Raw genomic sequence first — 109797 nt, forward strand, 5'->3', positions numbered from 1 at the left:
GCATGAGCTCGTCGAAGCTGCGCTGTGCGTTGCCCACCCAGTAGCCGCGGGTGGCTTCGGCGACTTGCTGCACGCGGTCGATTTCGCGGTTGACGTCGGCGTTGGTGTCGTCGGTGCGGTCTGCAGCGGCGCGCATGACCTCGGCTTCGGTTGCGAACTGCTCCATGTTTTCTTTCCCCCTCGTTGTGTGTTGGGACGGACAACTTCTGTGCTGTCCGTATATCTGACTGACGTTTGGCCCAATCGGTTCCATCGTTTCCAAAACTTTTTTATGGCCCCACGTCAGCCCCCTTATATTCAGCCGATTCCATGGCCATGCGGCAGGTGGCGCGTTGCACGACGGTGGGTTCGGCGCGCGTGTGGCAGCCCACGAACAGCTGCACCGTCCCGTTGGGCCAGGTTTTCCACAGCGATTGCGAGCCGTCGCCGGCGCGCTCCAGGTAGGTCACGGAGATGCCGTCTGTGTCGACGAGTTCGACCTCCGGGTCGGTTTCGATGTCGGCGAGGAGTTGGTCGGCCATCGTGCGCGCTGGCAGCTGGTAGAGGTGCTCGACGGCGATCTGCAGACGGAAATTGGGGTCGCTTCCTGTGGCGCGCCACATGTCGTCGTCGGCTTCGAGGGTGAAGCCTGCGGGGAGTTGGACGGTTAAGCCGTCGCGCTCAATGCTTATCGACGTCTGCTCCGCCCGTTCCTCCTCCTGCACAGGAGACGTCACTGGTGCTGATTGCGTCTCCGGCGGCTGTGACGGTAGCGGTTCCTCCTCTCCCGACGATTTCCCGCTAGTCAGACCCCAAATCACTGCGGCGCAGGCGAGGGCGACTGCGGCGACGACGGCGGCGATGATCCACACGCCGGAGCGCGATTCCTGTTCGGGCGGCGGTGGTCGGTGGAAGGGTTCCGGGGTGTCGTCGGGTGTGGGCGCGACGGGTTGGAGGGGCTCGGTGGTCAGCTCGATGTCGTAGTCGGAAAGTGCGTGTGTGAGCTCGCTGAGGCGTTGTGGGTCGGCTGCGATGTGCACCGGCGCGCCGTGCGGGTCGGGGCCGAGCACGCTGCGGACGGTGCCGGCGATTTCGCGGCTGGTGGGCGCGTCGAAGCGGTGGATGTTGGCTGCACCGGTGATCACGGTGGATGCGTCGGTGGCGGTGATGCGCAGCTCGGTCATGGTGCCTCCGGGAGTTGGACTGTGCCGCGCGCTTCGCCGTGGATCCAGGTGGCGCGGCCGGGTTGTTGCGGGCTGGGTCGCACGCCGAAGATGGCGCCTTCGTCGCGGGTGCCGTCCATGAGCAGCACGTCGGGCTGCAGGTCCTTCAGCGCGGTCAAAAACGGCCCGAACAGGGCGCGCGAGACGCCGCCGAATTTGCGGGCGGCCACGACGTGCAGGCCGATGTCGCGCGCGTGCGGCAGCAGTTCCGCGATCGGCCGGAGCGGGTCTTCGCCGACGAGTTCGTAGTCGTCGATGATCAGGTACAGCTCGGGCCCGCTCCACCAGGACCGCTCGCGCAGCTGCTCCGGGGTCACCTCGGCGCCCGGCAGGCGCGACTGCAGCGTGACAGCGAGCGATTTGGCGGCCTGCGTGATCGCGCTGGTGGATGCGGCGTACGCGGCGACCATGTCCTCGTCGGCGCGGCCGAGGTGTGCGCGCTTCGGGTCGAGCACCACCATCCGGGCGGCTTCGCGGCCCATGTGCTCCACCGCTGCGATTGTGCTGGCGATGAAGGTGGATTTCCCGCAGCCGCCAGCGCCGACGACGAGGATGTGCCCGGAGGAGTACACGGGTTCGAGGGCAGGCCCGCCGATGCCGAGGGGGATCCTTTGGCCGTCGAGAAGCGAGTGCGTATCGACGGCATCCGGCAGCACCCGCAACCTCTCCACCGGCGCCTGGTCGGCGGTGGCAGCGAGGTGGGCGATGTCCTCGCCGCTGGTGAAGACGAGCTGGACGGTTTTGCCGTCCGGGGTCAGGCCGCGACCGGGCGTGGCGGGCAGCTTCTCTTGGTGTTTGCGGTTGATCAACGAGTCCATCGGTTCGGTCAGCCGCAGCTCGACGCGGGTGCCGATGAGGTCGCGCACGTTCGGGCGGATCGCGCTCCAGCGCTGGGTGGTCACCACGAGGTGGATGCCGGCGTCGGGGCCTTCGGAGGCGATGCGGGCGAGCGGTTCGCGCAGGTCCTCGTCGAGGGCGTGCCAGCCGTCTACAACCAGCATGACAGGCCGCGGGTGGTCGAGGAACCCGGTGACTTCGTCGACGATGCGGCGGGTGCGCTCGGCATCTTTCATGCTGGCCACGCCGGCGACATGCGGCAGCGCCTCGAGCTCCGGTACATCGCCGATGACGTAGACGGCCAACCCTGCGCGCATGTGCGTGGCCACGATGCTTCGCACCGCCATCGTTTTGCCCGTCTGCGGCCCGCCCGCGATGGCGACGTGCCCGCCGGCGGTATCCAGGTCTAGGTGGAAGGGGGTCTGGCGTTGCTTGAAGGGTTCGTCGATAAGCCCGAGCGCCCCGTGCGCCTGCGACAGCGGGATGCGTTCCGGCAGCGGCGGCAGCCACACCTGGTGCGCGTGCATGCCGCGGGCATCGGCGACCTCGCGGGCCTTGGCCACCACCGCATCCAGCAGCGTGGTGGAGCGGTCCTCCTCAACGTAGGCGGTGGGCGTCAGTTCGATCTCGTCGCCGGTGAACAGCCGCACGTGCTGCTCGCTGGGGTGCTCCACCACCGTGCGCGTCAGCGGGCCGGAAACGTATGCGGCGCGGAAACGGGTCAGCTCCATGCCGGCTTTGAGGTAGCCGGACCCGGGCTCGCCGGGCAGCTCGTAGGCGTCCGGCACGCCGAGGACTTGGCGGGACTCGCCGGCGGAGAACGTCTTCAGGCCGATGCGGTAGGACAGGTGCGAATCCAGCCCGCGCAACTTGCCCTCCTCCAGCCGCTGCGAGGCGAGCAAAAGGTGCACGCCCAGCGAACGGCCGAGCCTGCCCACCGCCACGAACAGGTCCGCAAAATGCGGGTGCTGGGTGAGCAGCTCGGTGAACTCGTCAACCACGATGACCAGCGACGGCAGCGTGTTGCCCGCCTTGGTGTAGTCCGTGATGTTGGCGAAGTTGCCCGCTTTGCGCAGCAGCTCCTGACGGCGGTGCATCTCGCCGGAGATCGCATCAAACATGCGCTCCACCAGCACCGCTTCGTCCTCCAAGTTGGTGATCACCGCGGCGGTGTGCGGCAGCGACTCGCAGCCCAAAAACGTCGCGCCGCCTTTGAAGTCCACGAGTACGAAGTTCAACTCGTCCGGCGAGTGCGTCGCCGCCAGCGCCACTACCAGGGTCCGCAGCAGCTCCGACTTGCCGGAGCCCGTCGCCCCGATGCACAGCCCGTGCGGGCCCATCCCGCCAAGCGCCGCCTCTTTCAAATCCAGGTACACCGGCGCGCCGTCGGGAGTCGCGCCGATGGGCACGGTCAGCTTGTTGCGCACCCCCGGCCACATCGTGTGCGCATCCAGCGCATCGACGTCCGGCACACCCAGCATGTACAGAAAATCCCCGCCAGCTTCCACCGCGCCGTCGGGGCGGCGGTAGAAGCCTAGATGCCTAGCGACGAACTCCGCCTCCGCATCCGTGAACCCATCCGGCACGCCCAGCTGCTCCACCCCCTGCGCCGTGACCGCCTCCAGCACGTCGGTGCAGACCAGGTGGAACGCGTCCGGGTCGGCGAAAAACTCCGGGTCGTCGTGGATCGTCACCACCAGGTCGGAGTCGGTGGGTGCGGGAGAGGCGTGGCCGTCGATAAGCGAGATGCGAAACGCACCCTCGGAGCGCGCGTGCGGCAGCCACTTCGCCCACGCAAAGGGCGCGTCGATGCGGACCTTTTCCGGGCCGTAGAAAAACGCCAGCTGGCACACGATCGAGCGCGCCACATCGGCTGCCGCAGGCCCGGCGAGCGTGATCGCGTCGAACGCGTCGAGCTGGACCAGCATCGGCATGCCCGGCACCGTGCTCACCGCCGCGACGGCGCGGCGCAGGCTCACCGCGCACACCGGGTCCAAATCCTCGGGGCTGCCGGGGTCGTCCACGTCCACCGGGGTGCACAGCGCGCCCGCACCCGTGCCCAGCCGCACCGTCGGGGCGCCTCCACGCTCCCAGATGCGCTCCACCGGCACCGCGGCCACCAGCTCGCCCGGCGCGGGGTGCAGCGCGGTGGCGTGCGTGCGCTGCGTCGCGGCGTTCGCGCGAGCCTTCTTCGCCAGTGCGTCCAGGTGGCGCAAGTACACGCGGCGGGTCTCGTCGATGTCGCCTTGCTTTTCCTGCGGGTTGAACATGCCGACGAGCCCGAAGAGCATCATCAGCGGAAAGATCAGCATCATGGGGCTCACCGCGCGCCCGGAGGTGGCCATGAGCACCATCACCGCACCGACTGCCACCACCATCACCACCGGCAGCAGAATTTTTATCACCGGCGGCGACTGCGGCTTTTGCGCCGCGGGCACGGGCTCGGCGCGCAAGGTGCCGGTCGGCGGCGGCGCGGCGTCTATCGCGGCGTCTGGTGCGCCGGTTGTTGGTGCGAGCACTTGGTCGTAGTCGAGGCCAAGCATCGTGGATTTCCCCCCTTGTGTTTTCCCACAGTTCCCCCGAACTGTGGACGCGCTGTGGATTGTAGGCCATACTGTGTCCCGTCGCGCGGCGAATGGGGGCCGCGCCTGATATTTCGGGGGTTTGAAAGTTGGTTGCAACGTCTGCGCACCACATCGTGCGCGTTACTGTCCGCATTTCGGTTGTCGCGTTCCACCGCGACATCGACGTCACGCTGCCGACGTCGTCGACGCTGGCGGAGGTGCTGCCGGAGCTCGCGCGCCTGGTGGAGCTGCCGGAGGTGCACCGCCCGTGGCAAGCCACCACCGCGGGCGGAGTAGTGCTGGATATGCACACGCCGCTGTACGCGCTCAAGCTTCACGACGGCGCCACCGTTTCCCTCCACCCCCAAGAGCCCACGCCCCCGCCGGTGGTGCGCGACGCGGCCGATGCCCTGGCGGGGGCAGCCGAGTCGGCGCGGCAAATTCGCGGACTGGACGCGGCGGCGACGTTCGCCGGTCTGACGGCGGTGCTCCTGCTTGCACGGGTGTTTGAGCCGTGGCCGGTCGCGTTGGGTGCGGTGGCGCTGTTGGCGTTGGCGGTGGCGTCGATTGGCAGGTCGCGCTCGGCGTTTGCTGCCGTGCCGCTGCTGGCGGGGCTCGCCGCGGGCGCGTGGGTTGCCGGTGGCGGCGATGCCTCCTCGCTTGGGCTCGGGGCGCTGGCGGCGCTGCTCACGGCGGCAGTGGCCGTCGGCATCGGCGTCGCGCTGGGGTTGGCCGGGGCGGCGCAGGTGGCGTTCACGGCCGCGGTCTGCGTGCTCGGCGGCGCCGGGGTGGCCGGCGTGTGGCTGCCGGGCCCGCTCGCCCCGCCCGCGCTGGCGGTGCTGACGGGGGTGCTCGGGGTGGTGGCCACGCCCGGCGCGGCCACCCGCGCGGCAGGGCTGACGGTGCCGCGGGTGCCCACCGCCGGGGAGGAGTTCAACCGTTCCGACGACTACCAACACGACGTGGACGCCCGCAGCGCCGCAGCCTCCACCATCGCCTCCGCCATCTCGGCGGCGATCGCCGCGTGCTGCGTGCCGGCGCTTTGGTGGCTGGGCCGGGCCGGCGGGGCGTGGACGTTCGCGTTCTGCCTGGGTGTGGCGGCGGCGCTGGTGGTCTACGCCTCGCGCCAGCACTGGGCTGTGCCGAGGGCCTGCCTGACCGCGGTGGCCCTTTCCGCTGTCATCGCCGCCGCGGCCGCCGCCGCAAAGACCGGGCACCCGGCGTGCATCGTCGTCGCCGCGCTCGCTGCCATCGCTGCCGCGGCGACGGTCGCGTGGGCGCCGCGCGTGCCGGATGTGGAGCCGACCACCATCGTGTGGTTCGAGCGCGCCGAGATCGCCGCCACCATCGCCGTGATCCCGCTGGCGGTGCACTTGACCGGGCTGTTCGGCCTGATCCGGGGGCTTTAAGATGCGCAAACTCACCGTCATCGCCCTACTCGCGCTGAGCCTCACACCGGTGCCTGCTTCCGCCCAGGATGTGGCGTGCGCGGTGCCGGCGCTCGTCGACAAGCCTGCTGCTTCCCCCGCAACCGAAAGCCTGCGGGAGTTCGCCACCGGCGCCGGGGTGCGTGTTGCGGTGATCGACACCGGGGTCGCGCCGCACCCCGAGATCGCCCACTTGCGCGGCGGCCGCGACTTCGTTGCCGCGGACGCGCTACACGACTGCGACAACCACGGCACCGCCGTCGCCGGGGTGATCGCCGGGCGCACCCTCGGCATCGCCCCGGACGCGGAGATCATCTCGGTCCGGCAGACCTCGGCGCACTACCGCGACGTTGACGCCGGCAACCTACAAACGCTCACCGACGCAATCCACAACGCCCTCGACGAAGGCGCGAGTGTGCTCAACATTTCCGTCGTGTCCTGCCTGGACCCCGGGTTCGCGGCGCGCATCGACACTTCCGGCATCACTGGCGCCCTCCACCGCGCCGAGGCGCAAGGCGCGGTGGTCGTTGCCGCTGCCGGCAACGCAGGGCCCGACTGCGAACCCGGCTTCGAGGTCTTCCCCGCCCGCTTCCCCACCGTGCTCGCGGTGGCCGCACGCGCCGACGATCACACCATCGCCGACTACTCCCTGCCCGCCGCGCTGTCTGCGCCGGGGCACGTGCCGGCCGCGCTCGCACCGGGCGGGTGGGCAGAGGGCACGCTGATCAAAGACGGCGTGCGCCCGTACGCCGGCACGAGTTTCGCCACCCCAGTGGTCAGTGGCACCGTGGCGCTTCTGCAGTCGCGCTACCCCGGGATTACTCCGGAGCATGTGCGCTCGCTTATCCGCGCCTCCGCTCAACCCGGCGGCGGCGCGATCGATCCGCTTGCCGCGCTGACCCAACTGACGCCGCACGAGCTGGCGGACCGCCCGACGGCGCAGGTGCGCGCCGTCGATAAGCAGCCCAACGCGGCCGTGGGCAGGCTCGGACTGCTCGCCGGGGCGGTACTCGCCATGGCGGCCCTGGTGGTCGCGCTGCGCGCCGGCCGACGGTAATACGAACCTAATAGGTCGCCTGAACCGCCGAGTCGCGCGTAAGCTCCGCGCCCTCCGGCAGCAAAGCGACGATCTCCCACGGCACGTCCTCCACGTGCGCCGCGCCCACCGTCGCCAGGGTTTCCGCATCAGGTGCTCGGTGGCGCAGCCCGTTGGCGGAGACCACGTGGAACCCGTGGCCCGAATCCACCCCGACCGAACCGCCGTGAAGCCCCGCGAAGTGCGTGGCAACGGACGTGCCGGAAAGGGCAATGCCTTCCGGCGCCTCGGCCACGGTTGCCCCGCCGCGCCCCTGGTCCACGCACGCCAGGTGCGGCTCGATCCACCGCGGCCGCTCCGCCGGCAGGCGCAGCTCCTCCTCCGCGTCAGGGTAAGCGGCCAGGGACTCGCGGGCGGCGACGGCGGCCTTCGCGCCGGCGTCCAGCAGCATGGTGCGCTGGGTGCCGGTGATCGGCTGGATGCGTCCGTCTACAAGCGCCCAGGATGTATCGTCCGCGTCGATGATCTGCGGCAGCGGATCCGGCAGCGCCGCCGGCGGCAGCTCCTGCAACGCCGAGATGACCTGCGTCGGCGGCGTCCACCGAGGCGTGTCCGGGGTGATTCCCAGCGCCCGGCGTATCACGCGGCCCTGCGGGGTGTTCGCCTCCGGCAGCAAGCGCCGCCCCTGGGCGGTGACGACCCACTCGCGGGTGGCATCGGCGGCGAGGACGGCGGCGTCGATAGGCAATGGCTCCGGAGCCTCACCCGCAACCACCGTAATCGTGTCCGCGCCGCACACCGACCAGCTGGCCAAAGGCGTGCCTTCGGGCGCGAACATGCCGGGTGCCGCGACGATGCCCACCGGCACACCGCGCGGCAACTCGGCGAGCTTCTCGTCGCCGATGCGCGCCGGCTCAGCAGCCTGGCCGGCGATCAGCCGCGCCGACGCCAAGTTCGTCACCGGGTGCGCCGCCTCGCCCACCCGCACGTACAACGTGCCGTCTGCGGCGCGCATAATCGGCGCATCCCCCGGATCCGCGTTCGGCCGCATCCACGCAAACAGCCCCATCACGCCCGCGATCATCACCACCGCCGCGGTGCCGAAAATGGTCGCCCGCCGCCGCGCAGCCAGCGGATCGTGGATCATGCGGATATCGCCGAAGATCAGGCCGTGCTCCATGCGGCGGCGCATGAACTTATGCCCCGACACCTGGGCACGCGTGGTTGGCAAAAGCTTCGCCATGACAATTCCCCTCCCCCGAGAAAACACCTGGCGTAAAGCTTACTGCGCAGTACCCACCTCCGCGAGCGCAAACAGCTCGTCGGAGCCGTTTTCCTGCCCGTTAGCGACCATCTCCTCCAGCTCCGCCTCGCTGAACTGGCTGTTCACCGCGAAGATCGCCGTGGAGCCCTTGCGGTACACGGGTGTGACGCCGTTGGAGACCCAGAAGTCGCGCAGCATCTCGTACGGCGGGTACTGGTAGTGCCAGAACGCGCCGGGGCTGAGCAAGAAGAACTTCACGTTCAAGTTCTCCACCGTCTCGTCGACGAGGTTGTGCTCGCCTTCGCCGATGAAGTCTGCGTTCCAGTACATGATGTCGCCGTTGGTGCCGCGGCCGCCGTTGGGCCACAGGTAGTGGCGGTTCAACGTGGGCACGCCGTTGTAGGCGTACATCCAGGAGTAGCCGTCGGCCGGGTCGCCTGCGGTCAGGCCTTCCCAGGCGGCGGGTTGGGTGGCCAGCCAGTCGAAGGCTTCGAGGTCGTCGGCGTTAACCATGCGGTCGGTGACGCGGGCAGCGGCGTAGGTTTGCTCGGCGCCGTGGTCGGTGTGCTGGCGGATCATCGGGATCGCGGCGGAGGCCACGATGCAGGCGACGACAATGCTCGCGGTTGCGCTGATGCGTTCGCCTTTCGCATACCGCTTAGCGACGGGCGCCGCCGTGACCACGCGAATCCCCGCCGCCACCGCAATGGCGGCCGAGGCCGTGACAGCCATGACCACCGGCATGATCAGACGGTGTCCGGTGCTGTAGTGCAGGTTGCCCACGTAGTCGAGCAAGCGGCCCAAGGTGTTGCCGAACGGCACTAGGGCGTTGGCGGTAATGGCCAGGGACGCCGCGTAGAACAGCACCGGCCAGATCTGGCGGCGCCACAGCAGACACACCACGGCGCCTGCGGCGGCGAGCCAGAGCAGCACGGTGGAGTCGTATGCCGGGAAGAACTGCAACACGTGGCGCGTTTCCATGCGCGCGGCTGTGCCCCACGCCCCGCCGACGCCCAGGGTTTCCTCGGGCCGCCAGGAGGCCACCTCGCCCGCTTGGGCGGAGCCAGCGAGCACCTGCGGAACGAACATGACAACGCCGGCAATGGCGGGCAGTGCGATCCACAGCGTATCCGTCAGCCGCGAGCGCTCGGGGCGAATCAGGGTGGAGGTCAGCCAGTAGAAGCCCACGGCGAGCACCACGATGGTGACTGCGGACGGGTGCACGCACAGCACCGCCACGAAGGCGAGCGCCGTGGGCAGGGCGCTGGCGCGCCGGCGCGGCACGGTGACAAGCAGCCACGTCACGGTGCCGGTGAGCGCCACGGCGAACAGGTAGGGCCACATACCCACGTAATCCGGGATCCAGAACAGCTGCGGGGCGGCATACGCCATGATCGCGGCGAGCGCCGCGGCGATCTGCGCCGTGACCCCGGTAGAGCGCAAAAACGCGAACACCAGGCACGCGAGTGTGGCCGGCAGCGCGAGCGCGGGCAGCACGGCGGAGGCGATGTTCAGCGCCGGGATGGGGTCCAGGCCCGCCGTTTCGCCGAACAGGGCAATGCCTGCGTGGTAGGCGGACGGGTAGAACAGCTTCAGCTGCGATTCCACGTTTTGCAGCTCGCCCATGCGGGTGGCCGAGGCGATGCCGTCGTCCATGATGAAGCGCACCAGGTTCGCGTGCCACTGCACGTCCCACCCCTGGACGATGTTGAAAACACCGTTGGGCATGCGCTCGAGCCAGCGCAGCCTGTCCGACGCCGCCATGAACGCCCCCACGCCGACGCCAGCGGCGGGCAGCACCCAGTACGGATCGGCGATGCTGCCTTTGCGCACGTCACCAGGGAACAGCGCCCGGCGCCAGCTCACTGCCCCGCCGCGGCGCGCGCGGCGCACGAACATGAACCGCCACGCAGCGGCCGCCAACAGCGCCACAACCATGCTCACGCCGAACGTCCACAGGTTGTACGGCGCGCTGGTCAGCCCCCAGAACCAGGAGGTCACGCCGAACAGGCCGAAGGTCACCGGCAGCGCAGCCGCGCCGGCGGCCGGGGCTTTCATGCCGGCGACCCAGGAGAACACGAAGCCGGGGAGGGTGAAAAACACCACGGCGAACCACGCGGCTGCGACTGTGGTCATGGTGGTCATGGCACCTCCCAGTTCTGATGTAACCCAAGCATGCTACATCTCGCGGGTTGCTCTGGTCGCTTCGGCTCGCGCCGCCAGGTCACTATCTGCCGGGTATTCCACGCCCACCAATGTCAGGCCACGGGCGGGGGCGAGGAGGACGTCGGGCGAGCGGGCGTCGAGAAGCAAAAGCTCCTCCGGCCACTGGGGCGCGCGCCTGCCTTCGCCGACGGTGAGGCAGGTGGCCACGAGTGCGCGGACCATGTTCCAGCAGAACGCGTCGGCGGTGATGCGTGCTTCATAAAGGTGCGGCTCGACCTCGCGCCAGGTGAAGCTATGCACCTCGCGGATGGTGGTGCCGTGCTCCTTCGGGCGGCAGAAGGCGGCGAAGTTGTTCAGGCCGACCAGGGCGTCGGCGCAGGCTTGCACCGCGCCCAAGTCCACGGGTTTCGGCCACACGGCGGTGTCTCGCGCGCGGGTGGGCACGGCACCTGCGGGGTGGGTGGTCACCCGGTAGACGTAGGTGCGGGCAAGCGCGGAAAAGCGCGCGTCGAAGCCCTCGGGGGCACGGGCGACGCCGAACACGCGGACGTCTTCAGGAAGCAATTTTGCTAATCGACGCACCAGCCGCCCCGGATCCCCGTCAATCGAGCGCTGGTTGAGCGACTCCGCCGGAATGTCCGTGTGCGCGACCTGCCCGGCGGCGTGCACGCCCGCGTCGGTGCGGCCGGCGACGGTGAGCGCCACGTCAGTTCGCAAGACGAGCGAGAGCGCGTCCTCAATGGTCTGCTGGACGGTGCGCAGGTCCCCCTTTTGACGGGCCCAGCCGTGGAAGTCGGTGCCGTCGTAGGCGATGTCCAGGCGCAGGCGCAGCGTGTTGTCCATGGTGAGGCATTGTATCGCCGGAAATGGTGCGCACAGCAAAGCGCCCGGGGGCACTGACGTTGCAGTACCTCCCGGGCGCTCGGCGCAAAAGGGGGTGCGTAGCTTGCGGCTACTTCTCCTCTGCGGTCTCCTCGGCCGGAGCCTCGGTGGTCTCCTCAGCCGGAGCCTCCTCAGCCTTGGCCTCCTCGGCCTGGCGGGAAGCGGCGGCGCGTGCTGCGCGGGTTGCCTCGGAAGACACGGTCTCCTCGAGCACCAGAGAGATCTGGGTCATCGCAGCGTTGTCGCCGGCACGGTTCTCCAGCTTGATGGAGCGGGTGTAGCCGCCATCGCGGTTGGCGAACTTCGGTGCGAGCTCGTTGAACAGGTAAGCAACAACTTCCTTGTTCGACAGCTCAGCGGCCACGGCGCGGCGGTCAGCCACGGTGCCCTTCTTCGCCTTGGTGATCAGCTTCTCGGCGTACGGACGCAGCATACGTGCCTTCGCGTCCGTCGTCTTGATTGCGCCGTGCTCGAACAGGGCCAGGGCCAGGTTGGACAGAATGTGCTTCTGGTGGCCGGCCGAGCCTCCGAGACGGGCGCCCTTCTTCGGGGTAGGCATTTTCGTACTCCTCGTGTGCGGTTAGTTGAGCGCGTGCTCTGTGGTGTTACTCGGTCTCGTCCGCGCTGGTGTCGACGTAGTCGCCAGTCTCGGCGTCGTAGCCTTCGATCTGGGTCGGGTCGAAATCTTCCGGAGCGTCCTTGAGGGTCAGGCCCAGGTTGGCGAGCTTGATCTTGACCTCGTTGATGGACTTCTGGCCGAAGTTGCGGATATCCAGCAGGTCAGACTCGGTGCACTCTGCGAGCTCACCGACGGTGTGGATGTCCTGGCGCTTCAGGCAGTTGTAGGAGCGAACGGAGAAGTTCAGGTCCTCGATCGGCGTGGAGTACGCGGCGATGTACTCGGTCTCCTGCGCCGACGGGCCGATCTCGATGCCCTCGGCCGCGGTGTTCAGCTCGCGCGCCAGGCCGAAGAGCTCCACCAGGGTGGAACCGGCCGACGCGAGGGCGTCGCGTGCGGTCATGGAGTTTTTGGTCTCCACGTCGATGATCAGCTTGTCAAAGTCGGTGCGCTGCTCAACACGGGTCGCCTCAACCTTGTAAGCGACGCGGGTGACCGGCGAGTAGATCTGGTCGACCGGGATGCGGCCGGCCTCACCGCCGGAGTTGGGCATAGCCGGGACGTAGCCGCGGCCGCGCTCGACGACAAGCTCCATCTCGAGGCGAGCCTGCTCATTCAGCGACGCGATGTGCAGATCCGGGTTGTGGATCTCCACACCAGCCGGCGGCTCGATGTCGCCTGCGGTGACGTCGCCAGGGCCTTCAACAGCAAGCTGCATGACAACCGGCTCGTCAGAGTCGGAGGACAGCACGATGTCCTTGATGTTGAGGATGATCTCAGAGACGTTTTCCTTCACGCCGGTGATCGTGGTGAACTCGTGGAGCACACCGTCGATCTTGATGGAGGTCACGGCCGCGCCCGGGATGGACGACAGCAGCGTGCGGCGCAGAGAGTTGCCCAGGGTGTAACCGAAACCAGGCTCGAGCGGCTCGATGATGAACTTCGAGCGGTTGGTGTCGATGTACTCCTCGGTCAGTTCAGGACGCTGAGAGATGAGCATGAACTTCTCCTTTGTCGGCTCCCGCTATTTGAAGCCGGTAGGAACGGATATTTGGAAGATTCCGAGCACCGGCCGAACACGTCGGCAGTGCGCGGGGTGAAGCAAACGAAAGTTTACTTCGAGTAGAGCTCGACGATGAGCTGCTCCTGCAGCGGCACCTCGATCTGGGCGCGCTCGGGCAGCTGGTGCACGAGAATGCGCAGGGTGTCCGGAACGACCTGCAGCCACGCCGGAACGACGGCGTCGAGCAGGGCATCCTGGGCCTCTTCGAACCACAGCATGCTGCGGGACTTGTCGCGGACATCGATGATGTCGTACTGCGTCACCGCGAAGGACGGCACGTTGATGTGCTTGCCGTTGACGGTGAAGTGGCCGTGGGAGACCAGCTGACGTGCCTGACGGCGGGTCTTAGCCAGACCAGCGCGGTAGATCACGTTGTCCAGGCGGGACTCCAGCAGGATCAACAGGTTGTCGCCGGTCTTGCCCGGGCGACGGTTCGCCTCTTCGTAGTAGCGGCGGAACTGCTTCTCCATCACGCCGTAGGTGAAGCGAGCCTTCTGCTTCTCCTGCAGCTGGAGCAGGTACTCGGACTCCTTGATGCGGGCGCGGCCAGCCTGCCCCGGAGGGTACGGGCGACGCTCGAAGGACATGTCGCCGCCGACGAGGTCGACGCGGAGGCGACGGGACTTACGGGTAGCAGGGCCGGTGTAACGAGCCATGTCTCTTTACCTCTTTCCTTTCAGCCTTAAACGCGACGACGCTTCGGCGGACGGCAGCCGTTGAACGGCTGCGGCGTCACGTCGGAGATCGAAGACACCTCCAGGCCGGCGGCCTGGAGAGAACGGATTGCGGTCTCGCGGCCGGAGCCCGGACCCTTGACAAAGACGTCGACCTTCTTCATGCCGTGGTCCATTGCCTTGCGGGCAGCGTTCTCGGCAGCCATCTGTGCGGCGAACGGCGTGGACTTACGGGAGCCCTTGAAGCCGACGTGGCCGGAAGATGCCCAGGAGATCACGTTGCCCTGCGGGTCCGTGATGGACACGATGGTGTTGTTGAAGGTGGACTTGATGTATGCGTGGCCTGCGGCCACGTTCTTCTTGACGGCGCGGCGTCCGCGACGCGCGCCGGAACGAGTCTGAGCAGCCATAGGTTACTTCTTCTTTCCTGCGATGGTCTTCTTCGGGCCCTTGCGGGTGCGCGCGTTGGTCTTGGTGCGCTGGCCGCGGACAGGCAGGCCACGACGGTGGCGCATGCCCTGGTAGGAGCCGATTTCAATCTTGCGGCGGATATCTGCCTGCACCTCGCGGCGCAGATCGCCCTCTACGGTGTAGGAGGACTCGATCGCGTCGCGCAGAGCAGCGAGCTGATCGTCGGACAGATTGTCCGTGCGCAGGTCCGGAGAAATACCGGTCTTCTCGAGCAGTTCCTTGGCTCGGGTTGCACCGATGCCGTAAATGTAGGTAAGTGCGATCTCCATGCGCTTGTTGCGCGGGAGATCAACACCAGCTAGACGTGCCATGAGGTACGTGCCTTTCGGGTTGTTACGGTGGTTTTCTCCCCACCCGTCCACGCCAAACAACGCTTTGTCCGGGCCGTGCCGGAGAGTGGGTTGAGATTACGCGCGGCTCCAGCCACCGTGGCCAGAGGTGCACGATCCGCCGTGGGGCGGATCTGGGTGAGAAGGCTTGAAATGCTTACTTGTAGCGGTAAGTGATACGCCCGCGGTCCAGGTCGTAGGGGGAAAGTTCCACCACGACGCGGTCCTCCGGGAGGATGCGGATGTAGTGCTGGCGCATCTTGCCACTGATGTGGGCGAGAACTTCGTGCCCGTTGTCCAGTTCGACTCGGAACATCGCGTTCTTCAGGGGCTCGATAATGCGGCCCTCAACCTCGATTGCGCCTTCTTTCGCCATACACTCCACTTCCTACGCCGCCTGAAAGTGCAGGCAGCAGACGTATTTACCGGTTACATGCGGTGCTCGTGCAGGTATGCACAAACACCGCTGGACTACATTAGCCTTTTACCTGCGAAAACGCAAAAAGCCCCAGCGATAGCCGGGGCTTGAAGCGGGCGCGTGTTAGAACACGTAGACCTTGTCGCCGATCTGCAGGTCGTTGAAGTAGCGCTCCGCGTCACCGCGGTACATGCGCACGCAACCGTTGGACAGGTAGTTCGGGTCGCCCTGGTGGAAAGCGATGCCGTTGTAGGTGAAGTACGTCGCGTACGGCATCGGCGCGTTGCCGAACTCCCAGGAGATCTCGTCTTTGACCTTGCGGTTGACGTAGAACGTGCCGCGCGGGGTCTCCTGCCCCGGCTTGCCCGGGCCGATCAGGCCGGACTGGTAGTACATGACGCCGTTGTTCTGCAGCCAGGAGCGGCGGCCGTCGATGTCGACGCAGACCTTCGCGTCAGCCGGGCACGGACCGTAGTTGAAGTCCCCGCGCGGGTTCTGCTGCGGTGCCGGTTCCTGGGCAGGAGCCGGTGCCGGCTCAGGCTTCGGGGCGGGAGCCGGTTTCGGCTTCGGCTTCGGAGTCTTCTCCGCGATCAGGCCCGGGAAGAACGTCTCGAGGATCTCGTCGATACGCTTTTTCGCCTTCGCCGGCAGCTCCGGGTTGATGGCGGCCAGGCCGTCAGCCTGCTGGCGCAGGCCGTTGCGGATGTTCCACGCGGTTTCGCGCGCGGACTTGTCCAGGTTGCCAAAGGACGAGGTTGCCTGGTTGGACAACGAGTCCAGGCTGGACATGGCCACCGGGTTCTGCGCGGGCGCAGCCTGTGCGTTCACCGGGGCTGCCAGGGAGGCAACAACACCGAGACCGGCGGCGAAGGTGGTTGCGCGCCGCTTCAGCGGCGACTGCTTTGCGTGGCGGGGACGGTAAGACATGGCGGAAGTATAACCTCCCTGCCAACAAACGCACTACAACGCGCCAGAAATTTACACGCGGGGCGTAAGAATTCTCGGGCCCGCGGCGGTCGCCGCGACGGTGTGCTCCCAGTGGGCCGCGGGCGAGCGGTCCACAGACACCACGGTCCATTCGTCCTCGAGTACCTCGGTGTCTACTTCCCCGCCGAGGATCAGCATCGGCTCAATGGCCAGCACAGATCCTTCCTGGATGACGGGGCCGCGGTTCGGCTTGCCCTCGTTGGCCAGGTACGGATCCTCGTGCATCGTGCGACCGATGCCGTGCCCGCCATAGCCGTCGACGATGCCCAGCTCCACCCCGAAGCGCTCCTCGGCGGCGTAGGTGGCCAGCTCGAGCGCATGTGAAACGTCGGTGAGCTTGTTGCCCGGCACCATCGCCTTGAGCCCTTCCGCGAGTACCCACTCGGTGGCGCGGTTGAGCGCGTCCACCTCGGGCGCCAGCTCGCCGACACCGAAGGACCACGCGCTGTCGCCCACCCAGCCATCGAAGGTGGCACCGCAGTCGATAGAGACCAGGTCGCCTTCTTCGAGCACAATGCTTGACGACGGTATCCCGTGCACGACCACCTCATTCACCGACGCACAGATGGAGCCGGTAAAGCCCTGGTAGCCCAAAAACGTCGGGATCGCGCCGTGGTCGCGGATCACCGTCTCGGCCACCTTGTCGAGATCGAGCGTGCTTACGCCCGGCTTGGCGGCGGCACGGACCTCCTGCAGGGCGATGCCGACGATACGCCCGGCGGCCTCCATGGCGTCGAGCTCAGCCGGCGTCTTGGCCGCGATCTTGCGTTTTCTGAAAACCATTGCGTTGTGGTCCTTTGGTTCGTCGATAGGCAAAAATGCGAAAGGCCGGTGCGAACACACCGGCCTTCGATTTAACGGGCTACTTACCCAGCGCTTCCATGGCGCGCTGGTTGATCTCGTCCACGTCGCCGACAGCGTCGATGGAGATGATCTGGTCGCCGTAGTGCTGGATCAGCGGGGCGGTCTCGTCGCGGTAGACGCCGAGGCGGGTGCGGATGGTCTCCTCGTTGTCGTCTGCACGCCCGCGGGCGAGCATGCGCTCGACCACCACGTCCTCGTCGACCACGAAGTTGAGCACGCCGTCGAGCTTCTCGCCCTTCTTGCCAAGCAGCTCGGTGAGGATCTCGGCCTGCTCCACGGTGCGCGGGAAGCCGTCCAGCAGGAAGCCGTCCTTCGCATCATCCTGGTTCAGGCGGTCTTCGACCATGCGCGCGGTGACGTCGGTAGGCACGAGCTTGCCGGCGTCAATGTAGCTTTTTGCTTCAACGCCGAGCGGGGTGCCCTCGCCGATGTTGGCGCGGAAAAGATCGCCCGTGGAGATGTGCGGCACACCGAGCTTCTCGGAGAGGATCGCGGCTTGGGTGCCCTTGCCGGCACCGGGAGGGCCAAGGAGAACGAGACGCATTATCGCAGAAGTCCTTCGTAGTTGGATTGCAGGAGCTGGGATTCAATTTGCTTGACCGTGGTCAGGGCCACGGAAACCATAATGAGGATCGCGGTGCCGCCGAACGCACTCATGCCCATCTGGCCGGAGCCGGTGATACCGGCGTCCATGGCCAGGTTCGGCAGGACGGCGATCACAGCAAGGTAGATGGCGCCGACGAACAGCAGTCGGTTCATCACAAACGCCAGGTACTCCGCGGTCGGGCGGCCCGGGCGGATGCCGGGGATGAAGCCGCCGTACTTCTTCATGTTCTCCGCCTGGTCCACCGGGTCGTACTGGATGGAGACGTAGAAGTAGGAGAAGAAGATGATCAGCACCACGTAGGTGAGGATGTACTGCCAGGAACCCGGGTTCTGCAGCCACGCCATCACGTGGTTCATCCACCAGTTGTCCGGCGGGGTCTGGTTGTTCATGGTGACGATCTGGGTGATCAGCACCGGCACGTACATCAGCGAGGACGCAAAGATCACCGGGATCACGCCGGCCTGGTTGACCTTCAGCGGCAAGTAGGTCGAGGACCCGCCGTACTGGCGGCGGCCCACCATACGCTTGGCGTACTGCACCGGGATGCGGCGCTGGCCCTGCTCGATGAACACGATGCCGACCACGAGCGCGATCAGGGCGAGCACCACCAGAGTCAGGGTGACAGCGCCGGACTGCTGGAGGATGAACGCACCCTCGGACGGGATCTGGGTAGCGATACCCGCGAAGATGAGCAGGGACATGCCGTTGCCCACGCCCTTTTCAGTGATGATCTCACCGAGCCACATGATCAGCACCGCACCGGAGGTCATGACGATGATCATCATCAGAAGCGTCCAGATGTTGCGGTCCTCTACCAGCACCGGCATGCCCTGGCCGAGTAGCTGCTCGCGGTCCGCCAGCGCAACGATGCCGGCGGACTGCAGCAGCGCCAGCGCCACCGTGAGGTAGCGGGTGTACTGCGTCATCTTCGCCTGGCCGGACTGGCCTTCCTTCTTCAGCTCCTCGAACTTCGGGATCACCACGGTGAGCAGCTGCACGATAATCGACGCCGTAATGTACGGCATGATGCCGATGGCGAAGATGGAAAGCTGCAGCAGCGCGCCGCCGGAGAACAGGCCGATGATGGAGAACATCGTCGCCTGGTCGCCCTGGGAGATTTCCTCGAGACGGGAGTTGATCAGCGCGTAATCCACGCCCGGAGTGGGGATCTGGGCGCCGACGCGGTACAGAAACATCAGCGCAAGGGTGATCAGGATCTTCTTGCGTAGATCCGGATCCTTGAACGCCTGAGCAATAGCGGACACAAAGCCTCCTGGCCCCCGCCGCGCCACGGACGGGAGGTAGTGGACATTCGACTCCTCGCCCTGGTTTCACGGCACGCGAAAACCGGCGGGGCGGTCTTTTGACCCCACTACACTAACAGCACCCGTTGGAAAGTTGATATTTCAGGTTGGGTTCGGGCGCGCCTCCCAGTCTCCTCCCAGGCGTCCCCGCTGACGTATCGCGGCCGAATCCGTCAGGCGGGCCCTATCGGCCCAGGTCGGCGCAAACGGCCGCCGTAATGTGTCAGGAATCTGCCGGGCCCGGCCCCCACTCAAATTGATTCACCCGCCGGTGAACAGATCCGTTCGTCGATTTCTCCGACCTGGGCGAAATGAACACATTGCCCACCCGACTAGGTATTTGTTCACCCAGACCGACCGCGCGAGTGAACAAATCCCCCACGCTCCCCCGACATTCCGCCGGCGGAATCTGTCAGCGCACCCCATCACCAACGCCCCCAAACAACGCGAAACCCCCGTCCCGGGCGCTGGGCCCGGGGCGGGGGTGACGTCGAAAAGCTAGATGCTTTTAGTTAGCACGCTTGGAGAACTCAACGACGTTGGCGGAGCCGCCAGCAGCCTTGATCTTCTCCTCAGCGGACTTGGAGAACTTGTTCGCGGTGACGTTGAGCGCGACGTTGATGTCGCCCTCTGCCAGCACCTTCACCGGCTGCTTCGGGCGAACGAGGCCCTTGGCAACGATGTCGGCGATGGCGATGTCGCCACCCTGCGGGAAGGCCTCGGCCAGATCCGCGACGTTGACCACCTGGTACTCGACGCGGTTCGGGTTCTTGAAGCCCTTCAGCTTCGGCAGACGCATGTGCAGCGGCATCTGGCCACCCTCGAAAGCAGCGGAAACCTGCTTACGAGCCTTGGTGCCCTTGGTGCCGCGGCCGGCGGTCTTGCCCTTGGAGGCCTCACCGCGACCAACGCGGGTCTTGGCCTTGTTTGCGCCCTCTGCCGGGCGCAGATCATGGAGCTTGATGATGTCAGCCATGTTGTATCTACTCCCCTGCAACTTCTTCAACGGTGACGAGGTGGCGCACCTTGAGGATCTGGCCGCGGGTAGCAGCGTTGTCCTTCTTCACGACGGACTGGCCGATCTTGCGCAGGCCGAGAGCCTCGAGGTTCTTACGGGTAACCGGCTTCTCGCCGATCTTGCCGTGGTGCAACGTAATCTTCAGTGCCATGGTGCTTAGGCCTCCTGTCCTGCGCGTGCGCGCAGCATACGAGCCGGTGCAACTTCCTCGACGGACTTGCCACGCTTGGCAGCCACCTCTTCGGGGCGGACAAGCTGCTTCAGGCCAGCGACGGTTGCCTGGACCACGTTCAGGGCGTTGTCCGAGCCAAGGGACTTGGCCAGGATGTCCTGAATACCAGCGCACTCGAGCACCGGACGGACAGCGCCGCCGGCGATCACACCGGTACCCGGAGCAGCCGGGCGGAGCATGACGATGCCTGCGGCCTCTTCTGCCTGAACCGGGTGCGGAATGGTGCCGCCGATCATCGGGACGCGGAAGAAGTTCTTGCGAGCTTCCTCTGCACCCTTCTGGATTGCGGCGGGGACTTCCTTTGCCTTGCCGTAGCCGACGCCGACCATGCCCTCACCGTCGCCGACGACGACGAGTGCGGTGAAGGACATGTTGCGGCCGCCCTTGACGGTCTTGGCAACACGGTTGATGGTGATGACGCGCTCGATGTACTTATCGCGCTCGTCGTTGTGGTTGTTGCGACGGTCGTCGCGGCGGCCGCGGCCACCACGGTTGCCGCGGTCGTTGCGGTCGTTCTTGTTCTGGTTGTCGGCGGAGCGCCCGCCGTCACGCCGTTCACGTTCGGCCATTACGCGATCCTTCCGTTGATGGTGATGTTTGCGGTGATCATTAGAACTTCAGACCACCTTCACGAGCTGCTTCGGCCAGGGCCGCGACGCGGCCGTGGTACTTGTAGCCACCGCGGTCGAAGACGATTGCTTCGATGCCTGCAGCCTTGGCGCGCTCAGCGACGAGCTGGCCAACCTTGGCAGCCTTTTCCTTCTTGTCGCCCTCCAGGTTGCGCACGTCCGGCTCGATGGACGACGCGGACACCAGGGTGTGGCCTGCGAGGTCGTCGATGACCTGGACGTGGATGTGACGCGAGGAGCGGTGCACAACGAGACGCGGGGTCTCCGGGGTGCCGCGCAGCGTCTTGCGGATGCGGTTGTGGCGACGTGCGCGAGCCTCGCGGCGGCGGGACGAGATGTCCTTGCCAACCGGGGTGCGCTTGGTGTTCTCTGCAGTATTGCTCATGATTACTTACCCGTCTTTCCGACCTTGCGGCGGACCTGCTCGCCGGCGTAGCGGATGCCCTTCCCCTTGTACGGGTCATCCTTACGCAGACGACGGATGTTTGCCGCAATCTGGCCAACCTGCTGCTTATCGGAACCTTCGATGGCCAACTTGGTGTTGCCGTCGACGGAGAACGTGACGCCTTCCGGCGCCTCGATCAGGATCGGGTGCGAGTAGCCGAGGGAGAACTCGAGGTCCTTGCCCTTCTGCTGCACGCGGTAGCCGACGCCGAAGATCTCCATGTTGATCTTGTAGCCCTCAGTCACACCCACGACCATGTTGTTGATCAGGGAGCGGGTCAGGCCGTGAAGCGAACGGTTGTCACGGTGGTCGTCCGGACGGGACACCAGGATCTGGTTGTCCTCGACGGAAGCGGTGATCGGTTCCGGCATATCCAGGTCCTTGGTGCCCTTCGGGCCCTTGACCTCGACGTGCTGGCCGTCGATCTTCACCTCGACGTTGTTCGGGATTGCGATGGGTGCATTACCTACACGAGACATAAGTCTTTCAACCTCCCCTTTACCAGACGTAAGCGAGGACTTCCCCGCCTACACCCTTCTCTTGAGCCTGGCGGTCGGTGAGCAGGCCGTGGGACGTGGAGATGATTGCCACGCCCAGGCCACCGAGCACCTGAGGCAGGTCGTTGGACTTCGCGTACACGCGCAGGCCCGGCTTGGACACGCGGCGCAGACCAGCGATAGAAGGCTCGCGGGTCGGGCCGTACTTGAGGTTGAGCGTCAGCGACTTGGCGACCTTCTCTTCCTCAACTTTGTAGTCTTCGATGTAGCCTTCCTGCTTCAAGATCTCGGCGATGTTCACCTTGATCTTGGACGAAGGCATAGACACGGTGTCGTGCTGCGCAGTTGCTGCGTTGCGCACGCGCGACAGCATGTCCGCGATCGGATCAGTCATGGTCATTGTGGTGACCGTTACCTTTCTCGTTGCGGTTCCCATCCACCGGGTGACCTGCCGCGCGTGAGCGCTTGAGGTCGCGTTTTCCGCATGGTCTGTCGGGGGCTACTCACGCTGCCCACACTCAATAGCGTGGGCCGCTCGCCGCCTCCCTTGCACGCGGTCCGCATCTTGGCGGGGGGCCTGCAACAAAGTTGGATGTTCAAATGTACTTCGGCTTGCGCACGCCGAATCCTCGGCGCGCAAGTCCGAGGGGGTAACTTACCGCTTTCCTGCGCCAATGAGCAAATCGCTTATCGACGAACTCCGCCACCCCACCGATCCCCGGCCGCCCACGCGACCCCATAGACCAAATCCCTATGGAATCTGCTCTTGCTCATCTCGTAGGATCGCTGGCCACCACGCGCGAGGAGCGCGAAGCACTGTACGTGTGGTTCCACCAGCATCCCGAGCTGTCACTGCAGGAGCTGCAGACATCCTCGAAAATCCGCTCGCGGCTGGACGCGCCGCAGCCCACGCTCGACCGTGCGGCTGAGGCCATGATCGTGGCCGCGGCCGCGTGGCTGTTGAATAGCGCGTAGCCCCCACTAGAACGGCAGCGCCGGGCGCGAACGCACCCGCGTCTGCCCGATGTCGGAACGCTGCCCGGCCTCGTGGCCCTGGTCGAAGGCGACCGCGTCGAAGGACCGTTTGGACGAGAAGCTGCCGAGAAAGAAGCCCATCTCTTCGGCGAATGTGTCGCGGGCTTCGGTGGCTTTCTGGAAGTCGTCGACAAGCACGAGCCCATACTCCCCGTCTGATTCCTCCACGGTCTTTTCTGCCTCGGCGAGGCGCGCGCCGATGCTGGCGGCAAAGCCGGACATGAAGCTGCGGCGGCGCACGACCGCCGATTCACCCCAACTGGTCGCGCGCACCTTCTGGGCATCCGCAAGCATCACCGGCAGCAGCAGCGCGTACAGCATGCCCACCCGCTCCAAGTGGCGCGCGCAGCCGAAGATGACGGCGTCTTTCATGCGCGTGGAGTTGTACACGCGCTGCGAAAACCCCGTGCAGTGCAGCGCGAACGCGATGGTCAGCAGGAGGTTCGCCTGCATTTCCGTGTAGGCGCCGGCGAATTCGTAAGCGCGCTGGCCCACCTCGTCGCCGTCATCGGTGTCCAGGTCGCGTTGTTCGTAGCCGTACTCGGCCATGAGCTCGAAGGCTCTGGCGTAGAACGCGTCGCCTTCCGGTGTGCCCTCACGGTCGCGGGCCTGGTTGAGCAGTTTCTGCAGCCGTTGTTTGATCTTGTCTTCGGTACGCATCGGACGCACCCACCCCTTTCTGTGTTCGGATGTGTGGGTGCAGTTGTAATGGGCGGTCAAGGCCTGTGTTTTTGCACTTGTGGAATTTGCGTTCGCACCCCTGTGGATAACCGGAGTTTTCGCAGGTACGTTGGCCACGAGTTCGCGAGTTGAGAATCCGGCGATACCATCGGTTCCCGTGAGCAGGACCAAACGCAGCTTCGCAGTCACCAAATTCTCCGCCGACGGCACCCGCGACACCCGCGCGGGCCAGGTTGCGGTTGAAGAGCCGTTGGAGATCCGGGCCGGTGACGTGAGCGTCGCTACGCTTATGCGCACCCCAGGCCACGACATCGAGCTCGCCCACGGCCTGCTGCTGGCGCGCGGGATGATCACCCGCGTCGAGGACGTAGTCACCGCCCGCTACTGCGAGGGAGCGATCGGCGGCGAAAACACCTACAACCTGCTAGATATCCAGCTCGCGCGCCCCGCTTCCCCGCAGTTCATCGACCCGATCCCCGGCGACGCCTGCGGCATTTCCGCCGAGCAGCGGGTGCGGGAGCTCGCCGCCAACCTCGACGTGCGCGATTCGTTCATGGAGCTCGAGCCGTCCGAGATCTTCGCGCTGCCCGCGGCGTTGTCGCAGCACCGCACGCGCGACCTGCCCACCGCCGTCGCGGGTGGCACGGGCCGCCAGGACCTCGACGCTTTGAACGCCGTGCACAAGATTGCGGGACACATGCTTCTCGACGCCTCCGCGTCCCCCGCCCTCACCCTCACCACCGATACGCGGGTGGGATTCGAGATCGTGCGGGCCGCCGCAGCGGCTGGGTTCGGCGCGGTGGCCACCACCGCCGGCGTGACGTCGATGGCCGTGGAGCTTGCCCGGGCCACCAACACGGTGCTCGTCGGTGAGCTGAGCGAGGAGCGCTTCAGCGTCTACGCCGGGGCTTAAGGGGCTTAGCCGGCGAACATCTGCGAGGCCTTCACCGCGGTCTCCCACAGCCCGTAGACAAGCAGCACTGCGATAACCAACGCGAGCACCACAGCCGCCAGCGCGTGGAGGGATCCGGCGCCGCTGCCGGTCGCCGTCGTAGCGGATGCTCTCGCCGACGCCCGATCAGCCTCGACCTTGGCCTGCACCGTCTCTGGGTCCTCGAACCACTTCTTGTGAACCGGCTTGACCAAGATGTTCGCAACCAAGCCGACTGCAAGCAGCACGCACATGATGTAGAGCGAGAGCTGGTACAGCTCCGGGCCCGCGTTACCGCGGCTGGCCTGGCGCTCCACCACCATGTTGATGATCAGCGGGCCCGCCACACCCGCCGCGGACCAGGCCGTGAGCAACCGCCCATGGATCGCGCCGACCTGGTACACACCGAAGAGGTCGCGCAGATACGCCGGGATGGTGGAAAACCCGCCGCCGTAGAAGGTGAGCAGGATCAGGGTGCTCACCACGAACAGCGCCAGGCTGGTGTGGCCGGCGGATGCGACCACGAAGTAGAAGATCAGGCCAACCCCCAGGTAGACCATGTAGATGTTCTTGCGGCCGATGACGTCGGAGACGGACGACCAGATGAAGCGCCCGCCCATGTTGGCCAGCGACAGCAGCCCGACGAACCCGGCGGCGGCCGCGGCGGTCAGCGCCGGGTAGTAGTCCTGCACCATCGGCGCGGCGTTTTCCAGGATGCCGATGCCGGCAGTGATGTTGCAGAACAGGATCACCCAGAGGCACCAGAACTGGGGCGTGCGGATCGCGTTGTTCGCGCTGACATTGGCACCGACGATGGCGACCTTCGCTGGCTTCGTCTTCAATTTCGGCGCGCCGGTCGGGGTCCAGTCCGGGTGCGGCAGCCGGATGCAGTACGCGCCCATGGCGATCACGGCTGCGTACACCACCGCAAGCGTGATAAACGTCGGCTCGAGCCCCGCGGCGCGGTCCGCGAGCTCAGCGCCTCCGCCGAACGCCTCCATCAACCGGTTCGAGGCCGGCGACGCGATGAGTGCGCCACCGCCGAAGCCCATGATGGCAAGCCCCGTGGCCAGGCCTGGCCGGTCCGGGAACCACTTCATCAGCGTGGACACGGGCGAGATGTAGCCGACGCCCAGGCCTATGCCGCCGATGAACCCGTAGCCGAAGTACACCAGCCACAGGTTGCCGGTGTGAATGCCCAGCGTGGCTACCAGGAATCCGGCCACCCACAGCACCCCAGCGACAGACATGGATGCGCGCGGCCCGACCTTTTCCACCCACGAACCGAACAGCGCGGACGAGGTGCCCAACATGCCGATCGCCAGCGAGAAGATCCAGCCCACGGCAACCTCTCCCACCCCGAAGTGCTCCATCATTGGCTTTTTAAACACGGAGAAGCCGTACACCTGCCCGATGGAGAGGTGGATGGCCAGCGCCGCTGGGACGATGAGCCAGCGGTTGAATTCCTTAGGCGCGATGATCGCACCCCGGGAGAAGATTGACATGGACGCTTCCTGCCGTCTCGCCTGCATAATTTACGAAGCGCATAATAACTCGCAGGTGGGCAGAATCAGAAAGCTTCCATTCACCCTCTGTAGGGTGGGCCGCACAGCACGAGGAGGTCAACGGCCGATGTTCTACGACGAAGCACTCCAACACGCCGGATCCGCAACTGCCTCAGCGCTCGGCGCCTTACAAACCGCGAGAGTGTTCCTCCACGGCTACGCCCGGCCCTGCACGGCGAGGTGGCCGGAGGTCGCGGAGATCATCAACAGCATCGGGTTCGATGAAACAACGAAAGACTTTTCGCTTCACGACGACGCACGTGCCCGGATGGACACCTGCTACGACCAACTCGATCACGCAGCTGACGATGCCTGGCCCGACGACCCAGACCCGCTCGACACCATCGCCATGAATACGTTGGATGCCGTCGCGGACCTCACATCGAACAGGGTGAAATACTGGGAGCAGTTGGGGGTCGCACTGTCGCCCAACAAAGATGACTACTTCAACTTCATCCGCCTGCTCGCTGCCGCACGCAGCCGGGTCACCGGCGAAACGCTCCACTTCGCCGAGATCGACGACGTGGGCAACCTGTTCGTCTTCGAAGACTTCTTGCCGCCGGTGCTCGCGGAGGACGAAACTGGCTTAGCAGACACCATGATCGAACCCGCGGGCGTCGATATGCACAGCGTCACCGTGGCCAACGAACCTGGAGTGGTGTCGATTGTTGGCCCCGTGGAGACAGTGCGGAAGATCTACGACGCAAACGCGCAAGCTGGAGCCGCTGCGGCAGCCGCACGCACCTCCCCTACCCAGCCGGCAGAGGACCGTGCGGACTACGAGCCGCTCGTCGACTTCACCACCGATTGTCCCGTGAAGTTCGAGGAGGTGCTGGACGCGATGGGCGATCCCGAGCCGACCCCCATCATCGACCGCATGAATTGGAACGAGTTCCTCGGAAACGGGTACCAGGCGACGCTGCCGCTAGCCGGCCAATCGTTTGCCGCTAGGGCCACCGAGAAGGACGGTGTGGTGGCGGAGCTCGAGATCAGCCCGGACCACAGCGCGAGTTTCCTGGGCCTCCCGTTCCACATCCCGACGTCGAGGTTCACCGAGAAGCTCGACGCCTTCGGCATCCCCTGGTCCGACGACGGGCGTGCAGGAATCGTCCTCTACGAGCACTGGGTCACCCTCTACAACCACGACGGGCGGATCGAAGCCGTCCTGTGGCACAACCCGGAAACCCTCACAGACATAGAGCTGCTGGAAATGGCGTTTCCCGCCGAGACCTAAATCCCACCAAGACGCGACGATGCCCCCGGTTCAAGGAGAACCGGAGGCATCGTCGCAAAGCTGCAAAGCAAACGCTTATGCGCGCTTCATCTTGCCGTCCTTGTCAGCGAACGGGAAGCCGAGGTGCGTCAGCAGGGCGCGACCCTCGTCGTCGTTCGTGGCAGTGGTGACGAGCGTGATGTCCATGCCGCGGACGCGATCGATCTTGTCGATGTCGATCTCGTAGAACATGGTCTGCTCGGACAGGCCGAAGGTGTAGTTGCCGTTGCCGTCGAACTGCTTGTCGTTCAGGCCGCGGAAGTCGCGAATACGCGGCAGCGCAACGGTCAGCAGACGGTCCAGGAACTCCCACATGCGGTCGCCGCGGAGGGTGACCTTCGCGCCGATCGGCATGCCTTCGCGGAGCTTGAAGTTAGCGATGGACTTCTTCGCGCGACGCAGCTGCGGCTTCTGGCCGGTGATCGCGGTGAGGTCCTCGAGCGCGCCGTTGATGACCTTGGAGTCGCGGGCAGCGTCGCCCACACCCATGTTCACAACGATCTTGGTCAGGGCCGGGATCTGCATGACGTTGTCGTAAGAGAACTCGTCATTGAGCTTGGTGCGGATCTCGTCCTGGTAACGCGTCTTCAGGCGGGGGGTGTAGTTCTGAATGCTCTCAGTCATTAGATGTCCTTCCCGTTCGACTTGGCCACGCGGATCTTCTTGCCGTCCTCGTCGAAGCGGAAGCCGACGCGGGTCGGCTTGCCGTCGGAATCCAGGATCATCACGTTGGACACGTGGATCGGGGCTTCCTGGGTGACAATGCCGCCGGACTCGGCGCCGCGCTCCGTGTAGGAGTTGGCGACGTGCTTCTTGATGCGGTTCACGCCCTCGACCAGGACCTTGTCACGCTGCGGGTACGCCTCGATGACGCGACCCTGAGCGCCCTTGTCCTTGCCGGCGATGACCTGGACCATATCGCCCTTCTTGATCTTCATAAGTTAGATCACCTCCGGTGCGAGAGACACGATCTTCATGAAGCGCTTGTCGCGCAGCTCACGAGCAACCGGGCCGAAGATGCGGGTACCGCGCGGCTCGGTGTCGTTCTTGATGATGACGGCAGCGTTCTCGTCGAAGGAGATGTAGGAGCCGTCCGGACGACGGGTTTCCTTCTTGGCGCGCACGATGACGGCCTTGACGATCTCGCCTTCCTTGACGTTGCCGCCCGGGGCTGCTTCCTTCACGGTGGCGACAATCGTGTCGCCGATGCCGGCGAAGCGTCGAACAGAACCGCCGAGAACGTTGATGCACAGGATTTCGCGTGCACCAGTGTTGTCGGCGACCTTCAGACGCGATTCTTTCTGAATCACAGTTGGTCTCCTGACCTGGATCAATGTGCGCCAGATTTCCGTCCTGCACGCACGTGGTCAATGCTTTCGGTGCCTATTGCTTATCGACGAACCATCACGTGGTCGAAGGGTCTCGGATGCTCAGCTCGGAAACGCGCGTCACACCCGACCAGCAGTAGACAACTGGAGTATTCAACCACGAGCTGGGCCGATTCCCCAAATCTCACTCCAGAAAGCAAAACGCCCGCTCCCCGAGGGGCGGGGGCGGGACGAATAGCTTGCCTTACGGCTTTAGACGGAGCTTGCGGTGGCGGCACCGAGACCAAGCACACCAGCGAGCGACAGGATGCTGAGGATCCAGCCGACCGAAGACAGGGCAGCCGGGACCAGCAGCAGGTTCGGAGCCTGCGGACCACCGAAGGCACGCATCTCGTTGAGGACCTGGTTCAGCGGCTCCGGATAGGTGGCCGCCTCTGCGACGGGTGCGTTGACGCCGGTTACAACAGCAGCCGCGAGAGCTACAGCGGCGATACGACGGAACTTCATGTTCACTTATTCCTTTCAGGGATTTTTCGAGTCGCGTGTTTTACTTCGCGGCGGCGACGATGGACTGGATGATGCCGACGATGATGTTCAGGGAAGACAACGCTGCCGGCACGAGGATGATGTTCTGGGCCTCCCAGCCACCAACCTTGTAGATTTCGTACAGAACGCGGTTCAGTGGCTCCGGTGCGGGCTGTGCGGATGCTGCCGGCGCAGCGACAACGACGGTAGAAGCGACAGCCGCTGCGGCAACAAGACGGCGAAGTTTCATTACAATCTCCAAAAAATCACGGAAAACAGTGGGCGCTGGCCTCCATAGAAGTCGACCTTGCGCCAACGACGTTACCGCCAGATTTTGCTACGCGTGTCGCAAACTAGGATTTTCTTTCACTGTGCGACCGACCACACACGAAGTACGGCCCACCCACCACTCGCCCCCCTTAGCCGAACAACACCCCTAAAAACTGACTTGTGTCTGTGAATCTAGCCACATAACGCCGCGTACTTACCATCACCCCAGGCCACAGCGTTTTCTACAACACCGTAATGTTTCGCCATAAGGTATGATCTCTTGTACGTTAGAACCCGTGAGTTTTTACGAAGCCGCCCCTACGGCGATCAAGAACAAGGTTGATCTCTTTACCCAAGAGCCCGCCCGGTTTGCCACTCGTGCAGTTCTGGCGGGCGTGTACCTGGGCATCATGACGGCGTTCGCCGCCTCCACTGCCCAACTGCTGGACGGTTACGCCCCAGGCTGGGGCAAGTACGCGTTCGGCGCCATCTTCGCCTCCACGCTGTACATCATCATCGTGCTGCAAGGCGAACTTGCCACAGGCGACATGATGTTCATGACCTACGGCGCACTGCATAAGAAGAACACGGTGGTCAAAGGCCTGTTGCTAGTCCTGTTCGTCACCATCTTCAACCTCATTGGTGCAGTGGCGATTTCATGGTTGATTTCCCGGACCACCATGGGCCAGATGGTCGAGGTGGACGGATTCCTCCACGACTTGCTTGTGGCCAAGCTGCAGAAGTCCAGTAAGACGTTGTTTGTCGAGGCCATCCTGGCCAATGTCGTTGTGAACATCGCCTTCATGTTGGCCACCCAGGCCGGCAAAGACTTCAGCGCGAAGCTGTGGGGTGTCATCCTGATCATCCCGTCGTTTGCCACCATGAGCTACGAGCACTCCATCGCGAACTTCATTCTCACCAGCCTGGGCGGTTTCACGCTCGGCCCGGAGGCGATCGAGGGCTTCACCAACTGGAACGTCATCCGCAACTGGGTTGTCGTGTGGCTGGGCAACTTCGTCGGCGGCGGCTTCATCATGGGCGGGCTCTACGGCTGGCTCAACCTGACCAAGACGGACTACAAGGACTAGTCCCGTACCGTCTGCCAGAATGGGACAGGTGAATACACCTGTTTCCCACTCGGCCCCAGATGTCCTTCAGGCCGTGCGCGGCGTGCGCGATGCTGTGGCAGACACGGCGTTGCCTGTCGACGTCGCCTCCGAAGCCCGAGCCATAGTCAATCAACTCGACGACTATGTGCTGCCGCGCCTGGCCAACCTGGACGCTCCCCTGCTTGCGGTCATCGGCGGCTCCACCGGCTCCGGCAAGTCCACCCTCGTCAACGCGCTTCTGCGCGAACGAGTGTCCAACCCGGGCGTGATCCGCCCGACTACCCGCCAGCCGGTGCTGGTGGCCAACCCCGGCGACGCGGACTGGTTCAACTCCCCGCAGGTCCTGCCTGGCCTCGCCCGCTCCCACGGCGCAGGAGACGAGCGCTCCACCACACTGCGTGTCGTGGACACGCCCCGCATCCCGGAAGGCCTGGCGCTTCTCGACGCCCCCGATTTCGACTCCATCGACGACCAGAACCGGGCACTGGCGTCCCAGCTCCTCGCCGCGGCGGACTTGTGGATTTTCGTTACCACCCCGGCGCGCTACGCGGATCAGCTCGTGTGGAACTTCCTCAACGACGCCGCCGGCCGCGGTATCGAGGTCGTAGTTGTGCTCAACCGCCTCGACGAAAAGGCCGCGGAGACGGTGCCGGACGACCTGCGCCGCATGATGAACGACGCCGGCTTGTCCAAGGCCACCGTGTTTACCGTCCCGTTCGTGGCGGAACTGGGCGGCGAGCAGGGCGGCGAGTTCCTGGGCGAGGAACTCGTCGCTGACCTGCGCTCCTACCTGACCACGCTCGCGGACGACACCGCCGCCCGGCGCGACGTGGCCGGCAAAACCGTCGCTGGCGCTGTGGAATCGGCACTTCACCGCGTGGACGCCTTGGTGGGCCGCCGGGAGCGCCAGGAGAACTTTGCCAACCAGCTGGACGAGTCGATCCACGAGTTTTACACCGCTGCCAACCGCCACGTCATCGACGCCACTTCCGACGGCAAGTTGCTGCGCTCCGAAGTGATGGACCGCTGGCAGGATGTCATCGGCACCTCGGATGTGTTCCGCGGCTTCGAACGCTGGTTCTCCAGCGCCGTGGACAAGGTGGGCAGCTTCTTCACCGGCCAGCCCGCGCCCCTGCGCGAAGTGGAGACGGAAATCGAGTCCGGCCTCCACGCCGTGATCGTGGACGCCGCCGAAACCGCCGCCTCCCGCGCCTGGTCCCACACCGGTTCGGTAGCCCCGGAGCTGCGGACCGACGCGGACCCGGCCCTGGCCCGCGCCAGCGCCGACATCTCCGAGCAGGCTGCGCAGCTGGTGCGCGACTGGCAGCAAGACATGGTCACCCGCATCCAGGACACCGCGGGTGACAAACGCCAGCGCGCCCGCATCATGTCCTTCGGCCTCAACGTGGTCACAGTGGCGCTGATGCTGGCCGTGTTCGCCTCCACCGCGGGCATCACCGGCGGCGAGGTCGCCATTGCGGGCGGTTCCGCTGTAGTGGGCCAGAAGATGCTAGAGACCATTTTCGGCGAGGAAACCGTCCGCCGCATGGTCACTGAGGCCCGCGAGGACCTGAACCAGCGCCTGGGCGAGCTCTTCGCCGCGGAGCGCGACCGCTACCACGCCTTCACGGATCCCCTGCTCGAGGGCGCAACCGCCGAGCAGATGCGGGAGGCTTCCGCGGATGCGAAGCGCGCTGTGGACGTGAGGCTCCTTGGGCTCGTCGATAGGCAAGATGCGCCGCAGCTTCCCGCAACGCAGGAGGATGTGAAGGAAAGCTTCGAGCGCGGCGCGCTGCGCGGCCTGTTCGACCAGTTGCGCGGCAACTTTGGCAAGGGGGGCGGCAATGTTTAGGAAGAAGGCTGGCCTGACCGAGCGTCTCGCGGCGTTGAATGAAGCCGCGCAGATCGGCGCGCCGTACCTCTCCCCTGCACACCGCGAGGGCCTCGAGCGCGTGGCGAAAGCGGGCGCGGAACGCCGCGCGCTGTCCGGCGACCACACCGTGGTGGGCTTTTTCGGCGCCACCGGTTCCGGCAAGACCTCCCTGTTCAACGCTGTTGTCGGCGAGGACCTAGGCAAGGCCGCCGCGCGGCGCCCCACCACCTCCTCGCCTTTGGCCGCGATCTGGGAGCCGGACGGTTCCGAGGAGCTTCTGGACTGGCTCGGTGTGGAAGACCGCCGCGCACGCGAAGGCGAGTTCGCCCGCGGCGCAGGCCCGCTGATCCTGCTGGACCTGCCCGATTTCGACTCGGTGGAGGCGTCCAACCGCGCCATCGCGGAGCGTCTCGCCGGCCAGGTGGACGTGCTGGTGTGGGTCTCCGACCCGGAGAAGTACGCGGATTCCGTCATCCACGACCAGTTCATCCGCCCGCACGCCAACCACTCCGCCGTGACGCTGGCGGTGCTGAACAAGTCCGACCTGCTCTCCGCAGGCGATGTCGGCACCGTCGCGGACTCCTATGCGGGGCTTTTGCGTGACGACGGCCTTTCCAACGTCCAAGTCGTCCCCACCTCCACCCTGACCGGTGCCGGCATCGAGGACCTGCGCGCCGCGATCGCGAAAGTTGCCAAGGCCCACACGGCGCAGACTGCGCGCATCGAGGCGGACATCCGCTCCGTTGCCGAGGGGTACGCCGGGGTGAAGGGTGCCGGAGGCGTGACAAAGCATGCGAAACGCGACATGGACGCCGTGCTCGCACAGGCCGCCGGCGCGGACCGCATCGCGCAGACCACCGCCGCGGCCTACCGCAAGCGGCTGCGCGAGCGCACCGGGTGGCTGCTGACCTCCTGGATCACCCGCTTCAAGCCCGACCCGCTACGCCGGCTGGGGCTGCGCGAAGCATCCGACGAGATCGGCGTGCACCGCAGCTCCATGCCGGAGCTCGACGCCGCCTCGAAGGCCGTGGCCAACCGGGGTGTGCGCGACTACGCGGGCGCCGTTTCCGACGGGTTGCCGCACGAGTGGTCCGCAGCCGTGGCCGACCGCGCCGAGGAGGTCTCCGCTGGCCTGCCCGCGGAGCTGGACCGCGCCGTGGCCCGCACCACGCTGCCCGCGGAGCCGTCCAAAGGCTGGTCGCTGCTCACCGTGATCCAGTGGCTGGCGCTAGTGGCCGCACTGGTGGGTGTGCTGTGGTACCTCCTGGTCGCGTTCGTGCCAGGTGTGCTCACGCCTCTGCTCGGCGGCGACCTCGTTCCCGACGTGGAGGGCTGGCCCATTCCGACGCTGCTCATCATGGCGGGGTTGCTCACCGGCCTGGTTATCGGCCTCATTTCCGCGGTGTTTGGAGGGATGCTCGGCTCCGGCGTGAAGCGGCGCACCCGCTCGGCGGTGCAGAAACAGGTCGCGGAGGTCTCCCAGACCGCCGTCGTCGAGCCGCTGCTGGCCATCAGGGAGGACTACTCCCGCTTCGCCGAGCGCATCGCCGTGGCCTCCGGCTAGTTTCCCGGTACGGTCGGCGGACATGGCACAAATTCCTAGAGTTCTGTCCATCGCCGGCACCGACCCCACCGGTGGCGCCGGCATCCAGGCCGACCTGAAATCCATCGCAGCCGCCGGCGGCTACGGCATGTGCGTAACCACCGCGCTGGTGGCGCAAAACACGCAGGGTGTGCGCGAAATCCACACTCCTCCGCAGTCGTTTCTGCGCGCGCAGCTCGACGCGGTCTTCGACGATGTCGCGGTCGACGCCGTGAAGATCGGCATGCTCGGCGACACAGAGACCACCCGCACCGTCACCGATTACCTCGCCGCACACCCTGTGCCGGTCGTGGTGGTGGACCCGGTGATGGTGGCCACCTCCGGCGACAGGCTGCTTTCCGCCGATGCCGAGGCCGCGCTGCGCCAGCTGGTGGCCGACCACGCCACCGTGGTCACCCCGAATATCCCGGAGCTGGCGGTACTCACCGACGAGCCCGAGCCAGATTCGCTCGACGCGGCGGTGGAACTGGGACAGCGCTACGCCCGCGAGACAGACGTGCAGGTCCTGGTCAAGGGCGGCCACCTCAGCGGCGAACGTGCCTCCAACGCACTCGTTGCCCCCGACGGCTCCACCCACATCGCCGAGGTGCCCCGCGTAGCGACGAAAAACACCCACGGCACCGGCTGCTCCCTGTCCTCCGCGCTGGCAACTCGCATGGCACTCGGCAGCGCCGCTGACGCCGTTACCTGGGCCTCCGAGTGGCTCCACGAAGCAATCGCCAACGCCGACGAGCTCCACGTCGGCCAAGGCCACGGGCCGGTGCACCACTTCCACCGTCTCTACCGGCTGGCCGGCGGGGTCTGAGCCTCGGCCGCTACAGGCTTCGGCTCCTTCGGTTCCACCGCGAACAGCTTGTCGCCGGCACTGACGCTGCCAGGCAGCAGCAGGCTCGGCAGCACCTCGCCGACCTTCTTGGTGTTGGATACCACCACCGGCGTGGTCACCTCGTAGCCCGCGGCCTCGATACCTTCGATGTCGAAGGTGGCCAGCAGGTCGCCCGCGCGGACCTCGTCGCCCTTGTTTACCTGCGGGGTGAAGTGCTCGCCCTTGAGATTCACGGTGTCGAAGCCGATGTGCATGAGCACGTCTACCGGCTTGCCGTCCGATCCGGTGCCGCGCACTGCGAACGCGTGAGCGGACGGGAAGGTGACCATCACTTTGCCGTCGAGCGGCGAGCGCAGCTCCCCCACCGTCGGGCGGATCGCCACGCCCTCGCCGAGTTTGGCCTGGGCGAACATCGGGTCGGACACGTCCGTAAGCGGCAGCGCCTCGCCGGTGAGCGGGGCCGCGACAGGAAGCGCGTCCGCGGACGCCTCGCGCAGCGTGACCGCCGCGGCGGCATCGGCGCGCGAATCTTCCGGGGCGTCCGGATCGATCGTCCCCTGCTTGCCCACCAGGTAGCGGCCGTAGCCGTAGGCGGCGGCGAACGCGATGACGAAAGTGACGGCAGCGAGCGTCAGGAACGTCGGCATATCGCCCGGGCGCATGGACACGACTCCGATGAAGCCGGCGGCACCTAGGGCGGTGGCCTTGACGTCGAAAAGCGCGATGAGCATCGCACCAATTGCCGCCGCGCCCATGCCGATGTAGAACGGCCAGCGCAGACGCAGGTTCACACCGAAGATCGCCGGTTCGGTGATGCCGAAGACCGCCGAGACACCCGAGGACCCCGCCAGGCCCTTGAGCTTGGCGTTGCGCGCCAGGAAGTACACGGCCAGCGCCACCGCACCCTGCGCGATGTTGGCCATGGACGCCGTGGGGAAGATAAACGAGCCGCCCTGGTTGAACAGCTCCAGCTCAATCGGCGGGAAGGACTGGTGCAGTCCTGTGATCACAATCGGCGAGTACACCAGGCCGAAGAGGAACCCGCCCACCGGGCCGCCGAGGTCGTACAGGCTGGCCAGGCCGTGAATGAGCAGGTCGCCGAGCCAGCGAACGAACGGACCGACAGCGATGAAGGTGATAAACCCGGTGATCAGCAGCGTGGCCAGCGGGGTGATCAAGAAGTCCGCGGTGCCCTTCAGTCGGCGGTGGAACCACTTCTCAATCGTGGCCAGAATCCACGCGACAGCCAGCACCGGAAGCACAGCGCCCTGGTAGCCGCCCTGCGCCACCGGGAAGCCGAACAGGTCCCAGTACGGCATGGTCCCTTCCGCCATGGACGTGGCCACGTCGTAGCCGTTGACCAGCGCGGGGTGCACCATCGCCATGCCCATGCCGGCGCCCAAGTACTCGTTGCCGCCGAAGCGCTTCGTCGCGGAAAAGCCCACCAGCACCGGCAGGAACGCAAACGGCGCGGACGACAGCACGTTGATGATCTCGGTCAGCCCCTGGATCTGCGGGAACATCCCCACCAGAGAATCGTCGCCGAACAGCCCCTCCGCGGTGAGCACGTTGTTCAGCGCCATGAGCAGGCCGCCGCCGACCAGGATCGGAATCAGCGGCACGAAGATGTCGGAAAACACCTTGATAAAGCGGGTGAACCAGCTGCCCTGGTTCGCCGCCACGCTTTTCAGCTCCTCGGTGGAGACCGCAATGCTTCTCGACGTCATCCCGTCCATCGCCGCAAACACCCTGTCCACGTCACCAGGGCCGACAATGATCTGGTACATCCCGCCGGTTTCGAACACGCCCTTGAGGTCGGGGTCGTTCTCCAGCGCGGCCGTGTCCGCCAGCGAAGAATCCTTCAGCACCATCCGCAGACGCGTGGCGCAGTGCGCCGTGCCGACGATGTTGTCCTCACCGCCCACGGCGGCCAGCACTCGGCTGGCCACGTCCTTATGTTGCACAGTCGTTCCTTCCTATTGAGGTGTCAGCGCCGACCACTGCGCCCCACCGGGAGCAAAGACGGCAAAAGAAAACGCGACTTCCCCGTCGCCCGCGGTGCACTCCACCGCCGCGCCGTCGGCGGTAAGCACCAGCTCACCTGCGGCGCACTCGGCCCACCGGATACGCCCGCCCACGTCAACCAACACGGTGCCGCGCCCTTTTCCGTCCGGCCGCCAGGTCACTGTGGCGCACGTGTGCTCCCCCTCGGCGACAAGGTCCGCCGCCCAGGGGGCGTCCCCCAGCGCCACCCGCTCGACGAGCATGTCGTGGGCGTCCGGGATCTGCAGGGCGGTGGCCAGGTGGCCGTCGATAAGCAAAAGCTCCCTGACCAGCGTGAGCTGATGCACCCACCCCTCCGCGGGGAAGGTGGGGGTGTCGTCGCGCGCGGGCAGCCCCATCCAGCCGAGCATGAGCGCGCCGCGGTTGTTGCCGCTGATGAGCTGCGGCGCGTAGAACTCCGAGCCGTAATCCAGCGGGGTGAAATCCCGCTCGACCTTGAACCGCAGGCCTTCAAGCTTGCCCACGACGTACCCACACTCGTCCGAATCCGGAAACTGCGGGCAAAAGACAAACACGTCGCGCATCTCGCCCGTGGCCTGATCGCGCATCTGCAGCAGGTTCGGGCACTCCCACATGTAGGCCGAGGCCACGTTGTAGTTCAGGCCCGCGAACTCGATCTCGCCGGCGAACTGCCACGTGTCCAAGTCGTCCGAGGTGTAGAGCACAGCCGCGCCGGTGCCGTTGTCGCGCTGGGCGCCCAGCACCATCCGCCAGGTGCCATCCGGCGCCTGGGTGACATGCGGGTCGCGGTAGTGCGCGGTGTAGCCCTCTGCGGGGCCGCCGATCGCCGGGTTGGTGCCGCGGCGGCGGTACGTCCCGCCCATGGGGCCATCGATGTCGTCCACATCCACGATGTTCTGGCTGGTCAACCGCTTTCCGTTGCGTTTGACGTTGCCGGTGTAAAACAGGCGGATCTGGCCGTCGTCCACCACGCCCGAGCCGGAGTAGCAGCCGTTCTCGTCATAAGACACGCCCGGGTAGAGCGCGTCCGGGAGATGCCGCCACACCCCCGAGCCCAGCGTGGTCACCGCATGCCCCCAGCCGGTGCGTTTGGGCTGGGCGGGAAAACTCGGGTCGTGCTGGTAGAACACATGCAGCTCATCGCTGAGCAACATCATCCCGTTCGGGTCGTTGAGCCTGCCTTGAGGCGCGGTGAGGTGGTGTTTCGGCCGGTACGACATGTGTTTATTCTATGGCGCATGATCACCGTGTACGGCGAAGCCCTGGTCGACCTCGTGCCGTCCGCCCCCGGCCCCCTCGCGCCGCTCACCCCGGCGCTCGGCGGCGGCCCGTTCAACGTGGCCCGCGCGCTGGGGCGCTTCGGGGCTTCAGTGGCGTTCCAGTCGCGCCTCTCCTCCGACGCATACGGCGCGGCGCTGCGGCAATCGCTCCTCGACGCCGGCGTCGACCTCTCGCTGTGCCCCAGCGGCAGCGAACCCACCACGCTTGCAGTCACCGCATTGCGTGACGACGGCTCCGCCTCCTACACCTTCTACGTCAACGGCACCGCGGACCGGCTCGCCGAACCGGAGCCGGTCGAGGACGGCTACGCGGTGTTCGGCACGTTGTCCCTGGCCCTGGAACCCGGCTCGCTGCGCTACGCCGAAGCCGCGCGCGTCAGCGCCGACAACGGCGCGATCGTGTGCCTGGACCCCAACCTGCGGCCCGCGTTTTCCTCTGAAAAACACCGCCTGTTCCTGCGTGGCCTTTTGGAATCGGTCACGGTGCTGAAGCTATCCGACGAGGAAGTCGATTTCCTCGGCGACACCTCCGACGTGCCCGTTGTGGTGACCACCCTCGGCGGCGACGGCATCCGCGTCCGTGCACCGTTCGGTTCCGTGGAGGTGCAGGCCCCCGCCGTGGAGGTCGCGGACACCATCGGCGCCGGCGACACCATCATGGCCGCGCTGGTGCACCAGTTCGACGCCCGCGGCCTCGACCGTTCCGCGCTATTGGCGGTGGGCGAAGGCGAGTGGCGCGAGATCCTGGATTTCGCCGCTCGCGCCGCCGCCATCACTGTCTCCCGCACCGGCGCCGACACGCCGTACCTGCACGAGCTGGCGTAGGCGCGGGTCTGCTAGTTCCCCAACCACCTCGAGACCAGGCAACTAGCAGATCACGCTCTTACCGACAACCAATTTCAGCACCGCCTGCGCAAACAAAAACTTGGACAGTTGATCTGCTAGTGCTGTCCAAAGCGGAACTAGCAGATCCGCAGGGTTCCGCTTCCACGCCTGAGCGGGTAAAATTCTGCACCATGACCGACCCGCGCAGTGAAGACCAAAAGGTTGCCGCCGTGAACGCATCTATGGTCATGGCGGGGCAACCCCTATCAGCCGAAGCAGAAGCCGCCGGCCGCAAAATCATCCGCGGTGAGATTTCCGACGAAGAGGCGGTGCTGGAGTACCTCGAAAAGAATGGCCTCGGAAATTCATCCCGCGCGGCAGAGCTTCGCCGACGAATCGCGGGCGCGGCGTAAATGGCTGAGAAGTCCGGCGCTGCACCGGACAACTATTTCGGCATTGACGATGCCGCCAGATTAGAAGTCGTTGCAGGTGAGTTAGCTGCTCGTCGCCTATTCAAGCTTGAAAGCAGCAAACCCCTCACTGAGTTCACCCGCGAATCACTCCTGCGCACCCACCGCTACCTGATGCAGGACATCTATCCGTGGGCGGGCGAGATCCGCTCCGAGGAGGTCGGCGCAATGGGGATGGCGATGTGCCGTGCGCAGTTCGTCGACGCCGAGCTTGAACGGGTGATGGGGCGCATCGCGAAAATGTCGCCTTCATCTTCGGACATTGAGTCTGCGGTCCGGACCGTCGCAGATCACTGGAGCGAGCTGACCATCGTGCATCCGTTCCGCGACGGCAACTCCCGCACGCAGCGATACTTCTTCGATCAGATGCTGCGCGACGCAGGGTGGGCGGTGGACTGGACGCGTATCGACGCCGCCGAGACGCACGCTGCCCGATACGTCGGCGCCGCAACTGCTGACCCTCTTTTCTCGCGCAGGTACTGCGCCCCGGCGTGTTCGCCCCGGCAGAGCTTCCCGACGGCAACGGCTCGCTCAGCAAGACGCAAGGCCAAAGAGCAGGCGCAGCTGAGGTTTTCCACCGGATGATGGAGTTCCGCCACGCAAATCCCGGCGCGGCGTGGTCTCCCGCTTCTCGCTAACTCGGGCCCGACCGCCCGAGCCCGGCGCCAGAAAAGCGCGAAACCCCTACTCCACCGTGACCGACTTGGCCAGGTTGCGCGGCTGGTCCACGTTCAGGCCGCGGGCCTCTGCCACGGAGCAGGCGAAGATCTGCAGCGGGATGGTGGACAACAGCGGCTGCATCAGGCCGGCGGACTCCGGGATGCGGATGATGTGGTCGGCGTAGGCCTCCACGTCCGTGTCGCCGTCTTCCGCGATCACGATGGTCACCGCACCACGGGCGCGGACCTCCTGGATGTTGGAGACGACCTTGGCGTGCAGGTTATTGCGGGAGCGCTTGGACGGCACAATGATGAACACCGGCTGGCCTTCCTCCACGAGCGCGATCGGGCCGTGCTTGAGCTCGCCGGCGGCGAAACCCTCTGAGTGCAGGTAAGCCACTTCCTTCAGCTTCAAAGCGCCCTCGAGAGCGACCGGGAAGCCGACGTGGCGGCCCAAAAACAGCACAGACTTCGCATCCGACATGTCCTGTCCCAGCTGCTTGACCTGTCCCTCGTTGTCCAGCACCTGCTGGATCTTGTCCGGCATCTCCTGCAGCTCGTCAACGATCTGGCGGATTTCGTCGGCGTACTTGTTGCCGCGCACCTGCGCCAGGTACAGGGCGAGCAGGTAAGCGGCGACGATCTGGGAGATGAACGCCTTCGTCGACGCGACGGCGATCTCCGGGCCGGCGTAGGTGTACAGCGATGCGTCTGCCTCGCGCGGGATGGAGGAACCGACGGTGTTGCAGATCGCGATCACCTTCGCGCCCTGCTCGCGGGCGTGACGCACGGCCATGAGCGTGTCCATCGTTTCGCCGGACTGGGACACGGCCACTACGAGTGTGCGCTCGTTGACAATCGGGTCGCGGTAGCGGAACTCGTGGGCGAGCTCTACCTCCGTCGGAATGCGGCACCAGTGCTCGATGGCGTAGCGCGCCACCTGGCCTGCGTAAGAGGCGGTGCCGCAGGCGACGATGATGATTTTGTTGATGGAGCGCAGCACGGATTCGTCGATACGCAGCTCGTCGAGGATGAGCTTGCCCTGTTCGTCGAAACGCCCGTAGAGCGTGTCGCGGACGGCGGAGGGCTGATCGTGGATTTCCTTCTCCATGAAGGAGTTGAAGCCGCCCTTCTCCGCGGCGGTGACGTCCCACTCCACGGTGAACGGCTTGGCTTCGGCGGGGTTGCCGTCGAAGTCGCAGACCTCGTAGCCGCCGGCGGTGAGGGTGACAATCTGGCCGTTATCCATCTCCACCGCGTCGCGGGTGAATTCGATGAAGCCGGCGACGTCGGAGCTGAGGAAGTTCTCGCCCTCGCCCACGCCGATGACCAGCGGGGAGTTCCAGCGTGCGGCGACGATGCGGTCCGGGTGGTCCGCGTGGATCGCCAGCAGGGTGAACGCACCTTCAAGGCGCTGCGCGGTCAGCTGCATCGCGCGGGTGAGGTCGCCGCCAGCTTCCTTGTCGTAGATGTCCAGCAGCAGGGTGCCAGCAACCTCAGTGTCGGTTTCGGAGATGAAGCGGTAGCCCTTATCGACGAGCTCCGCCTTCAACGCCGAAAAGTTCTCGATAATGCCGTTGTGGACCACAGCCATGCGGCCGTCGCCGACCACGTGCGGGTGAGCGTTGGCATCAGTCGGGCCGCCGTGGGTTGCCCAGCGGGTGTGCCCGATGCCCAGCTTCGAGGAGGCGATGGGGTTATCGGCAATTTCAGCTTCGAGGTCAGCGACCTTGCCGGCTTTCTTACGGCACTCGATGACGCCGTTGTTGGCCACAGCAACACCTGCGGAATCGTACCCGCGGTATTCGAGGCGGCGAAGTCCCTCGACAATGACATTTTTCGCGTTGCGCTCAGCGGTGCTGGCGCCGACGTATCCAACGATTCCACACATGGGAAAAAATCGTACTCCTGTATAGGGGGCTGTAAAAAGTGAAAACCCGCCACGGACCACATTTGTGGTCAGTGGCGGGGTCGATCGGATTGCACCTTAAAGCTTATGCCTTTTCCACGCCGATCTTCTGGCCGTCGGTGCGGAACACCTGTGCAACGGCCGGGCGCGGAACGGAGTCGCCACCGTCCGGCCAGTGGGAAGCCGGCTTCTCAAAGGTGCCCTCGTCGGTCTCACCCGGGTGCTGGACGTTGACCATGACAACCTCGTCGGTGACGATCGGGCCACAGGTCTCAGCTGCGTACGGCACGGTGAGGAAGCAGGTCACCCGGCCGCGGTTCTCGCCCTCGAGGCCGACAGCGTACAGGCCGTCGTTGGAGCCGAGAGCGTTGCCGTCGGTGGAGATCCACAGGTTGCCGTGGGAGTCGAACGCGAGGTTGTCCGGGCAGGAAATCGGGGACACCTGCTCCTTGGGGAAGCCGCCGAAGTAGGTCGACGCTGCGTTCGGGTCGCCGCAGACGAGCAGCAGGTTCCAGGTGAACTCGGTACCTGCGTAGTCATCCTCGAGCTCCATGACGAGACCGTTTTTGTTCTCGCGGATCGGAGCGTACTCGGTGACGTCTTCCTTGCTCTTCTTCTCGTTCTCGCCGGTAGCGCCGCGGTACTTGTTGTTGGTCAATGCCACGTAGAGCTTGCCAGTCAGCGGGCTGACCTCGAAATCCTCCGGACGATCCATCTTGGTGGCGCCGACCTCATCAGCTGCGAGGCGGGTGTAGATGGCAACCTCTTCGCCGGTGAAGCCGTCCACATGGGACTCAGCGGTGCCGTCGGCGTGGGCGGTCAGCAGCGGGATCCACTTGCCGGTGCCGTCGAAGTCGCCGTCCTTGGGCAGGTCGCCGTCGCCGGTGATCTCGCCGGCCGGGGAGTTGCCCTCGAGGTTGGCAACGTAGAGGGTGCCCTCGTCCAGGATGGTCATGTTGTGGGCGACATCGCCCTCCTTGACCTTCTTGGAGGAGACGAATTTGTAGATGTACTCGAAGCGAGAGTCGTCGCCGGAGTAGCACACCACGGTGCCGTCCTCGGTGACGTGGACGTTTCCGGCCTCGTGCTTGAAGCGGCCCAGGGCGGTGTGCTTGACCGGGACGGACTCCGGGTCGTACGGGTTGATCTCAACCAGGTAGCCGAAGCGGTTGAACTCGTTCGGCTCCTTGGCCAGATCGAAGCGGTCGTGCAGACGCTCCCACTTGCGCTGGGATGCGTCCTCGGACACGCCGAAACGCTTCACATCGGCAGCCGGGCGCTCGCCGGTGACGGCAGCTGCGTTGGCCCAGTACTGGTCGATGTTTTCCTCACCGGACAGGAAGGTGCCCCACGGGGTGACGCCGCCGGAGCAGTTGTTGAACGTTCCGAAGACCTTGGTGCCGGTCGGGTCGGCGGAGGTCTTGAGCAGGTCGTGGCCAGCGGCCGGGCCGACGATCTTGAACTCGGTCTCACCGGTGATGCGGCGGTTCAGCGGGCCGAACTCGCGCTTGAGCTCGCCGGTCTTGGCGTCCTTGGACACCTCGAGGATGGTGTGGCCGTGGCCCATGATGCCGATGTTGATCTGCTCGTCCGTCGGGTTCTCCGGATCGTAGTTCGGCAGCATCTGTGGCTCGGTGGTGTACTCGTGGGAGCAGACGTAGACCATGCGGCCCTTGTCCGTCGGGTGCTCCATCAAGCCGGCGAAGTCGTTGTTGAAGCCGAACTGGCGGGCAGCAGCCTCGGCGGTCTGGTTATTCGGGTCGAACTCGGGAGCGTCCTCGTAAACCGGGTCGCCCCAGGCGATCAGCACGGAAGTGGCGTAGCCGGCCGGGACGACAACCTCGTCCTTCTCGTTCGGCTGCACGCCCTCGAATTGCATACCCGCTGCCGGCTTGATCTCAGCCTTGGCAGCCTCGGTTGCGGTGTTGGTGGTGGTTGCGGTGGCGGACTCGGTGGTCTGCGCCGCATTCTCATCGACGCCACACGCGGCCAGCAGTGCGCCGCCGCCGAGGGTCACGGTGCCGGCACCGAAGGCCTTGAGCACGCCACGGCGGGACATCAGGTCGCCGAAGTACGGGTTGTCGGACTCGTTGGTGCAATCGCCAGCGCAGGCGTTACCACATTTGTAGGTGCAGGTCATCGAGGAGCGCTTGGACTGGAACAGCAGGTTAATACCCTTGATCGGCATGAGTTCTCCCAGGGAAACGTATACAGGCTTTGGGCTGAAAAGAAGTTACTCAGCAGGCGTGAATGGATGCCGAATTCCAGGTGAACACTTGTCAAACTCTCCTAATGGGCCCACCAAAGACGAAAATACCCGCCCAACACAGGTTGGACGGGTACGTCGTCGAGAAGCTAAGTGCTCTTAGCGAGCCTTCTCGATGATGTCGACGAGACGGAAGTGCTTGTCCTTGGACAGCGGACGCGTCTCCTCGATGACAACGAGGTCGCCGACGCCGGCGGTGTTGTCCTCGTCGTGTGCCTTCACGCGATTGGTGGTACGCACGATCTTGCCGTACAAGGCGTGGGACTTACGGTCCTCGACCTCAACGACGATCGTCTTGTCCATCTTGTCGGACACGACGTAGCCACGACGACGCTTCTGCACTGCCTTGACCTTGGTGTTCTCAGTCACGTTTGCCTCACTCATGGTTATGCCTCAGCTCCCGTGGACTCCGGGACGACGGACAGGCCGAGCTCGCGCTCGCGCAGCACCGTGTAGATGCGAGCGATGTCGCGCTTCACGGTGGAGATGCGGCGGTTGTTGGTGAGCTGGCCGGTAGCAAGCTGGAAGCGCAGGTTGAACAGCTCTTCCTTCGCCTCGCTCAGGCGGGTGCGCAGCTCGTCATCGCTCAGCTCACGGAATTCAGATGCGGGGGTACCGGTTGCCATTAGAACTGGTCCTCCTTCTTGATCACGCGGACCTTGCACGGAAGCTTCGCGCCAGCGCGGCGCAGAGCCTCAATTGCAGTCTCCTCGTTCGGGTAGGACATTTCGAAGAGGATGCGGCCAGGCTTAACGTTGGCCACCCACTTCTCTACCGGGCCCTTACCGGAACCCATACGCACGCCGAGCGGCTTCTGGGTCAACGGACGGTCCGGGAAGATGTTGATCCACACCTTGCCGCCACGCTTGACGTGGCGGTTGATGGCGATACGTGCGGACTCGATCTGGCGGTTGGTGATGTACGCCGGCTCGAGTGCCTGCAGGCCGTAGTCGCCGAAGGTGATGGTGTTGCCGCCCTTGGACACACCCGAGCGGTTCGGGCGGTGCTGACGGCGGTACTTCACGCGCTTAGGGATGAGCATGAATTAGCCCTCCTTCTTCTGCTCTGCACGCTGGCGACGCTGGCCACCGCGACGCGGGCGACGGTCGCCTCGGCCACCGCGCTCGTTCTTCGGGGCGTTCAGCTCGGACTCGCGGACACCGCCCACGACGTCGCCCTTGTAGATCCACACCTTGACGCCGATGACGCCGAAGGTGGTGTGTGCTTCTGCCGTGCCGTAGTCGATCTCCGCACGCAGGGTGTGCAGCGGAACGCGACCCTCGTGGTAACGCTCGACACGGGACATTTCCGCGCCGCCGAGGCGGCCGGACGTCATAACCTTGATGCCCTTGACCTGCGGGTTGCGCATCGCGGACTGGATGGCCTTACGCATGGCGCGACGGAACGCGACACGGTTGACCAGCTGCTCGGCGATGGACTGCGCAACCAGGGTTGCGTCGGCATCGATGTTCTTGACCTCGATGATGTTCAGCGCGACCATCTTGCCGGTGAGCTTCTCCAGCTCACGGCGGATGCGGTCGGCCTCGGCGCCGCGGCGGCCGATGACGATGCCCGGACGAGCGGTGTGGATGTCCACACGCACGCGGTCGCGGGTGCGCTCGATGACGATGTCGGAGATGCCGGCGCGCTCGAGGTTCTTCTCAAGCCACTCGCGGACCTTGATGTCCTCCGCAACGTAGTCGGCGTAGTTCTTGTCGGCGTACCAGTGGGACTTCCAGTCGGAAGTGATACCCAGGCGCAGGCCGTGCGGGTGAATCTTCTGGCCCATTACTTGGCCCCTTCCTTGGACTCGACAACAACGGTGATGTGGGAGGTGCGCTTCCGGATCTGGAAGGCGCGGCCCTGAGCGCGCGGCTGGTAGCGGCGCATCGTCGGACCCTCGTTTGCGTAGCACTCGGAGATGACGAGCGTGCGCGGGTCCAGGCCGAAGTTGTTCTCAGCGTTGGCTGCTGCGGAGGCAACAACCTTCGCAACGTCCTTGGCAGCACCCTGCGGTGCGTACTTCAGGATCGCGAGGGCCTCGGCAACGTCCTTACCGCGGACGAGAGCCAGCACGCGGCGGGCCTTCATCGGCGAGACGCGGACAAACTTGGCCGTCGCGGATGCAGTGGTGATGGTGTCAGCCATTGCTTATCGACGTCCCTTCTGTTCCTTGACGTGACCCTTGAAGGTCTTGGTCGGTGCAAACTCGCCGAGCTTGTGGCCGACCATGGACTCGTCGACGAACACCGGCACGTGCTTACGGCCGTCGTGGACGGCGAAGGTGTGACCGATGAAATCGGGGAGAATGGTCGAGCGGCGCGACCAGGTCTTGATGACCTGCTTGGTACCAGCATCGTTCTGAGCGTCCACCTTGTTGAGGAGGTGCTCATCGACGAACGGGCCTTTCTTCAGGCTACGTGGCATGTCTGTTTACCTCCTCTTAGCGCTTCTTCGAGCGGCGACGCCGCACGATCATGTTGTTGGAATAACGGTTCGGGTTGCGGGTGCGGCCTTCCTTCTGGCCCCACGGCGACACCGGGTGGCGGCCACCCGAGGTCTTGCCCTCGCCACCACCGTGCGGGTGGTCGACCGGGTTCATAACGACACCACGCACGGTCGGGCGCCAGCCCTTCCAGCGCATACGGCCGGCCTTGCCCCAGCGGATGTTGATCTGGTCGGCGTTGCCGACCTCACCGATGGTGGCGCGGCAGCGGATGTCCACGCGGCGGATCTCGGAAGACGGCATACGCAGGACTGCGTAGTTGCCTTCCTTACCCAGCAGCTGGATGGAAGCGCCTGCAGAGCGGGCGAGCTTCGCACCAGCGCCCGGCTTGAGCTCCACTGCGTGGATGGTCGTACCGGTCGGGATGTTGCGCAGCGGCAGGTTGTTGCCGACCTTGATGTCGGCGTTCGGACCAGCCTCGACGATCGTGCCCTGGGTCAGGCCCTTCGGCGCGATGATGTAGCGCTTTTCGCCGTCGAAGTAGTGCAGCAGCGCAATGTTTGCGGTGCGGTTCGGGTCGTACTCGATGTGAGCGACCTTTGCCAGCACGCCGTCCTTGTCGGAGCGGCGGAAATCGATCACGCGCCAGCGGCGCTTGTGGCCGCCGCCGCGGTGACGGGTGGTGATGTGGCCGTGGGAGTTACGGCCACCCTTCTTCGGGAGCGGGCGCAGCAGCGACTTTTCCGGGGTCGAGCGAGTGATCTCGTCGAACGCGGAAACGGAGCTGGCACGGCGACCCGGAGTTGTCGGCTTGTACTTACGAATAGCCATAATGGTTCCTTTTCTATCGTCCTCTTCGCTGTGCGATAGCCGTTAGGCCGTCGCACCTCCGAAGATGTCGATGGAGTCGCTGCCCTCGCGGAGCGTGACGTAGGCGCGCTTGGTGTCCTTGCGCTGGCCGTAGCCGGTGCGGGAACGCTTGCGCTTGCCCTCACGGTTGACGGTGTTCACCGAAGCGACGTCGACGCCGAAGATCTGCTCCACGGCAATCTTGATCTGGGTCTTGTTGGCCGACGGAGCGACGAAGAACGTGTAGGTGTTCTGCTCCATCAGGCCGTAGCTCTTCTCGGAGAGCACGGGCGCGATGATGATGTCGCGCGGGTTCGCGATCTTAGCCATTTACTTCTCCTCCTCCGCAGCGGCGGTAGCGAGCTCCTTGCCGCGGTTGACGAAGGTGTGCAGCGCCTCGACCGAGAACACAACGTCGTCAGCGTTGAGCACGTCGTATGCGTTCAGCTGAGCCGGCTCAATGACGTGAACGCCCGGCAGGTTCCTTGCGGAAAGACGGGAGTTCTGGTCATCACGGCCGATCACCAGCAGAACCGACTTGCGGTCCGTGAGGCGCTCGATGAAAGCGCGGGCGGACTTGGTCGACGGGGTCTGGCCCGGAACCAGGTCCTCCACGATGTGGATGCGCTCGTTCTGTGCGCGGTTGGTCAAAGCGCCTGCGAGGGCAGCCTTGATCATCTTCTTCGGGGTGCGCTGCGCGTAGGAACGCGGCTGCGGACCGTGCACGGTGCCACCGCCGGTGTAGTGCGGAGCACGGATGGAACCCTGGCGTGCGCGGCCGGTGCCCTTCTGGCGGAACGGCTTCTTGCCGCCGCCGGAGACCATGCCGCGAGTCTTCGTCGCGTGGGTGCCCTGGCGTGCGGCAGCAAGCTGTGCGTTCACAACCTGGTGCATCAGCGCCACGGATGCCTCGCGGTCGAAGAACTCGGCCGGGAGATCGACAGAGCCCTTGGTGGCTCCGTCAGCGGTGTGGACGTCAAGCGTCAGGTTCGTCATGCGTGAGCACCGCCCTTCACTGCGGTCTTGACGGTAACAACGGAACCCTTAGCGCCCGGGATGGCGCCCTTGATCAGGATGAGGTTGTTGTCGCCGTCGATGCGTTGGATCTTCAGGTTCTGGGTGGTAACGCGGTTACCGCCCATACGGCCTGCCATGCGCGTGCCCTTGAACACGCGGCCCGGGGTTGCGCAGGCGCCGATGGAGCCCACGCGGCGGTGCGCAGCCTGGTTACCGTGTGCGGCACCCTGGCCGGCGAAGCCGTGGCGCTTCATAGCGCCGGCGTAGCCGTGGCCCTTGGTGGTGCCGGCGACGTCAACGTAGGCGTCGCCCTCGAAGATGGTTGCGTTGAATTCCTGGCCGAGTTCGTAGCCCGAGGTGTCATCCATGCGGATCTCGGTGACGAAACGGCGCGGGTTCACGCCGGCCTTCTTGAAGTGGCCGGCCTGCGGCTTCTTTGCCTTACGGGGATCGATGTCGCCGTAGGCGATCTGGATGGCAGAGTAGCCATCGGTCTCAGGGGTACGGATCTGGGTGACCACGCACGGCCCAGCTTCGACGACGGTAACCGGGATAACTCGGTTGTCTTCGTCGAAGATCTGGGTCATGCCGAGCTTCTTGCCCAGAATGCCCTTGATCTGGTTCTCAGACATGTTGTTAGTTCTCCACTACTTGCGTTGGGGATTGCTCTACTGGATGTTCACGTCGACGCTTGCCGGCAGGTCGATGCGCATGAGCGCGTCCACCGTCTTGGGCGTCGGGTCGAGAATGTCGATGAGGCGCTTGTGAGTGCGCATCTCGAAGTGCTCGCGAGAATCCTTGTACTTGTGGGGAGAACGAATAACGGCGTACACGTTCTTCTGGGTGGGCAACGGCACCGGGCCAACGACGCGGGCACCCGTGCGGGTGACCGTCTCAACGATCTTCTTCGCGGATGCGTCGATCGCCTCGTGGTCGTAAGCCTTGAGCCTGATGCGGATCTTCTGTCCCGCCACGCTTACCTCTTCCTCGCATCCCCACGTTCGTCCTTCTCTCTCCCGCTCGTTTCGAACGGAGTGAGAAACGGGCGAAGCGGTGGGGTTTGTAGCTTCTAGTTTCTCTATAACGTTGTCCGGGCTGGGCCCATGGCTCAACGCCAGTGTCGTTTCTGACTGTCGTGACACGTCCGGAAGGTGACCGAGCAAATTCATGCTGTTTCAGTGCTTCCGCCAAGGCGTGACCGTCTATAAGCACATGCCTGGGTGTCAGACTCGGAAGGGCGCGCGACCCTTGCGTACTGCCGCTGTGAATTTGCCATGGCCCTTCTCCGGTTCTTCCGGTTGGAAGGTGTCATGTTTGCCTGGCCACCGGCCGGTTTGCTCCGGCCCATGTCAAGGCAACCCGGGTATTAAACCACAAGGTTGCAGGAAGCACAAGCCCGCTTCTCGACGAACCTTCGGTCAGTCCCGATTATTTCAACTTGGTATCACCTTCTTTTTGGCCCGGCTGTACCTGAAATATGTGTGTACCCTTTGTTTCTAGGCCGTGCGCTTCGCAATTAAGGACGCGCGGATTCACAGTATTTACAGCACGAAAGGACCGTCATGGCCGACAAGAACACCACCGAGACCTCTGCAAACACCACGAACACTGCTGCATCGAAGACCGACGCAAACACCCCGGCTTCCACCTCCACCGCCGTGGAGCCGGAGCAGGTTCGCCCGCGCAACGAGAACCTGGAGACCGAGCACGGCTCCACCGTCATCGACGACAACGTTGTGGGCAAGATCGCAGGCATCGCTGCCCGTGAGGTCTCCGGCGTGAACAACCTCGGCGGCGGCGCAGCCCGCATGTGGGGCGCTGTGCGCGAGTCCCTGACCTCCTCCACCAACGTCCAGCAGGGCGTCAACGTCGCGGTCGAGGACGGCCACGCTTCCGTCGCGGTTGCCATCATCGCCGAGTACGGCGTTGCTATCCACGAGCTCGCAAACGCTATCCGCGAGAACGTCACCGTCGCCATCACCCGCATGACCGGCCTGATCGTGGACCGCGTCGACGTCACCGTGCACGACGTGCACCTGCCGGAGCAGGAGGGCGCTGAGCAGTACGAAGAGACCAACTCCAACGCCAACTACCAGGCCGTCAACCAGCCGATCAACCAGTAAGCCATGGCGTACACCCCCGTTAGCCGCGAGGTTGCGGAGGGCGTCCGCGATGCCGCCGTCGCCGTCGACGGGGTCGCCGCATTGCACGGCGGCCGTGTCGGCGAGGTTGCGACCTACTTGCCCAACGTCCGCATTGAAGGTCTGAAGGCCATTTCGCGGGACGGCCGAACCGGATTTGAAGTCCACTTCGTCTTCGACGTCGCGTCCGGCCGCAAGGTGCAGGACGTAGCCGAGGATGTCCGCGCGGCTGTGCTCGGTGCATCCGACGCGGAGTTCGTGGACGTTGTCGCAGGCGACGCGCAGTAGCGATGCCCGCCCCAACCTCATAACCCGAAACGTGGTTTTATTATGAATCTTTTTGCTAACAAGGCGCTCACCGGCATTCTTATTGGTGTTGTGGTCGCCTTCTTTGTCACCTTCGGCGGTTGGCCGGGCCTGCTCTGGCTGCTGCTGTTCACAATCATCGGCGGGGTTGTCGGGGCCCAGCTCGACGGCCGTCTGGATCTGTCCGCGGCCCTGAGTAACGGCACCGGCAGAGGCCGAAGCTAATGGATAATTCCTTCTACCACGTCAGTGAGCGCACCATCGAGCGCGTCGCTGAGGTGGCAGCTGCGGCGGTTCCGGGTTGCCGGACTATCGACGCAAAGTTGGCCGGGCTCGCGGGGCGAAGCTTTCCGCGGATCAACGCCCGGTTGGACCAGGCGACGGGCACAGTGGCGGTGGACACCGAAATTGCCACCTCCTACCCCGCCCCGGTTGCTGCCATCACCGACGCAGTGCGCGCGACCATCATCGCGCACATTCGCACGCTGGTGGGCCTTGACGTCTCCCGCGTGAAGGTCACCGTGGCCAATGTGGAAACTCTCCCCGACACCGGCCGCGTGACCTGGGACCAGGTGGCGGAACACGAGGCTTTCGTGATCCCGACCCCCATCGAGGTCTCCCCGACCCACGTGGAACACCCCACGACGAAACCGCTCCAGCAGCTCGCGCCGGTCAAGGCGCGCTCGCTCGTCGACGACATGCGCGACGTCGTTGTCCCCGCCCCAATCGAGGTGGAGCACCCCGAGCAGCCGGAACCGGTGCACGCGGCAAGCGTTGCAGCCCCGGAGCCGGTGCGCACGTTCTCCCCCGAGGTACCGGAGCCGCAGCGCCTCGCTGCCGTCCACACCTCGCAGACGGAAGCGCGCGTGCCGTTCCCGCCCGAGCCGATCCGCCCGTGGGCGCCGCAGGCGAACGGGGTTATCCCCCGTCACCCGCAGCTGCCTCCGCTGCAGGCGCTTAAGCCTGTGGACATCAAGCGCTTCGCACAGCCCCGCGATGTCCCTATGCCGAACCGCGCACCGCTGAAGGAGATCACGGTCAACCGCCCGCCGCTCAAACCCATCGTGGTGGAGCCGGCGCCGCGCGCCCCGTTCTCTTCCGCGCCCGCGCCGCGGCCGGTGATTGTGCCCAAGGCACCAGCACCGAAGCCGCTGAAGCAGATCACGATTGAACCGGTGGTGAAGTACTATGACCGCTCCCGCTAACACCGCGCCCACCAACGAAGCGCCCGCTAACGCAGCTGTCGGCCCGCACCCGGGCGACGAGCCGCTGGGCAACCCGGCATCGCGCTGGTTTGCGGTGCTGATCAGCCTGCTTTTGCTCTCGCTGGCTGGTGTGGCTGCACGCGACCTGTGGTACCACTTCTACGGCGATGAGGCCCCGTCAGACTCCTGGCTCGGCCGCACCTGGGATTTCCTCGGTTCCTTCGCGGCGGATGTCACCGCGGTCGTGGTGGGCATCCTCCTTGTGCTCGTAGGTTTGATCCTGCTGTTCTTCTCGTTCAAACCGCGCCCGCACGGGCACGTGCGCGTGAACTCGCCCGCCTCCATTTGGACCCGCCCGGTGGACATCGCCCGCAAGACGACGTTCACCACCCGTGGCGACCTCGGCGGCGAGCAGGTGAGCACGAAGGCGAACCGGAAGTCCGTGAAGGTACAGGTGGTCGAGGATGGCTCCGGCCCGGCGATGCAGGAACGCATCACTCGTGCGCTGAATGACGAGTTCCGTGTGCTCAAGACGCCGCCGGCGGTGTCCGTGAAGTTGCTGCCCAGCCCGGCCACGCAACAGGTCTCCGCGCAGCGCGCTAACGCGCCTCAGCAGGCAGCCGGATCCGCTTCGGCCGAGACGACCCCGGAGGTATCGCGATGACTAAGACGCTCAGCTTCTTTAACCGCCTGGCAGTTTTCCTGCTTGGCCTGCTGCTGATTCTCGCCGGGCTCTTCCCGATCGCCGAGTACTGGCAGATCCCGTACCTGGTCGACGCGGCCGACTTCCTCGACCGCACCCGACTGATCGACCTGGGCTACCAGGACTTCTACGTCACCGCCCTGATCATTGGCGCTGTCATTTCAGCGATCCTGGGCCTGTGGATCCTGCTGGCAAATATCCGGTCCCGCGCGTTTTCGAACCGCGGCATCCTGCCGGCTGACCCGGAGCACGGCGAGACCATTATCAACGTCCAGCGCGTGTCTGAGGCGGCCTGCACTTCCCTGGAGCACGCAGGCGAGATCCGTCGTGCTACCTCCAAGGTGGCGATGGTGGGCAAGCGCCCCACCGCGACGTTTACCGTCTTCGCCAACCCAGAGTACCCGTTCGATGACGTCGTGCGCGTCATTGAGGGCGCGGACCAGGATTTCCGCGAAGCCAGCCACACCATGGAAATCGACACGGTGTGGAAGCTCCACCTGGACCGGATTACCGCCTAACGCTCTAGTTCAAGCACGAGCTTGACCAGCCCCAGCGTGCGCGGCTTCCCGCCGCCCGCTGGGGCTATTTCCATCTCCGCGCCAGGTTCGCAGCGCGCAATTTCGCTCCAGGCGATACGTTCACTCACCACGCTGCGTCTTTCCATCCTCCAGGTACGAATGCGTTGCCCGACCACGGCCCGCGCGCCATCGTCGAAAAGAACTAGCCATCGCCTGTTGCCCACCTCCTCGCGGGCCATGCTTATCGACGCCTTCGGTGCCCCCTCCAGCCGCGTTAACAAAGACACGATCCCCAGGCGGTGTTCCACCCCGTCAGCGTCAGCGATAACCAGCGGTAGGCTGGGACCCGCCTTGCGCATCCCGCCCATGCGCCACACTGCCGGCATGCGCTCGGGGTCGGCGCCGTTTCGCACCACCACATATCTGTTTGTGATTGTGACTAGATGGGGCGGGTTGACGGTGGTGATGGCATGGGGGCCGGAGGTGGCGTCGATAAGCGAGGGGTGCTCGCGCTCCATCGCGGTGAGCAACTCGACGGCTTCCTCGTCTGTTGTGCCCCAGCCCAGGCCGCTGTTCTCCAGGATCCCGATTAGTTGGGCGAGGGTGAGGTCCGGCTGGCCCTCCCAGGCGCGCTGCAGCGCCTCGGTCAGACGTGGAATACGGGTCGGGTCGTGCACACTGATGAGCCTAACGCATGCGAAAAGCCGCCCTCCCCAGCGGGGAAGGCGGCTTTTTACGTCAGCTGGTTACACCAGAAGCTGGAATTAGTCCAGGATCTTGGTGACGCGGCCAGCGCCGACGGTGCGGGAGCCCTCGCGGATAGCGAAGCGCAGGCCCTCGTCCATAGCGACCGGCTGGATCAGCTCGACGGACATCTCGACGTTGTCGCCCGGCATGACCATCTCGGTGCCCTCCGGCAGCTTCACAACACCGGTCACGTCGGTGGTGCGGAAGTAGAACTGCGGACGGTAGTTGTCGAAGAACGGGGTGTGGCGGCCGCCCTCGTCCTTGGACAGGACGTAGACGGAACCCTCGAACTTGCTGTGCGGGGTGTAAGCGCCCGGTGCGATGACGACCTGGCCGCGCTCGACGTCCTCACGCTTCAGACCGCGGAGCAGCAGAGCTGCGTTGTCGCCAGCCTCAGCGGTGTCGAGAAGCTTGTTGAACATCTCGATGGAGGTGACGGTGGTCTTGGTGGCCTTGTCGCGGATACCGATGATCTCGACGTCGTCGTTGAGGTTGAGCACGCCACGCTCCACACGACCGGTAACCACGGTGCCGCGGCCGGAAATGGTGAAGATGTCCTCGACCGGCATCAGGAACGGCTTGTCGGTCTCGCGCTCCGGATCCGGAATGGAGTCGTCGCAAGCCTGCATGAGGTCAACGACGGACTGAACCCACTTCTCCTCGCCCTCGAGAGCCTTCAGAGCGGAGATGTGAACGATCGGAGCTTCCTCGTCGTACTCCTGCTCAGCCAGCAGCTCGCGGACCTCCATCTCGACGAGCTCGATGATCTCTTCGTCGTCGACCATGTCGCACTTGTTCAGTGCAACGAGGATGTACGGAACGCCAACCTGGCGAGCCAGCAGCACGTGCTCGCGGGTCTGCGGCATCGGGCCGTCGGTAGCAGCAACCACGAGGATTGCGCCATCCATCTGAGCAGCGCCGGTAATCATGTTCTTGATGTAGTCGGCGTGGCCCGGGGCGTCAACGTGAGCGTAGTGGCGCTTCGGGGTGTTGTACTCCACGTGGGAGATGTTGATGGTGATGCCGCGCTCGCGCTCCTCCGGAGCCTTATCGATCATCGCGTAGTCGAAGGCCTTGTTCTCCTCCGGGTAAGCATCAGCCAGCACCTTGGTGATAGCGGCGGTGGTGGTGGTCTTGCCGTGGTCGACGTGACCGATGGTGCCGATGTTCACGTGCGGCTTAGAGCGCTCGAACTTTTCCTTTGCCACTGTTGTCCTCCTGGACTTCATGGTGACTACGACCTTCGCAGCCACGTGGTTTACATACGCCCCGGCCCGCGCCCAGCGCAGGGCACGGATACGGGAGCCATTTCACAATGTGCCAGTTACAAGATCCTAGGTTTCCAGCGGCCGTTTTTCAAACCGGCCTTGCCGTTTCCCCCGGATCGACCTAGAGGGTAACGGCCGGCTCAGACACCGCTCACCTTGTCGGTTCTTGCGGTATCTCAGCGCGGCCGCTGCCCTCCATTCTCCCTATCCCGCGGGGTAGACCCGCACCGCTGGCACGCGGTACGGCCCGTTGAGAAGGGAGGGCGGCGACTATTTAGTTGCCGTTGCGCTCGTCGATAATCTCCTGAGCCACGGACTGCGGAACCTCAGCGTAGGAGTCGAACACCATGGTGAAGTTCGCGCGGCCAGCGGTGGAGGAACGCAGGTCGCCGATGTAGCCGAACATCTCGGACAGCGGCACCTTTGCCTTGACAACCTTCGCACCGGAGCGGTCCTCCATTGCGAAGACCTGGCCACGGCGGGAGCTGATGTCACCGTTGACGGTGCCCATGTACTCCTCCGGGGTCACAACCTCGACGGCCATGACCGGCTCGAGCAGGACCGGCTTCGCCTTAGCGACAGCTTCCTTCAGCACCTGGGAACCAGCGAGCTTGAACGCCATCTCCGAGGAGTCGACGTCGTGGTACGCGCCGTCCTCGAGGGTGGCCTTGATGTTCACCAGCGGGTAGCCGGCGAGGAAGCCGTACTGCATCGCGTCCTGGATACCAGCGTCGACGGACGGGATGTACTCCTTCGGCACGCGGCCACCGGTGACGGCGTTCTCGAACTTGTAGGAAGTGGACTCGCCCTCTTCCAGCTCCTCCGGGTCCGGGGAGTACGGCTCGATGGTGACGATGACCTTCGCGAACTGGCCGGAACCACCGGTCTGCTTCTTGTGGGTGTAGTCCAGGGACTCGACCTTCTTGCGGATGGTCTCGCGGTACGCAACCTGCGGGGAGCCGATGTTCGCCTCGACCTTGAACTCGCGCTTCATGCGGTCCACCAGCACGTCGAGGTGCAGCTCGCCCATGCCGCCGATGACGGTCTGGCCGGTCTCCTCGTCCAGCTGGACGGTGAAGGTCGGGTCCTCCTCGGCAAGCTTCTGGATAGCGGTACCCAGCTTCTCCTGGTCAGCCTTGGTCTTCGGCTCGATGGCCACCTGGATCACCGGATCCGGGAAGTCCATGGACTCGAGGATGATCGGGTGGTCCGGGTTGCACAGGGTGTCGCCCGTGGTGGTTTCCTTCAGACCGATGAACGCGTAGATGTTGCCGGCGTCAGCGTGATCGACCGGGTTCTCCTTGTTCGCGTGCATCTGGAAGAGTTTGCCCACGCGCTCCTTCTTGGACTTCGTGGAGTTGAGCATCTGCTCGCCCGGGATTGCCTGGCCGGAGTAGACGCGCACGTAGGTGAGCTTGCCGAAGAACGGGTGAACGGCGATCTTGAACGCCAGAGCGGAGAACGGCTCCTCGACGGACGGCTTACGGGTCAGGTCCTCTTCGCCGTTGACGGAGGTGCCGTGCACCTCGCCGATGTCGATCGGGCTCGGCAGGTAGGCGACGACAGCGTCGAGGATCGGCTCGATGCCCTTGTTGCGGTATGCGGTGCCGCAGAACACTGGGTAGATCTCGGAGGCGATGGTCATCTTGCGGATGGCTGCCTGGATCTCTTCCTTCGTCAGCTCCTCGCCACCGAAGTACTTCTCCATGAGCTCCTCGTCGGACTCAGCGACGGTCTCGAGCAGCTTCTCGCGGTACTCCTCAGCCTTCTCCTTGAGATCCTCCGGGATCTCCTCGATCTGCGGCGGGGTGCCGGTCTCGACCTTGCCCGGCCACAAGAGGGCCTTCATGTCGATGAGGTCGACAACGCCGTCGAAGTTGTCCTCAGCGCCGATCGGGAGCTGCATGACCAACGGCTTCGCGCCGAGGCGGTCGACGATGGTGCCGACGGTGTAGTAGAAGTCAGCGCCCAGCTTGTCCATCTTGTTGACGAAGCAGATACGCGGGACGTCGTACTTGGCGGCCTGTCGCCACACCTGCTCGGACTGCGGCTCCACACCTTCCTTGCCGTCGAACACGGCAACAGCGCCGTCGAGCACGCGCAGGGAGCGCTCCACCTCAACGGTGAAGTCCACGTGACCCGGGGTGTCGATGATGTTGATCTGGTTGTTGTTCCAGAAGCAGGTAACAGCGGCGGACGTAATGGTGATGCCGCGCTCCTTCTCCTGCTCCATCCAGTCAGTGGTGGCGCCACCGTCGTGGGTCTCGCCAACCTTGCGGTTGAGACCCGTGTAGAAGAGGATGCGCTCGGTAGTGGTGGTCTTACCGGCGTCAATGTGGGCCATGATGCCGATGTTGCGGACCTTGTTCAGATCCTTAAGCACTTCTTGTGCCACGTTAAATACCCCAACTTTGAAGTCGTCGACGCCTGTCGGCGCCTATGTCGGTCAGTTGTCCTTGGTCAATTCTGCCACTTCATCGCGGAAGTGGCAGCGTGAGGTTCGACTCAGCTGGAAAAACCCGGAAACGCACCAGCTCGCTCCACGTGGAAGCGGGTATGCAGTTTCCGGGTGTCCATGCGTCGCCTTGCTCCAGCGATTACCAGCGGTAGTGGGCGAAGGCGCGGTTGGCCTCGGCCATCTTGTGGGTGTCCTCGCGGCGCTTCACGGAGGCGCCGAGACCGTTGGAAGCATCCAGGATCTCGTTGGCGAGGCGCTCCATCATGGAGTTCTCGCGACGCTGGCGGGTGAAGGTGACCAGCCAACGCAGGGCGAGGGTGGTGGAGCGGGCCGGCTTGACGTCCACCGGCACCTGGTAGGTCGCGCCACCGACACGGCGGGAACGAACCTCGAGGTCCGGGCGGATGTTGCCGATTGCCTTTTCCAGGGTGCCAACCGGGTCGGTGCCGGTCTTCTCGCGGCACTGCTCGAGAGCGCCGTAGACGATGCGCTCTGCGGTGGACTTCTTGCCGTCCCGCAGGATCTTGTTCACGAGCATGGTGACCAGCTCGGAGTTGTAAACCGGATCCTTAACGACGGGACGCTTCGGTGCTTGCTGCTTACGCATTGATTACTGTCCCTTCTTTGCGCCGTAACGGGAGCGAGCCTGCTTGCGGTCCTTCACACCCTGGGTATCCAGAGCGCCGCGGACAATCTTGTAGCGCACACCCGGCAGGTCCTTCACACGACCGCCGCGCACGAGCACCATGGAGTGCTCCTGCAGGTTGTGACCCTCGCCCGGGATGTATGCGGAAACCTCAATGCCGGAGGTCAGACGCACACGGGCGACCTTACGCAGAGCAGAGTTCGGCTTCTTCGGAGTGGTGGTGTACACGCGGGTGCACACACCGCGGCGCTGCGGGGAACCCTTCAGCGCAGCGGTTGCCACCTTGGTGGACTTATCGTGGCGGCCCTTGCGGACCAGCTGCTGAATAGTAGGCATTCACGCTCTTTCTGTTAGCGCTTCCCGCCCACACCCGGCCATACATGCAAAAATGGGGGCTCTTCTTCGGGGCCCTGCCGATTGCATGAACTACCGTGTGAACGAGTCGCTCGGAGTTCGTAGTACTTCGCACCGCATGGTACGGGCGAAACCTCGTCAAAAATACACCGAAAGTTCGCAGCAAAGCAAACTGCGTGCAGACGATCCTCCGGTTACACTGCCGATATGACTCCTTGGACGGGTGTCTCCCGGTCGCTGCGTGACGTGGCAGTCGAGTCCGCGGTGATTCCAATACGCGCGGTGAGCTTGCTTTTTCGGCATCTGCCCCAGCTGGTCACCGTCATCTGCCTCGGGCTTGCCGGACGCCAGGCCGTGATCTGGCTCGCGGTGTGACTGTCCGCTTTCAGCAGCTTGGCCGCCAGCTTGGTCATGCCGCTCGCGCCGCTGATGGTGATGCTGTCCATCATTTTCTCACTGTGGCTTCTGCGCCCCTCGCTACCCTTCCTCGCGGCGACGTTCCCGGACCGCAAAGACGGCTCGTCCCGGGTGCGGCTGCTTTCCGCCGGAGGCATGCTCATCTCCTTTCTCACCGTGTATTCCACTCACGGCCTGCTTAAAGAGGACCTCGCCGCCTTCAGGCGCGCCACCACCTACGACGAGTACTTCGATCAAGGCTTCGAGGCGGACTTCTCGCGCGCATTTATCGACGACACCGCCGCCCTGATCGGCCTGATCGTCGGCACGATCCTGCTGCGCAAAATCATCGGCTACTTCGCCCTGGCGGAAAAAGGCCTCGGGTTGAGCTACCTGGCGGCCTACCTGGAAGTGCTGTGGATGACCACGGTGTCCGTGTTTTTGACCAACCGCTTAAGCGCCGTGCAGGACTGGGCACTGTCCCGCCGCAGTCTCGCGCCCGCGCACCAAGCCTACGAAGGCCTAAAAACCGACGTGGCCGAACATTCCGGCGTCCTCGGCGACGCGTGGGCGTGGTTCACCGCCCAGCTGCCAGCGTTGAACCAGCTGGTGACCATCCCGATTGCGTGGCTGACGCTCGGCGCCGTGGTCTTTGGCACCACGCTCGCCGCCAAGAAGGCCGAAGCAACGGAAGCGGAGGCTGAACAGGGCGAGGAGGTGCCGAAGGGGTCGTCGATAAGCATTCGCAAGCGCATGCAGACCGCCGCCCACAACGAAGCCAAGCACGCTCTCGACGAGGCAATCAAGCCCGTGGCCGGGCCGATTAAGGCGACACTGAAGGGGCTGCGCACGCTTGCGCGAGCGGGGCTGGTGCCGATGACGATCTTTTGCATCGTGTTCATGCTCGCCACCAGCGTGGAGCTCGGCGTGGTAGAGCTAGGGCGCGCGCTGATCGGCCCCGTGGACAGCAAGATGGTCGCGGAACAGGCCCTCAACTACCTGCTCGTCGTGGCGCGGGCGGTGTACCTTCTGGTCGTGGTGTGCCTGATCGCCTCAGGTCTGGATTTCTTCCTGCGCCACAGCTACTCGCCGGAAGCCCCGGCAGACCCGGAAGCCCCGGCAGACGAGGAATCCGCCGGCGCGTCCACGTAAACCTTCGGCTCCGGCAGCTCCACCGTTGCGTAATGGGGAACATCCCACCCGATGTGCAGCTTTTCCGGCTGCACCCCGTCCGGGAGCGCGAGTGGCGTGACCTTGCGCCACTGCCCCGGACGCGGATCTCCCGGCTCGAGATGCATCTCGGTGAAGCCGATCTCGTCCACCCGAACCACCGGGCCGGCCTCCCCTGGCGGGGTGCAGGCGTGCATGGCACTGAAGTCGTCGATGGGCGTGCCGAACAGCTTGTCTTTGCGCAGGTATTCCTTGCCGTCTGAGCCGGTCACCCACATGTGGCAGCCCTCCAGCACTGACTCTTCTGGAGCATTCCACTGTGTCAGCACCGCCCAGATGGTGAAGCCTTCCGGGGCGTGCAGGCCGATTTGGCTTTCGTCCTCCACCGACTGGAAGCCGAGCACTTCAATGTCGGCGTGGTGCCTCGCTCCGTCGAAGTCCGCGATCGGTAGGTCGATGCTGCCCGGAGATCCCGCCTCGATCACCTGCTCCTGCGACCACGTCCACGGCCTGACCAGGCTGAAATACGGCTGGGACGACGCCGCCAGCATCAGCCCGGCAGCCACGGGCGCGCCTAACCACCAAAGCTTCCTCACAGCCACACCGCCTCCCGGGCCACGTCGCGCTCTTGCTGCGCCTCAGGCAGCTGCACAACTACGCGCGGGCCCATCCGGTTTGCCACGTAGAAGTACAACGTGGCGCCTACGATCTCTTCCTCCGGCATCTCAAACACCAGGGTGCAGGGGCTGTGTAAGCCCGGGTAGGTCAGCTCGCACGCGCTGCTCGCGGAGTTCTCCGGTGCATACAGGTGGCCGCCGGCTGCCTCTATCTCCGCGCCGATGAGCATCTCCTGGTCCTGGGTGAACTGGTAGTCCACCACCACCCACTTGGCGTTGGAGACGGCGCCGTTGAAAGTCTCCGCAACGGTGGCTCGCACGTCCTCCACCGCACCGATGGCAGGGGCGGAATTGTCGTAGTCGAAGCTTTCGGCGGCGCGGTCTGCGGCGTTGGGCAGCACGTCGCGGATCTGCATGCCCAGCACCAGCAGCGCCAACGCCGCGGCTGTGGTCCACACACGCCTGAACTTCATCGCAGCTCCACCTCCGCTACGCGCTCGTTGACAAACCAGGTGGAATCGCCGTCTAGGAACGACTTGCGGTACTCCATCGACCACACTGCGAGCGTGTCGCCAACGCCATCGCCGCTGAACACCAGCGCGATGTCCTGCGGTACACCCGGGTTGAGCACCTGGTTGCTCGGCAGTGGGATGCTCTCGAGGTTGTCGTCGCCGGTGAGCCGTGCGTCGGTCTTCTGGAACTTCGGCTGTGTATCTGCCGTGGAATCCTCCAGGTTAAACGCCTGGTGCCACTGCATAGCGTAGATGGGTCGCTCCGCGGTATTGGTCAGCCGCATGTGCACCACCCGCGCGCCGTCGAGGACGTAAGTGCGCTGCACCTGAATTGTCAGCGGCGCAATCTCTAGCTCTTCCGGCTGCGCAACCGGGTCCGTCACCTCGCTGGCGGAGACAACCTCTTCCGGCTCCGCCTCCTCGAATCCGCCGGCCATCCCGGTCACGCCGGCAAGCGCGAGCAACCCCACGATGGTCGCGTTGGTTCTCGTGCGGAAGTCCGCCGCGACCGACTTTGCCAGCCCCCGCATGCGCTGGCTTTTCGCCGACTTTTCGCTCACACGTGGAATCTAAGCAGAATACGCGCATTTTTGCGCGTTATTTGCCCCTCGACATCGACCTTCGGTGACTACTGTCATAGACATGGACACCCCTACTCCACCCCGCAAACGCGCGTCCGACTCGGAGCGCGAAAAAGCAGCAAAACACCTCCAAGCCGCATTTACCGACGGTCAAATTTCCCTGACCGAATTCGATGACCGCTCCCGCGCCCTGTACGCGGCCACGTACTCGGACGAACTTCCCGCCCTGGTAGAAGACCTCTCCCCTGTCGAGAGCCCGAACCGCCCCACCCCCGCCACGACCAACGCCAGCTCCCGCGCAGTGGTCACCGGCGAGCGCAACGGCTCCGCGTTCTCCCTGTCACTCATGGGCGGCGCCGAACGCACCGGACAATGGCTCGTCGCGCCGATGCACACCACGGTCGCGCTCATGGGCGGCAACTCGCTGGATCTGCGGGAGGCGCGCTTTGCAGCCCAGGAGACGGTAATCAACGCCCTTGCACTGATGGGCGGCATCGAGATCATCGTGCCCGACGATGTCCGCGTCGTGGACGACGGCGTTGGCATCATGGGCGGTTTTGGTGTGGAGGACCACGACTCCTGCGCCGTCTTCGCCGCGGAGTTGCCTGCCGACGCCCCGGTGGTCCGCGTGCGCGGCCTTGCCCTGATGGGCGGCGTGGGAATCGTCCGCGCGGCCCGCGGCGCCCACGTGAAGTAAGGCGCTTTCTTGCGTCACTCCCCGGCAGCGTCGCCGGCGGCGCGGCGGATCAGGTCGCGGATGCGGCCTTTGGTGGCGTCGTTAAGCGATTGCACCGCGTAGCTCGTCGGTCACATATCCCCCGTCGAGGTGCGGGACTTCCTGGGCAACGATGGTGTGGACGGCGGCGGCAAGCGCCTGGTCGTCGGCGGGCATTGCGCCGATGATATGCAAAACGCCCGGCTCCCCTTTTGCGGGGAGACCGGGCGCTTTCTACGCAGACCTAGCTAAAAGCCAGAGTGCTGGGCCTTGCGTTTACAGCTCCTCGAAGCCGAACTCGTCCATCGGCACGGAGGCACCGGTGAACTCGCCGTAGCCCTCGTCGCCGTAGATGGAGTCGCCGAACGTCGGGATGGAGTACGCCGCGGAGCGTGCCGCCTCGGTCGGCTTGACCTGGATGTTGCGGTAACGGGAAATGCCCGTACCGGCCGGGATCAGCTTGCCGATGATCACGTTCTCCTTCAGGCCGATCAGCTTGTCGGAGCGCTTGTTGATCGCGGCGTCCGTGAGCACGCGGGTGGTCTCCTGGAAGGAGGCCGCCGACAGCCAGGACTCCGTGGCCAGCGAGGCCTTGGTGATGCCCATGATCTCGGAGCGCATCTCCGCCGGCTCGCCGCCGTCCGCCACAGCTGCGGCGTTGACCTGGCGTGCCTCGGACAGATCCACCAGGGTGCCCGGCAGGAACTCGGTGGAACCCGAGTCGATGACGGTGCCGCGACGCAGCATCTGGCGGATGATGATCTCGATGTGCTTGTCGTGGATGGACACACCCTGGGTGCGGTACACAGCCTGCACCTCGTCGATCAGGTGCTTCTCCACGCCACGGCGGCCGAGGACCTCGAGCACGTCGTGCGGGTCGGCGGCGCCGCGGAGCAGTCGCTCGCCCACCTCGACGTGGTCACCCTCGCGCAGGCCGCGCTCGATCATGGCGTCCGGGTTGGACTCCATCGGGCGACGCACCTGGGCCAGGCCCTGACGCTTGGACAGCTTCTCGTAGACCACCACGTCGGAGCCGTCATCCGGGTGGATGGTCAGGGTCCAGAAGTTGCCCTCGTCCTCGAGCGAGATCGTGCCGGCGACGGACGCGATCGGGGCGCGGTTCTTCGGCACACGGGCCTCGAACAGCTCCTGCACACGCGGCAGACCGCCGGTGATGTCGCCGCCGACGCCGCCCTGGTGGAAGGTACGCATGGTCAGCTGCGTACCCGGCTCACCAATGGACTGCGCGGCCACGATGCCGACAGCCTCGCCGATGTCGACGAGCTGGCCGGACGCCATGGACTTGCCGTAGCACTTCGCGCAGACACCGGTCGGAGTCTGGCAGGTCAGCACGGAGCGGACCTTGACTTCGGTAACACCGGCTGCCACGAGCTCGTCGATACGCTCCTCGGTCAGCTCGGTGCCAGCCTCGGCGATGACCTTGTCGTCGGAGTCCTTGACATCGGCCGACAGAACACGGCCGGACACGGAGGTCTCGACCAGGTCGTGGCGAACGAAGGAGTCGCCGGACTCAGCCGCGACCGGCACCTTGACGCCCTGGCGGGTGCCGCAGTCCTCTTCGCGGACGATGACGTCTTGCGCCACGTCCACGAGACGACGGGTGAGGTAGCCGGAGTCCGCGGTACGAAGCGCGGTATCGGCCAGGCCCTTACGGGAACCGTGGGAGTTGTTGAAGTACTCCATCACGGACAGGCCCTCGCGGAAGGAGGTCTTGATCGGGCGGGTGATGTACTCGCCGCGCGAGTTCACGACCATGCCCTTCATGCCGGCCAGGGTCCAGATCTGGCGCATGTTACCGGCAGCACCGGACTTCACGATCATCGGAATCGGGTTGTGGTCCGGGTACAGGTCCTCCACGGCCTGACCCACCTTGTTGGTGGCATCCTGCCACAGCTCGACCAGGCGGTCGTAGCGGTTCTCCTCGGTCAGCGCACCCTTCTCCCAGAACTTGCGCTCGATGGCCTCAGCTTCCTTCTCGTACTGCTCGAGGACCTCGGTCTTGTTCGGGAGGATGAGCACGTCGGCCATGGAGATGGTGATGCCGGAACGCGTGGCCCAGTAGAAGCCGGCGTCCTTCATCTTGTCCAGCACCTGCGCGACGGTGATCATCGGGTACTTCTCAACCATGGACTGGATGATGTCGCCCAGCAGCAGCTTGCCGCCGCCACCGCCCTTACGGACCATGGCGCCTTCCTGGTACGGGAAGTTGAACGGCAGCAGCTCGTTGAACATGATGCGGCCCAAGGTGGTGTCCGTCATCCATGCCTGGCCCTTTTCCCAGCCGTCCGGGAACTGCTCGGCCTCGATCTCCCGGGTCGGACGCAGGTGGTCGATGCGCACCTTGATCGGAGCCTGCAGGCCCAAAACGCCCAGGTCGTAGGCCATGATGGCCTCACGGTAGGACGAGTAAACGCCACGGGCCGGGCCGTTGTCGTCGGCAGGTGCGTACGCGCCCTCGCCGCCGATCTCCTGCGGGCCCTTCTCCATGGTCAGGAAGTACAGACCGGTGACCATGTCCAGGCGCGGCATAGCCAGCGGCTTGCCGGACGCCGGGGACAGGATGTTGTTCGACGACAGCATGAGCACGCGGGCCTCGGCCTGCGCCTCGGCGGACAGCGGCAGGTGGACTGCCATCTGGTCGCCGTCGAAGTCGGCGTTGAACGCCTCACAGGCCAGCGGGTGCAGCTGGATGGCCTTACCCTCGACCAGCTTCGGCTCGAAGGCCTGGATACCCAGGCGGTGCAGCGTCGGTGCACGGTTGAGCAGCACCGGGTGCTCCGAAATCGCCTCTTCGAGCACGTCCCACACCTCGGGGCGCTGGCGCTCCACCATGCGCTTGGCGGACTTGATGTTCTGCGCGTAGTCGTTGTCCACCAGGCGCTTCATCACGAACGGCTTGAACAGCTCGAGCGCCATACGCTTCGGCAGACCGCACTCGTGCAGCTTCAGCTGCGGGCCGACGATAATCACGGAACGGCCGGAGTAGTCCACGCGCTTACCCAGCAGGTTCTGGCGGAAGCGGCCCTGCTTGCCCTTGAGCAGGTCGGACAGGGACTTCAGCGGGCGGGTGCCCGGGCCGGTGACCGGACGGCCGCGGCGGCCGTTGTCGAACAGGGCGTCAACGGACTCCTGCAGCATGCGCTTCTCGTTGTTCACGATGATCTCGGGCGCGCCCAAGTCGATCATGCGCTTCAAACGGTTGTTGCGGTTGATCACGCGACGGTACAGGTCGTTCAGGTCGGAGGTGGCGAAGCGGCCACCGTCGAGCTGGACCATCGGGCGCAGCTCCGGCGGGATCACCGGGATCGCGTCCAGGATCATGCCGGCCGGGTCGTTGCCGGAGCGCTGGAAGGCCGCGACGACGCGCAGGCGCTTCAGCGCGCGGACCTTCTTCTGGCCCTTGCCCTCGGCGATGATGCCGCGCAGCTCCTCGGCCTCAGCCTCGAGGTCGAAGTTGCGGATCAAGGTCTGGATCGCCTCGGCACCCATGCCGCCGGTGAAGTAGTCCTCGTAACGGTCGACGAGCTCCTCGTAGAGGTTTTCGTCGATGATCATCTGCTTCGGCGCGAGCTTCTGGAAGGTGGTCCAGATCTCGTCCAGGCGCTCAACCTCGCGCTCGCCGGCCTCGCGCATGTGCTGCATTTCCTTGTCCGCAGCGTTTTGCACCTTCTTGCGGGCAGCGGCGGTCGCACCGGAAGCCTCGAGCTCGGCGAGGTCCTCCTCCAGCTTCTGCGCGCGGTCCGCGATCTCGGAGTTGGTGTCGTCCTCGACATCCTTCTTCTCCATCAACATCTCCGCCTCGAGGGTGGACATGTCGGTGTGGCGGGCCTCTTCGTCAACGGAGGTGACGATGTTTGCCGCGAAGTAGATGATGCGCTCGAGGTCCTTCGGCGCCAGGTCGAGCAGGTAGCCCAGGCGGGACGGGACACCCTTGAAGTACCAGATGTGCGTCACCGGAGCGGCCAGCTCGATGTGGCCCATGCGCTCGCGGCGCACCTTGGACTTGGTCACCTCAACGCCGCAGCGCTCACAGATGATGCCCTTGTAGCGGACACGCTTGTACTTGCCGCAGGCGCACTCCCAGTCGCGGGTCGGGCCGAAGATGCGCTCGCAGAACAGGCCGTCCTTTTCCGGCTTGAGGGTGCGGTAGTTAATGGTCTCGGGCTTCTTCACCTCGCCGTGGGACCAACGGCGGATGTCGTCGGCGGTGGCCAGGCCGATGCGAAGCTCGTCGAAGAGGTTTACGTCAAACACGTAAAAGTTCCTTTTCTTCTAGATGTGTGCTGTTCGTTCGTCGTGCCGTCGAAAAGCAATTGCTTCACGACGGCTACCTGGCGCTTAGGCGGTGTCCGCCGCTGCACCCTCGTCACGGGAAAGGTTGATGCCAAGCGAGGAGCCGGCCTGATCGAACTCGTCGTCGTCGCCGTCGAGCTCCATCGGGGTGCCGTCGGTGGAGAGGACCTCCACGTTCAAGCACAGGGACTGCAGCTCCTTGAGCAGCACCTTGAAGGACTCCGGGATGCCCGGATCCGGGATGTTGTCGCCCTTCACAATGGCCTCGTAGACCTTCACGCGGCCCACCACGTCATCGGACTTGATGGTCAAAAGCTCCTGCAGGGTGTAAGCGGCGCCGTATGCCTGCATCGCCCACACCTCCATCTCGCCGAAGCGCTGGCCGCCGAACTGGGCCTTACCGCCCAGCGGCTGCTGCGTAATCATGGAGTACGGGCCCGTGGAACGGGCGTGGATCTTCTCGTCCACCAGGTGGTGCAGCTTGAGCATGTACATGTAGCCGACGGAAATCGGGTACTTGTACGGCTCGCCGGAACGGCCGTCGAACAGGGTGGTCTTGCCCTCGCCGTCGACCATGACGTCGCCGTCGCGGTTCGGCTTGGAGTTCGCCAAAAGGCCCGCGATCTCGTCGTTGGTCGCGCCATCGAACACCGGGGTTGCGGTGAGCGAATCAGCCGGCACGTCGTAGAGGTGCTCCGGCAGGGTCTCGAGCAGCTTGGCGTTTGCCGGGTCATCCGGATTCACGGTCCAGCCGGCCTTGGCCAGCCAGCCCAGGTGAATCTCTAGGACCTGGCCGATGTTCATACGACGCGGCACACCGTGGGTGTTCAGGATGATGTCCACCGGGGTGCCGTCAGCCATGAACGGCATGTCCTCCTGAGGCAGGATCTTGCCCACGACACCCTTGTTGCCGTGGCGGCCGGCCATCTTGTCGCCGTCCTGGATCTTGCGCTTCTGAGCCACGTACACGCGGATCATCTCGTTGACGCCCGGGGACAGGTCGTCGTCGTCCTCGCGGGAGAAGCGGCGCACGGCAATGACCTTGCCCTGCTCGCCGTGCGGCACCTTCAGGGAGGTGTCGCGCACCTCGCGGGCCTTCTCGCCGAAGATGGCGCGCAGCAGGCGCTCCTCCGGGGTCAGCTCGGTCTCGCCCTTCGGGGTGACCTTGCCCACGAGGATGTCACCGTCGCGCACGTCCGCGCCGATGCGGATGATGCCGCGCTCGTCCAGATCCTTCAGCACGTCTTCGGAGACGTTCGGGATCTCGCGGGTGATCTCCTCGGCACCGAGCTTGGTGTCGCGGGCGTCGATCTCGTGCTCCTCAATGTGCACGGAGGTGAGGATGTCCTCCTCCACCACGCGCTGGTTGAGGATGATCGCGTCCTCGTAGTTGTGGCCTTCCCACGGCATGAACGCAACCAGCAGGTTGCGGCCGAGGGCCATCTCGCCGTCCTTGGTGCCCGGGCCGTCAGCGATGACCTGGCCGGCCTCGACGCGGTCGCCCGCGGAGACGATCGGGGTCTGGTTGTAGCAGGTGCCCTGGTTGGTGCGCTCGAAGGTGCGCAGCATGTAGGTGTCGCGGCCGCCCTCATCGTCCATGACGGTGATGAAGTCGCCGGTGACGTTCTCGATCACGCCGGCCTTCTTGGAGATGACGGTGTCGCCCGCGTCGTACGCGGCGCGCTGCTCCATACCGGTGGCAACGTACGCGGATTCGGCGCGCAGCAGCGGCACAGCCTGCTTCTGCATGTTCGCGCCCATCAGCGCACGGTTCGCATCGTCGTGCTCCAGGAACGGAATCATCGCGGTAGCGACAGAAACCATCTGGCGCGGGGAGATGTCCAGGTAGTCAACGCCCTGCGGGCCGACAACGCCAATGTCGCCGTCCTTGAGACGGACCTCGATGCGCTCGCCGGTGAGGTTGTTGTCCTTGTCCATCGGGGTCGCGGCCTCGGCGATGGCGTAGCGGTCTTCCTCGTCGGCGGTGAGGTAATCGATCTGGCCGGTGAGCTTGCCGTCGTTGACCTTCTGGTACGGCGTCTCAATGAAGCCGAACGCGTTGACACGCGCGTACGTGGACAGCGCGCCGATCAGGCCAATGTTCGGGCCCTCCGGGGTCTCAATCGGGCACATGCGGCCGTAGTGCGACGGGTGCACGTCTCGCACCTCGATGCCGGCGCGCTCGCGGGACAGACCGCCCGGGCCAAGCGCGGACAGGCGGCGCTTGTGGGTCAGGCCGGACAGGGAGTTGTTCTGGTCCATGAACTGCGACAGCTGCGAGGTACCGAAGAACTCGCGGATCGCAGCCGAAACCGGACGCACGTTGATCAGGGACGTCGGGGTGATGGACTCCGCGTCCTGGGTGGTCATGCGCTCGCGCACGACGCGCTCCATACGCGACAGGCCGACGCGGACCTGGTTCTGGATCAGCTCGCCGACGGTACGCAGGCGGCGGTTGCCAAAGTGGTCGATGTCGTCGGTGTTGATCGGGATGATCTCGCCGGCCGGGGAGGTCATCTCGGTCTCGCCCGCGTGCAGGCGCACGAGGTACTCGAGCGTGGTGGCGATGTCCTCTTCGGTCAGCGTCATCAGACCGTCGTGGTCGCCGCCGAGGCCGAGCTTGCGGTTGGTCTTGTAGCGGCCCACACGTGCGAGGTCGTAGCGCTTGGCCTTGAAGAAGGAGTTCTCCAGCAGGGACTGCGCAAGGTCGCGCGTCGGCTGCTCGCCCGGGCGCTGCTTGCGGTAGATCTCCAGCAGCGCCTCGTCGGTGTTGGACACACCGTCGTTTTCCAGGGTGGACATCATGATCTCGGAGAAGCCGAAGCGCTCCGTGATCTGCTCGGTGGTCCAGCCCAGCGCCTTCAGCAGCACGGTGACCGGCTGGCGGCGCTTGCGGTCGATGCGCACGCCGACGGTGTCGCGCTTGTCCACGTCGAACTCCAGCCACGCACCGCGCGACGGAATGACCTTCACGGAGTGCAGCGGGCGCTCCGTGGACTTGTCAATGGTCTCGTCGAAGTACACGCCCGGGGAGCGCACCAGCTGCGAGACAACGACACGCTCAGTGCCGTTGACAATGAAGGTGCCCTTGTCCGTCATCAGCGGGAAGTCGCCGATGAACACGGTCTGGGACTTGATCTCCTGCGTGTCGTTGTTGATGAACTCCGCGGTCACGTACAGCGGCGCGGAGTAGTTGATGTCTTTGTCCTTGCACTCGTCGATCGTGTACTTCACGTCTTCGAAGCGCGGCTCGGACAGCGTCAGGCTCATGTTGCCGGAGTAGTCCTCGATCGGGGAGATCTCGTCGAGGATGTCCTCCAGGCCGGACGTGATGCGTGCATCGTCGCCGCGGTTGGCCTGTTCGCGCTCGCGCCACTCTTGCGTGCCGACGAGCCACGCAAACGATTCGAGCTGCACATCAAGAAGCCCCGGGACGGTGATGGGCTCATTAATCTTCGCGAACGAGTAACGTTCGGGAGCCCCGGGGGTATCAGCCATGTTCATGGTCTGGTCTGAGACTGCCAAGTTGGGTCCTTCCAGCACCTCTGGCGGAGGCTCACCGCACCGCGTCTGGCTTCGCGGTCCGGCGGCGTTTCCGCAGGATAAGTTAGCATTCGGTCTGCTTCGGAAGACCCGCCCCCAGAGACAACAAAATCACCTTGTCAAATCGGGTTTTTCGTTCCCGTTGCACAAGGCTCTCTATGCGTACTGGAGACGGCTTCCAGCGCAAAGAACAACCATAGAGTAATCTCCCCCGTTTGTAAAGGCCCCCGCCATCACTCCCGCCGGTCTGCCCGATGCCGTCTGGGCGACTCGTGCGGTTGCTGCCGGAAGCCTACCACCCGGCACGCGCGCGCGGTCAATCGCGACGCGCCGCACGCCCCGGCCGCAGCGCACCCGCCAGGCCCGCAAGGCTCAGCGCTGCACCAACCCAGGCCAGCACGCGCCACAGCCCGCGGTCCGCCGCGGCGGTCTGCGCGTCAGCAACCTTCTGCACAAGCTTCTCGACGTCCTGCCGGTCCATCACCCCGTCATAGGTGACCACGTTCTTCACGCCATTGCCTTCTGCGTCGGCGTAGTAGTCGTCCACCTTCTCGTCGATGCCCACGACCACGCCGGTTTTCTGGTCCACCAGGATCTCGCGCTCCGCGGCGTGGTGCAGAAAGGTGCGCTGCGGCTCGCCGTTTTCACCCTCGATTGTGAGCGTGTTGCGCGGGTCGGCGTAGCGCTTGGCCACGTTCGTCGGCGCGATGCGCTGGGTATAGCGGTGCACCGTGCGCCCAGCGATCTCCTCCTCGCCGGAGAATTCCGCCGGTGTCGCGCCGCGCAGCACCGGGTCGAAGACCTGGACGGTGGCCTGCGGCGCGGGGGCGGGGAAGGTCAGCCATGCGCCGTCGATAGGCACCTGCGTTGCGGGCATGCCCATGACCAAAAGCGCCTCCGCCGGTCCGGTCGCAGCACCCGTGACGCGATCCACCGCGAACGACCACGTCGACGCCGTAAGCAGGTCGTTGAAGTCCGAGCCGGACTCCCCCGCGCGCAGCGTGTCGCCCACGCGCACGCTCGCCGTGTCACCGTCGGACGGCTCCTGGATCTCCATGTGCAGCTGGCGCGTCACCGGCGCCGCCTCGCCGTCGCGAGTGCCGTGAGGGTCCGTGATGGTCCACGTGGCCTCCCCCAGCGCAAGCGGCAGGCGGTTGCCGGAAAGCAGCACACTCGGCGCCAGCAGCCCCGCTACCACCAGCGCAGCGCCGAGACCGGCGAGCAAGACGGAAAGAATGCGGGAAGTGGGCAGCATGGTGGGCTACTTTACCGCAGCCACACACGCGAAACCCCCTCTGGTCGCGTGTGCGAACCGGAGGGGGTGATCGTCGTCAAGCAAAAAGCTCTTACTTGAGGGTGACCTTTGCGCCAGCCTCCTCGAGCTTGGTCTTGGCAGCCTCGGCGTCGTCCTTGTTGGCGCCCTCGAGGATTGCCTTCGGAGCACCCTCGACCATTTCCTTGGCGTCCTTCAGACCCAGGCCCGGAACCAGCTCGCGGACAACCTTGATCACGCCGATCTTCTTGTCGCCAGCGTCCTCGAGAACGACGTCGAACTCGTCCTTCTCCTCAGCGGCATCCTCGCCGCCAGCGGCCGGAGCGCCTGCAGCGACAGCAGCAACCGGAGCAGCTGCGGTCACGTCGAAGACCTCCTCGAACTCCTTCAGGAACTCGGAGAGCTCGATGAGGGTCATTTCCTTGAACTGCTCGATGAGCTCGTCCTTGGTGAGCTTAGCCATTGTGGCTTCCTTTCTGTTGGTGGGCGTTTACAGCCCGGATGTAAGAGTGTGTTTATGCGGCTTCCTGCTTGTCCTGCAGTGCAGCGACAAGGCGGGCCGTCTTGGATGCCGGAGCCTGGAACAGGCCGGCTGCCTTTGCCAGAGAGCCCTCGAATGCGCCAGCGATCTTGGCCAGGGTGGTCTCGCGGTTGTCCATCTCGGCCAGAGCGTCGACCTGGGAAGCGTCCAGGACGTTGCCGTCCATGTAGCCGCCCTTGATCACGAACGCGTCGTGGTCCTTGTTGAACTTCTTCATCACCTTCGCAGCGTCGACAGCAGCGTCGCCCTTGATGAACGCGACGGCGGTCGGGCCGGTGAGAAGATCATCGAGACCCTCGATGCCCTGCTCGTTCGCAGCGATCTTGATGAGGGTGTTCTTGGCGACGTGGTACTCGACATCGAAACCCATATCGCCGCGCAGCTGCTGCAGCTGGCCGACGGTCAGGCCACGGTACTCAGTCAGCACGAGGGAATCCGCCTCAGCGAACTTCTCCTTCAGAGCTGCAAGTTCCGCAGTGTTCTTCGGGTTTGCCATGACACACGCCTCCTTCCGATTACTTCATGTTGTTCAATCCGCCCGGAGCATCTTGCCTATCGACGTTCGCTTCGCGCGAAACTGACGTCTACCAAGCAAAAATGCCCCGTGCAGAAGCACGAGGCATACGTTGGAGTGTGCCGCGTTTCTCCTGCGTGGGTCGGCCCCTTGAGTGGAGCGCCTTCGACTCCCTCTCGAGAGTGACCGACGGTCTTCGGTGAAACTTGAGCTCGGCCTTTGCGGGCCGTTCAAACTTCGGTTGGGGATGTTAGCGGGTGGGTGCGGGTTTGGCCAAATCGCGGCTGGCGGTTTTCCGCGCCTGGTGGCCGCGACGGTCCCCTTTGTACGACAGACCCTGGGAGGCAGACCCGGGGAGTGCACTATTTTTGCGCGAACCCAGGGTCTGCCTCCCAGGGTTTGAGCCATCCCCGCCCTTACGACGCGCCTTGTTCCACCCGCCGCAGCAACCTCGCCGCTGCGATGAACAGGACGCAACCGCCGATGAGCGCCATGACGCCGACGCCGATGGCGAGGCCCGCCCAGAATCCTCCCGCGGTCGGCGACGTGTCCGCGGCCTGGCCGTCTGGCTGCGCGCCGGCGGCGTCAAGCGACGAATGGATCCCCGTGCCGCTTCCGCCGGCGGGATTCGGCTGGGCGGCGTAGGTCTCGGACGTGCCTGTGCTACCGGTCGTCGCCGAAGACGCTTCGGACGGTGCTTTCGCCTTGGTCGTTACCGCGGGCTTTGCGGCCTTGGAGTCATCCCTGGTCTTCGACCTGCTGGCGCGTCGGGTGCTTTGCTTGTCGGAGGAGGTGCTGGCGCGGTTGTTGCTCGACGCGCGCTGCGGCTGCGACTGCGCCGCGGGTTGCGCAGCGGGTGCCGGAGCTGGCTGCGCGGGCGCGGGTTGCGCGGCGGCCGATTGGGGCTGTTTCGGCGGTGCTGCCGGCGTCGCGGCCGAGCTCGACGGGGACCCCGACTTCGCGCCGCTGCCGCCGCCACTGTTGTCCGTCTTGCGCGCGAGCGGCGCGAGCGTGTCGCCGGCCTTCTTAATCTCCTTTTCCAGCGAGCGGATGCCTTCCGCGAGCGCGCCCGGCAGCGTGAGCTTGTCCTTGCCGGCACCGGCTGCAGCGTCGGCGCCGCCGAGGCGGCCCTCGCGCGCGGCGGTGACGGCCTCGTCGCCCACCGCGAAGGTGGCGACCATGTCTTCGGAGAAGTCCTTGCCGTCAGCGGACGTGCCGGAGAAGGTGAACGTGGCGGTGTACGCGCCCGGCTCGGTGAACCCGAAGCCTTGGTGGTCGTGGGCGTTGACCGGGTATTCCAGCTGCTTGGACGCGTCGCCGGAATCGAGCTCCACACGCAGCCCGCGCAGGTCCTCGTGCCAGGTGTAGATGCGCCCGGGGCCGTCGACGTCGCGCATGGCCACGGTCACCTTGGAGCCTTGCGCCAACGCGTCGGCGGCCACCCGGGTGGTGGAAAATCCCAGCCAGGGAAGGTTTTTCTCCTGCGCCTGCGGCAGGATCCACATCGCCTCGGGCGCGTCTGGGAAGCTCTCGCTCGCGCCCGCCGGCAGCGTTTTTCGCGCCGCGTCCGGCACGGCGAAGATGAAGCTGCCGGATTCGCGTTGGGCCTGGTTGTGGGGGTCGGAGTCGTCGATAAGCTTCGCGCTTATTGACGACCCTTCGGCCACCAACGCCATATCCATATGCCCCGACGTGATGAGCTTGCGCCGGTCCGCGGGCGCGGCGGGCGTAGTGCTCGTCGGCGCCGTTTCGGCCGGTGTCGTAGGCCGCGGCGCGGGCGTGGCGCGTGTGCTCGGCGAGGGTTTCGGCCGCGGCGACGGCGTGGCGCGCGTGGAGGCGCTTGTGCTCGGACTGGCGGTGTCCTGCGCGGTGTTGGGGGTGCGCAGATCGGTGGTGGTGCCCTCGGGCAGGCCGACGGTGGCGTCGTCGCCGACGAGCCAGTACTGGGTCACCGGCTCCGAGCGCTCCGTGCCGCCGCCGTCGAGCTCGGCGCGGCCCTGCCAGGTCATTTCGTAGATGCCTGGTTCGGAAAACGTCCAGGTGAAGTGGCCGTGGCCGCCGACATCGTAGGTGATGGTGCGCATGTCCTCGTCAGCGGAGCTAAACAGCCGCTCCGGATCGCCCACGCGCGAGGAGAAAAACACGTTGACGTCGCCGGGGCCGTCCATGTCCACCAGGTCGAAGTGCATGACGTCGTCGACGAAGTTATCCGGGATCTCGCCCGCCTCGTGCGCGGGGTCGAAGGCGCCCAGGCCAGACCAGATGGGCCGCCAGCTGTCGGTCCAGTCCGCGGACTGCGGCGCGGCCCACACGGTGCTGCCGGGCTCGCCGAGGAAGTCCAGGGAGCCGTCCTCCGGCACGGTCAAGGTGGACACGTCGTTGCCGTCTGCGTCGGCGTCCGGGGCGAGGCGGAAGCAGACCTTTTCCTGGTCGGTGACCTGCTGGCCGTCCACCGCCATCACGGTGAGCTTGTCGTTTTTGTAGGTGCCGTAGAGCGCGTCGTTGTGGGAGTGGTAGAGCAGTTTGCGCCCGGCGCACGGGTGGTCGATCTTCCCCAGTTCCACGCTGTGGCCGGGGTCGCCGGGGTTGTGCTCCGCGGCCTGCGCCAGTGGTGCGGCTGCGAGCGTGAGCACCGCTGCGGCTGCTGCTGCAACGAATCGCTTCATCGTTTCACCCCCTGAATCCAGCCGGCGAGTGCGCCGCGCTTCGGGGCGAACAGCCAGCTCAGTGCGAAGATGGCGGTCACGGCCAAAACGATGGTCGCGCCCGTGGGCGAGTCGTAGGACCACGCCAGCCACACCCCCGCCACGCTGCCGGCCACGCCGAACGCGGCGGCGATGCACATCATCGCGCCCAGCTTGTCTGTAAACAGCCGCGCCGCGGCGGCCGGGGTGATCAGCAGCGCCACCACCAGGATGTTGCCCACCGTCTGCACCGCCAGCACCACCGCGAAGGTCACGCACAGGTACAGCGCCAGATCCAGCGCGGCGACCGGCAGGTTCATCGCCCGAGCGGTCTCCCGGTCCAATGCCACCGCTGTCAGCCACGGGCGAAGCGCCACCACCACGGCCACGATGAACGCGCCGGCGACAGCATGAACGGCCAACGTGGTGGAGCTGACGCCCGTCAGCGAGCCGAACAGGAACGAGCTGACGGAGGCGGTGTAGCCCTCCGCCCGGGAAATCACCACCAAGCCGAAGGCGAACGCGGCGGTGAACACGATGCCGATCACCGAGTCCTCTTTAATCGTGCGCCGCTGCGACATCACCGCGATCAACACCGCCACGATCGCACCGGCCACCGCCCCGCCCAACAACACGGAGACCTGCCACGCAAACGCCACCGCAATGCCCGGAAAGACAGCGTGCGCCACCGCGTCGCCGATAAAGGCCATGCCACGCAGCACCACGAAACAGCCCACCACCGCGCACAGCACCGCCGCGATCACCGCGGCCGCCAGCGCGCGCGGCAGAAACGCCAGCTGGGGGTTGGCCATGTCGGCCAGGAATTGTACAAACGAAATCTCAGGCACGGGCAGCCTCCAAATGCGCTCGCACGCCGCGCAGCCACGGCGAATCCTCGTCGACGGAGAAGGTGCGGGTCCACGGGGCGTCGTCGTTAAGCTCATGCGTCGCGGCATCGGCGACAACACCGCGGTTGAACAACACCAAGCGGTCGCAGGAATCGATGGCCTCGGCGATGTTGTGGGTGGACATGACCACGCCGAGCCCCCGGTCCACCAGGCGGCGGAACAGCCGCAGCAGGTGCTCGGTGGTGGGGATGTCCAGGCCGGTAAACGGTTCGTCGAGAAGCAGCATGCCCGGCCGCCGCACCAGGGCGCGCGCGATGAGCACGCGCTGGCGCTGGCCGCCGGACAGGTCGTGGATGGGGCGCGCGGCCAGGTCAGTCAGGTTGACCATCGCCAGAGCTCGCTCGGCGGCGCGGTGCTCGCGCTCGCCAGCGCGTTGCCACCACGGGCGCTGACCCAGAGTGGCGTTGAGCGTGGCGTCATAGACGTCGATGGGGAAATCCCAGGCCACGTTGTGCGCCTGCGGCACGTACCCCACCACCTTGCGCACAGGGCGCCTGCCAGCGGAGACCGTCCCCGCGTCCGCTGGGATAAGGCCTAGCACCGCGCGCATGAGGGTGGTCTTGCCCGCGCCGTTGGGCCCGAGCAGGCCGACGAACTCGCCGCCGCGCAGCGTGAGGTCCACCCCGCGGAACACGTCGCGGCCCGGATACGACACCGCCAGGTCGCGCACCTCAATCCTTCTCATCGGCGGCCCCGCACAACAAACAGCGCAATCAAGGCGAGAAGCAGCACGCCGGCGCCCGCCAACAGTCCGATTTTCAGGCCGTTGTTCTGCTGCTCCGCGCCGGCCTGCCCCTCAGCCCGGAATTCGCCGAACGTCGCATCCGCCGCCTCTGCCGGGTCCACACCCACGGCGATGCGCACGACCTGCTCGTCGGTGTGCACGGTGCCGTCTTGGTCCTCCACCGTCGCGCGCACACCCACCAGGTGGGCGCCCGGCTCGGTGAACACCCAGTTGGCGTGGGTGTGCGTGTTCGGCTCCACCCACATCGACTGCGTGCCGGACTCCTGCTCGTTCCACAGCTGCTGCGGCTCGTGGAACCCGCCGGGCTGGACAAACAGGGAGAACTGGCCGGGGCCTTCGTGCCCGCCGAACTCCAGGCTCATCCCGTTGGCGGAGCGTTCCAGAAGCGACGGCGCCTGCGAGTTCCACCCCAGCCACGGCACGCCAGCGACCTCGGTCTGCGGGATCACCCACACCTCGGCCCCCGGCTTCGCGCCGGTGAACGCGAACTGGTCGGTCTCCGGCAGGGTCTGCTTCGCGCCGTCGCCGACGGCGAAGACCACGTCCTCGAGGTGGCGCCACACGGGCGTGTCCTGCGTGTCGTCGCGCACCAGGAACTGCATTTTCCCGTCGGCGAAGACGGGGCCCAGGTCCGCGTGGCCGGCGTCGATGACGGCGCGCTCGCCCAGCGGGGCGACCTGCTCGTCGGCGCCGACGACCTGCTGCAACGCCGGGTCGTTGTCCGGCACCTGGGCGGCAGCGACGGGTGCGGCCGCGATCATTGCGGCGGTGATAATGGCGGGAATCTTCATGGTTGTCCTTTCAAACATTTGCTTATCGACGCCCCATTGGCCCGCACCAGATCCACATACGTCTGAGCGGGCCCCTCCCCCGGCGGGTCCAAGGTGTCGCCCCAGATCGGGCACACCTCAACCCCGTGCGAGGCAGCGGTTTCGTTCAAAACGGGCGTTTCGTCTTCCTCGCCGTGCTCGACGAACACGGCCGGCACGCCCAGGTTGTCCAGCGTGCGCGACAACGCCATCAGATCGCGCGGGCTCGGCTCCACGCTCGGGTTCGGGGTGACAAACCCGGCCACACGCAGCCCGTACGCGCGCGCCAGGTAGGCGTAGCCGTGGTGGGTGGTGACCAGGTTGCGGTTGGTCTCCGGGACCTGCTCGAGCTGCTCGCGCACCTCCTGCGCCACCTGCTTGAGCTGGGCGCGGTAGCGCTCGGCGTTGTCGGCGTACGCGCTGGCGTGGCGCGGGTCGGCCGCGGACAGCTCGTCGCGCACCACCTGCACCACCGCGTCCATCGCGGCCGGGTCGTGCCAGATGTGCGGATCCAGCTCGCCGTGGACGTGGCGGCCCAGCACCGCCTGCGGCAGCAGGTACGTCTCCTCGCCCGGGTCGCCGAGGAAGCGGAACTCGCGCTGCGGCGGGATCGGCTGCAGCGTCTTCGACGGCACCACGACCACCGTGCCCGCGGGGTTCAGGTCGCCCTCGTCGTCCGTGCGCAGGGTCAGCTGCGTGTTGTCGTTGTCGGCGACCGTGGCGATGTCAACGTGCCCGCGCTCCACCGCATGCTTGCCCGGGGCGGCCTGCGCCGGGTCCTGGCCCACCACGAGGGTGACCGTCTGCTCCGTCTGACTGCGCACCGGCGCGTCCACCGCGTCGCGCACCGAAGCACGAAGCTTCAACTCGTACACGCCGGGAGCGGAAAACGCCCAGCTGACGTGGGTGTGCGCGTCCACCGGCAGCGTGGTGGCACCACCTGTGGAGTCGAACAGCAGCTCCGGGGTGCCAAAGGTGCCGAGGATGAAAGCGGAAGCGGTGCCGGGACCGGAGGCGTCGACAAGCTCAAGCTCCGCGACCGCCGTGCGCGGCAGATCCGCCGCAAACCGCAACCCCAGCCACACCGTGTCCAGGCTCGCGTCCTCCACCAGCGGAATCGGCGCGTAGCCGAAGCGCTGCGTCTGCTCCGCCAGCGCCACCACCCGCGCCTGCGGGCGTGCGGTCGCATCAATCGTGCGGGTCAGCGCCTGCGGCTCCAGCAACAACCCGTTGGTAAACACCGCGTCCGCGTACGCGATATCGCGCGTGTTGTGCAGCGTCGGCTCGTACGAGTGCGGGTCGGCACCGCGGCGCATCAGCGTCTTGACCTCGGCGTTATCGCCGGCGACGTTGCGCACGACGTCCGCAAGAATGCTTGTCGACGCCACCACGTTCACCCCCTCAACCTCCCCCGGAGCCTGCGAGCAGCCCGTAAGAGCAACGGCGAACGCGCACGCTGCCAACGCCCTGGCACGCCTCACTTCCCAACCCCCGTCAGCGCCAACAGCTTGCGACGAAGCGCCGTATCCAGACAGCACATCGCCGCGCCGAACACCGCCACGCCGAGGCCGAGGACCGCGAACGGAACGGTCATTACCGTCGTGCCGGTCTCCGCAAGCGTGTCCGGGCGCTCTTCGGCAGGCTGCTCCTGCTGGGCTGGTTGCTGGGCTGGTTGCTGGGCCGGTTGCGCGGCCGGTTTTTGGGCCGGTTTTTGGGCCGGTTGCTGGGCCTGCTTCTCGGGCTGCTGCTGAGCCGCCTTCTTCGTTGCGGTGTTCGATTGCGCAGTACTCGTCGCCGCCTTGGACTGCGCGGCGGGCGCCTCCGTAGACGCCTCAGCCTTCGCCGCCGGCGCCGCCTCCTCGTCGCCGACGATCCAGGTGTACGTCGCCTCGTTCGAACTCGCGCCGCCGCCTGTGGCCACAACGCGCATCTCATATGTGCCGGGCTCGGTGAACAGCCAGTTCGCGTGGACGTGCGCGGGCTCCTCCTGGGCGATCACGGAGCCCGTCTCAAGGCGCGTCGAGCCGCCATCGAGCACCGGGTCCAGGGAGCCGAAGCTGCCGGTTTGGAAGAGGTAGACCTCGCCGGGGCCGGTGACCTCCACAAACTCCAGATCAATCGAGCCGATATCGCGCGCGCCCTGGGTATCCCAGCCCGGCCAGATCAGATCCGAGCGCTGCGTCTGCGGCAGCATATAGCCAGCCTTGCCGATCTCCGGGATCTCCGCCGTGCGCTCCGTGTACGCGTCCTGGCCGACGACCAATTCCACGTCCTCCGGGGCGTGGCGCACGTGGCTGCCGGTGGCGTCTTCCTTCAGATCCAAAGTCAGCTCGCCGCCGTCCGCCGTGACGTTGAACGCGTCGATGTGGCCTTGATCCAGGCGCTGCACCTGCGCGTGCGCCGGCGTGATGCCCAGCATCGCGAGCAGGAACACCGCCAAACTAATGAAAACTCTTTTCAACACTTAATGGAGATTAGTTTCAATAGTTATTGGCGCGGGAAATTTACCCCCATCACGGGGAAAACACAAGGGCTTGCCGCAGCTGTGAATAACTCTGATGCTTTTTGGGGCGGGTTATCCACAGTTTCTGGTTGTGGGGGTTGTGTGGGGTTGCGTTGGGTTTAGGGTCTGTGGCCATGAACCCGTTCGACGCATTCATCCAGGCGATGTCCGCAGTATCCATGGAGACACTGCGGCACTTCGACCTGCCGGTTGCCTTGGGCGCCGGGATGGCGCCGGACAAAGCCCACGCGTGGGCGCGGATGCAGGACGTCTACTACGGAAAAACGAAGTTCACCCGCAAGCAATCGGAAGCCGCGCAGAAAGCCCGCGAGTTCTCACTCGACGAACTCGCGCTGATCGAACGACGTGTTGCCGTGGTGAAGGACTCCGGCGAGCGGTGGCGGCTACGGCTGGAACTGTTGGATGTCACCGGCGGGTACAAAGCAATCGAACGCGCCGCACGCGAGCTCATCCCCCGCGAAGACACCACCCCGACAAAGAAACAAGTTGCGTTCTCGCAGCCGAGAAACGGACGCGCACGCATCACCATCGACACCACCGACCGCAAAGCAGCCGACTTAGAACACCGCCTGCGCCAAGGCATCGACACCACCCAGCCGGCGGCGGCGCAGATGGAGGAGGCGTTCTGGCGCATCATCGAAGGCGAAACCGGCGGGGTCGTCGCCGCCGCACCCCGCCCGATCGTGATGGTGCCGATCACGGAGCACGCCCGCATTATGGCGGGCGACGGCGACGACGTCATCCTCACACTCACCGACGGCACCACCATGACCGGTGCGGAGTACCTCCAGCAAGAGTTCAGCGAAGCCTTGGAGGTTGCCGCCTTCCACCCGGAGGAAGGGGCGGTCAACCTCTACGACACCGAACGTTTCGCCAACCAGAAACAACGCGATCTTGCCTGCATGGTCTCACCCGTGTGCGCATTCCCGGGGTGCAGGCACGGCGCGTACGGTGCGGAGATCCACCACGTAGACGCGTGGAAACACGGCGGGCTGACCAACATGAACAACCTGGCGCCGCTATGCCGCTATCACAACCGGATCAACGACGACGACCCCTGGCGCAACACCCGCGGACACATCACCATGATCCGAGGCGCGCCCTGGTGGATCTCACCACGCGGCTACCACATCAAAAACACCGACCGCGGAGCACTCGACCAAATCTTCGGACCACCAAGCACCTAGCAACGCGAAACGCCGCCGCCCAAACGGACGACGGCGTAAAACGCACGCGTAAAAGCGCTCGAAGTCGAACTACTTGGTGGCGTAGTTCTTCTCCACGGAGGTGTCCACCGGCACACCCGGGCCCTGGGTTGCGGAGACGGTGATCTTCTTCAGGTAGATGCCCTTCGCGGAGGACGGCTTGAGGCGGAGGACCTCGTCGAGCAGTGCGCCGTAGTTCTCAGCGAGCTGCTCCGGGGTGAAGGACGCCTTGCCGATGATCGCGTGCAGGTTCGACGCCTTATCCACGCGGAAGGCGATCTTGCCGCCCTTGGAGTCCTGGATCGCCTTCGCGACGTCCGGGGTGACGGTGCCGGTCTTCGGGTTCGGCATCAGACCACGCGGGCCCAGCACGCGGGCGACGCGGCCGACCTTGGCCATCTGGTCCGGCGTAGCGATAGCCACGTCGAAGTCGATCTGGCCGGCGTTGATCTGCTCGATCAGCTCGTCGGTGCCGACGATGTCCGCGCCAGCCTCCTGCGCCTTGGTAGCGTTCTCGCCTTCGGCGAAGACTGCGACGCGGACGGTCTTACCGGTGCCGTGCGGCAGGTTGACGGTGCCGCGGACCAGCTGGTCAGCCTTGCGCGGGTCGACGGACAGACGCATTGCAACGTCGATGGTGGCGTCGTACTTGTCGGAGGAGGTCTCCTTCGCAAGCGTGACGGCGTCGAGCGGGTGGTAGAAGCTGTCGCGGTCGACCTTCGCCAGCTGCTCGATGTAGTGCTTGGACTTCTTAGCCATGTTGGATTCCTTTCAGGAGTTGTGGTTTGCGGGCCTGGCTTACGGCCCTTCCACGTGAAGCTTTTTACTTCTCGACGTCAATACCCATGGAGCGGGCGGTACCAGCGATAATCGCGGCGCCTGCCTCGATGTCGCGGGCGTTGAGGTCGTTCTTCTTGGTCTCGGCGATCTCCTTGCACTGCTCCCAGGTGACCTTGCCAACCTTGTCAGTGTGCGGGACGCCGGAGCCCTTCTTCAGACCTGCAGCCTTCAGCAGCAGCGACGCTGCCGGCGGGGACTTCAGGATGAAGTCGAAGGAGCGGTCCTCGTAGACCGTGATCTCCACCGGCACGATGTTGCCGCGCATGGACTCGGTAGCGGCGTTGTAGGCCTTGGTGAACTCGACGATGTTCACGCCGTGCGCACCCAGGGCCGGACCGACCGGCGGAGCCGGGTTGGCCATGCCTGCTTCGATCTGCAGCTTAATCAGGCCGGTGACCTTCTTCTTAGCCATCGCATTACCTCCTAGTTACAGCACCCGCAGCCACGATGAGCTGCCGCGGGGCTTCCGGATGCCGGGGATAGACCCAGCCACCGGGGATTTACAAGAAACGAAAACGTCGCGCGTGCGTGCACGCGCGACGAATCAGGATACGCCGTGAGGACGTCGAGAAGCAAAACGCTCCTACATGATGCGCTCGATCTGGTCGGCGGTCAGCTCCACCGGGGTCTCGCGGCCGAAGATGGACACCAGCGCCTCGATCTTGCCGGTTTCCGGGTCGATCGAGTTGATGGTGGCGGACACGCTCGCCAGCGCGCCGGAGAGGATCGTGACAGCCTCGCCGACCTTGTAGTCGTGCGCGAGCTGCTTCGGCGCCTCTTCCTCCGGCATCGCCACGACGGTCTCGCCCTCGGCGTTGACCTCCGGCTTCGCGCCGGTTGTGGCGGACTTGGGAAGCAAGAACTTAGCGACGTCACGGTGCTTCACCGGCGTCGCATTACCCTCATTGCCCACGAACGAGGTCACACCCGGCGTCTCGCGGACCACGGACCAAGCGGCGTCGTTCATGTCCATGCGCACAAGCACGTAGCCCGGCAGAAGCTTGCGCTTGACCAGCTTCTTCTTGCCGTCCTTGTTCTCGATGGCCTGCTCGATGGGCACGACAACCTCGTAGATGGAGTCCTCGACCTCGAGGGTCTGGGAGCGCATCTCCAGGTTGGTCTTCACCTTGTTTTCGTAGCCGGAGTAGGACTGGATGATGTACCAGTCGCCCGGCTGCTTCTTCAGCTCGCGGGTGTACTCGCGCAGGCGGCGGCGGTATTCGCTGTCGGAGTCAGCGTCCGCGTCGGCCTCGCCCTCGCCCGCTGCGGCTTCGACGTTGTCGAGGTCGGTCTCCTGGACCGGCTCCTCGACGGCGCCGTCGGCGTCGGTCGCAGCGTCTGCCGCCTCATCCGCCTCATCCGCCTCGGCGTCGACGGCGTCCTGCGCCGCGTCCTGCACCTCGGCGTCGCTCAGCTCCGCGCCAGCGACGTCAGCGTCGGCAGCGTCAGCCTCGCCGCTACTGTCGCTCTCCTCGTCGGAGGAGTCACCTGCCTCGGTACCGGCCGGGTCGTCGTCGCCGCCGTTCAGCGCCGGGTCGGTGGACGGCTGCACAGGCGCGCCCTCGTCGATCATTTCCTGCTCGTTGTTCTCGATGGCGCCTTGAACGTCTTTGTTTGCCTCAGTCATGGCTTTGTCTCCTCATCCGTCGAAACGTGTGCGCCCCAGGGTACCGGGGCAAAAATTATCCCGCCCCCTCGGTGTCCGAGGCGGCGGGAAAATGTTGTACGCGTGAAATTGTACCTAGCGGATGAAGATCCAGCGAATCACCCACGATGCCAGCGCGTCGGTGCCCCACACGAAGATGGTCAGCACGATCAAAAACGCGAACACGATGAGCGTGTAGTTGAGCATCTGCTTGCCGGTGGGCCAGATGACTTTGTTCATCTCGGAGACGACTTCACCCGGGAAGGCGGTGACGCTGGAGCCGTCCTTGGCGTCTTCGTCGTCGGTGGCGGCGGGGGCGCGCTTCGCCTCGTAGCCTTCGGAGGAAACGGGAGAAGCCCCACGCAGCTGACGCTTGCCGGTCGGCTGTGCGGGGTTTTGACCGTTGGGGTTAGTCACTAAAACTCCTCCAGGTTGTTTTGGCAGGGGCGACAGGACTCGAACCTGCAACCTACGGTTTTGGAGACCGTTGCGCTACCAATTGCGCCACGCCCCTAGGGCACTCAATCAAGTGCGCCTAACCCTACCACGGGACCCTTTCGGTTCCCGTTTGAGGTGAGTAGCGATGGAGAGAATTGAACTCTCGACACAGCGATTATGAGTCGCTTGCTCTACCACTGAGCTACACCGCCATGGTGCTCGCTGACGCTCGCACGAAGTGCAAGGACCCCAGCAAACAACAGAGCCCCCTGACAGAATCGAACTGTCGACCTTTTCCTTACCATGGAAACGCTCTGCCGACTGAGCTAAGGGGGCACAGCCTCTTTGTTGTGGATCTTCGCTTTCGCTCTGACCCGCTCCGTTGAAGCCTTGGAAAGATTAACCCGATGTTGTTTTCAAACACAAATCGGCTGGCAAGAGGTGGTTTTGAAGGGGGTTAAGAATCAAAAGATATGGCAGCGATGGGGTCGCAATGCCAACCGCGGCGGTGATGCGAAGTGATTCCAAGTCACCCCCCGCGGCGCGCTGAACCGGACACACCTCTAACCCACGACGAAACCCCGCCGGTTGAAAAACCGACGGGGTTTTGTCTGTGGTGCCAGGTAGAAGATTCGAACTTCTGAAGGCAATGCCGGCGGATTTACAGTCCGCTCCCTTTGGCCGCTCGGGCAACCTGGCAAGCACGTTCAAAGTGCGGGATTTACCTTACAACACCGCCCCGCAATCGGTACAAATCGGCTGGTTAACCGACCCGTTCGACGGTTAGGCGGGTCATGGTGCGAAGCGCTTCGCGGGCGGGGCCGTCCGGCAGGGCGTCGAGTTCGCGCTCGGCATCGTCGACGTAGCCGCGTACGGTCTCCAGGGCGCGCTCGCGCCCGCGGGTCTGGCCGAGCAGTTCCAGCGCCCGGGCGACGTCGGCGTCGTTGGTCAGCGGGCCGGTGAGCAGCCCGCGAAGCTCCTCGCCCGCCGGCGAGTCCTCTTGCAGCGCGTAGAGCACCGGCAGGGTGAACACGCCCTCACGCAGGTCGGTGCCGGGGGTTTTTCCGGACTGCTCGGGGTCGGAGAAGATGTCGATGATGTCGTCGACGATCTGGAAGATCATGCCCACCGCGTCGCCGATGCGGGCGCAGCGCGCCACCACCTCGTCGGAGGCGCCGGCGTGGCGCGCGCCCAGGTAGGCGGCGGAGGAGATGAGCACGCCGGTTTTTTCCTCGATGACTTTCAGGTAGTGCTCCACCGGGTCCGCCACGCCCGTGCCGTCGGCACCGACGGTTTCTCGCATCTGGCCGGTGACCAGCTCGGAGAAGGTGTCGGCGAAGTGGGCCACGGTGTCGAGGTCCATGAGCGCCATCTGGCGCGACGCGTGAGCGAACAGGATGTCGCCGGCGAGGATGGCCACGGTGTTGGTCCACCGGGTGTTGGCGGATTCGACGCCGCGGCGGCGGTCGGCTTCGTCCATGACGTCGTCGTGGTAGAGCGTGGCCAGGTGCACCATCTCGGTCACGGCGGCGCCGCGGATGACGTTTTCGGCGCCGGGGTTCGGCCCGAATTCGCTGCAGAGCAGCGCCATCATGGGGCGGAAGCGTTTGCCGCCGGCTTTGGCCAGGTGTGTGACTTTGTCAGTGAGGAAGCTCTCCCCGCGGTTGAGCTCCGTCATCAGCAGCTCCTCCACCGCTTCGAGCCCGGTGTTGAGCCGGGTGTTGAGCGCGTCGTCGCCCAGGTCCAGGTTGAATCCGTGGCGCGGTGACGGAGTGGTGCCGTACGTCATAGATAACGTCCTTGCAGGTTGGATGGGCCCATGTGTAACGCACTAACCGTAGCCCAATTACCCCGCCGGGTGCACTTGCGGGTGCCGCTGGCAGAATGTGGCGCGTGAGTGAGTTGTTCGACCTCGTTGTTGTGGGCGCTGGCCCTGCGGGTTCCGCGGCCGCGATCGCGGCGCAGCGCGCCGGCATGAGCACATTGCTTCTCGACGCACAGGGCCCCCGCCGCGACAAAACCTGCGGGGACGGGCTGACGCCGCGCGCCGTCGATACGCTTGTGCGCCTGGGGCTGGACGTGCCTGCGTACCGCAACAAAGGCCTGAAGCTGCATGGCTTCGGCGGGGATGTTGTCGCGCCGTGGCCGCGCGGCGAGGGGTCCGCGTCCCCGCGGGCGATATTTGACGCGATGCTTGTCAGCGAAGCTTCGCTCGCCGGCGCAACCGTGCGCCACGACTGTGCGGCGACGGGGGTGCGTTTCAGGGGCGGAGCGATTAGCGCGGTGGAGACCGAGCAGGGCGTGGTGCGCGCCCGCTGGGTGATCGTGGCGGACGGGGTGCGCTCCCCTTTCGGCAAGCTGCTGGGGCGTACGTGGCACCGCGGGCAGGTCTACGGGATTGCGGCGCGGTCCTACTGCGCCTCGCCATTTTCGGACGAGCCGTGGATGCACTCCCACGTGGAACTTCGCGACGCCGACGGGGTGATCCAGCCCGGCTACGGCTGGATCTTCCCGCTCGGCGACGGCACCGTCAACCTCGGCTGCGGCGCACTGTCGACGGATGCGCGCCCAGCGAAGGTCAACACCAAAAAGCTTTTGGCTCTGTACGCCTCGCAGCAGCGCGAGGCGTGGCAGCTCGGCCCAGAACAGGCGGTGGCCTCGGCGCTGCTGCCGATGGGCGGGGCGGTGTCCAACGTGGCGGGCCCGAACTGGGCGCTGATCGGCGACGCGGCGGCGTGCGTGAACCCGCTCAACGGCGAGGGCATCGACTACGGGCTGGAAACGGCGGTCGCCGCCGTCGAGCTGATTTCCGGCGGCGGGGACCTGACGCTGGCGTGGCCGGCGCTTCTGCGCGAGCGCTACGGCGAGGCGTTCACCCTGGCCCGCACCCTGGCGCGCCTGCTCACGTACCCGCAGTTTTTGCCGCTGGCGGGACCGGTGGCGCTGCGCGGGCTGGGCGGGCGCTACCTCATGCCGGCAGCGGCGCGGCTGATGGGCAATCTCGTGGCTGAGGAGGACACGGACCTCGTCGCAAGGCTGTGGCGCCTGGCCGGCAAGGGCGCGTGGGCTATGTCGGGCGACCAGCCGCTCTGGGATGTGCGCTAGGCAGGCTTGACCGCGCTGTGCAGCGCGACAATTCCGCCGGTGAGGTTCTGCCAGCCAGCATCGGCCCAACCGTTGGCGTTAATCGCTGCGGCGAGCTCTTCCTGGCCCGGCCAGGCGCGAATGGATTCGGCGAGGTACTCGTAGGCCTCCGCATTGGAGGACAATAGCTTCGCCAGCGCCGGCACCGCCAGTGGCAGGTACTCCTTGTACAGGGTGCGAAAACCCGGCACGACGGGGGTGGAGAACTCGTTGACGGCCAGGCGCCCGCCCGGCTTGGTCACGCGCGCCATCTCGCGCAAGCCGGCCTCGAAGTCGTGGACGTTGCGAAGCCCGTAGGAGATGGTCACCGCGTCGAAGGTGCCATCGGCAAACGGCAGGTGCATCGCATCACCGACGACCTTGGGCACGTCGCGGTCTTTGCCGGCGGCGAGCATGCCCTGGGAGAAGTCGCAAGCCACCACCCACGCGCCGGACTTGCCAAGCTCCACGGTGGATACGGCGGTGCCGGCGGCGAGATCCAGCACGAGCTCGCCCGGCTGCAGGTTGAGGCGCTCGCGCGTGCGGCGTCGCCAGTGCTTGTCCAGGCCGAACGACAGCACAGTGTTGGTCTTGTCGTAATTTTTGCCCACGTCGTCGAACATGCCGGCAACGTCGAAGGGCTTTTTGTCCAGATCCGCCTTGGCCATGGTGCGCAAGTCTACTTTGCCACCCACAAACGGAGGCCGTACGACAACACAACACTTGCGAGTTCGTCACACCGAACTTTATTATTCGCCGGTATGGGACTTGATGACTCCAACATGGGCGCATGGCTCGAAGCCATCGCATTGTTCGAGACCGCACGCGAAGGCGACCACCTCGCGTCCGCGCGGCTGGTGCGCTCCAGCGCCAACCCGGAAGACGTCACGCTCAACCTGATGCGGCTGCTCGCCGTCTACCTGCGCGACGAATCCCCGCAAAAGCTCGACCGATTCATTGCCACGTCCCACCGCGTCGGCCCGCCGCCGCTTCTCTAACCGCACGGAAAGAACACAGAAAGAAAAGGACCAACATGCTGAAATCCAAGGTGCTCGCACTCGCCGCCACGGCTGCGCTAGCTGCCGGCCTGGCAGGCTGTTCGCAGGACAGCACCGACGCCGCCGGTGACAAAGACACCCCCGTGGTGCTCACCACGTTCACGGTGATCCAGGACATCGCCTCGAACGTCGCCGGCGACCACCTGCGGGTGGAGTCCATCACCAAACCCGGCGCGGAAATCCACGGCTACGAGCCCACCCCGGGCGACATCTCGCGCGCCTCCGACGCCGACCTGATCCTGGACAACGGCATGAACCTGGAAAACTGGTTCTCCCAGTTCGTCTCCGACCTGGACGCGCCGCACGCCACGGTCAGCGACGGTGTGGAGCCGATCGATATCGCCGAGGACGCCTACGCCGGCAAGCCCAACCCGCACGCTTGGATGAGCCCGGTAAACGTGCAGACCTACGTGGACAACATCGTCGACGCGTTCAGCGAACTCGACCCGGAGCACGCCGATGATTTCAAGGCCAACGGCGAAACATACAAGCAGGAACTGCAGGCTGTGCAAGACGAGCTGGAAACCAAGCTCGCCGCTGTCCCCGACAAGCAGCGCGCCTTGGTCACCTGCGAAGGTGCGTTCTCCTATCTGGCTCGCGACGCGAAGTTGACCGAGCGCTACATCTGGCCGGTCAACGCTGAGCAGGAAGCCACCCCGCAGCAGATCGCCGGCGCGATCGAGTTTGTGAAGGAAAACAACGTCCCGTCTGTGTTCTGTGAATCCACGGTCTCTAACGCGCCGATGATGCAGGTCGTGAAGGCCACCGGCGCGGAGTACGGCGGCACCCTCTACGTCGATTCGCTTTCTGAGGAAAACGGTCCGGTGCCGACCTACCTGGATCTGATTCGCCACGACACGAAGGTGATCATCGACGGTTTGAACGGGGGCAAGCAGTGATCCCCGCAATCGCGGTTGACGATGTTGCGGTGCGCTACGGCGACGTCGTCGCGCTCGACGGCGCAACTTTGAGCGTCCAACCAGGCCGTATCTGTGGGCTGATCGGGATGAACGGCGCGGGCAAATCCACGCTACTCAAGGCGATCATGGGGTTGGTCAAGCCGGATCGCGGCACGGTTCGTATCAACGGCATCGACCCCATGCGCGCCCGCAAGACGCAGGTGCTGGGCTACGTCCCGCAGAGCGAGGACGTGGACTGGCAGTTCCCGGTCACAGTGCGTGATGTGGTCATGATGGGCCGCTACGGCCACATGGGCTTTACCCGCCACGCGCGTGCGGAGGACATTGCAGCTGTGGATCGCGCGCTTGAGCGCACCCACCTTGAGTCGTTCGCAGACCGCCAGATCGGTCAGCTTTCGGGTGGCCAGAAGAAGCGTGCCTTCATCGCCCGCGGTATCGCTCAGGGTGCGAGCATCATGCTTCTCGACGAACCCTTCGCCGGCGTGGACAAACATTCCGAGGCCACCATCACTGAGCTGCTGCGTGACCTCGCGGCAGAAGGCACCACTATTTTTGTGGTGACGCACGACCTGGTTGCCTTGCCCCAGCTCGCGCCGGAGACAGTGCTGTTGAACCGCCGGGTGTTGATGCACGCCCCGACTGAAGTGGTGTTAGAGCCGGACAATTTGGTACAGGGCTTCGGTATGGGGGTGTCAGCATGATTGCGCTGCTTACGGAGCCGTTTGGGTACGAGTTCATGATGCGTGCGCTTGCGACCTCGCTGGTGGCGTCGATTGTCTGCGCGCTGTTGTCGTGCTGGCTGGTGTTGGTTGGCTGGTCGCTGATGGGCGATGCGGTAAGCCACGCTGTCCTGCCCGGCGTGGTGCTGGCCTACATTCTGGGCGTGCCGTTTGCCGTCGGCGCGGTGGTGTTCGGGTTCCTTGCGGTGGCACTGATCGGGCTGGTGCGCGATACGTCCCGGGTGAAGGAGGATGCGGCCATTGGCATTGTGTTCACCACCATGTTCGCGCTGGGGCTCGTGCTCATTTCGGTAACCCCTTCGCACACGGATCTGAACCACATCATCTTCGGCAATCTGCTTGGTGTGTCCCGTGGGGACCTGCTGCAGGTGGCCATCCTGGGAGCGATCGTGTTGAGCGTGCTGGTGCTCAAGCGGCGCGACTTCACCCTCTACGCGTTCGATCCCACCCATGCACACGCGATTGGGTTGAATCCGCGCCTGCTCGGTGCGGCCCTGCTGGCACTGCTGGCGCTGACGTCAGTGGTGGCACTCCAGGCCGTTGGCGTGATCCTGGTGGTGGCGATGCTGATCATCCCGGGTGCGACCGCCTACCTGCTCACCAACAAGTTCGGCACGATGCTGGTCATCGCCCCGACCATGTCGGCAGCGTGTGCAATCGTGGGGTTGTACTGCTCCTACTACCTGGACACAGCCTCTGGCGGCATGATTGTGCTCGCCCAAGGTGTGGTGTTTGGTGTGGTGTACCTGTTCGGCCCGCATGGGGTGCTGCGGGGTCGTCGTTACGCATCCACGCGCACGAAGACGGAATCCGTGGCTTCCTCGCCGAGCGGCACCGCCTCCGCCGCGCCGGCAAGCCGGACCGCGACCGCGCCGGAGTAAGGGGCACCCTCTCCCACCTCGAGGGTTGCGCCGACGACGAGCCCGTGACTGTCGAAGAATTGCAGCAGTTTCGGGTCGTCGTCGGCAATGCGTTCAATCGTGGCCTTCTGCCCCGGCTGCACGCCGGTCAGTGGGACGGCCTCGGGGGCATCAACACGCCCGCTGGCTGAGGGGATGGGGTCACCGTGGGGGTCGCGGGTGGGATGGTCAAGAAACGCGTCGATGCGCTCCACCATGAAGTCACTTACAGAGTGCTCGAGGTTCTCAGCCTCGTCGTGCACTTGGTCCCAGGTGTAGCCCAACGCCTCCACCAAAAACGTTTCAATCAGGCGGTGGCGGCGGATCATCGCCACCGCGTACGTGCGGCCAGTGTCGGTCAGCTCGACGGCGCCGTAGGGCTTGTGTTCCACCAGGCCCTGCTCGCCGAGTTTGCGCACCCCGTCGGAAACGGTGGATTTGCGCAGTCCAAGGTGCTTGGCCACTGACGACGGCGTCACCGGCGTATCTGACCACTCCGAAAGCGCCCAGATGCCTTTGAGGTAGTTCTGGGTGCTGGTGGATAGGTCGCCGACGGACATGCTCGCCACTCTACTTGGCGGCGCGCATGCGTCTACGCGGTGTCGCCGCGCCGCGCTTGCCTGCGGGGCTGGCCCAGGCGTGCCGGCGCCCAGCGCGGCAGGGCCACGTCGCGGCCGAACAGGTGCACCACGTTGCGCTCGTAGGCATTCAGGACCTCGGAGTAGTAGCCCAGCAGCTGGTCGCCGAGTGCGGCCCAGGTCTTGTCCGCCACGGACTCGCGCGCGGCGGCTTGCAGCGTGGTGTGGCGGGCGTCGTCGAGGATCCACCGCGCGGCGTCGTAAAGCTCCTGCTCGAAGGTCTCCACCTCGAGCAAAAGCCCGTTGTCGCCGTGTTTGATCAGGTCGATGGGGCCGCCCGCGCGCGGGCCGATCGTGGGCACGCCCGAGGCTTGCGCTTCCTGGATGGCCTGGCAGAACGTTTCAAACTCGCCGGTGTGCACGAACAGGTCCAGCGACGCGTACGCGCGGGCGAGCTCCTCGCCGGACAGCGCCCCGGTGAACACCGCCGAAGGCAGCGTCTCGGCCAGACAGTCGCGCTCGGGGCCGTCGCCGACGACGACGAGTTGGACCGACGGGTCGCTGACAAGCGGGGCGAGGCGGTGCACCGACTTCTCCGCGGCCAGCCTGCCCACGAAGCCGACGATCTTCTTTGCCCCCGTGGGGTCCCACATGCGGCGCAGCACGTCGGAGCGCTTTTCCGGGTTGAACAGCTCGGTGTCCACGCCGCGGCCCCAGTGGCGCACGTTGTTGATGCCGTGGGATTCGAGCATGCGGATATAGCTTGACGAAGGCGCCAGCGTCATCTCGCTCATATTGTGAATCGTGCGCGTCCAGTCCCACGCCAAGTTCGCCACCATGGGCAGGTGGTACTTGGTGGCGAAGCCGGCCACGTCCGTCTGGTAGAGCGCCACCGCCGGCACCCCGAGCTGGCGCGCGGCGAACGCGCCCGCCCCGCCGAGGACGAACGGGCTGGCCAGGTGGATGATGTCCGGCTTGAACTCGGAAAGCGCCGCCGCGACGGTGGTGGTGGGCACACCGATGGGCAGGGAATCCACCAGCGGAACCATCACGGTGGGCACGCGGACGATGTTGAAGCCTAGGTAGTCCGGGATCTCGTCCTGGAAGTCGCGCGCGCCGGGGGCGACCACCATCGCCTCGTGCCCTTCGCGCTTGAGGTGCTCGAGCACGCGCAGCACCGAATTGGTCACTCCGTTGACGTTGGGCAGGAAAGACTCCGCCACGATTCCCACTCGCATATCAGGCACTCTCCCACTGCAATCCAAATTTGCCGCCAATTCTGGTTGAACCAAACATGAATTTTTACCCCTCCGGCACCCACCGTCCGACGGCGAACCATGCCCCAGCGGCGACGAGCGTGGCCACCGCCCACGTCGACAGGGCGGGCAGAAGCGCCAGCGCCCAGCCGCGGCCTTCCACCTTGACCAGGTCGGGGTCGGACTTCGCGTAGGTCACCCGCACGTGCTGCCCTTCGCCCAGGCCGGTCGGGTACAAAAGTCCGCGCGGCGGGGAGACCAGCTGGCCGTCTTCGGTCTGGTACTCCACGAACGTGCGCATTCGCCCGGCCTCGGTGACTATCGCGGTGCCGCGGCCGGGGTTGGCCTGGATGCGGGCGTCGTTGAGCGCGGGGCCTGCGGCCATGGCCACGCTGCCGAGGGTGGCAAACGCGTAGAGCGCGAGCACCACCTGGTGCGCGCGGCGGCGCCACCTCATCGGTTCAGCCGCGCCGCCAGCGCTCGGCGGGTGGTGCGGGTGGTGGCGGCCTCCACGACGGTGATCGGGTTCGGCTGGGCTTCGAGCTCCAGCAGCACCTCGTTGAGCTCGGCGAGGGTGTCGGCGCGGCGGTAGTCGGCCCCATACGCTTCCGCCAGCTTCTCGACGTCCACGCCATGCGGCGTGCCAAACACCCGCTCAAACGCACCGCGGAGGTTGTCCGCGCCCGGTTCGAGGGCTTCGAAGATGCCGCCGCCGTCGTCGTTGGCCACCACGATGGTGAGGTTGCCCGGGCGCGGCTCGTCGGGCCCGATGAGCAGGCCGTTGGCGTCGTGGATAAAGGTCAGATCCCCCATGAGTGCGAGCGTGCGCGGGGCGCGGATCTCGTCGGGACGCAACGCCTGGGTGGCAAGCGCCACGCCCACGGCCTGGGAGACGGTGCCGTCGATGCCCGCGGCGCCGCGCGCGGCGTAGGTGGACACGCCGTCGAACGGCATGCCCACAAACGAGGCGTCGCGCACCGGGTTGGACGAGCCGAGCACCAGCGTGTCGCCCACGCCGAGGGTGTCGCACACGGCGGCGGCGACGTGCAGGCCGGTGAAGCCGAACTCGTCTTCCGTGAGCGCTTGGCGCACGGTGTCGGCGCCGACGTCACCGGCGGCCTCGCAGATCTTCAGCCACGTGTCCGTGGGCTGGCCGGTGGCGTTGACGCGCGAGCCGCGTTTGTCCGGTTGGCCGGTGAACGTCTCGGTGCGCGAGATGCCGATGACCTCGATGTCCGGGTCGGCCAACAGCGCCATCACGTCGCGGTGCAGCGTCGGGTGGCCCACCACGATGACCTGCTCCGGTTTGGTGTCGGCGGCGAAGTCGCCACCGTCGTGGGAGATGGCCACCTCGGACTGGGCGAAAAAGCGCGCGGCCAGCGGGTGCACCTGGTGGAACGGCGTGGGGGCGGTGGGCTCGGCGATGGTGGGCACGTGCTCGAGTCCCGGCACCTCCCAGGCCTCGTCGCCGGCGATGACCAGGGTGTTGCGGGTCAGGTCCACGTCCACAACGCCGTGATCGACCCAGTCGCGCGACCCCTCAAGCGCGCCTGGGCCGACGCGGCGCGGCGCGCTCACCGGCTCCGGCAACGCTTCCGGCACCAGCGGGGTGTCCAGGGCCACGTTGATGTGGACCTGGGGGGCGGCGAAGGAGGCCGCGTGGGCGTCGTCAAGCGATTGCACCTGCTGCGTTTCTGCGTAGCGGCTGAAGATGCCCTGCTGCCAGATGGTCTGGCTCGCCCCGGTGCCCACGAGGCGCTCCGGGCGGTCCGCGCTGATCACCGCGAGCGGGGTGTGCGACATGTGCGCCTCAATCACCGCTGGGTACGCGTTGGCCACGGCGGTGCCGGAGGTCATCACCACCGCGACGTGGCGGCGCTGCACCCGCGCGAGGCCGAGGGCGGTGAAGGCGGCGGAGCGCTCGTCGATGCGCATGTGCACGCGCACGTCGCGGCGCGCCAAAAGCGCGTAGGCCAGCGGCGAGTTGCGCGAGCCCGGGCTCATGACCACATCGGTGCAATGCTTCGCGACGAGCTCCGCCACCGCCGCCGCAATCTCCATAGCTGCCATCTACTGCTCCTGTAGGTACTCGTCCGCGCCGCCGCGCAGCTGGTCCAAAATATCGCGGGCGCCGTCGCGGATCTCGCGCTCGAGCTCGCCCGGATCCGGCGCCGGTGCCGGCTCCATCGGCTCCAGCGTGGCGGTGGGGTTGTCCCGGTCGCGGAAAATGGACGGGAACTTCGTGGTGGTCTCTGTCTTGGTTTCCGTGGTGGTCTGCGTGACCGTGCTGGTCTCCGTCACCGGCGGCTTGTCCGCCTCCGCGGCGGCGCCGCGCCACAGCACGGCCAGCACCACCGCGGCGATGAAGCTCAGCGCCGCGAACACGCCGAGCGCGATCGCGCCCGCCGAGGTGCCCTTCTCCGGCTCCGGCTCGTAGCCGTTGTCGTAGTAGGGCTGCTCGTACTCGTACTGCGGCTGGGCGTAGCGCTCCTCGTAGCGCGGCTGCGGTTGTGGTTGCTGGTACTGGTTTTGGGACTGGTCCGGGAAGTACTGCCGGGGCCGCTCGCGGCGCGGCTCGCCATCCTGGGGGCCGTACTGCCTCGTCTCGTTATCCATGCGAAATACACTAGCGCGCCCCGCCAAATGCTCTTGACGGGGCGCGAAGGTGTCGGGGTTTAGAGCACCAGCCCGAACACCGGCACTGCGATGAAGTAGGTGGCCAGCGTGATCAGCACCATGGCGATGGCGTTGAGCCAGATGCCACCCTTGATCATCTCGCCCATGGTGACGTAGCCGGAGGAGTACGCAATCGCGTTGGGCGGGGTCGCCACCGGCAGCATGAACGCACAGGTGGCGGCGAGCGCCACCGGGATGGCGAGCAGCATGACGTTCATCTCCGTGGCGTCGGTAAGCCCGATGCCCACTGCCACACCGCCCATGATGGGCAGGAACGTCGCGGCGGTGGCGGTGTTTGAGGTCAGCTCCGTCAGAATCAGCACGAGTGCGGCGACCGCGAGGATGAGCAGGATCATCGGCAGCGACGCCAGGCCCTTCGCCTTCTCGCCGATCCACAAGGACAGGCCGGTGGCGGTGAACATGCCGGACAGGGAAAGCCCGCCGCCGAACAGCAGCAGCACGTCCCACGGCATCTCGTTGGCCGTCTCCCAGTCCAACAGGCGCTTGCCGTTGGCGGTGCCGGGCACGATGAACATGAGCAGGCCGGCGATGATGCCCACAATCGCGTCGTCGTACGGGAAGTCCCAGCCGAAATGGTTGCGGCCCAGCGGGATGAAGATCCACGCCAGCGCGGCCACCAGGAAGATCACACCGACGGCGACCTGCGGGAAGGTCCAGGGGCCGAGCTTTTTCAGCTCGGCGTCGATGAGCTCGCGCCCGCCCGGGATGGTGTCCACTTCAGGCTTGAACACGGTGATGAGCACCCACCACGCGATGAAGGTGAACACCACGGCCACCGGCAGGCCCACCAGCATCCACTCGCCAAAACCGATGACGATGCCGTGGGCTTCTTCCATGTAGCCCTTCAGCAGCGCGTTCGGCGGGGTGCCGATGAGCGTTGCCAGCGAGCCGATGGACGCCGAGTACGCGATCGCCAGCATGAGCGCGGTGGCGAAGCGTTTCTGGTTTTTCATCCCGCCGACGGTGTCTGCGGTGAGCATGAGCACGGAGGTGCCGATGGGCAGCATCACCACGGCGGTGGCGGTGTTGGACACCCACATGGACATGAAGCCGGTGGCGAGCATGAAGCCCAAAATGATGCGCTTCGGGCTGGTGCCCACCACCTTGACCACCATCAGGGCCAGGCGGCGGTGCAGGTTCCAGCGCTGCAGGCCCAGCGCCATGAGGAAGCCGCCCATGAACAAAAAGATCGTCGCGGACGCGTAGGGCGAGGAGACGTCCTTGAACGGCGCCACGCCCGCCAGCGGGAAGACCGCAATCGGCAGCAGTGCGGTGGCGGCCAGCGGGATCGCCTCGGTCATCCACCACGCGCCCATGAGCACGGTGGTGGCGGCGACGATGCGCATGGTGTCCGCGGAGTACTCCACGCCTTCCTTCGCGCCGGAGGAGTGGGCGACGGTGTCCGCCGCGCCGGAGGGGAAGAAGAAGTAGACGAGCGCGGCGAGAATCACGCCGGTGATCAGGCCGATGAGCTGGCGGCGCCACTCGCCGGGTTCGGGCGCTTTGGCGAGGTCGCCGTCGGAAAGTGCGGCGGATTCGTGGATCACGGGAGTCGACATGGGCGAAAGGTTAGCGGACACCCCCTATCCCACACACCCGTTTCCGAAATTACACCCGGATTCGGGGGCACTGCTTTAGCGCCTCTACGCAGGCGCGGACGCGCTCGAACCACCAGTCGCGGCGCGCCGCCGGCGCCTGCAGCGCGTGCAGCCTGTCCGGATCGGGGGTAGTGCGAGTAACCGCCATGCGCCCGTCCGTGATCTCCCGGGGCTCCGCGACGTCTTCAACAAACAGCCGCTGCGTGGCCAGCCCAGCCGCGCGCGAGCCGGCAAGTTTCGCGGCAACTAGCCCCGCGTCCATCCCGACGGCGGTGTCCAACGCGCTGGCCACGGTCACATCGAGGTCCAAGTCGCGGGCGATGCGCAGGAGCTTATCGACGCCACCTAACGGCGCCACCTTGCACACCGCCACATCCGCCGCCTGAAGTTCGGCCACGCGGTACGGGTCGGCGGCGCGGCGGATGGACTCGTCGGCCGCGATCGGCGTCCTGGTGCGCCGCCGGACCTCCGCGAGTTCCTCCACGGTGGCGCAGGGCTGCTCGATGTACTCCAGCTCGCCGAGTTTCTCGGCGGCCTCGACGGCCTCATCGACGCTCCAGCCGCGGTTGGCGTCCACGCGAAGTCGCGCATCGGGGCGAAGCTGGCGGACGGCGGCGACGCGCCGGAGGTCGTCGCCAAGCGACTGCCCCTTCTCCGCCACCTTGATTTTGAAGGTGGAAACGCCGGGGTAGCGCGCGAGCACCGGCTCGACGTCGGCGACGGCCGGGATGGTGCCGTTGACCTCGACTTCGCCGTGCGCTTCAGGCAGACCGGTGAACGCTGCTTCGATGCCAGCGACCAACCACGCGGCGGATTCCTGCGCGCCGTATTCGGTGAACGGGGAGAATTCGCCCCAGCCTGCGGGGCCGTCGATGAGCAGGGCCTCGCGGGTGGTTACGCCGCGGAATTTCACGGCCATGGGCAGGGCGACCACGTGGGCGCGCTCGAGGATCTCGTCGGCGGAAGGCAGCATGGTGCAAAGTGTAGGCATGAGTTACTCCACCGCCCAGCCCTTCGACCCCACCCAATGGCGCGAGGTCGAGGGCTTCGATTTCACCGACATCACCTACCACCGCCACGTGGGCGACACGCGTGCCGACGGCACCGTGCGCATCGCGTTCGACCGCCCCGAGGTGCGCAACGCGTTTCGCCCCCACACCGTGGATGAGCTCTACCAGGCGTTGGATCACGCCCGGCGCGATCCGTCGGTGGGCGTGGTGCTTCTGACCGGCAACGGACCGAGCGAGAAGGACGGCGGGTGGGCGTTTTGCTCCGGCGGCGACCAGCGCATTCGCGGCCGCTCCGGCTACCAGTACGCCGGCGGCGAGACCGCAGAAACCGTCGATACCGCGCGCGTGAAAGCGGAGGGCGGTCGCCTGCACATCCTGGAGGTCCAGCGTTTGATCCGCACGATGCCGAAGGTGGTCATCGCCGTGGTCAATGGTTGGGCGGCCGGCGGCGGGCACTCGCTGCACGTGGTGTGCGACATGACCATCGCCTCGAAGGAAGAGGCGCGGTTTAAGCAGACCGACGCGGACGTGGGCTCCTTCGACGCCGGCTACGGCTCGGCGTATTTGGCCAAGATGGTCGGCCAGAAGTTCGCCCGCGAGATCTTCTTCCTCGGCCGCACCTACACCGCAGAGGAGATGCAGCGCATGGGCGCGGTAAACATCGTGGCGCCGCACGCGTCGCTTGAAGACGAGGCGATCCAGGTCGCCCGCGAAATCAACGGCAAGTCCCCCACCGCGCAGCGCATGCTGAAGTTCGCGTTCAACCTTGTCGACGACGGACTGATGGGCCAGCAAGTCTTCGCCGGCGAGGCCACCCGCCTGGCGTACATGACCGACGAGGCCGTCGAGGGCCGCGACTCGTTTTTGGAAAAGCGCCCGCCGCGCTGGGACGAGTTCCCGTTCTACTACTAGCGCTGCTCGGTCGCCCCGGCCAGCAGCTCCTCCACTGAAATTGCACCGCCTGCCGCTTCGAACTCCCTCTGGGCGTCGGTCAAAAGCTGCGGGTCGTTGAGGATGTCCGCGATAGTCTGCGCCAACCCGACCGCAGCATCGAACGCGCCCTCAAACGCACGATCCGAGATCGCCGCCGCGGCGAAATCGGTGGTGTGCAGCGCGGTGCCCTCCGGCGCAATTTTCACCAGCGGATGGATACCCGGAACCAGGTGGGACACGTTGCCGAAATCGGTCGATGCGGCTTGCGAATCCGGCAGGGTTCCCGCCGGAAGCACGTCTCTTCCGCGGGACGCTTGCGTGGCACCCCACCGCTTGGCGAGGGTCGCGTTGTTTCGCACGGGCAGCGACATCGGATGTTCGTCCCACTGCGCATCCACTGCCGTGCCTGTCATTAACGCCGCCCCCTGAAGGACGTTCTCCACGCGCTGGCTTAAGTCCATCAGCGTTTCCGTGTACAGCGAGCGGACGTGCATCTGCAAGGTGGCGGTCTCGGGGATGATCGACGCGCGGGCTCCTCCGTCGGAAAGCACCGCATGCAACCTGTCCGAGGGCGGCATCTGCTGGCGCAGCAACCCGCACGCCTGATAGGCGAGGGTGGCCGCGTCGAGGGCGTTTCGCCCCATGTACGGCTGCATCGAGGCGTGCGCGGGCACGCCGGTGAAGGCGGCCGTCAGTGTGCGGCGGCCCACCCACACGTGGGACACAAGGTCGTAGGAAAACGGGTGCATCATCACTGCGCAATCGACGCCGTCCAGCATGCGGCCGCGGATCATGTATTCCTTGCCTGTGTGCCCCTCCTCCGCGGGGGTGCCAAGGAACACGATCCGGCCGCTGCCGCTGCCAACGGCGCCGAGAAACGCGCCCACCCCGGCCGCCGCAATGACGTTGTGCCCGCAGGCGTGGCCGATGCCGGGAAGCGCGTCGTACTCAGCCAGCACGGCGACTGTGGGGTGCACCGCTGGGTTGTAGTCGGCGCTGTGCCATTCGGCCCGCAGTGCCGTCGATACGCCATGCGCGCCACGTTCCACCTGGAACCCGTGGCGTTCAAGAACCTCTGCGATCACCGCCTGCGCGTGGTGCTCTTCAAACGCCTCTTCCGGGTGGGCGTGCAGGTCGCGGACGATGTGGTCGAGGTCAGCACGGATCTCTTCCACCCGCGCCTCTGCGTTTCTCCAGGACTTCAGGTGCTCAGGACCGCGCAGCTCCAGATCAAAATCCGGTGTCGCCTCCGCGAGTCGATGCTGGACAGCGTCATCCATGCGCTCCAAGAACGCGCTGGAGGGAGTGGTCGGTCGGTCAGGTAGGTCGGAAGTAGGCATTGGTGCTCAGCAGTGGTCTTGTCGAACAGGACATTTCGGCCGACGGTAACAAAAAGCCCGTCCACCACGTCGGAGCCAATTCCCCCGCTACTACTACACAGCTGTAAGGAAATTTCAGGGCGCTGCAAGGTCACCGGGTTACGCTCCGGCCATGTTGAAGCGAACGATGACAGCCACAATCGTCGCCGCCTCGCTGACTCTGGCCGCGTGCGACGGAAACATCCCAGACACCCCGACCACTGCTGACGCCGCCGACGCCTCCGCTGAGCCTGCGGCACCGCCCGCTGATGTCCCCGTCCCCGAGGCGGCACCGCCCGCCGACGCTCCCGCTGCCGACCCTGTCGCGCCGGTAGCGGACGAGAACACCCTCCCCGCTCCCCCGCCCTCCTCCGCGGTGCCCAACATGCGCGACGCCTACGCCGCGGCGCTCGCGGACCCCGCGCAGTACTTCGCCGACCAGGACGGCCTCGACGGCACGTTCACCTACGACCTCATCGATGTCGACGGCGATGCCGAGCTCGAGCTGCTCCTGCGCGCCGGCAAGGAGGGCCCGGCACCGGTGCGCGTGCTGCAGCTTTTCGACGGCACCCTCACGGCCACCACCGACTACCTGGTTGACGCCGCCGGCACCTACCCCACCGTGTTCACCGCCGGTGTGCAGCCGGGACTGACGCAATACGAGACGGACGGCACGACGCTGACCGCGACCCAGTTCGAGCTGCACGGCAACCGCCTGGTCAAGGCGTTCGGCCCGGAGGAGACCGTCGTGGGCAACCCGCTGGACGACGTGACCCTGATCCACTGGACGCCCACCACGGACACCGCGCAACTGGCAGAGATGGACCAGCCCGACCCGCTGAACGTGCCGCGCGAAGGCACCATGAAACAGGTCTCGGATATCCCGGAGCTCAACGGGCAGTCCTACCGCGTGCAGTTCGGCACCCGCGACCGCGGCGGCCGCATCCCGGTGACCTACCCGGACCTCGGCTGCGCGGGCCTCCTCGAGCCATTGCACGCCTCCGCCGGTGAGGAGATCCAGGACGGCTTCCGCGAGAACATCACGGAAGGCACCTGCGACAACGGCGGCACCTGGCACTTCTCCATCAACGACTCCCGCGAGCGCGCCACCTACAACGCCCCCACCGGGCGCTACCACGCAGAAGGCCCGCTCAACCGCGCCGGCTGAGCGCGGCTCAGCGCCGAACCGGGCGCATCCCGCGCAGTACCCGGAGCAGCACAACCGCCACCGCGGCCAGCAGAATGGCGCCAACCGCGAGCGCAACCCACCCCCGCGGGCCAGTGGCGGTCACGGGCCAGGCGGGCACCGCGGCGATCCACAGGAAGGACTCCGCCAGCACGTCACCGCCGATGGTGGCAGAGACGATCGTGACCAGGATTGTCGCCGCCAGCGTCCACATCACGCCAAAGCGCACGGTCACGGCGAGCGCGGCGAGGGTGAGGACGGTGCCGGCAATTACGGCGAGCACACCAAAACGCGCGCTCCCAGCCACTGCGCCCGCGAGCAGGCACACAAGCGCAACAATGCTGGTAAACCAGCTCATCAACGCGACGCCGACTCGCGGGTGCTCCACTTGCATCAGCGCCCATGCCGGGCGGATCCGCGGCCACACAAGCGTGGGCAATACGCCTGCGCCAACCGGGAGGATCGCGTACGCGAACAGCGCCTGGCGCACGTCCGCCGGATAACGTGTGGCGAGCAAAAGTACCAGTGCGGTCAGCACAAGCACCATGCTTAACGACGGCATCCGCCCCGCCCTCGCAACCCCCTTCCACGCGGACACAAACCCGGTGCGCGCGGGCCTCGGCATGGCTGGCCCAGCAAGCGCGGGCGCAGCCACTTCGTGGGTGGTGCGGCGCCGAAGAATGGGTCGCGTGCGGCGCGGGGTGAGCACGGCAGCGACGAATCCGGCCGCGGCTAGAAGCAAGGTGAGCGCGAGCGCAGGAAACGGCGACTCGCCGGCCATGGGCGAGGTGTCCTCCAGCGGCAACAGGTTGAAGTGCATCTCCATCGTGGGCAGCGCCAAGCGCGCGGGCCAGGCGCCGGGGTTGCACCACCACCAGCTTCGCTCCACGAAGTACCCGAGCTCGATGGTGAACACGAATGCGGCTACGAGCGTCGGCAACAGCCCTACACGGCGGGTGGCCGCGGCTGCCAGGCCCGCTGGGCCCAGCATGCCGAGCCACACAAACGCACCGACAAGCGCGACTTGCGCAGCGCCCTCCAGGCCGAACACCAGTGCCGCCGCAACGGGCACCACGAAGTCCAAAATGACGAACACGGCCAGGGCCAGCCACACCACTGTGATGCGGGCGGCGCGGGTGCCCGTGTAAGAGACGGGCCGCCAGAGTGTGCCCCCGGCGCGGGTGTCGCGCTCGCGGTTTTCAGCCAGCCCCGCAAACAGCGCCGCTACGGGTGCGGCCATGCCGGTGACCAAAAGCCCCTGGGGATACAGCAGGGACTTCGCGGAGCCAACATCACCGACCAGCGAAAAAGCAGTCAGCAGCAGGCCAAGAAGCAGCCCAGCCCCTGCGAGCCACCACAGCGTTGAGCCCTTGGCGCGGATCCATTCGGCGCGAAGCAGACTCATTTCCTGCCCCCTGCGGTCAAGCGGAAGAAGGATTCCTCCAGGTTCGGGCCCAGCTCCGCAAGTTCTCCGGCGAAGCGGACGTCGCCGCCGGCGATGACGGTGGCGTCGTCCGCCATGTGCAGTACCTCGCCCAACTGATGGGAGCTGACCAGCACAGTGCGCCCGGCGCGGGCGTAGTCCTTCAGGTAGGCGCGCAGGTGGGCGATGCCCTCGGGGTCGAGGCCGTTTTGGGGCTCGTCCAAAATGAGCACCTCCGGCTCACCGATGAGCGACTGCGCCAGCGCCAACCTGCCCTTCATTCCGGTGGAGAAGGTGCCCGCCTTCTTCTTGCCTGCGCCCTGCAGGCCGACGAGTTGGAGCACCCGGTCCGCCTCCGAGTCGGGCAGGCCGAGCAGCGTCGTGTGCACGCGCAGATTGTTGCGCGCGCTCAGGTGGCTGTAGAAGGCGGGGTCATTGATCGAGGCGCCCACGTGCCGCAGCGCCTCGCGGGTGAACGGCTGGCCCATTAGTGTCACCTCGCCCGCGTCGGGTTGGATCAGGCCAAGCAGCACTGACATCAGCGTCGATTTCCCCGCGCCGTTGGGCCCCAACAACGCGTGGACGCGGCCCGGGGTGGTTGTCAGTGAAATATCGCGCAGCACCTGGTGCCCGCCGAACGAAACTGCGACACCGCGGCAGGCGAGTTGTGTATCGGTCATGCCCCTATCGTCCGCGGTGAGCAAGCCTTACACATCGGCCGGCGGGACCACTATCCCTCCTCCTCTAGGAGGAGATGCCGGCGCGTTGCGCGATCAGCGCCAGCGCCACCCGGTCACGCGCGCCGAGTTTGGCCAGCAGACTGGATACGTGCGTTTTCACTGTGGTTTCCGCGATGTACAGCGCGGCGGAGATCTCTGCGTTGGTCGCTCCGCGGCCGATCTCGGCGAGCACCTCACGCTCACGGGTGGTCAGCCCCTCCAGCGCAGTGGCCAACGCCGGGCTACCTGGACCTTCGCGGACCCACTCCATCACCCTGCCGGTCACGCCGGGCGCGAGGACGGATTCGCCGCCGGCCACCGCGCGCACCGCTCCCGCGAGCACGTCCGGCTCTGCGTCCTTGAGCAGGAATCCGTGGACGCCGGCGTCGATGGCTGCGTGGATGAGCGCGTCGTCGTCGAACGTGGTCAGCATGATCACCCGCGGGCCCAGCTCCATAATTGTGCGGGCGGCGGCAATGCCGTCCAGCACAGGCATGCGGATGTCGAGCACGGCGACGTCGATGCGGTGCGCCCGCGCCTTCTCCACCGCCTCCGCCCCATCGGCGGCTGTGGCCGCGACGGTGATGTCGTCTTGCGCGTCCAGGATGGTTTCGAGTGCGCTGAGCAGCAACGGTTGGTCGTCCGCAAGCAAAATCCGGATCATGCCGCCAACTCCGCCCGCACGGTGAATTCCTCTCCTGCCTGCCATGCTTCGAGCGTGCCGCCGGCGCTCGTGGCGCGCTCGCGCAGGCCTTCCAAACCGACTCCGGTGCCGGGCTGCGGGCACACCCGCCCGGTAGAGACCACCTCCACCACAACGGTCTGTCCCGGTGTCACGCGCACGGAGACGACCGGGTCAACTTGGTGACGGGCCGCGTTGGTCAGCGCTTCGGCCACGATGCGGTGGATGGCGAGAGAGGTCACCGGAGGGACGTCGATAGGCGGGGCGTCGAGCGCGACCTGCATGCCGGCGTTGCGAAAACGCTGCACCAGCGCGGGCAGATCCGCGATCCCGGCCACCGGGGCGAACCCGCGATCGCTTTCGCGTAGGCCGCGCACGAGCAGGCGGATCTCCGCCAGCGACTCACCTGCGGCGGCGTTGATTTGCTGCAGCGCCTCCCGCTCGCGCCCGGACGCGAGACCCGCGTTGGCCTGCGCCTTGATCAGGGTCAACGAGTGCCCCAGCACGTCGTGGATATCCCGCGCGATGGCCTGGCGCTCGTCCACCCGCGCCGCCGCCAGGCGCTGTTCTTTCGCTTCCGCGGCCCGGCGACGGGCGGCCTCCTCCCCTGCCAGATTCGCACCCAGCAGGTATGCCACTGCGAACGCTGCCCAATGCAGCGCCAGCGTGAGCGCACCGTCTGCGCCACGGCGGTAGAACAACACGAGTTGCTCGTCCCACGTCCACATGAACGGGGAGAGCAACGCCCACGCGCACGCCGCCGCCAGCACCCCTAGCGCGAAGGATTTACCGGCGTACCTGCCAGCGACGAACGTCGCCACCGGCACCGCCAGTACCCACATCGAAGAGCCCAGGTTCACCGGCGCAGCCAGCCACACCAGCGCCCAGGCGGTGTTGAGCACCACTAACGCGGCCGACGCCGCCCGCGGCTTGCCGGTGAGCACCGCGAACGCAGCGACGAACCCCCAGGACAGCAGCGCCTGCGCCCAGGCGGCGGCGCCCGGGCCGCTGATCGCACTCACGGTGTAGACGGCGGCAAGTACCGCCGCCGCCACCGCAAGCACTGCGTCACCCGTTTTCACATGCACGGGTGTCTAGCTTATCGACGGCTCCGCGCACCCACCTCCTCCCCAAGGAGGAGACCTACTTGGTCAACCCCGGGATCTGCGGAATGGTGGGCAGGCCCTTGACGCCCGCGTTCTGCAGCAGCGCGAACAGCGCACCCAAGGCGGCGAGCACCGCGGCGACGATGCCGATGATCTGCGCCAGCTTGGCGTCGAAGGTCTCCGGTGCCTTTTCGTCCGGTGTCTCCACCGGGTCCTTCGGTGCGGGGCCCGGCTCAGGCGCGGTGTCGCCCAGGTCGGCGTTTTCCAGCTTCGGCGCCTCCGGCAGCTTCAGGTCCTGCGTGGGGAAGATGACGTGGCTGGTGCCGTCGTGGCAGGTCTTGGCCTCCTCGAGCGCGTAGTAGTACGAGCTTTCCAACGTGTCCTGGACCTGGCCGAAGTAGGTCTTCTTCATGTTCGCGGCGAACGCGTCGCGCTGCCAGCCCTCCACATGTCGCAGCCACTGCGCGGTGTTTTTGCCGGTGCGGCCGAACACGTAATCGTCGCCGAGCGGCTGTGCCTTCGGCACCCCGCCGTCAATGCCCACGAACCAGTCAGCGTTGCCCTTCAGCGCGCGGCCGGCCGGACCCAGCGGAATCTGGGAGCCTTCCTTCATGTCCAGGTAGAAGTCGGCGTCTGTGGTGTGCAGGCCGAGCGGCGCCAGCTTCTCCTTCGCGGCGGCGCGGGCGTCGGCGCGGACATCGCCCTCGGGTGTTTTGTCGTCACGCAGCAGGCGCAAATGCTTGACGACGTCCGGCTCGGCCACGTAATCGTCGCCAAGCTTCTTCAGCTCCGGGAACGTCGCCTCGAACGCCTCGACGACCGAGGTGGCGTACATGCCGTGCGTGAGTGTTTTCGCGGCGCGTTCGGCTTGGTTGGCGGGGCCGCGCTCGACGTCGTTGAGCGTGACGCGGCAGTAGTTGGTGCCGTCCTTGGTGAACGGGGTCAAGGTGGCGGCGGTAGCAGTGACAGGGGCGGCGAGCGAAAGGGCGGTCGCCGCAGCGACGGCCGGTGCGATGATCTTCCTCATGCTTGTTAAATCGGTAAAGAGTGAGATCTGCGTTACAGATGACTAGGAGCGGGGCTAGCCGGGTCGATAGCTCGATGTCGATACTTCCAGGTCGATAGTTCCAGGTCAGCGCGTCGGGAGTGTTTTCGGCTCAAAATCGGCGAAACGCTGTGACCAGCAACTATCGACATCAAGGTACCGACCTCGCCGCAAACGCCCGTTTATCCGCCCCGTCGCACCACTCACCGCGACCCGCCACGACCGCAGCGGTATCGTTTCTGCCATGACGTTGGGCCTTCTCATTCTGCAGTTCGTAGGCATGATCGCCCTGGTGGTAGCCGCGTGGTTCGTTGGGAAGCGCAGGCTCGGCTTCAGGTGGGCGTCGCTGGGCTGGGGCGCACTGGCGTTCCCGTTGTCCCAGGTAGCCAGGTTTGCGCTGGTTATCCCGCTGCAGTTCCTCTTCAGCAAAACATTCGAGCCAGCGACGGCCACCGCCCTGACCACGGCACTGTTCCTGGTCACCTCGGGCCTGTTCGAGGAGACCGCCCGCTGGATCGTGCTGCGTTTCTGGGACAAGAACACCCGCGAGTGGAACGACGGCGTCGGCTTCGGCCTGGGCCACGGCGGCATAGAAGCGCTGCTACTCTTCACCAACCTGTTTGCTGGCAACATCATGCTGTTGACCACCGGCGACGCAATCAAAGCTCAGGCCGCCGGAAGCGACGACCCTGCCACCGCGCAAGCCATTGCAGAGCAGATTGAGGCGCTGCAGAACATCGGAGTCGGCATGATCGCCACAAGCTGGTACGAGCGCGCGCTCGCGATCGCCGCACACGTGGTGTTCACCCTGATCGTGCTGCGCGCGGTGCGCGAGCGTCGCTGGCAGCTCTGGGCGCTGGCGGTGGTGTGCCACATCGGGCTCAACGCCGTTGCGGTGCTTGTCGCACCCCACAGCGTGCCGGTGATGTACGTGCTGCTCACCGCACTCACTGCCGCGGGGCTTTGGGCGATTATCAACGGCCCACTGTCCCGCAAAGCCTTCGCCCGCACCGCCCCTACGAACCCTCTCGAGAACGAAACGCCCGCCAAGTGACCCACCTGCTGGAACTTCTCCCCGTCGATCCCGCGAACCCGCTGGCCATCATGCCCGCGCTCGAGGAGGCCCTGACCGGCCAGCGCACACTGTTGCCCGTGCCTGCCAACGACCCGGCGCGCACGAACCTGCTGCGCAACACGCTGAAGCCCGGCGCGCCCATCGACGACGACATCGCCCTGGTCGTGTCCACCTCCGGCTCCACAGGAAAGCCCAAAGGCGCGATGCTCACCCCGGCGAACCTGATCTCGAGTGCGGACGCGACCCACCAGGCGCTCGGCGGCGAGGGGCAATGGCTGCTGGCGATGCCGGCCGCCTACATCGCCGGAATCCAGGTGCTCGTGCGCAGCATGGTCGCAGGTGTCGAGCCCGCATACGTCGACCTTTCCCGCGGCTTCAACGTCGCCGAGTTCGCCGCCCGCGCCCACGAGCTGGCCCGCACCGGCGAGCGCACCTACACCGCGCTGACCCCGATGCAGCTGGCCAAGGCCACATCCACCCTCAAGGGCATCGACGCGCTGCGAACCTTCAGCGCGGTCCTCGTCGGCGGCGCCGCCACCAACCCGCGGCTGCTCGAATCGGCGGCGAAGCTGCGCATCAACGTGGTCACCACCTACGGTTCCAGCGAAACCTCCGGCGGGTGCGTCTACAACGGCCGTCCCATCGCGGGCGCGCACGTGAGAATCGTCGACGGGCGCATCCACCTCGGCGGCCCCATGGTCGCCCGCGGCTACCACCATCGCGACTCCCCCGACCTCCAAGACGGCTGGTTCCGCACCTCCGACGCCGGCGAGCTCGAAGGCGGCGTGCTCACCGTCCTCGGCCGCACCGACAACGTCATCTCCTCAGGCGGCCTCAAGCTCCACCCCGAAGTGTTGGAAGAGGAGCTCTTGCGTATCGACGGCGTCACCGCTGCCACCGTCATCGGCAAAGACGACGACCGCTTCGGCCAGCGCATCTGCGCTGCCTACACCGGCTCTGCGACAGTGCCGGACATCCTGGACGCACTCGCCGACGCGGAGGACGCCGGCCGCATCGCGCACTGGCAGATCCCCAAAGAACTCAAGGTGGTGGCGGCGCTGCCGCAGCTCGGCCCGGGCAAGGTGGACCGCGCGGCCGTCAAGGAGCTGTTTTAGCCGTTCGGGTTCTCGATGACCACGGGCGCGACCTGGAAGCCCGGCGAGCCATAGTCAGCCACCCACCGGAGAAACGGCGTGATTTCTTCGCCCGGACGCAGCGCATGACGATTACGGCTCGGATCGCGTTCTCGACCGTCGGTTTCCAGGCCTTGCTCTCCGCCAGCGAGACGGTTCCCCCGTTGCGCACTACTGTCGTGCAGGAGTCAACGACTACGGACCTCAGCGAGGAGCAACGATGGATAGGACAGCGGGGCAAGCAGGGGCGGCGGGGACGCCGTCGCAAGGCAATATGTTTCAACGCCACCCGGAACCACTGCCGCTTCACGGTGATGTGTTGGACCTGACCACGCAGTCCAGTCCAGCCTCGCAACCTGCTGCCGCGGAACCACCACAGGTCGCACCCGCCACCACGACAGCACCGGGGGCGGCCCCTGCTCCAGCGGCCGCCACCGCCCCCGCCCAGGAGGAACCTGCAAAGCCGGCGAAGCGCCCCACTGCAGTCAAGGTGTTCTGGTGGTCCGCAGCCATCGGCCTCATCTCGTTCCTGCTGTTCGGATTGTGCCTGGAAACCTTCGACCCTGATGGTGAGTCGTTTCTCACGACGATTCTCGCCTTTGGGTTCTTCTTCGGCTTTCTCACCGCAGCATGCGCAC

114 protein-coding genes and 4 tRNA genes (2 of these 118 cut by a window edge) are annotated in these 109797 nt (G+C 65.7%); 32 read left to right on the plus strand and 86 right to left on the minus strand.

Annotation, left to right across the window (positions count from 1 at the left end):
• From NUW87_RS02390 to eccCb, 3 genes are all read right to left on the minus strand, one after another.
• A protein-coding gene (locus NUW87_RS02390; protein WP_239217657.1) for a WXG100 family type VII secretion target crosses the window boundary here: on the minus strand, window positions 1-166 show its 5' portion. 146 nt of this gene lie to the left of the window's left edge; 166 of the gene's 312 nt are visible here — the first part of the coding sequence; its start codon is at window positions 164-166; the stop codon falls past the left edge of the window.
• 103 nt (window positions 167-269) lie between these two features.
• Complete coding sequence (locus NUW87_RS02395) at window positions 270-1163, minus strand: type VII secretion-associated protein (protein WP_269027097.1); 894 nt, start codon at window positions 1161-1163, stop codon at window positions 270-272.
• Window positions 1160-4582, minus strand: a complete 3423-nt coding sequence (eccCb, locus tag NUW87_RS02400) for a type VII secretion protein EccCb (protein ID WP_269027098.1) — start codon at window positions 4580-4582, stop codon at window positions 1160-1162. The genes NUW87_RS02395 and eccCb overlap by 4 nt, the downstream gene beginning before the upstream one ends.
• A 128-nt stretch (window positions 4583-4710) precedes the next feature.
• Here eccCb and eccD point away from each other — a divergent pair, with 128 nt between their 5' ends.
• Together eccD and NUW87_RS02410 are read left to right on the plus strand one after the other, a co-directional pair.
• Window positions 4711-6012, plus strand: a complete 1302-nt coding sequence (eccD, locus tag NUW87_RS02405) for a type VII secretion integral membrane protein EccD (RefSeq protein WP_269027099.1) — start codon at window positions 4711-4713, stop codon at window positions 6010-6012.
• A gap of 1 nt (window position 6013) precedes the next feature.
• Window positions 6014-7087, plus strand: a complete 1074-nt coding sequence (locus NUW87_RS02410) for a S8 family serine peptidase (RefSeq protein WP_239217653.1) — start codon at window positions 6014-6016, stop codon at window positions 7085-7087.
• A 7-nt stretch (window positions 7088-7094) separates the two neighbouring features.
• On the opposite strand, the gene eccB is transcribed toward NUW87_RS02410, so the two are convergent.
• The 19 genes from eccB to rpsH form a co-directional block, all read right to left on the minus strand.
• The gene (eccB, locus tag NUW87_RS02415) at window positions 7095-8309 is read right to left on the minus strand and encodes a type VII secretion protein EccB (protein ID WP_269027100.1); all 1215 of its coding nucleotides are present in this window, start codon (window positions 8307-8309) and stop codon (window positions 7095-7097) included.
• A 39-nt stretch (window positions 8310-8348) separates the two neighbouring features.
• A complete protein-coding gene (locus tag NUW87_RS02420) occupies window positions 8349-10466 on the minus strand; it encodes a DUF6541 family protein (protein WP_269027101.1) in 2118 nt (705 codons plus the stop codon).
• Window positions 10467-10508: 42 nt separating this feature from the next.
• On the minus strand, window positions 10509-11339 hold the full coding sequence (truA, locus tag NUW87_RS02425; protein WP_269027102.1) for a tRNA pseudouridine(38-40) synthase TruA: 831 nt from the start codon (window positions 11337-11339) through the stop codon (window positions 10509-10511).
• 109 nt (window positions 11340-11448) lie between these two features.
• Complete coding sequence (gene rplQ, locus NUW87_RS02430; protein ID WP_269027103.1) at window positions 11449-11937, minus strand: 50S ribosomal protein L17; 489 nt, start codon at window positions 11935-11937, stop codon at window positions 11449-11451.
• Between the two features lie 46 nt (window positions 11938-11983).
• Window positions 11984-12997, minus strand: a complete 1014-nt coding sequence (locus NUW87_RS02435) for a DNA-directed RNA polymerase subunit alpha (RefSeq protein WP_239217647.1) — start codon at window positions 12995-12997, stop codon at window positions 11984-11986.
• Between the two features lie 113 nt (window positions 12998-13110).
• The gene (gene rpsD, locus NUW87_RS02440) at window positions 13111-13716 is read right to left on the minus strand and encodes a 30S ribosomal protein S4 (protein ID WP_034997297.1); all 606 of its coding nucleotides are present in this window, start codon (window positions 13714-13716) and stop codon (window positions 13111-13113) included.
• Window positions 13717-13742: 26 nt separating this feature from the next.
• Entirely contained in the window at window positions 13743-14144 is a 402-nt protein-coding gene (gene rpsK, locus NUW87_RS02445) for a 30S ribosomal protein S11 (RefSeq protein ID WP_063937554.1), read from the minus strand.
• 3 nt (window positions 14145-14147) lie between these two features.
• Window positions 14148-14516 (minus strand): 30S ribosomal protein S13, encoded by a 369-nt coding sequence (rpsM, locus tag NUW87_RS02450; protein WP_034997293.1) that lies wholly within the window; start codon window positions 14514-14516, stop codon window positions 14148-14150.
• Window positions 14517-14691: 175 nt separating this feature from the next.
• Window positions 14692-14910: a translation initiation factor IF-1 gene (gene infA / locus NUW87_RS02455; protein WP_042405263.1), complete on the minus strand. Its 219-nt coding sequence runs from the start codon at window positions 14908-14910 to the stop codon at window positions 14692-14694.
• A 165-nt stretch (window positions 14911-15075) separates the two neighbouring features.
• Window positions 15076-15879 (minus strand): L,D-transpeptidase, encoded by an 804-nt coding sequence (locus tag NUW87_RS02460; RefSeq protein ID WP_269027104.1) that lies wholly within the window; start codon window positions 15877-15879, stop codon window positions 15076-15078.
• Between the two features lie 51 nt (window positions 15880-15930).
• Window positions 15931-16722, minus strand: coding sequence for a type I methionyl aminopeptidase (map, locus tag NUW87_RS02465; protein ID WP_269027105.1), 792 nt, complete (start codon window positions 16720-16722; stop codon window positions 15931-15933).
• Between the two features lie 79 nt (window positions 16723-16801).
• A complete protein-coding gene (locus NUW87_RS02470; protein WP_239217643.1) occupies window positions 16802-17347 on the minus strand; it encodes an adenylate kinase in 546 nt (181 codons plus the stop codon).
• A complete protein-coding gene (secY, locus tag NUW87_RS02475) occupies window positions 17347-18675 on the minus strand; it encodes a preprotein translocase subunit SecY (RefSeq protein WP_239217642.1) in 1329 nt (442 codons plus the stop codon). The genes NUW87_RS02470 and secY overlap by 1 nt, the downstream gene beginning before the upstream one ends.
• Before the next feature lie 547 nt (window positions 18676-19222).
• Window positions 19223-19690 (minus strand): 50S ribosomal protein L15, encoded by a 468-nt coding sequence (rplO, locus tag NUW87_RS02480; RefSeq protein ID WP_239217641.1) that lies wholly within the window; start codon window positions 19688-19690, stop codon window positions 19223-19225.
• Between the two features lie 7 nt (window positions 19691-19697).
• Complete coding sequence (gene rpmD, locus NUW87_RS02485; RefSeq protein ID WP_034997282.1) at window positions 19698-19883, minus strand: 50S ribosomal protein L30; 186 nt, start codon at window positions 19881-19883, stop codon at window positions 19698-19700.
• A 5-nt stretch (window positions 19884-19888) separates the two neighbouring features.
• Window positions 19889-20533 (minus strand): 30S ribosomal protein S5, encoded by a 645-nt coding sequence (gene rpsE / locus NUW87_RS02490; protein ID WP_239217640.1) that lies wholly within the window; start codon window positions 20531-20533, stop codon window positions 19889-19891.
• 40 nt (window positions 20534-20573) lie between these two features.
• Window positions 20574-20978 carry a 50S ribosomal protein L18 gene (gene rplR / locus NUW87_RS02495; protein WP_181889819.1) on the minus strand — a complete coding sequence of 135 codons (405 nt, stop codon included), beginning with the start codon at window positions 20976-20978 and terminating at the stop codon, window positions 20574-20576.
• A gap of 2 nt (window positions 20979-20980) precedes the next feature.
• Entirely contained in the window at window positions 20981-21517 is a 537-nt protein-coding gene (gene rplF / locus NUW87_RS02500; RefSeq protein ID WP_239217639.1) for a 50S ribosomal protein L6, read from the minus strand.
• Between the two features lie 19 nt (window positions 21518-21536).
• Complete coding sequence (gene rpsH / locus NUW87_RS02505) at window positions 21537-21935, minus strand: 30S ribosomal protein S8 (RefSeq protein ID WP_034997275.1); 399 nt, start codon at window positions 21933-21935, stop codon at window positions 21537-21539.
• A gap of 353 nt (window positions 21936-22288) precedes the next feature.
• Between rpsH and NUW87_RS02510 the strand changes: the two genes are divergently transcribed.
• Window positions 22289-22510 (plus strand): hypothetical protein, encoded by a 222-nt coding sequence (locus NUW87_RS02510; RefSeq protein ID WP_269027106.1) that lies wholly within the window; start codon window positions 22289-22291, stop codon window positions 22508-22510.
• Window positions 22511-22516: 6 nt separating this feature from the next.
• Here NUW87_RS02510 and NUW87_RS02515 read toward each other — a convergent pair whose 3' ends face one another.
• Window positions 22517-23230: a DUF2786 domain-containing protein gene (locus NUW87_RS02515; RefSeq protein WP_269027107.1), complete on the minus strand. Its 714-nt coding sequence runs from the start codon at window positions 23228-23230 to the stop codon at window positions 22517-22519.
• 178 nt (window positions 23231-23408) lie between these two features.
• Here NUW87_RS02515 and NUW87_RS02520 point away from each other — a divergent pair, with 178 nt between their 5' ends.
• Entirely contained in the window at window positions 23409-24164 is a 756-nt protein-coding gene (locus NUW87_RS02520; protein WP_269027108.1) for a formate dehydrogenase accessory sulfurtransferase FdhD, read from the plus strand.
• A gap of 5 nt (window positions 24165-24169) precedes the next feature.
• Here the strand turns inward: NUW87_RS02520 and NUW87_RS02525 are convergent, their stop codons facing one another.
• Window positions 24170-25687 (minus strand): OFA family MFS transporter, encoded by a 1518-nt coding sequence (locus NUW87_RS02525; protein WP_269027109.1) that lies wholly within the window; start codon window positions 25685-25687, stop codon window positions 24170-24172.
• 127 nt (window positions 25688-25814) lie between these two features.
• Here NUW87_RS02525 and NUW87_RS02530 point away from each other — a divergent pair, with 127 nt between their 5' ends.
• Window positions 25815-26981, plus strand: a complete 1167-nt coding sequence (locus tag NUW87_RS02530) for a hypothetical protein (protein WP_269027110.1) — start codon at window positions 25815-25817, stop codon at window positions 26979-26981.
• 75 nt (window positions 26982-27056) lie between these two features.
• On the opposite strand, the gene rplE is transcribed toward NUW87_RS02530, so the two are convergent.
• The 5 genes from rplE to NUW87_RS02555 form a co-directional block, all read right to left on the minus strand.
• Window positions 27057-27644 carry a 50S ribosomal protein L5 gene (rplE, locus tag NUW87_RS02535; RefSeq protein WP_034997268.1) on the minus strand — a complete coding sequence of 196 codons (588 nt, stop codon included), beginning with the start codon at window positions 27642-27644 and terminating at the stop codon, window positions 27057-27059.
• Entirely contained in the window at window positions 27644-27958 is a 315-nt protein-coding gene (gene rplX, locus NUW87_RS02540; protein ID WP_063937568.1) for a 50S ribosomal protein L24, read from the minus strand. Before rplX ends, rplE begins: the two co-directional genes overlap by 1 nt.
• Before the next feature lie 3 nt (window positions 27959-27961).
• Window positions 27962-28330 carry a 50S ribosomal protein L14 gene (gene rplN, locus NUW87_RS02545; protein WP_034997264.1) on the minus strand — a complete coding sequence of 123 codons (369 nt, stop codon included), beginning with the start codon at window positions 28328-28330 and terminating at the stop codon, window positions 27962-27964.
• A 270-nt stretch (window positions 28331-28600) separates the two neighbouring features.
• Window positions 28601-28855, minus strand: a complete 255-nt coding sequence (locus NUW87_RS02550; protein WP_239217634.1) for a hypothetical protein — start codon at window positions 28853-28855, stop codon at window positions 28601-28603.
• A gap of 40 nt (window positions 28856-28895) precedes the next feature.
• The gene (locus NUW87_RS02555; RefSeq protein WP_070844964.1) at window positions 28896-29123 is read right to left on the minus strand and encodes a hypothetical protein; all 228 of its coding nucleotides are present in this window, start codon (window positions 29121-29123) and stop codon (window positions 28896-28898) included.
• 316 nt (window positions 29124-29439) lie between these two features.
• Here NUW87_RS02555 and NUW87_RS02560 point away from each other — a divergent pair, with 316 nt between their 5' ends.
• From NUW87_RS02560 to thiD, 4 genes are read left to right on the plus strand one after another with little or no spacing between them, the layout of a single operon-like run.
• Entirely contained in the window at window positions 29440-30231 is a 792-nt protein-coding gene (locus NUW87_RS02560; RefSeq protein ID WP_269027111.1) for a formate/nitrite transporter family protein, read from the plus strand.
• 19 nt (window positions 30232-30250) lie between these two features.
• Window positions 30251-32104: a GTPase gene (locus NUW87_RS02565; protein ID WP_425555384.1), complete on the plus strand. Its 1854-nt coding sequence runs from the start codon at window positions 30251-30253 to the stop codon at window positions 32102-32104.
• Window positions 32097-33689, plus strand: coding sequence for a GTPase family protein (locus tag NUW87_RS02570; protein ID WP_269027113.1), 1593 nt, complete (start codon window positions 32097-32099; stop codon window positions 33687-33689). The genes NUW87_RS02565 and NUW87_RS02570 overlap by 8 nt, the downstream gene beginning before the upstream one ends.
• Window positions 33690-33711: 22 nt before the next feature.
• The gene (thiD, locus tag NUW87_RS02575) at window positions 33712-34533 is read left to right on the plus strand and encodes a bifunctional hydroxymethylpyrimidine kinase/phosphomethylpyrimidine kinase (RefSeq protein WP_377733917.1); all 822 of its coding nucleotides are present in this window, start codon (window positions 33712-33714) and stop codon (window positions 34531-34533) included.
• Here thiD and NUW87_RS02580 read toward each other — a convergent pair.
• Window positions 34509-36518 (minus strand): sucrose-specific PTS transporter subunit IIBC, encoded by a 2010-nt coding sequence (locus NUW87_RS02580; protein WP_239217630.1) that lies wholly within the window; start codon window positions 36516-36518, stop codon window positions 34509-34511. The genes thiD and NUW87_RS02580 overlap by 25 nt on opposite strands.
• 12 nt (window positions 36519-36530) lie before the next feature.
• Window positions 36531-37799, minus strand: a complete 1269-nt coding sequence (locus tag NUW87_RS02585) for a glycoside hydrolase family 32 protein (protein WP_269027114.1) — start codon at window positions 37797-37799, stop codon at window positions 36531-36533.
• Window positions 37800-37817: 18 nt separating this feature from the next.
• Here NUW87_RS02585 and NUW87_RS02590 point away from each other — a divergent pair, with 18 nt between their 5' ends.
• From NUW87_RS02590 to NUW87_RS02600, 3 genes are all read left to right on the plus strand, one after another.
• A complete protein-coding gene (locus NUW87_RS02590; protein WP_239217628.1) occupies window positions 37818-38684 on the plus strand; it encodes a carbohydrate kinase family protein in 867 nt (288 codons plus the stop codon).
• A 191-nt stretch (window positions 38685-38875) separates the two neighbouring features.
• Window positions 38876-39097 (plus strand): antitoxin VbhA family protein, encoded by a 222-nt coding sequence (locus NUW87_RS02595; protein WP_239217627.1) that lies wholly within the window; start codon window positions 38876-38878, stop codon window positions 39095-39097.
• A complete protein-coding gene (locus NUW87_RS02600) occupies window positions 39098-39739 on the plus strand; it encodes a Fic/DOC family protein (protein ID WP_269027115.1) in 642 nt (213 codons plus the stop codon).
• 99 nt (window positions 39740-39838) lie between these two features.
• Here NUW87_RS02600 and glmS read toward each other — a convergent pair whose 3' ends face one another.
• From glmS to rpsJ, 13 genes are all read right to left on the minus strand, one after another.
• Window positions 39839-41704 carry a glutamine--fructose-6-phosphate transaminase (isomerizing) gene (glmS, locus tag NUW87_RS02605; RefSeq protein WP_269027116.1) on the minus strand — a complete coding sequence of 622 codons (1866 nt, stop codon included), beginning with the start codon at window positions 41702-41704 and terminating at the stop codon, window positions 39839-39841.
• A 103-nt stretch (window positions 41705-41807) separates the two neighbouring features.
• Window positions 41808-43910, minus strand: a complete 2103-nt coding sequence (locus NUW87_RS02610; protein WP_239217624.1) for a PhoX family protein — start codon at window positions 43908-43910, stop codon at window positions 41808-41810.
• A gap of 177 nt (window positions 43911-44087) precedes the next feature.
• The gene (gene rpsQ, locus NUW87_RS02615; protein WP_239217623.1) at window positions 44088-44372 is read right to left on the minus strand and encodes a 30S ribosomal protein S17; all 285 of its coding nucleotides are present in this window, start codon (window positions 44370-44372) and stop codon (window positions 44088-44090) included.
• Between the two features lie 2 nt (window positions 44373-44374).
• On the minus strand, window positions 44375-44614 hold the full coding sequence (gene rpmC, locus NUW87_RS02620; protein ID WP_034997243.1) for a 50S ribosomal protein L29: 240 nt from the start codon (window positions 44612-44614) through the stop codon (window positions 44375-44377).
• Window positions 44614-45030 carry a 50S ribosomal protein L16 gene (gene rplP / locus NUW87_RS02625; RefSeq protein WP_034997241.1) on the minus strand — a complete coding sequence of 139 codons (417 nt, stop codon included), beginning with the start codon at window positions 45028-45030 and terminating at the stop codon, window positions 44614-44616. The genes rpmC and rplP overlap by 1 nt, the downstream gene beginning before the upstream one ends.
• A 3-nt stretch (window positions 45031-45033) precedes the next feature.
• Window positions 45034-45777, minus strand: a complete 744-nt coding sequence (rpsC, locus tag NUW87_RS02630) for a 30S ribosomal protein S3 (RefSeq protein WP_034997239.1) — start codon at window positions 45775-45777, stop codon at window positions 45034-45036.
• On the minus strand, window positions 45777-46136 hold the full coding sequence (rplV, locus tag NUW87_RS02635) for a 50S ribosomal protein L22 (protein ID WP_070475001.1): 360 nt from the start codon (window positions 46134-46136) through the stop codon (window positions 45777-45779). Before rplV ends, rpsC begins: the two co-directional genes overlap by 1 nt.
• A gap of 3 nt (window positions 46137-46139) precedes the next feature.
• Entirely contained in the window at window positions 46140-46415 is a 276-nt protein-coding gene (gene rpsS, locus NUW87_RS02640) for a 30S ribosomal protein S19 (RefSeq protein ID WP_070363102.1), read from the minus strand.
• A 16-nt stretch (window positions 46416-46431) separates the two neighbouring features.
• On the minus strand, window positions 46432-47265 hold the full coding sequence (rplB, locus tag NUW87_RS02645) for a 50S ribosomal protein L2 (RefSeq protein WP_034997234.1): 834 nt from the start codon (window positions 47263-47265) through the stop codon (window positions 46432-46434).
• 42 nt (window positions 47266-47307) lie between these two features.
• Window positions 47308-47613: a 50S ribosomal protein L23 gene (rplW, locus tag NUW87_RS02650; protein WP_034997232.1), complete on the minus strand. Its 306-nt coding sequence runs from the start codon at window positions 47611-47613 to the stop codon at window positions 47308-47310.
• Window positions 47614-48279 carry a 50S ribosomal protein L4 gene (gene rplD / locus NUW87_RS02655; RefSeq protein ID WP_269027117.1) on the minus strand — a complete coding sequence of 222 codons (666 nt, stop codon included), beginning with the start codon at window positions 48277-48279 and terminating at the stop codon, window positions 47614-47616.
• Entirely contained in the window at window positions 48276-48932 is a 657-nt protein-coding gene (rplC, locus tag NUW87_RS02660; RefSeq protein ID WP_239217621.1) for a 50S ribosomal protein L3, read from the minus strand. The genes rplD and rplC overlap by 4 nt, the downstream gene beginning before the upstream one ends.
• 36 nt (window positions 48933-48968) lie before the next feature.
• Window positions 48969-49274 (minus strand): 30S ribosomal protein S10, encoded by a 306-nt coding sequence (gene rpsJ, locus NUW87_RS02665; RefSeq protein WP_034997227.1) that lies wholly within the window; start codon window positions 49272-49274, stop codon window positions 48969-48971.
• A 588-nt stretch (window positions 49275-49862) separates the two neighbouring features.
• Here rpsJ and NUW87_RS02670 point away from each other — a divergent pair.
• The 6 genes from NUW87_RS02670 to NUW87_RS02695 are packed head-to-tail and all read left to right on the plus strand — an operon-like array spanning window position 49863 to window position 53173.
• Complete coding sequence (locus NUW87_RS02670) at window positions 49863-50423, plus strand: Asp23/Gls24 family envelope stress response protein (protein WP_269027118.1); 561 nt, start codon at window positions 49863-49865, stop codon at window positions 50421-50423.
• Window positions 50424-50426: 3 nt separating this feature from the next.
• Window positions 50427-50729 (plus strand): hypothetical protein, encoded by a 303-nt coding sequence (locus NUW87_RS02675; RefSeq protein ID WP_269027119.1) that lies wholly within the window; start codon window positions 50427-50429, stop codon window positions 50727-50729.
• A 42-nt stretch (window positions 50730-50771) separates the two neighbouring features.
• Complete coding sequence (locus NUW87_RS02680) at window positions 50772-50972, plus strand: hypothetical protein (RefSeq protein WP_034997223.1); 201 nt, start codon at window positions 50772-50774, stop codon at window positions 50970-50972.
• Window positions 50972-51952 carry an Asp23/Gls24 family envelope stress response protein gene (locus NUW87_RS02685; protein ID WP_269027120.1) on the plus strand — a complete coding sequence of 327 codons (981 nt, stop codon included), beginning with the start codon at window positions 50972-50974 and terminating at the stop codon, window positions 51950-51952. Before NUW87_RS02680 ends, NUW87_RS02685 begins: the two co-directional genes overlap by 1 nt.
• On the plus strand, window positions 51936-52616 hold the full coding sequence (locus NUW87_RS02690; RefSeq protein ID WP_269027121.1) for a hypothetical protein: 681 nt from the start codon (window positions 51936-51938) through the stop codon (window positions 52614-52616). The genes NUW87_RS02685 and NUW87_RS02690 overlap by 17 nt, the downstream gene beginning before the upstream one ends.
• Window positions 52613-53173: a hypothetical protein gene (locus NUW87_RS02695; RefSeq protein WP_239217616.1), complete on the plus strand. Its 561-nt coding sequence runs from the start codon at window positions 52613-52615 to the stop codon at window positions 53171-53173. The genes NUW87_RS02690 and NUW87_RS02695 overlap by 4 nt, the downstream gene beginning before the upstream one ends.
• Here the strand turns inward: NUW87_RS02695 and NUW87_RS02700 are convergent.
• The 5 genes from NUW87_RS02700 to rpsL all read right to left on the minus strand — a co-directional run bounded on the left by NUW87_RS02700 (window position 53170) and on the right by rpsL (window position 58628).
• Window positions 53170-53850, minus strand: a complete 681-nt coding sequence (locus NUW87_RS02700) for a hypothetical protein (protein ID WP_269027122.1) — start codon at window positions 53848-53850, stop codon at window positions 53170-53172. The genes NUW87_RS02695 and NUW87_RS02700 overlap by 4 nt on opposite strands.
• A gap of 87 nt (window positions 53851-53937) precedes the next feature.
• Window positions 53938-55128, minus strand: a complete 1191-nt coding sequence (gene tuf / locus NUW87_RS02705; protein ID WP_239217614.1) for an elongation factor Tu — start codon at window positions 55126-55128, stop codon at window positions 53938-53940.
• 334 nt (window positions 55129-55462) lie between these two features.
• Complete coding sequence (gene fusA, locus NUW87_RS02710) at window positions 55463-57583, minus strand: elongation factor G (protein ID WP_239217613.1); 2121 nt, start codon at window positions 57581-57583, stop codon at window positions 55463-55465.
• A 202-nt stretch (window positions 57584-57785) separates the two neighbouring features.
• Complete coding sequence (gene rpsG / locus NUW87_RS02715) at window positions 57786-58253, minus strand: 30S ribosomal protein S7 (RefSeq protein ID WP_070475014.1); 468 nt, start codon at window positions 58251-58253, stop codon at window positions 57786-57788.
• Window positions 58254-58256: 3 nt separating this feature from the next.
• Complete coding sequence (rpsL, locus tag NUW87_RS02720) at window positions 58257-58628, minus strand: 30S ribosomal protein S12 (RefSeq protein ID WP_034997208.1); 372 nt, start codon at window positions 58626-58628, stop codon at window positions 58257-58259.
• 225 nt (window positions 58629-58853) lie between these two features.
• Between rpsL and NUW87_RS02725 the strand changes: the two genes are divergently transcribed.
• Window positions 58854-59021 carry a hypothetical protein gene (locus tag NUW87_RS02725; RefSeq protein ID WP_269027123.1) on the plus strand — a complete coding sequence of 56 codons (168 nt, stop codon included), beginning with the start codon at window positions 58854-58856 and terminating at the stop codon, window positions 59019-59021.
• 18 nt (window positions 59022-59039) lie between these two features.
• Window positions 59040-60194, plus strand: coding sequence for a hypothetical protein (locus tag NUW87_RS02730; protein WP_269027124.1), 1155 nt, complete (start codon window positions 59040-59042; stop codon window positions 60192-60194).
• On the opposite strand, the gene NUW87_RS02735 is transcribed toward NUW87_RS02730, so the two are convergent.
• The 3 genes from NUW87_RS02735 to NUW87_RS02745 are packed head-to-tail and all read right to left on the minus strand — an operon-like array spanning window position 60125 to window position 61901.
• A complete protein-coding gene (locus NUW87_RS02735; protein ID WP_269027125.1) occupies window positions 60125-60778 on the minus strand; it encodes a hypothetical protein in 654 nt (217 codons plus the stop codon). The two genes, NUW87_RS02730 and NUW87_RS02735, sit on opposite strands and share 70 nt — an antisense overlap.
• A 26-nt stretch (window positions 60779-60804) precedes the next feature.
• Window positions 60805-61302, minus strand: a complete 498-nt coding sequence (locus NUW87_RS02740) for a hypothetical protein (protein WP_269027126.1) — start codon at window positions 61300-61302, stop codon at window positions 60805-60807.
• Window positions 61299-61901, minus strand: a complete 603-nt coding sequence (locus NUW87_RS02745) for a hypothetical protein (RefSeq protein ID WP_269027127.1) — start codon at window positions 61899-61901, stop codon at window positions 61299-61301. The genes NUW87_RS02740 and NUW87_RS02745 overlap by 4 nt, the downstream gene beginning before the upstream one ends.
• Window positions 61902-61983: 82 nt before the next feature.
• Here NUW87_RS02745 and NUW87_RS02750 point away from each other — a divergent pair, with 82 nt between their 5' ends.
• Window positions 61984-62619, plus strand: a complete 636-nt coding sequence (locus tag NUW87_RS02750; protein ID WP_239217608.1) for a DUF1707 SHOCT-like domain-containing protein — start codon at window positions 61984-61986, stop codon at window positions 62617-62619.
• Between the two features lie 294 nt (window positions 62620-62913).
• Here the strand turns inward: NUW87_RS02750 and NUW87_RS02755 are convergent, their stop codons facing one another.
• From NUW87_RS02755 to NUW87_RS02805, 11 genes are all read right to left on the minus strand, one after another.
• Complete coding sequence (locus tag NUW87_RS02755; protein ID WP_239217607.1) at window positions 62914-66912, minus strand: DNA-directed RNA polymerase subunit beta'; 3999 nt, start codon at window positions 66910-66912, stop codon at window positions 62914-62916.
• Between the two features lie 84 nt (window positions 66913-66996).
• Entirely contained in the window at window positions 66997-70494 is a 3498-nt protein-coding gene (gene rpoB, locus NUW87_RS02760; protein WP_239217606.1) for a DNA-directed RNA polymerase subunit beta, read from the minus strand.
• A gap of 316 nt (window positions 70495-70810) precedes the next feature.
• The gene (gene pgfA, locus NUW87_RS02765; protein ID WP_269027128.1) at window positions 70811-71749 is read right to left on the minus strand and encodes a cell envelope lipid trafficking protein PgfA; all 939 of its coding nucleotides are present in this window, start codon (window positions 71747-71749) and stop codon (window positions 70811-70813) included.
• Between the two features lie 91 nt (window positions 71750-71840).
• Window positions 71841-72230, minus strand: coding sequence for a 50S ribosomal protein L7/L12 (rplL, locus tag NUW87_RS02770; protein ID WP_239217604.1), 390 nt, complete (start codon window positions 72228-72230; stop codon window positions 71841-71843).
• 52 nt (window positions 72231-72282) lie between these two features.
• On the minus strand, window positions 72283-72804 hold the full coding sequence (gene rplJ, locus NUW87_RS02775; protein ID WP_239217603.1) for a 50S ribosomal protein L10: 522 nt from the start codon (window positions 72802-72804) through the stop codon (window positions 72283-72285).
• A gap of 434 nt (window positions 72805-73238) precedes the next feature.
• Window positions 73239-75488, minus strand: a complete 2250-nt coding sequence (locus tag NUW87_RS02780) for a choice-of-anchor M domain-containing protein (protein ID WP_269027129.1) — start codon at window positions 75486-75488, stop codon at window positions 73239-73241.
• Window positions 75485-76354 carry an anchored repeat-type ABC transporter permease subunit gene (locus tag NUW87_RS02785; RefSeq protein ID WP_269027130.1) on the minus strand — a complete coding sequence of 290 codons (870 nt, stop codon included), beginning with the start codon at window positions 76352-76354 and terminating at the stop codon, window positions 75485-75487. Before NUW87_RS02785 ends, NUW87_RS02780 begins: the two co-directional genes overlap by 4 nt.
• On the minus strand, window positions 76347-77099 hold the full coding sequence (locus NUW87_RS02790) for an anchored repeat-type ABC transporter ATP-binding subunit (protein WP_269027131.1): 753 nt from the start codon (window positions 77097-77099) through the stop codon (window positions 76347-76349). The genes NUW87_RS02785 and NUW87_RS02790 overlap by 8 nt, the downstream gene beginning before the upstream one ends.
• Window positions 77096-77950 (minus strand): choice-of-anchor M domain-containing protein, encoded by an 855-nt coding sequence (locus NUW87_RS02795; RefSeq protein ID WP_269027132.1) that lies wholly within the window; start codon window positions 77948-77950, stop codon window positions 77096-77098. The genes NUW87_RS02790 and NUW87_RS02795 overlap by 4 nt, the downstream gene beginning before the upstream one ends.
• Window positions 77947-79449: an anchored repeat ABC transporter, substrate-binding protein gene (locus NUW87_RS02800; protein WP_269027133.1), complete on the minus strand. Its 1503-nt coding sequence runs from the start codon at window positions 79447-79449 to the stop codon at window positions 77947-77949. The genes NUW87_RS02795 and NUW87_RS02800 overlap by 4 nt, the downstream gene beginning before the upstream one ends.
• On the minus strand, window positions 79446-80432 hold the full coding sequence (locus NUW87_RS02805) for a choice-of-anchor M domain-containing protein (RefSeq protein WP_269027134.1): 987 nt from the start codon (window positions 80430-80432) through the stop codon (window positions 79446-79448). Before NUW87_RS02805 ends, NUW87_RS02800 begins: the two co-directional genes overlap by 4 nt.
• A 173-nt stretch (window positions 80433-80605) precedes the next feature.
• On the opposite strand from NUW87_RS02805, the gene NUW87_RS02810 reads away from it, so the two are divergent.
• Window positions 80606-81679: an HNH endonuclease signature motif containing protein gene (locus NUW87_RS02810; protein WP_269027135.1), complete on the plus strand. Its 1074-nt coding sequence runs from the start codon at window positions 80606-80608 to the stop codon at window positions 81677-81679.
• 69 nt (window positions 81680-81748) lie between these two features.
• Here the strand turns inward: NUW87_RS02810 and rplA are convergent, their stop codons facing one another.
• From rplA to NUW87_RS02855, 9 genes are all read right to left on the minus strand, one after another.
• The gene (rplA, locus tag NUW87_RS02815; protein ID WP_194561158.1) at window positions 81749-82456 is read right to left on the minus strand and encodes a 50S ribosomal protein L1; all 708 of its coding nucleotides are present in this window, start codon (window positions 82454-82456) and stop codon (window positions 81749-81751) included.
• A gap of 64 nt (window positions 82457-82520) precedes the next feature.
• Complete coding sequence (gene rplK / locus NUW87_RS02820; protein WP_034997189.1) at window positions 82521-82949, minus strand: 50S ribosomal protein L11; 429 nt, start codon at window positions 82947-82949, stop codon at window positions 82521-82523.
• A 171-nt stretch (window positions 82950-83120) separates the two neighbouring features.
• The gene (nusG, locus tag NUW87_RS02825) at window positions 83121-84164 is read right to left on the minus strand and encodes a transcription termination/antitermination protein NusG (protein ID WP_269027136.1); all 1044 of its coding nucleotides are present in this window, start codon (window positions 84162-84164) and stop codon (window positions 83121-83123) included.
• A 114-nt stretch (window positions 84165-84278) separates the two neighbouring features.
• Window positions 84279-84599, minus strand: a complete 321-nt coding sequence (gene secE / locus NUW87_RS02830; RefSeq protein WP_269027137.1) for a preprotein translocase subunit SecE — start codon at window positions 84597-84599, stop codon at window positions 84279-84281.
• 21 nt (window positions 84600-84620) lie between these two features.
• Window positions 84621-84696, minus strand: a tRNA-Trp gene (locus tag NUW87_RS02835).
• Window positions 84697-84760: 64 nt separating this feature from the next.
• Window positions 84761-84832 (minus strand) — tRNA-Met (locus NUW87_RS02840).
• 51 nt (window positions 84833-84883) lie between these two features.
• Window positions 84884-84956 (minus strand) — tRNA-Thr (locus NUW87_RS02845).
• 278 nt (window positions 84957-85234) lie between these two features.
• Window positions 85235-85319: transfer RNA gene (locus NUW87_RS02850), tRNA-Tyr, on the minus strand.
• A 64-nt stretch (window positions 85320-85383) separates the two neighbouring features.
• Window positions 85384-86409, minus strand: a complete 1026-nt coding sequence (locus NUW87_RS02855) for a polyprenyl synthetase family protein (RefSeq protein ID WP_269027138.1) — start codon at window positions 86407-86409, stop codon at window positions 85384-85386.
• A gap of 95 nt (window positions 86410-86504) precedes the next feature.
• Between NUW87_RS02855 and NUW87_RS02860 the strand changes: the two genes are divergently transcribed.
• A complete protein-coding gene (locus NUW87_RS02860; RefSeq protein ID WP_377733886.1) occupies window positions 86505-87725 on the plus strand; it encodes a geranylgeranyl reductase family protein in 1221 nt (406 codons plus the stop codon).
• Here NUW87_RS02860 and NUW87_RS02865 read toward each other — a convergent pair.
• Window positions 87722-88411: a demethylmenaquinone methyltransferase gene (locus NUW87_RS02865; RefSeq protein WP_269027140.1), complete on the minus strand. Its 690-nt coding sequence runs from the start codon at window positions 88409-88411 to the stop codon at window positions 87722-87724. The two genes, NUW87_RS02860 and NUW87_RS02865, sit on opposite strands and share 4 nt — an antisense overlap.
• Window positions 88412-88504: 93 nt before the next feature.
• Between NUW87_RS02865 and NUW87_RS02870 the strand changes: the two genes are divergently transcribed.
• From NUW87_RS02870 to NUW87_RS02885, 4 genes are read left to right on the plus strand one after another with little or no spacing between them, the layout of a single operon-like run.
• On the plus strand, window positions 88505-88741 hold the full coding sequence (locus NUW87_RS02870; protein ID WP_269027141.1) for a hypothetical protein: 237 nt from the start codon (window positions 88505-88507) through the stop codon (window positions 88739-88741).
• 35 nt (window positions 88742-88776) lie between these two features.
• Window positions 88777-89700, plus strand: a complete 924-nt coding sequence (locus NUW87_RS02875) for a metal ABC transporter substrate-binding protein (RefSeq protein WP_269027142.1) — start codon at window positions 88777-88779, stop codon at window positions 89698-89700.
• Entirely contained in the window at window positions 89697-90422 is a 726-nt protein-coding gene (locus tag NUW87_RS02880; protein ID WP_034997179.1) for a metal ABC transporter ATP-binding protein, read from the plus strand. Before NUW87_RS02875 ends, NUW87_RS02880 begins: the two co-directional genes overlap by 4 nt.
• Window positions 90419-91342, plus strand: coding sequence for a metal ABC transporter permease (locus NUW87_RS02885; protein ID WP_051106251.1), 924 nt, complete (start codon window positions 90419-90421; stop codon window positions 91340-91342). The genes NUW87_RS02880 and NUW87_RS02885 overlap by 4 nt, the downstream gene beginning before the upstream one ends.
• On the opposite strand, the gene NUW87_RS02890 is transcribed toward NUW87_RS02885, so the two are convergent.
• The 7 genes from NUW87_RS02890 to NUW87_RS02920 form a co-directional block, all read right to left on the minus strand.
• Window positions 91243-91920 (minus strand): metal-dependent transcriptional regulator, encoded by a 678-nt coding sequence (locus tag NUW87_RS02890; RefSeq protein WP_239217592.1) that lies wholly within the window; start codon window positions 91918-91920, stop codon window positions 91243-91245. The genes NUW87_RS02885 and NUW87_RS02890 overlap by 100 nt on opposite strands.
• A 32-nt stretch (window positions 91921-91952) precedes the next feature.
• Window positions 91953-93176: a glycosyltransferase family 4 protein gene (locus NUW87_RS02895; protein WP_269027143.1), complete on the minus strand. Its 1224-nt coding sequence runs from the start codon at window positions 93174-93176 to the stop codon at window positions 91953-91955.
• 64 nt (window positions 93177-93240) lie between these two features.
• Entirely contained in the window at window positions 93241-93651 is a 411-nt protein-coding gene (locus tag NUW87_RS02900; protein WP_269027144.1) for a DUF3592 domain-containing protein, read from the minus strand.
• The gene (menD, locus tag NUW87_RS02905; protein WP_269027145.1) at window positions 93648-95264 is read right to left on the minus strand and encodes a 2-succinyl-5-enolpyruvyl-6-hydroxy-3-cyclohexene-1-carboxylic-acid synthase; all 1617 of its coding nucleotides are present in this window, start codon (window positions 95262-95264) and stop codon (window positions 93648-93650) included. The genes NUW87_RS02900 and menD overlap by 4 nt, the downstream gene beginning before the upstream one ends.
• Window positions 95265-95810 (minus strand): hypothetical protein, encoded by a 546-nt coding sequence (locus tag NUW87_RS02910; RefSeq protein WP_269027146.1) that lies wholly within the window; start codon window positions 95808-95810, stop codon window positions 95265-95267.
• 59 nt (window positions 95811-95869) lie between these two features.
• Window positions 95870-97450 (minus strand): SLC13 family permease, encoded by a 1581-nt coding sequence (locus NUW87_RS02915; RefSeq protein WP_269027147.1) that lies wholly within the window; start codon window positions 97448-97450, stop codon window positions 95870-95872.
• Window positions 97451-97499: 49 nt separating this feature from the next.
• Window positions 97500-98462 (minus strand): o-succinylbenzoate synthase, encoded by a 963-nt coding sequence (locus NUW87_RS02920; protein ID WP_269027148.1) that lies wholly within the window; start codon window positions 98460-98462, stop codon window positions 97500-97502.
• 16 nt (window positions 98463-98478) lie between these two features.
• Here NUW87_RS02920 and NUW87_RS02925 point away from each other — a divergent pair, with 16 nt between their 5' ends.
• Window positions 98479-99411, plus strand: coding sequence for a 1,4-dihydroxy-2-naphthoyl-CoA synthase (locus tag NUW87_RS02925; RefSeq protein ID WP_269027149.1), 933 nt, complete (start codon window positions 98479-98481; stop codon window positions 99409-99411).
• Here the strand turns inward: NUW87_RS02925 and NUW87_RS02930 are convergent.
• Complete coding sequence (locus NUW87_RS02930; RefSeq protein ID WP_269027150.1) at window positions 99408-100712, minus strand: M20 family metallopeptidase; 1305 nt, start codon at window positions 100710-100712, stop codon at window positions 99408-99410. The two genes, NUW87_RS02925 and NUW87_RS02930, sit on opposite strands and share 4 nt — an antisense overlap.
• A 211-nt stretch (window positions 100713-100923) precedes the next feature.
• On the opposite strand from NUW87_RS02930, the gene NUW87_RS02935 reads away from it, so the two are divergent.
• Window positions 100924-101958, plus strand: coding sequence for a hypothetical protein (locus NUW87_RS02935; protein ID WP_269027151.1), 1035 nt, complete (start codon window positions 100924-100926; stop codon window positions 101956-101958).
• Between the two features lie 7 nt (window positions 101959-101965).
• Here NUW87_RS02935 and NUW87_RS02940 read toward each other — a convergent pair whose 3' ends face one another.
• The 5 genes from NUW87_RS02940 to NUW87_RS02960 all read right to left on the minus strand — a co-directional run bounded on the left by NUW87_RS02940 (window position 101966) and on the right by NUW87_RS02960 (window position 106933).
• Window positions 101966-103381: an ABC transporter permease gene (locus NUW87_RS02940; RefSeq protein ID WP_269027152.1), complete on the minus strand. Its 1416-nt coding sequence runs from the start codon at window positions 103379-103381 to the stop codon at window positions 101966-101968.
• Window positions 103378-104079 (minus strand): ATP-binding cassette domain-containing protein, encoded by a 702-nt coding sequence (locus NUW87_RS02945; protein ID WP_239217581.1) that lies wholly within the window; start codon window positions 104077-104079, stop codon window positions 103378-103380. The genes NUW87_RS02940 and NUW87_RS02945 overlap by 4 nt, the downstream gene beginning before the upstream one ends.
• Before the next feature lie 64 nt (window positions 104080-104143).
• On the minus strand, window positions 104144-104782 hold the full coding sequence (locus tag NUW87_RS02950; protein WP_269027153.1) for a response regulator: 639 nt from the start codon (window positions 104780-104782) through the stop codon (window positions 104144-104146).
• Window positions 104779-105888, minus strand: a complete 1110-nt coding sequence (locus NUW87_RS02955) for a sensor histidine kinase (protein ID WP_239217579.1) — start codon at window positions 105886-105888, stop codon at window positions 104779-104781. The genes NUW87_RS02950 and NUW87_RS02955 overlap by 4 nt, the downstream gene beginning before the upstream one ends.
• 55 nt (window positions 105889-105943) lie before the next feature.
• Complete coding sequence (locus tag NUW87_RS02960; protein WP_239217578.1) at window positions 105944-106933, minus strand: hypothetical protein; 990 nt, start codon at window positions 106931-106933, stop codon at window positions 105944-105946.
• 262 nt (window positions 106934-107195) lie between these two features.
• On the opposite strand from NUW87_RS02960, the gene NUW87_RS02965 reads away from it, so the two are divergent.
• The 3 genes from NUW87_RS02965 to NUW87_RS02975 all read left to right on the plus strand — a co-directional run.
• Window positions 107196-108005, plus strand: a complete 810-nt coding sequence (locus NUW87_RS02965; protein WP_269027154.1) for a YhfC family glutamic-type intramembrane protease — start codon at window positions 107196-107198, stop codon at window positions 108003-108005.
• Window positions 108002-109141: an o-succinylbenzoate--CoA ligase gene (menE, locus tag NUW87_RS02970; RefSeq protein ID WP_269027155.1), complete on the plus strand. Its 1140-nt coding sequence runs from the start codon at window positions 108002-108004 to the stop codon at window positions 109139-109141. Before NUW87_RS02965 ends, menE begins: the two co-directional genes overlap by 4 nt.
• Window positions 109142-109433: 292 nt before the next feature.
• Window positions 109434-109797 carry the 5' portion of a hypothetical protein gene (locus tag NUW87_RS02975; protein ID WP_269027156.1) on the plus strand. The gene runs 38 nt beyond the window's last position, so 364 of the gene's 402 nt are visible here — the first part of the coding sequence; it begins with the start codon at window positions 109434-109436; its stop codon lies off the right edge, out of view.

It is taken from the genome of Corynebacterium pilbarense (assembly GCF_026930265.1).
GTDB lineage: Bacteria > Actinomycetota > Actinomycetes > Mycobacteriales > Mycobacteriaceae > Corynebacterium > Corynebacterium pilbarense.

What these genes read in the sequence shown, in the direction of transcription:
- NUW87_RS02395 (WP_269027097.1), bottom strand. Translation starts at nt 1,163, where the DNA reads ATGACCGAGCTGCGCATCACCGCCACCGACGCATCCACCGTGATCACC.
- eccCb (WP_269027098.1), bottom strand. Translation starts at nt 4,582, where the DNA reads ATGCTTGGCCTCGACTACGACCAAGTGCTCGCACCAACAACCGGCGCA.
- NUW87_RS02410 (WP_239217653.1), top strand. Translation starts at nt 6,014, where the DNA reads ATGCGCAAACTCACCGTCATCGCCCTACTCGCGCTGAGCCTCACACCG.
- eccB (WP_269027100.1), bottom strand. Translation starts at nt 8,309, where the DNA reads ATGGCGAAGCTTTTGCCAACCACGCGTGCCCAGGTGTCGGGGCATAAG.
- NUW87_RS02420 (WP_269027101.1), bottom strand. Translation starts at nt 10,466, where the DNA reads ATGACCACAGTCGCAGCCGCGTGGTTCGCCGTGGTGTTTTTCACCCTC.
- truA (WP_269027102.1), bottom strand. Translation starts at nt 11,339, where the DNA reads ATGGACAACACGCTGCGCCTGCGCCTGGACATCGCCTACGACGGCACC.
- rplQ (WP_269027103.1), bottom strand. Translation starts at nt 11,937, where the DNA reads ATGCCTACCCCGAAGAAGGGCGCCCGTCTCGGAGGCTCGGCCGGCCAC.
- NUW87_RS02435 (WP_239217647.1), bottom strand. Translation starts at nt 12,997, where the DNA reads ATGCTCATCTCTCAGCGTCCTGAACTGACCGAGGAGTACATCGACACC.
- rpsD (WP_034997297.1), bottom strand. Translation starts at nt 13,716, where the DNA reads ATGGCTCGTTACACCGGCCCTGCTACCCGTAAGTCCCGTCGCCTCCGC.
- rpsK (WP_063937554.1), bottom strand. Translation starts at nt 14,144, where the DNA reads ATGGCTGCTCAGACTCGTTCCGGCGCGCGTCGCGGACGCCGCGCCGTC.
- rpsM (WP_034997293.1), bottom strand. Translation starts at nt 14,516, where the DNA reads ATGGCACGTCTAGCTGGTGTTGATCTCCCGCGCAACAAGCGCATGGAG.
- infA (WP_042405263.1), bottom strand. Translation starts at nt 14,910, where the DNA reads ATGGCGAAAGAAGGCGCAATCGAGGTTGAGGGCCGCATTATCGAGCCC.
- NUW87_RS02460 (WP_269027104.1), bottom strand. Translation starts at nt 15,879, where the DNA reads ATGTCTTACCGTCCCCGCCACGCAAAGCAGTCGCCGCTGAAGCGGCGC.
- map (WP_269027105.1), bottom strand. Translation starts at nt 16,722, where the DNA reads ATGGTTTTCAGAAAACGCAAGATCGCGGCCAAGACGCCGGCTGAGCTC.
- NUW87_RS02470 (WP_239217643.1), bottom strand. Translation starts at nt 17,347, where the DNA reads ATGCGTCTCGTTCTCCTTGGCCCTCCCGGTGCCGGCAAGGGCACCCAA.
- rplO (WP_239217641.1), bottom strand. Translation starts at nt 19,690, where the DNA reads ATGGCTGACATCATCAAGCTCCATGATCTGCGCCCGGCAGAGGGCGCA.
- rpmD (WP_034997282.1), bottom strand. Translation starts at nt 19,883, where the DNA reads ATGGCACTGAAGATTACGTTGCACCACGGCAAGATCGGCGAGAAGCCG.
- rpsE (WP_239217640.1), bottom strand. Translation starts at nt 20,533, where the DNA reads ATGGCCGAACGTGAACGGCGTGACGGCGGGCGCTCCGCCGACAACCAG.
- rplR (WP_181889819.1), bottom strand. Translation starts at nt 20,978, where the DNA reads ATGAGCAATACTGCAGAGAACACCAAGCGCACCCCGGTTGGCAAGGAC.
- rplF (WP_239217639.1), bottom strand. Translation starts at nt 21,517, where the DNA reads ATGTCTCGTGTAGGTAATGCACCCATCGCAATCCCGAACAACGTCGAG.
- rpsH (WP_034997275.1), bottom strand. Translation starts at nt 21,935, where the DNA reads ATGACCATGACTGATCCGATCGCGGACATGCTGTCGCGCGTGCGCAAC.
- NUW87_RS02510 (WP_269027106.1), top strand. Translation starts at nt 22,289, where the DNA reads ATGGAATCTGCTCTTGCTCATCTCGTAGGATCGCTGGCCACCACGCGC.
- NUW87_RS02515 (WP_269027107.1), bottom strand. Translation starts at nt 23,230, where the DNA reads ATGCGTACCGAAGACAAGATCAAACAACGGCTGCAGAAACTGCTCAAC.
- NUW87_RS02525 (WP_269027109.1), bottom strand. Translation starts at nt 25,687, where the DNA reads ATGTCAATCTTCTCCCGGGGTGCGATCATCGCGCCTAAGGAATTCAAC.
- NUW87_RS02530 (WP_269027110.1), top strand. Translation starts at nt 25,815, where the DNA reads ATGTTCTACGACGAAGCACTCCAACACGCCGGATCCGCAACTGCCTCA.
- rplE (WP_034997268.1), bottom strand. Translation starts at nt 27,644, where the DNA reads ATGACTGAGAGCATTCAGAACTACACCCCCCGCCTGAAGACGCGTTAC.
- rplX (WP_063937568.1), bottom strand. Translation starts at nt 27,958, where the DNA reads ATGAAGATCAAGAAGGGCGATATGGTCCAGGTCATCGCCGGCAAGGAC.
- NUW87_RS02550 (WP_239217634.1), bottom strand. Translation starts at nt 28,855, where the DNA reads ATGAAGTTCCGTCGTATCGCCGCTGTAGCTCTCGCGGCTGCTGTTGTA.
- NUW87_RS02555 (WP_070844964.1), bottom strand. Translation starts at nt 29,123, where the DNA reads ATGAAACTTCGCCGTCTTGTTGCCGCAGCGGCTGTCGCTTCTACCGTC.
- NUW87_RS02565 (WP_425555384.1), top strand. Translation starts at nt 30,251, where the DNA reads ATGGGACAGGTGAATACACCTGTTTCCCACTCGGCCCCAGATGTCCTT.
- NUW87_RS02570 (WP_269027113.1), top strand. Translation starts at nt 32,097, where the DNA reads ATGTTTAGGAAGAAGGCTGGCCTGACCGAGCGTCTCGCGGCGTTGAAT.
- thiD (WP_377733917.1), top strand. Translation starts at nt 33,712, where the DNA reads ATGGCACAAATTCCTAGAGTTCTGTCCATCGCCGGCACCGACCCCACC.
- NUW87_RS02585 (WP_269027114.1), bottom strand. Translation starts at nt 37,799, where the DNA reads ATGTCGTACCGGCCGAAACACCACCTCACCGCGCCTCAAGGCAGGCTC.
- NUW87_RS02590 (WP_239217628.1), top strand. Translation starts at nt 37,818, where the DNA reads ATGATCACCGTGTACGGCGAAGCCCTGGTCGACCTCGTGCCGTCCGCC.
- NUW87_RS02595 (WP_239217627.1), top strand. Translation starts at nt 38,876, where the DNA reads ATGACCGACCCGCGCAGTGAAGACCAAAAGGTTGCCGCCGTGAACGCA.
- NUW87_RS02600 (WP_269027115.1), top strand. Translation starts at nt 39,098, where the DNA reads ATGGCTGAGAAGTCCGGCGCTGCACCGGACAACTATTTCGGCATTGAC.
- glmS (WP_269027116.1), bottom strand. Translation starts at nt 41,704, where the DNA reads ATGTGTGGAATCGTTGGATACGTCGGCGCCAGCACCGCTGAGCGCAAC.
- NUW87_RS02610 (WP_239217624.1), bottom strand. Translation starts at nt 43,910, where the DNA reads ATGCCGATCAAGGGTATTAACCTGCTGTTCCAGTCCAAGCGCTCCTCG.
- rpsQ (WP_239217623.1), bottom strand. Translation starts at nt 44,372, where the DNA reads ATGAGTGAGGCAAACGTGACTGAGAACACCAAGGTCAAGGCAGTGCAG.
- rpmC (WP_034997243.1), bottom strand. Translation starts at nt 44,614, where the DNA reads ATGGCAACCGGTACCCCCGCATCTGAATTCCGTGAGCTGAGCGATGAC.
- rplP (WP_034997241.1), bottom strand. Translation starts at nt 45,030, where the DNA reads ATGCTCATCCCTAAGCGCGTGAAGTACCGCCGTCAGCACCGCCCGAAC.
- rpsC (WP_034997239.1), bottom strand. Translation starts at nt 45,777, where the DNA reads ATGGGCCAGAAGATTCACCCGCACGGCCTGCGCCTGGGTATCACTTCC.
- rplV (WP_070475001.1), bottom strand. Translation starts at nt 46,136, where the DNA reads ATGGCTGACACCATCACCACTGCATCCGCGACGGCCAAGTTTGTCCGC.
- rpsS (WP_070363102.1), bottom strand. Translation starts at nt 46,415, where the DNA reads ATGCCACGTAGCCTGAAGAAAGGCCCGTTCGTCGATGAGCACCTCCTC.
- rplB (WP_034997234.1), bottom strand. Translation starts at nt 47,265, where the DNA reads ATGGCTATTCGTAAGTACAAGCCGACAACTCCGGGTCGCCGTGCCAGC.
- rplW (WP_034997232.1), bottom strand. Translation starts at nt 47,613, where the DNA reads ATGGCTAAGATCGCGAACCCGCGCGACATCATCATCGCGCCCGTGCTC.
- rplD (WP_269027117.1), bottom strand. Translation starts at nt 48,279, where the DNA reads ATGACGAACCTGACGCTTGACGTCCACACCGCTGACGGAGCCACCAAG.
- rplC (WP_239217621.1), bottom strand. Translation starts at nt 48,932, where the DNA reads ATGTCTGAGAACCAGATCAAGGGCATTCTGGGCAAGAAGCTCGGCATG.
- NUW87_RS02670 (WP_269027118.1), top strand. Translation starts at nt 49,863, where the DNA reads ATGGCCGACAAGAACACCACCGAGACCTCTGCAAACACCACGAACACT.
- NUW87_RS02675 (WP_269027119.1), top strand. Translation starts at nt 50,427, where the DNA reads ATGGCGTACACCCCCGTTAGCCGCGAGGTTGCGGAGGGCGTCCGCGAT.
- NUW87_RS02680 (WP_034997223.1), top strand. Translation starts at nt 50,772, where the DNA reads ATGAATCTTTTTGCTAACAAGGCGCTCACCGGCATTCTTATTGGTGTT.
- NUW87_RS02685 (WP_269027120.1), top strand. Translation starts at nt 50,972, where the DNA reads ATGGATAATTCCTTCTACCACGTCAGTGAGCGCACCATCGAGCGCGTC.
- NUW87_RS02690 (WP_269027121.1), top strand. Translation starts at nt 51,936, where the DNA reads ATGACCGCTCCCGCTAACACCGCGCCCACCAACGAAGCGCCCGCTAAC.
- NUW87_RS02695 (WP_239217616.1), top strand. Translation starts at nt 52,613, where the DNA reads ATGACTAAGACGCTCAGCTTCTTTAACCGCCTGGCAGTTTTCCTGCTT.
- rpsG (WP_070475014.1), bottom strand. Translation starts at nt 58,253, where the DNA reads ATGCGTAAGCAGCAAGCACCGAAGCGTCCCGTCGTTAAGGATCCGGTT.
- rpsL (WP_034997208.1), bottom strand. Translation starts at nt 58,628, where the DNA reads ATGCCTACTATTCAGCAGCTGGTCCGCAAGGGCCGCCACGATAAGTCC.
- NUW87_RS02725 (WP_269027123.1), top strand. Translation starts at nt 58,854, where the DNA reads ATGACTCCTTGGACGGGTGTCTCCCGGTCGCTGCGTGACGTGGCAGTC.
- NUW87_RS02740 (WP_269027126.1), bottom strand. Translation starts at nt 61,302, where the DNA reads ATGAAGTTCAGGCGTGTGTGGACCACAGCCGCGGCGTTGGCGCTGCTG.
- NUW87_RS02750 (WP_239217608.1), top strand. Translation starts at nt 61,984, where the DNA reads ATGGACACCCCTACTCCACCCCGCAAACGCGCGTCCGACTCGGAGCGC.
- pgfA (WP_269027128.1), bottom strand. Translation starts at nt 71,749, where the DNA reads ATGCTGCCCACTTCCCGCATTCTTTCCGTCTTGCTCGCCGGTCTCGGC.
- rplL (WP_239217604.1), bottom strand. Translation starts at nt 72,230, where the DNA reads ATGGCTAAGCTCACCAAGGACGAGCTCATCGAGCAGTTCAAGGAAATG.
- rplJ (WP_239217603.1), bottom strand. Translation starts at nt 72,804, where the DNA reads ATGGCAAACCCGAAGAACACTGCGGAACTTGCAGCTCTGAAGGAGAAG.
- NUW87_RS02780 (WP_269027129.1), bottom strand. Translation starts at nt 75,488, where the DNA reads ATGAAGCGATTCGTTGCAGCAGCAGCCGCAGCGGTGCTCACGCTCGCA.
- NUW87_RS02790 (WP_269027131.1), bottom strand. Translation starts at nt 77,099, where the DNA reads ATGAGAAGGATTGAGGTGCGCGACCTGGCGGTGTCGTATCCGGGCCGC.
- NUW87_RS02795 (WP_269027132.1), bottom strand. Translation starts at nt 77,950, where the DNA reads ATGAAGATTCCCGCCATTATCACCGCCGCAATGATCGCGGCCGCACCC.
- NUW87_RS02810 (WP_269027135.1), top strand. Translation starts at nt 80,606, where the DNA reads ATGAACCCGTTCGACGCATTCATCCAGGCGATGTCCGCAGTATCCATG.
- rplA (WP_194561158.1), bottom strand. Translation starts at nt 82,456, where the DNA reads ATGGCTAAGAAGTCCAAGCACTACATCGAGCAGCTGGCGAAGGTCGAC.
- rplK (WP_034997189.1), bottom strand. Translation starts at nt 82,949, where the DNA reads ATGGCTAAGAAGAAGGTCACCGGCCTGATTAAGCTGCAGATCGAAGCA.
- nusG (WP_269027136.1), bottom strand. Translation starts at nt 84,164, where the DNA reads ATGACTGAGGCAAACAAAGACGTTCAAGGCGCCATCGAGAACAACGAG.
- NUW87_RS02855 (WP_269027138.1), bottom strand. Translation starts at nt 86,409, where the DNA reads ATGACGTACGGCACCACTCCGTCACCGCGCCACGGATTCAACCTGGAC.
- NUW87_RS02860 (WP_377733886.1), top strand. Translation starts at nt 86,505, where the DNA reads ATGTGGCGCGTGAGTGAGTTGTTCGACCTCGTTGTTGTGGGCGCTGGC.
- NUW87_RS02865 (WP_269027140.1), bottom strand. Translation starts at nt 88,411, where the DNA reads ATGGCCAAGGCGGATCTGGACAAAAAGCCCTTCGACGTTGCCGGCATG.
- NUW87_RS02870 (WP_269027141.1), top strand. Translation starts at nt 88,505, where the DNA reads ATGGGACTTGATGACTCCAACATGGGCGCATGGCTCGAAGCCATCGCA.
- NUW87_RS02875 (WP_269027142.1), top strand. Translation starts at nt 88,777, where the DNA reads ATGCTGAAATCCAAGGTGCTCGCACTCGCCGCCACGGCTGCGCTAGCT.
- NUW87_RS02885 (WP_051106251.1), top strand. Translation starts at nt 90,419, where the DNA reads ATGATTGCGCTGCTTACGGAGCCGTTTGGGTACGAGTTCATGATGCGT.
- NUW87_RS02890 (WP_239217592.1), bottom strand. Translation starts at nt 91,920, where the DNA reads ATGTCCGTCGGCGACCTATCCACCAGCACCCAGAACTACCTCAAAGGC.
- NUW87_RS02895 (WP_269027143.1), bottom strand. Translation starts at nt 93,176, where the DNA reads ATGCGAGTGGGAATCGTGGCGGAGTCTTTCCTGCCCAACGTCAACGGA.
- NUW87_RS02900 (WP_269027144.1), bottom strand. Translation starts at nt 93,651, where the DNA reads ATGAGGTGGCGCCGCCGCGCGCACCAGGTGGTGCTCGCGCTCTACGCG.
- menD (WP_269027145.1), bottom strand. Translation starts at nt 95,264, where the DNA reads ATGGCAGCTATGGAGATTGCGGCGGCGGTGGCGGAGCTCGTCGCGAAG.
- NUW87_RS02910 (WP_269027146.1), bottom strand. Translation starts at nt 95,810, where the DNA reads ATGGATAACGAGACGAGGCAGTACGGCCCCCAGGATGGCGAGCCGCGC.
- NUW87_RS02915 (WP_269027147.1), bottom strand. Translation starts at nt 97,450, where the DNA reads ATGTCGACTCCCGTGATCCACGAATCCGCCGCACTTTCCGACGGCGAC.
- NUW87_RS02920 (WP_269027148.1), bottom strand. Translation starts at nt 98,462, where the DNA reads ATGCTGCCTTCCGCCGACGAGATCCTCGAGCGCGCCCACGTGGTCGCC.
- NUW87_RS02925 (WP_269027149.1), top strand. Translation starts at nt 98,479, where the DNA reads ATGAGTTACTCCACCGCCCAGCCCTTCGACCCCACCCAATGGCGCGAG.
- NUW87_RS02930 (WP_269027150.1), bottom strand. Translation starts at nt 100,712, where the DNA reads ATGGATGACGCTGTCCAGCATCGACTCGCGGAGGCGACACCGGATTTT.
- NUW87_RS02935 (WP_269027151.1), top strand. Translation starts at nt 100,924, where the DNA reads ATGTTGAAGCGAACGATGACAGCCACAATCGTCGCCGCCTCGCTGACT.
- NUW87_RS02940 (WP_269027152.1), bottom strand. Translation starts at nt 103,381, where the DNA reads ATGAGTCTGCTTCGCGCCGAATGGATCCGCGCCAAGGGCTCAACGCTG.
- NUW87_RS02945 (WP_239217581.1), bottom strand. Translation starts at nt 104,079, where the DNA reads ATGACCGATACACAACTCGCCTGCCGCGGTGTCGCAGTTTCGTTCGGC.
- NUW87_RS02950 (WP_269027153.1), bottom strand. Translation starts at nt 104,782, where the DNA reads ATGATCCGGATTTTGCTTGCGGACGACCAACCGTTGCTGCTCAGCGCA.
- NUW87_RS02960 (WP_239217578.1), bottom strand. Translation starts at nt 106,933, where the DNA reads ATGAGGAAGATCATCGCACCGGCCGTCGCTGCGGCGACCGCCCTTTCG.
- NUW87_RS02965 (WP_269027154.1), top strand. Translation starts at nt 107,196, where the DNA reads ATGACGTTGGGCCTTCTCATTCTGCAGTTCGTAGGCATGATCGCCCTG.